We start from the raw sequence: 114235 nt of genomic DNA, 5'->3' as shown, positions 1-114235 counted from the left end.
TTGAAGATCATGTAGTTGCAGGCCGATTGCGGCGTCGACGAATGGAAGCATTTCAGCGCGGCCTGGGGATCCGGGCCGGTCTGTTGCGAGTAGATGTAGGCCTGGTAGTCGCCGGTGCGGACCACCTCCGACAGCACGGCAGCCTCGACCTGCTTGACCTTCACCTTGATGCCGACCTTGTCCAGCATCGGAATGACGGCCGAGACGATCGGCAGGCCCCAGCTTTCGTTCTGGCTGGTGGTCCATTCGAATTCGAAGCCGGAGGCGTAGCCGGCGTCAGCGAGCAACTGCTTGGCCTTGGCGGGATCGTAGGGGTACGGCTTCATCGTCTTGTCGTAGGCGGTCGAGGTCAGCGGCAGCCAACTGGTGGCGCGATAGGCCTTGCCCTTGACCAGCTTGCTGATGATCAAATCGGTATCGATCGCGTAGTTGATCGCCTGCCGGACGCGCTTGTCGGAGAACGGCTTGAAGTTGGGGTTCATGCCCATGTAACGCGTGAAGACCTCGGCGACCTCGGCGATGGTGCCCTTGAGATTGGGGTCGGTCTGATAGGCGACGTATTGCGCCGGCCCGAGCACGGAGGTGTCGATCTCCTTGTTGCGGAAGGCGACGTCGCGGGCCGCCGCCTCGCCCATGATCGAGACGATCAGCTTGTCGGCGTAGGGCTTGCCGGGCTTGTAGAACTTGTCCCACCGCTCCATGACGATGCGCGAGCCCGGCACGTGCTCGACGAACTTGAACGGGCCGAGGCCGATCGGATGCTGGATGAAGCTGTCCTTGGCGGCCTCGTCGGCGGGGTAGATCGAGGTCAGCGCCGTGAAGAAGTAGAAGCCGGGCTCGACCTTCTCGGTCAGCTTCATCTCCACCGTGAAATCGTCGATCTTCTTCAGGCCGGAGATTTCCTTCGCCTGCCCTTTCTCGACCGCGGCCGCGCCCTCGATGACGCGAACATAGCGCGCACCGGGATAGGCCTTGGTGCCGTCCATGATGCGGTTGAACGACCAGATCACGTCGTCAGCCGTCATCTTGCGGCCGTTGTGGAAATAGGCGTCGTCGCGGAGCTTGAAGGTCTGAACGAGCCCCCCGCTGGAGACGATGACCTCCTTCGCGAGTTCAGGGACCGGCTTTCCTTCCGCGGAGTCCCAGATGTAGAGCGAGCGATGCAGGCCCTTGGCGTAGATCTCGTCCTGGGCGCGCTGGGTGGTGTGAATGTCGAGACTGGTGAAGCTCGAGCCATAGGGCGCCGTCATGCGGATGGTTCCGCCCTTGCGCGGCGTCTGGGCTTCTGCCGGGGCGGCGAGCGCCAGTCCCAGGCCCGCGACGATCGCCAACATCCTGAACATCATGTGTCCCCTAATGCAGGTATTCCGATCAGGGATTTGATCATTCACAGCCTGTCGAACGCAAGCTTCGTTTTGCGTCCCCGGCGATGCAAGCCACCGATTGACGCGGTGCGTCATCGCGCAATGGGAACAGTGAACATTTTTCGCAATCGACGCGACCAAGCTCAGGATCGTTGTCTGAGCCCCAGGGATCGCGGAAAAAATGAAACGCCGAATGCTAGGTATCCTGCTCGTGGGCAGTCTGGTCGCCGCGACAGCGGCGATGGCGATCCCTGTTACGCCGGATCCGGGCCCCGCTGACGGCATCGACGTCGGCTGGTATCGCAGCACGGGCCTGGACACGGCCGTCGACCAGACCTGGTGGGCGACCAGGAACCGTTGCGTCCCGGACACTCTCGGCGAACGCCTGATCTGCGGCGCTCTCGGGTATCTGGCACGGGCCGCAGGCCGGACCTTCGAGGCCAAAATGTCCGACGACGCCGGTCTGCCGCTGCCGGCCGGCTGGGACCTGATGACCACGAAGAACGCGTCCTTCATCAGGTCGGCGCATGTCGAGACGCCGCTCGATCTCGCAGCCGTGCTCGACTTCTATCGCGCCTCGCTCGGACAGCGTGGCTGGACCGAGACGAACGGCGCGCTCATCGCGCCCGACAGGGCCGAGATCGCTTTCACGACGTCGGACGGACCGGCGACGCTCCGGCTCGTCCGCCAGGACAACAAGACCATCGCCGACCTTTCCCTGCGCAAGCGGTGGAAGGTAACGGCGGGCATCGCGCCAAAACCGGGGCAAGTGAAATTGATGCTCGGCAACGAGACGGATAAAGCGGCAGTTATCACCGTCAATGAGCGAACCGTCAGGCTGGTGGCGCACGCGGGAGAAAAACTGACCCACACCGACGATGCGGCGAGCGAAAAGTCCGATATCCCAAAGCTCGATCTGCCGTCAGGCAAGCACAAGATCACCGTCAAGGCCGAGGGCAGCGCTGCGCGGAGCCGGGAGCTCGAGATCGCAGCCAACGAGACCTGGGGCCTGCTGGTCGGCCCGGATGGCGCGCCGCTGCCGATACGGCTGTATTGAGGCGCGCGACGCTCTCTCTCCGTCAGCCTGACAACTCCGGCTGCCAATCCCCCAGCTTCCGGGCAGCCCCCGTGATGTCGGCGATGGTTCGAAACGCCACCGCCTCCACCATCATCCCGCGCGCGAGCCGCACGGCGCGGGCCTCGCTCACCGCCCGCACCTTCGGATCCTCGATCAGCTCGAAATCGATGTTGTGGGCAAGGCCGAAAATGCGGCGGATGGTTTTGGCGGCGGCGAATCCGACCGTGTCGGTGAACAGGCGCTGCATGTAGGCCTGCCGCTCGGCCTCGAGGCGCATCGCGCCCTTCTCGCCGGCAAAGAGCGAGACCGGATAGGCATCGCCGCGGGCCTCCGACCGCCAGAGGTCGAGGAATTTTCGCGAAAACTCATTCCAGACCTGGTCGACCGTCTCCAGCACCCAGCCCTCGAATTCGCGGCGCTCGCCCGGCGTGCGCTCGTGGCCGGCAGAGGCGAAATAGGCCATCAGCAGATTGGCCAGCACCGCGCCGACGTCAAAACCCATCGGGCCGTAGAAGGCGAATTCCGGATCGATCACCCGCGTCTCTGCCGCCGTCACCATGATCGAGCCGGTGTGGAGATCGCCATGCAGCAGTGCTTCCGGGCTCGCCATGAATTTCAGCTTCAGCCGGGAGATCGCGACATGCAGCTCCATGTCCTCGCGCAAGGACGCGGCCAGGCCGTCGAGATACGGCGACGTCCAGCGGTTCTGCTCGGCGATGCGATAGGGATCGGTGAAGATCAGATCCTCGGTGATCTTGCACAGCGCATGATTGCCGGCGAAGGCGGCGATGGCCTCCTTCTTCTCCGCGGCCGTGAGCGCGAGGTCGGAGGTGAAGAACAGCGTCCGCGCCATGAACGTCGTGATGTCATCGACGAAGCGCGGATAGGACGTCGCAGCCACCAGCCCCTTGCGCATGATGATATGGGGCTCGAGCAGCTCCATCACCGTGAGTGCCAGCGTCTCGTTGTGGTGCAGCAAGGCCGGCACGAGGCCGGGCACGAGCTGGGCCTGCCGGGACAGCGCGAGATATTCGTAATGGGCCCGCGACAGCGGCAGCGGCCAGCTCTCGCCGACCAGGCGAACGTAAGGCAGCGCCTGCTTCACGGCGGTGCCGCCGCTGGCGCCTTTCACGATGAAGACGAGGTTGAGATTGCCGTCGCCGACCTCGGTGATCCCCCAGGCGGCCGGCGCGCCGCCAAGCAGTGCCGCGATGTCAGGCAGGCCCGCGAGATAGTCCCGCAAGGCCGCTTCCTGAAGAATCCGGTAATCCCCCGCCTGCCCTTGCGCCATGACGATCCCATCCCATGCTCGATGGCCGGATCGTTACTCCCGCTCCAGGAAGCTCGAGCCGATCTCGGCCTTTCTTTTGATCGGATCGTAATCGCAATAGACGTTGTCCGCCACCAGCGTGTAGCTGGCGCTAACGGTGTATTTATCGAGCTTGACCGAGTTCAGACCGATCACCGAGGTGCTTTTGCCGCCGTTCCATTTGAACGGCGTCGAGCTCTTGGCCTGCTCGCAGGCCATCACGGCTTCGTTGAACACGTAACCCTCGACGAACGCCTTCAGCGTTCGCGCCTGCACGGCGATCTTCCATTCGACATAGCCAATGGCACCGAGACCGGCGACGATCAGCACCAGAAGCGCGACGACGATCCTCTGAAAAGTCATTCGTTCCCCCAACAACGACGCAACGCGAAAAATCCGGCAAAATCGCTAAAACGGCATCCCCATCAATTTCGACAGCCGTTCGATCGAGAGATAGCCGGCCTGATAGGCCGCGACCCCGATGCCGTAGATGATGGCCGAGATGATCGTGGTCCAGATCAGCTTGCGCTTCATGCCGGTCAGGACAGGTGCGCCGGGGTCGGTGCCGGGCGCGCCGACGCCGTCCTCGTGCTGGCTGCGCACGCCGAACGGCAGCGTCAGGAACAGCGCGATCCACCAGATGACGAAGTAGATCGCGAGTGCGGTTGAAATCTGGATGGCCATGGGGCGATCTTACGCCTGCTCGATTTCGACGAGCGCGCCGGAAAAGTCCTTCGGGTGCAGGAACAGCACCGGCTTGCCGTGGGCGCCGATCTTCGGCACGCCGTCGCCGAGGACGCGGGCGCCCTCCTTCACCAGGGTGTCGCGCGAGGCGATGATGTCGACGACCTCGTAGCAGATGTGGTGGATGCCGCCGTCGGCATTGCGCTCAAGAAATTTCGCGATCGGCGAGGCCTCGCCGAGCGGCTCGATGAATTCGATCTTGGTGTTGGGGAGCGTCGCGAACACGGTGATGACGCCATGCTCGGGCAGCGGCACGGCTTCCGAAATCTGCGCCCCGAACGCCGTGCCGTAGATTTTTGCGGACTTGACGGCATCCCTGGTCGCGATCGCGACGTGGTTGAGGCGACCCAGCATGTTTCTTCTCCCTCAGCGCGTGATCCGAAGACCACGCTTAATCTACACCGTCAGGACGTGGACCAGACAGGGGGGCTTTTTGCCCCAATGTTCGTTGATGACGGCCCGGACGGCGCGTCGCACCGATTCCGCCAGTGCATCCGGATCCCGGCGGCGCGCCTTCGGCAGGCCCTCGATGGTGGACATCACGGCGTCGAAGACGATGTCGTCGAACGGCTCCCCCGCCCGGTTTTTCTCGGGGATGCCGATCAGATCGACCTCGGGCTCGTCGACAAGCTCGCCCTGCGCGGTCATGGCGATGGCGACGAAGGCGCAGCCGGAGAACGCCATGCGGCGGCGCTCGACCACGGCGCGGGACTTGGAATCCTCCAGGATGGTGCCGTCCTTGTAGAGCCGGCCCGACGGCACCTCGCCGACCACGCCGGGATCGCCGGGGCCGAGCTTGACCATATCGCCGTTGCGGACCACCAGCACGCGCGGCACGCCGGCGGCACGCGCGAGCTTGGCGTGCTCGTTCAGGTGCAGCGCCTCGCCATGGACGGGGATCAGGAGCTGCGGCTTCACCCAGGAGATCATGTCGCGCAGCTCGTCGCGGCGGGGATGGCCGGAGACGTGGACCAGATGATCGCGGTCGGTGAGGACCTCGACGCCCTGCAGCACCAGATTATTGATGATCGAGCCCACGGCCTTCTCGTTGCCGGGGATGGTGCGCGAGGAGAAGATCACGCTGTCGCCGCGGTTCAGCGTGATCTCGGGATGGTCGTCATTGGCGATGCGGGCCAGCGCCGCGCGGGACTCGCCCTGGCTGCCGGTGCAGAGCGCCAGCACCTTGTCCTGCGGCAGATGGCCGTAGACCTCGGGCGAACGGAAATTCTGGACGCCATCGAGATAGCCGGTCTCGCGCGCGACCTGCACCACGCGCTCCATGGCGCGGCCGACCACCACGACCTCGCGGTCGGCGGCCTTCGCGGCATCGGCGACGGCCTTGATGCGGGCGACGTTGGAGGCGAAGGTCGTGACCGCGACGCGGCCCTTGGCCGCCTTCACCAGGTCGATGATGGTGCGCGCGACCTCGGCTTCGGACGGCGAGCGGCCATCGCGCACCGCGTTGGTGGAATCGCCGATGAGAGCGAGCACGCCCTCCTCGCCGAGTTCGCGCAGCCGCTTTTCATCGGTCGGACGTCCGAGCGTCGGGGTCGGATCGATCTTCCAGTCGCCGGTGTGCAGCACCACGCCGGCCTCGGTGTGGATCGCCAGCGCATGCGCTTCCGGAATCGAATGCGCGACCGGGATGAACTCGACGTTGAAGGGACCGACATCGATGCGCCCGCCTGACGGGACCACGGTGACGGGGATCACGGGCGCGTTGCGCTCGGCGGCGCATTTGGCCTCGAACAGCGCGGCGCTGAACTGCGTCGCATAGATCGGGCATTTCAGCCGCGGCCAGAGATCGATGATGGCGCCGAAATGGTCCTCATGGGCGTGGGTCAGCACCAGGCCCATCAGGTTCTTGCGTTCCTTCTCCAGGAAGCTGATGTCCGGCATGATCAAATCGATGCCGGGCAGATGCTCCTCGTCGCCGAAGGAAACGCCGAGATCGACCGCCAGCCAGGAACGCTGGTGGCGATTGCCGAGGCCGTAGATCGACAGGTTCATGCCGATCTCGCCGACGCCGCCGAGCGGCGCAAAAACCAGTTCGTCGGGTCTCGCCATCACGCAGCTCCCACCGAACGAACCGGGCCAAAAAACACCTCGCCCGCGGCGATCGGCACGCGACGGCCATCCGCGGTGCGGACGATCAGGCAGCCGGTGTCGTCGATCGTGTCAAAAATACCTTCCAGCACCTTGGTTCCCGTGTGGATCGCGATCGGCTCGCCAAGGCGCGCGGCGCGCTCCAGCCAGAGCTTTCGGATCTCGGCAAAGCCACGGCCATTGTCCCAGATGCCGCGGAATTCCACCCAGGCGTCCGACAGGGCCGAGAACAGCTCTTCCGCGCTGATCTGGACGCCGAGGGCTGCCAGCGACACCGCCGGCGTCGGCGTGCCCTCGGGCGCCGCCACGATGTTGGTGCCAATGCCTGTGACGATGGCCAGGCGATCGCCGACGGCTTCGGCCTCCAGCCCGATGCCGACCAGCTTCTTGCCGTTGGCAAGGACGTCGTTCGGCCATTTCAGGGCGTATCGGGGACGGTCGGGGCCGAGCCGCAGCGCAGCCTCGAGGCTGACTTTCTCCAGCGCAGCCTCCTCGGCCAGTCCCGCGGCAAAACCGATCGTGGCAGCCACCGCCGGCGCGATGTCGAGGACTTCGAGGACGCTGGCTGCCAGATTGCCCTTCGGCGCGATCCAGGGCCGCTGACGGCGGCCGCGGCCGGCCGTCTGCTCATCCGTGACGAACCAGATCGGGCCGCGCTCGCCGGCGCGAGCCGCCTCGATGGCATCGGTATTGGTCGAGCCGGTCCGCTCCAGGGCTGCGAGCTTGTAGCCCGCCGCGATTGCGCGAGGACCGAGCGCGAACCCCATCCTAGAACAGCGATTTTGCGGCGGCGGAGGCGACGTTCACCACCGGACCCGCGAACAGCGCGAACAGAATTGTGAACAGGCCCGCAACCGCCAGCACCGTCTTGACCTCGGCGCGCATCGGATCGACCTGGCCGGCCGGTTCATCAAAGTACATCGTCTTGACGATGGTGAGATAGTAGTAGGCGCCCACCACGCTGGAGAGCACGCCGATCACGGCGAGCGTGAACAAATTCGCCTTGATGGCGGCGACGAAGACGTACCATTTGGCGAAAAAGCCGGCGAGCGGCGGAATGCCCGCCAGCGAGAACAGCAGCATCGCGAACATGAAGGCGAGCAGCGGGTTGGTGCGCGACAGGCCTGCGAAGTCGCTGATCTTCTCGACGGCCTGGCCGTTACGCTTCATGGCGAGGATGACCGAGAACGAGCCGAGCGTCATCGCGACATAGATCACGATGTACATCAGCACGCCCTGCGCGCCCTCGACCGTGCCGGAGGCAAGGCCGACGAGCGCGAAGCCCATATGGCCGATCGAGGAGTACGCCATCAGGCGCTTGATGTTGCTCTGGCCGATCGCGGCAAACGAGCCCAGCGCCATCGAGGCGATCGCCACGAACACCAGGATCTGCTGCCACTGCGAGACGATGCCCGGGAATGCGGTCAGCGTAACGCGGGTGAACACGGCGAGTGCAGCCACCTTCGGCGCGGACGCGAAGAAGGCGGTGACCGGCGTCGGGGCGCCTTCGTACACGTCGGGCGTCCACATGTGGAACGGCACGGCCGAGACCTTGAAGCAGAGGCCGGCGAGCAGGAACACCAGGCCGAACACGAGGCCGACATTCGCGGCGGTCGCAGCCGTAGCGATGCCGGCGAAGCTGACGGTGCCGGTGAAGCCGTACACCAGCGAGGAGCCGTACAGCAGCATGCCCGAGGACAGCGCGCCCAGCACAAAGTACTTCAGACCGGCTTCGGTCGACTTGGCATTGTCGCGGTTCGAGGCCGCCACGACGTAGAGCGCGAGCGACATCAATTCGAGGCCGAGATAGAGCGAGATCAGGTCACCGGCCGAGATCAGCACCATCATGCCGAGCGTCGAGAGCAGCACCAGGATCGCGTATTCGAAGATGCGGCGCGACGGATCCGACAGGAACTCGGTCGACAGCACCAGCGTCACCGCCGAGCCGATCAGGGCCAGGATCTTCATGAAGCGGGCGAAATCGTCGACGATGAAGCTGCCGCCGAACGTCACCTGCTTGCCGGCGGGCAGCATGTATTCGAGCACGCCGACCACGATCAGCAGCAGCACCGCGAGCGTGGTGACCGCGCTGGTGGTGCCCTGCCCGCGATAGGCGCCGAGCATCAGAAGCGCCATGGCGCCGATCGCGAGCACGATCTCGGGCAACACCGGCGCCAGTTGATAACCTGCAGTCGTAAAGCTCATGGCGATATCCTGACCTGCCCGATCACTGGAGCAGTGCGGCGGCCTTCACGGCCGTCACAGCGGTGTTGTAATTATTGACGAGTTGCTGGACCGAGGCGGCCGACATGTCGAGCACCGGCTTCGGATAGACGCCGAACAGGATCGTCAGCGCGATCAGCGGGAACAGCGTCACGCATTCACGTAGGGTGAGATCCTTCATGCTCATCAGCGTCGGCTTGACCAGCGCCCCGAACACGACCTTGCGGTAGAGCCACAGCGCGTAGCCGGCCGACAGGATCACGCCGAAGGTGGCGAAGAACGCGGTCGGGATCGAGACCTTGAAGGTGCCGAGCAGCGTCATGAACTCGCCGACGAAGCCGCTAGTGCCGGGCAGACCGACGTTCGCCATGGTGAAGATCATGAAGGTCAGCGCGTAGAGCGGCATCCGGTTGACGAGGCCGCCATAGGCCGCGATCTCGCGGGTGTGCAGGCGGTCGTAGACCACGCCAACGCAGAGGAACAGCGCGCCGGAGACGATGCCGTGCGAGATCATCTGGAACATGCCACCGGCGACGCCCTGCATGGTGCCGGCGAAGATGCCCATGGTGACGAAGCCCATATGCGCGACCGACGAGTACGCGATCAGCTTCTTCATGTCCTCCTGCATCAGCGCCACCAGCGAGGTGTAGATGATGGCAATCGCGGACATGGTGAAGATCAGCGGCGCGAAGTCGTGCGAGGCGAGCGGGAACATCGGCAGCGAGAAGCGCAGGAAGCCGTAGCCGCCCATCTTCAGCAGGATCGCGGCCAGAACCACGGAGCCCGCGGTCGGCGCCTCGACGTGCGCGTCAGGCAACCAGGTGTGCACCGGCCACATCGGCATCTTCACCGCAAACGAGGCGAAGAAGGCCAGCCACGCCCACGTCTGCAACGACCGCGGCACGGCGGTATGCATCAGGGTCGGGATGTCGGTGGTGCCGCCGTTCCAGTACAGTGCCATGATGGCGAGCAGCATCAGCACCGAGCCGAGCAGCGTGTAGAGGAAGAACTTGAACGACGCGTAGACCCGGCGCGGACCGCCCCAGACGCCGATGATCAGGAACATCGGGATCAGGCCGCCTTCGAAAAACAGGTAGAACAGCACGAGATCGAGCGCCGAGAAGGTGCCGATCATCAGCGTTTCCAGGATCAGGAACGCCATCATGTATTCGCGGACGCGGTTCGAAATCGCCTTCCAGCTCGCGATGATGCAGAACGGCATGATCGCGGTGGTGAGGATCACCAGCGGCAGCGAAATGCCGTCCACGCCCATGTGGTAGGTGATGCCGGTGGCGAGCCAGCTCGCCTTCTCGACGAACTGGAAGTCCGCATTCGACGGGTCGAAGCGCATGACCAGAAGCACCGACACCGCGAAGGTGATCAGCGTGGTCCACAGCGCGATCCAGCGCGAGTTGCGCCGGGCCGCCTCGTCATCGCCGCGGCTCAGGTAAACGATCAGCGCGCCGACCAGCGGCAGGAACGTCGTGACCGAAAGGATGGGCCAGGTTGTCATTTACTGGCCTCCAAAGCCGAACATGAACCAGGTGATCAGGCCGGCGGCGCCGATCAGCATGGCGAATGCGTAGTGATAGAGATAGCCGGTCTGGATCTTCACGACGTTACGGGTGATGTCCAGCACGCGGGCCGAAATGCCGTCGGGACCGAAGCCGTCGATGATGAAGCCGTCGCCCTTCTTCCAGAGCTGGTAGCCGATCCACTTCGCCGGACGGACGAAGATGAAATCGTAGAGCTCGTCGAAGTACCATTTGTTGAGCAGGAACTGGTACAGCATAGGCTGCGTGTTCGCGAGCTCGACCGGGAGGTACGGCTTGCGGATGTAGAAGGTGTAGGAGACCAGGAAGCCGCCGACCATCATCACGAAGGGCAGCCAGCCCAACAGATGCGGCATGTGCTCCATATCCTCGAGGATATGCGGGTTCATCTTCACGGACTCGCGGAAGAACTCCTCCACGCCGTGAGGACCGGTGAACAGCTCCTTGAACGGGAAGCCGGCCAGCACCGATCCAACCGCCAGCACGCCGATCGGGATCAGCATCCAGATCGGGCTCTCATGCGCGGCCTCGTAGTGCTCCTGGTCGTGGGGCTCGCCGAAGAAGGTCTTGAACACCAGACGCCAGGAATAGAACGAGGTCAGGCCCGCGGCCACGATCGTCATCAGGTAGGCGTAGGTCGAGAACGGGTTATGCGAGGCATAGGCCGCCTCGATGATCGCGTCCTTGGAGAAGTAGCCGGCGAACAGCGGGAAGCCGGTCAGCGCCAGCGTGCCGACGGTCATCACCGCGAACGTGTACGGGATCTTCCTCCAGAGGCCACCCATGTTGCGGATGTCCTGCTCGTGGTGCATCGCGTAGATCACCGAGCCGGAGCCCAAGAACAGCAGCGCCTTGAAGAAGGCGTGCGTGAACAAATGGAACATGCCGACCGAATAGGCCCCTGCTCCCATCGCCACGAACATGTAGCCGAGCTGCGAACAGGTCGAGTACGCCACGATGCGCTTGATGTCGTTCTGGACGAGACCGATGGTCGCGGCGAAGAACGCCGTGGTGGCACCGAAGAACATCACGACGGCCTGGGCGTTCGGGGCGAGCTCGAACAGCGGCGACAGGCGCGCCACCATGAACACGCCGGCGGTGACCATGGTCGCGGCATGGATCAGCGCCGACACGGGCGTCGGGCCTTCCATCGCGTCCGGCAACCAGGTGTGCAGCAGGAACTGCGCCGATTTACCCATCGCGCCCATGAACAGCAGGAGGCAGGTCAGCGTCAGCGCATCGGCATGCCAGCCGAGGAAGTCGATGGTCTTGCCGGTGAGGCCCGGAGCTGCATGGAAGATGGTCTCGAAATCGGTCGAGCTCGTCAGCATGAAGATCGAGAAGATGCCGAGCGCGAAGCCGAAATCGCCGACGCGGTTGACCACGAAGGCCTTGATGGCGGCGGCGTTCGCCGACGGCTTCTGGTACCAGAAGCCGATCAGCAGATAGCTCGCCAGACCCACGCCTTCCCAGCCGAAGAACAGCTGCACCAAATTGTCCGCCGTCACCAGCATCAGCATGGCGAAGGTGAACAGCGAGAGATAGCCGAAGAAGCGCGGCCGGTACGGATCCTCGTCCATGTAGCCGATGGAATAGAGGTGCACGAGCGAGGATACGGTCGTCACCACCACCAGCATCACGGCGGTGAGCGTGTCGACGCGCAGCGACCACCAGACCTCGAGCTCGCCGGAGAAGATCCAGGGCAGAATCTGGATACGGGCGTCGTGGCCGTTGAAGCCGACGTCGACCAGCGTCATCCAGGACAGCGCGGCCGCCACGAACAGCAGTCCGGTCGTGATCAGCTCGGCGCCGCGCGAACCGGCGGCCGCCGGCTCGACCGGACCATGGCCGTGGTCGTCATGGGCGTGATCGTCGTGGCCATGATCGTCATGAGCCGCCGATGCGTGCGCATCGCCGTGACCGTGATCGCCGTGATGCTCGACCTCGTCGCCCGAGGGGTTGCGGGCATGCGCGCCGGCCAGGGCGATGAGCCCGGCCAGAATGGCGCCCAGCAGGGGCAGGAAAACGATTGCCTGAACCATGACTGCGCTCAGCCCTTCATCAGATTGACGTCCTCAACCGCGATCGAGCCACGGTTGCGGAAATAGACCACCAGGATGGCGAGACCGATCGCGGCTTCGGCGGCCGCAACGGTCAAGACCAGCAGCGCGAAGACCTGGCCGACGATGTCGCCGAGGAAGGTCGAGAATGCCACCAGGTTGACGTTGACCGAGAGCAGGATCAGCTCGATCGACATCAGGATGACGATGATGTTCTTGCGGTTCAGGAAGATGCCGAGGATGCCGAGCGTGAACAGGATCGCGCCGACCGCCAGATAATGTCCGAGCCCGATCGTCATTTCACCCACTCCGCCGCGTCGGCGTCCGAAAGCCCCTGCCCCGGTGCCACCTTGCGCATCGCCATCGCCATCTCGGGCGTGCGTGCGTTCTGAACGTTGATGTCCTGCCGCTTCACGCTCGCCTTGTGGCGCAGCGTCAGCACGATGGCGCCGATCATGGCGACCAGCAGCACCATGCCCGAGAGCTGGAAGTAGTGGACATACTTCGTATAGAGCACCAGGCCGAGCGCCTCGGTGTTCGACACGTTGGTCGGGATCGGCGCCGTGATGGTCTTGCTCACGGTCGGGTTGATGACCCAGGCGCCGACGGTCAAAAGCAGCTCGAACAGGAAGATGCCGCCGATCACGACACCCACCGGCAGGTACTGGATGAAGCCTTCGCGCAGCTCGAGGAAGTCGACGTCGAGCATCATGATGACGAACAGGAACAGCACCGCGACGGCGCCGACATAGACGACGATCAGGATCATCGCGAGGAATTCGGCGCCCATCAGCACGAACAGGCCGGAGGCGTTGACGAAGGCCAGGATCAGGTACAGCACGGAGTGAACGGGATTGCGCGAGACAATCACCATCACCGCCGAGGCGACGCAGACGCCGGCGAAGAGATAGAAGAACAGCGCAGGAAGGATCATGCTCTCATCTCACCGGTAAGGCGCATCGAGCTCGATCGCTTTCGCGATCTCGCGTTCCCAGCGGTCGCCATTGGCGAGCAGCTTGGCCTTGTCATAGAACAGTTCCTCGCGGGTCTCGGTCGCGAACTCGAAGTTCGGACCTTCGACGATGGCGTCGACCGGGCAGGCCTCCTGGCAGAGGCCGCAATAGATGCACTTCACCATGTCGATGTCGTAGCGCACGGTGCGGCGGGTGCCGTCGTTGCGGCGCGGACCGGCCTCGATCGTGATCGCCTGCGCCGGGCAGACCGCTTCGCACAGCTTGCAGGCGATGCAGCGCTCTTCACCATTCGGATAGCGGCGCAGCGCATGCTCACCGCGGAAGCGCGGCGAGATCGGGCCCTTCTCGAACGGATAGTTCAGCGTCGGCTTCGGCTGGAAGAAATAGCGCATGGCGAGGAAGAACGCCGAGACGAATTCCGACAGCAGCAGCGAGCGTGCAGTGGCGTTGATGTTGATACCCATGACGGCCCTCACTTCGGCGCGATGCCGGCGAATTGCAGCACGCCCGCCACCACGACCACCATCACCAGCGAGAGCGGCAGGAACACCTTCCAGCCGAGGCGCATCAGTTGGTCGTAGCGGTAGCGCGGCACGATCGCCTTTGCCATCGCAAACAGGAAGAACATGAAGAAGAGTTTGAGCGCGAACCAGATGATCCCCGGCACCCAGTTGAAGGGCGGCAGATCCACCGGCGGCAGCCAGCCTCCGAGGAACAGGATGGTTGCCATTGCGCACATCGTGACGATCGCGACGTATTCGCCGAGCATGAACAGCAGATACGGCGTCGAGCCGTATTCGACCATGAAGCCGGCGACCAGCTCGGACTCGGCCTCGACGAGGTCGAAGGGCGGACGGTTGGTTTCCGCCAGCGCCGAGACGTAGAACACCACGAACATCGGGAACAGCGGCCAGACGTACCAGTTCAGGATGGTGAGCTGCGGCAGCCCGATCAGGCTGGCGAGGCCGCGGACATGCTGGGCCTCGACCACGGCCGAGAGGTTCAGCGTGCCGGCGCAGAGCAGCACCGTGATGATGACGAAGCCGATCGAGACTTCATACGACACCATCTGGGCCGCCGAACGCAGCGCGGCCAGGAACGGATACTTCGAGTTCGACGACCAGCCGGCCATGATGATGCCGTAGATCGACAGCGACGAGATCGCGAAGATGAAGAGGATGCCGACATTGATGTCGGAGATCACCCAGCCGAGATTGGTCGGGATCACCGCCCAGGCGGCGAGCGCGAGCACGCATGAGACCAGGGGAGCAAGAAGGAAGACGCCCTTGTTGGCGCCGGCCGGAATGATCGGCTCCTTCAGCACGAACTTCAAAAGGTCGGCGAAGGACTGGAACAGGCCCCAGGGCCCGACCACGTTCGGACCGCGGCGGATCTGCACCGCCGCCCAGATCTTGCGGTCGGCGAGCAGGATGTAGGCGATCGCGACCAGCAGGACCACGAGCACCAGCACGCTTTCCGCGATCATGATGATCAGCGGCCAGAGAAAGCCGGTCCAGAATGCGCTTGCGAAAAATTCCATCTGGCTCACTCCGCTGCGGTCAGCATCTGCCCGGAGGCAAGCCGCGAGCACTCCGCCATCACGGCCGACGCACGCGCGATTGGGTTGGTCAAATAGAAGTCCTCGATCGCAGCCTTGAACGGCGCCTTCTCGGGCGAACCGCCCTTCCCCGCGAGCTTCTTGATCTGGTCGGCTGCGCCCGCTTCGATCTGGTCGAGACGGATCAGATGCGGCACCGCCTTGAACAGCGCCTGGCGCAGCGCGGCAAGCGAATCGTAGCCGAGCTTCTTGCCGAGCGCCTCCGAGAGCGCGCGGACGATCGCCCAGTCCTCGCGGGCTTCGCCCGGCGGGAACGCGGCGCGACCGGTCATCTGCACGCGGCCTTCGGTGTTGACGTAGATCGCGGACTTCTCGGTGTAGGCGGCCGCCGGCAGGATCACGTCGGCGCGGTGCGCGCCGCGGTCGCCATGGGTGCCGATGTACACGACGAAGGTACCGTCCGGCGCCTTGATCTCGTCGGCGCCGAGCAGGAACAGCAGGTCGAGCGTGCCGAAGGTCGTCATCTGCGCGGCGTTCAGCCCGCCCTGACCTGCGACGAAGCCGATGTCGAGCGCGCCGACGCGCGAAGCGGTCTCGTGCAGCACGCCGAAGCCGTTCCAGCCGTCCTTCACCGCGCCGACATCGAGCGCGAGCTTGGCGGCGGCGGCGAGAATGGCGGCGCCGTCGTGACGCGAGGCCGCGCCCGCGCCGATCAGGATGATCGGGTTCTTGGCGTTCTTCAGCACATCCATGAAGGAGTGCTTGCCGGCCGCGAGCTCACCGAGCGTTTCGGTGCCCGCACCGAGATGATCATAGTCGAAAGTGAGATCGGCCTTGGCGCCGATCACGCCGACCTTGAAGCCGCCGGCGCGCCAGCGCTTGCGGATGCGGGCGTTGAACACGGCCGCTTCCTTGCGCGGATTGGCGCCGACGATGAGCAGCGCATCCGCCTGCTCGACGCCCGCCAGCGTCGGGTTGAAGATGTAGGAGCCCCGGCCGAGCGCGGGATCGAAGGCGTCGCCGCCCTGCACCGCCAGATTGGCCGAACCGAATTTCGCCAGCAGATCCTTCACCGCGAACATCTCTTCGACGCCGGCGAGGTCGCCCGCAATCGCGCCGATGCGCTTGCCGTCGGTGCGGGCCGCCTTCGAAGCGATCGCCGCGAACGCTTCCTGCCAGCTCGCCGCACGCAGCTTGCCGGCTTCACGGATATAGGGCCGGTCGAGGCGCTGGGTGCGCAGGCCGTCGACGATGTGGCGGGTCTTGTCGGAGATCCACTCCTCGTTCACGGCCTCGTTGATGCGCGGCAGCACGCGCATGACTTCGCGGCCGCGGGTATCGACGCGGATCGCGGAACCCACGCCGTCCATCACGTCGACCGACTGGGTCTTGCCGAGCTCCCACGGACGCGCCGCGAAGGCATAGGGCTTCGAGGTCAGCGCACCGACCGGGCAGATGTCGACGAGATTGCCCTGCAGTTCCGAGGTCAGCGCATGCTCGAGATAGGTCGTGATCTCCATGTCCTCGCCGCGACCGGTCGCGCCCATCTCGGGGGCGCCGGCAACTTCCGCCGAGAAGCGGACGCAACGCGTGCACTGGATGCAGCGGTTCATCGAGGTCTTGACCAGCGCACCGAGGTACTTGTCCTCGACCGCGCGCTTGTTCTCGGCGAAGCGGCTGGTGTCGACACCATAGCCCATCGCCTGGTCCTGCAGGTCGCACTCGCCGCCCTGATCGCAGATCGGGCAGTCCAGCGGATGGTTGATCAGAAGGAATTCCATCACGCCTTCGCGTGCCTTCTTCACCATCGGCGAACGCGTGGAGATTTCCGGCGGCTCTCCCTTCGGGCCCGGACGGCAGTCACGCACGCCCCAGGCGCACGATGCGACCGGCTTCGGGCCACCCTTCACCTCGACGAGGCACATCCGGCAATTGCCGGCGATCGACAGGCGCTCGTGATAGCAGAAGCGCGGAATCTCGGCGCCGGCCGCCTCGCACGCCTGAAGCAGCGTGTACTCGGCGGGGACATCGATCTCTTTGCCGTCGATGATGAGCTTGGTCATTCTCTCTACTCCGCCGCGACCATGTTCACGGGATCGCGGACGCCGGCATCGTCGATGTCGGCCTTGTGCGAATACTGGTCGATACGCGCTTCGATCTCATGACGGAAATGCGCGATCAGGCCCTGGATCGGCCAGGCGGCTGCGTCGCCGAGCGCGCAGATGGTGTGGCCTTCGACCTGTTTGGTGACTTCCAGCAGCATGTCGATTTCGCGCTTGTGGGCGCGGCCATCGGCCATGCGGGTGAGCACGCGCCACATCCAGCCGGTGCCCTCGCGGCACGGCGTGCACTGGCCGCAGCTCTCATGCTTGTAGAAATAGGAGATGCGGGCGATCGAACGGATCAGGTCGGTCGACTTGTCCATCACGATCACGGCCGCGGTGCCGAGGCCCGAGCGCAGCTTGCTGAGGCTGTCGAAATCCATCGGCGTGTCGATGATCTGCTCCGCCGGCACCATGCGCACCGAGGAGCCGCCGGGGATCACGGCCTTGAGGTTGTCCCAGCCGCCGCGGATGCCGCCGCAATGCTTGTCGATCAGCTCACGGAACGGAATGCCCATGGCCTCTTCGACGTTGCAGGGCCGCTCGACATGGCCGGAGATGCAGAACAGCTTGGTGCCGACATTGTTCGGACGGCCGATGCCGGCGAACCAGGCGGCGCCACGGCGCAGGATGTCCGGCGCAACCGCGATGGACTCGACGTTGTTGACGGTGGTCGGGCAGCCGAACAGGCCGACGTTGGCCGGGAACGGCGGCTTCAGGCGCGGCTGGCCCTTCTTGCCCTCGAGGCTTTCGAGCAGCGCGGTCTCCTCACCGCAGATATAGGCGCCGGCGCCGTGCGCGACGTAGATGTCGAACGGCCAGCCGTTGACGTTGTCCTTGCCGACCAGCTTGGCGTCATAGGCCTGGTCGATCGCGGCCTGAAGATGCTCGCGCTCGCGGATGAATTCGCCGCGGACATAAATGTAGCAGGTGTGCGCGTTCATCGCGCAGCTGGCGATCAGGCAGCCCTCGATCAGGAGATGCGGATCGTGCCGCATGATCTCGCGATCCTTGCAGGTGCCGGGCTCGGACTCGTCGGCGTTGACGACGAGATAGCTCGGACGACCGTCGGTGGACTCCTTCGGCATGAAGGACCACTTCAACCCGGTCGGGAAGCCGGCGCCGCCGCGGCCGCGCAGGCCCGACGCCTTCATCTCGTTGATGATCCAGTCGCGGCCCTTGTCGATGATGTTCTTGGTACCATCCCAGGCGCCGCGGCGCCGCGCACCCTCGAGGCCCCAATCATGGAGGCCGTAGAGGTTCTTGAAGATGCGGTCCTTGTCCTCGAGCATATCAGTGCTTTCCGATCAACGATTGGCCTGCTTGTAGGCAAGCCCGGCGGCGCAGACGGCGAAGGTCAGCGCCCAGAGCAGACTGGTTTCCTGCGTCGCGTTCATCACGAAGCGCTGCAGCAGGAACATGAAGGCGGCCGCGAGCGCGGCATGCATGGCAACGAAGCCCCATTTATTCACGGCTTCGCTCCCCCGGTTCGTCGGAAGACCCATCAGGAGGTCTCCTTCAGCGTGGTCGGTCCGCCCGCCGGCGCGGAGAACTGGCGGCCGTTCTGCGGACCGGGCTTCGGCGGATTGCCCGAGGCGAAGCCATCGAGCACCTTGCCGAAGGTCTCCTTGGTCAGGTCCTCATAGGTGTCCTTGCCGATCAGCACCATCGGCGCGTTCACGCAGGCGCCGAGGCACTCGACCTCTTCCCAGCTGAAATTGCCGTCCTTGGAGAGATGGAAGGGATCGTGATGGATCCGGCTCTCGCAGACATGGATCAGGTCTTCGGCGCCGCGCAGGCGGCACGGCGTGGTGCCGCAGACCTGGACGTGGGCCTTCTTGCCGACCGGAGCGAGCTGGAACATCGTGTAGAAGGTCGCGACCTCGAGCACGCGGATATAGGGCATGTCGAGCAGGTCGGCGACGGCGCGGATCGCGGCTTCCGAGACCCAGCCCTCGTGCTGCTCCTGGACGCGCCAGAGGATGGCGATGACGGCCGAGGCCTGGCGTCCGGCCGGATATTTCGCGATCTGCTGCTTGGCGAAGGCAAGGTTCTCGTCCGTGAACGCAAAGCTCGCGGGCTGGACTTCCTTCGGTGCTAATCGGCGAACGGACATGTCTTATCTCTCACTGCATGCGGCGCGCGGTTTTCGCATTCAGGGCATTGATCCTGTCCTGCCAGAATGCGCTTGCGGTGCCGAAAACGTTGTAGCCGACGTGGGTCGAGACCTTGATGCGATCGAGGATCGACAGCTCGGTCACGGTCTCCAGCCGATTGGTGCGCGGATCGAGCACGATCAGCTTCAGCGGGGTCTGTTCGAGGATGTAGCGCGACACCGCATGCGTGCGGTCGCTGCCGTGCTCCTCGCACATGATGACGCTGTCGGTCTGGAGCAGCCGGGCGCCACCCTTGATCGCCTCGATCTCGACGCCTTCGACGTCGAGCTTGATCAGGTACTTGCCGGTAGCCTGGACCTTGCCGTCCTCGATGAGGTTATCCAGCGCCAGAACGGGCACGTCCTCGCCGCCATCCGACGGGGCGCCGGCGATGCTGAAGGCCTCGTGCTTGGTGCCCGACAGGCGCGCGGTGCCGCGCGCCGCGCCGATCGCGCACTTCAGGGTCTCGAAGCGGTTGCCGTTGACGCGGGCATTGTTGGCAAGCTTCGGATAGTTCTGGCCCGACGGCTCGATCGCGATCGACTTGTGCGAGCCGAACGGCTTGCTCGAGACCAGCACCGACCAGTAGCCGTAATTGGCGCCGCAATCGAGCAGCGTGTAGTCGACGTCGATGGAGTCGGCGAACAGCAGCTCCAGCTCGTCCTCGTAGCAATAAGAACGGTTGAGCAGCTTGCTCCAGTAGCCGTCGCCGTAAGGGAATTCGAACACGGCGTCCGGGTTGAGCTTGATCGCGATGTTGCGCTCGGGCAGCGTCTTCCGCAGCAAATTCGCACAGGCGATGTAGCCCATATGCGAGAAATGCGACGAGATCTTCGACCCCGTCACCAGCGCCAAGGCAGCCGTCCGCTCCCACAGGTTGGCCCCTTCAAGGGCCCCCGAGGCACGGTCAAACTGGATTGGCGCCTGAGCCATCACCGATCGACCTCTCCGAACACGATGTCGAGCGAACCGAGAATGGCCGAGACGTCGGCGAGCAGATGGCCGCGGCAGATGTGGTCCATCGCCTGCAGATGCGCAAAGCCCGGCGCGCGGATCTTGCACTTGTAGGGCTTGTTGGTGCCGTCCGAGATCAGATAGACGCCGAACTCGCCCTTGGGCGCCTCGACCGCGGCATAGACCTCGCCTTCCGGCACGTGGACGCCTTCAGTGTAGAGCTTGAAGTGGTGGATCAGCGCTTCCATCGAGCGCTTCATCTCGCCACGGCGGGGCGGCGCGACCTTGTTGTCTTCGACGACGACGGCACCCTTCCCTTCGGCTGCGTTCAGCTTCTGGATGCACTGCTTCATGATGCGCACCGACTGGCGCATCTCTTCCATGCGGATCAGGTAGCGGTCGTAGCAGTCGCCGTTCTTGCCGATCGGAATGTCGAAATCCATCTCGGCGTAGCACTCATAGGGCTGCGACTTGCGCAGGTCCCAGGCCGCGCCCGAGCCGCGCACCATCACGCCCGAAAAACCCCACTCCCAAGCTTCCTTCAGCGGCACCACGCCGATATCGACGTTGCGCTGCTTGAAGATGCGGTTGGCGGTCAGCAGGCGATCGAGGTCGTCGACGACCTTCAGGAACGGATCGCACCAGGCTTCGATGTCGTCGACCAGCTTCTGCGGCAGGTCCTGATGCACGCCGCCGACGCGGAAGAAGGCTGCGTGCATGCGGCTGCCCGAGGCGCGCTCGTAGAACACCATCAGCTTCTCGCGCTCTTCGAAACCCCACAGCGGCGGGGTCAGCGCGCCGACGTCCATCGCCTGCGTGGTGACGTTGAGAAGATGCGACAGGATGCGGCCGATCTCGCAATAGAGCACGCGGATCAGCTGGCCGCGGCGCGGCACCTCGATGCCGAGCAGCTTCTCGGCGGCGAGGCAGAAGGCGTGCTCCTGGTTCATCGGCGCGACGTAGTCGAGCCGGTCGAAATACGGGATCGCCTGCAGATAGGTCTTCTGCTCGATCAGTTTTTCGGTGCCGCGATGCAAGAGACCAATGTGCGGGTCGACGCGCGCAACGACCTCACCATCCAATTCAAGCACAAGACGAAGAACGCCGTGCGCCGCCGGATGCTGCGGTCCGAAATTGATCGTAAAGTTGCGAAGCTGTTCAGGTTGCTCGTTCATGATCAGGCCTTCGGTCCTGCCTTCTCGTCACCGGGAAGCGGATAGTCCGCCCCTTCCCATGGCGAGAGGAAATCGAACTTGCGGAATTCCTGGTTGAGCCGGACCGGCTCGTACACCACGCGCTTCTCCTGGTCGTCGTAGCGGACCTCGAGGAAGCCGGTGAGCGGGAAATCCTTGCGCAGCGGATGGCCCTCGAAACCGTAATCGGTGAGGATGCGGCGCATGTCGGGGTGACCGACGAAGAACACGCCGTAAAGGTCGTAGGCCTCGCGCTCGAACCAGTCGGCGCCGGGGAACACCTCGATCAGCGACGGAACCTGCGTGGTCTCGTCGGCCTGGGCCTTGAGGCGGATGCGCGTGTTCAGGGTCGGTGACAGGAAGTGATAGATCACGTCGAAGCGCTTCTCGCGCGACGGATAGTCGGCCGCCGTGATGTCGGTGAAGTTGACGAAACGGCAGTTCGGATCGTCGCGGAGGTACTTGACCACCTCAACGATCTTGCTGGCCTCGACATCAACCGTGAGCTGGTTGAAGGCCACCGAATGACCGATGGCGGCGCCCGGAAGCGCGCTCACGATCGTCTGCCCCAGGGCGTCGAGCTTGGCGTCGTCCATGACGTAAAACCTTAGCGTTCGATGGTGCCGGTGCGGCGGATCTTCTTCTGCAGCAGCAGCACGCCGTAGAGCAGAGCTTCCGCCGTGGGCGGGCAGCCCGGCACGTAGATGTCGATCGGCACGATGCGGTCGCAGCCGCGCACGACCGAGTAGGAATAGTGATAGTAGCCGCCGCCGTTGGCGCAGGAGCCCATCGAGATGACGTAGCGCGGCTCGGGCATCTGGTCGTAGACCTTGCGCAAAGCCGGGGCCATCTTGTTGGTCAGCGTGCCCGCGACGATCATCACGTCGGACTGGCGCGGCGAGGCACGCGGTGCGAAGCCGAAGCGCTCGACGTCGTAACGCGGCATCGACACCTGCATCATCTCGACCGCGCAGCAGGCGAGACCGAAGGTCATCCACATCAGCGAGCCGGTACGGGCCCAGGTGATGAGGTCGTCGGTCGCGGCCACGAAGAAGCCCTTGTCGGACAACTCGTGGTTGACCTCGAGGAAGAACGGATCATTGGCCCCGACCGGCCGGCCGGTCGACGGATCCAGGATGCCCTTGGGGGCCGGCGCGATCGCCGGGCCAGCGGACGGCACAGGGTTCAATCCCATTCGAGTGCCCCTTTCTTCCATTCATAGGCGAAACCGACTGTCAGCACGGCAAGGAACACCAGCATCGACCAGAAGCCGGTCGCGCCAAGCTTGCCGAACGCCACAGCCCAGGGAAACAGGAACGCCACTTCGAGGTCGAAGATGATGAAGAGGATGGCGACCAGGTAGAAGCGGACGTCAAACTTCATGCGGGCGTCGTCGAAGGCGTTGAAACCGCACTCATACGCCGAGAGCTTTTCCGGGTCCGGCTGCTGGAACGCCACGATGAAGGGCGCGATCAGGAGCACCAGGCCGATGATGGCCGCTACCCCTATGAAGACGACGAGTGGAAGATAGTTCTGTAGAATGCCGCTCATTGACGAGCCCTTTTTCCCGCAGCCTCGGGACAGCCACGGATTCGTCCGATTTGGAATTATTCTGAGCCTTAGCGCAGTGCACCAATGGGCGCAAGACACGCTCTTTTTAGGCCCTTTGCTGCTCCCAGACCGGTGGAAATCCCGGAATCACCCCGCGGCTGGTATGGAGCAGATCGCCGAACCCGACAAGGGCGGCCATAGTTTTGCAGGGTAGCAGGTTCGAGATTGGGGCGCACGGGCCGCGTCGGCTATCGGCCGCGTGCCGCCTGCGAAAATCGCACGTTTTTCTTGCTGCGGCGGCGCACCCAAACCCAGGCGACGACCGCAACAGGCGCCCCGACTGTCACCCAGGCGACATACTGGCCGACCGTTCCCCACAGCAACGCAGCCAGCAGGCCCATGATCGTCGCCGCGGCGAGCAGACCAGGTGCAGCAAAGACACGTATCCACAGGCGCGCGCGGTCAGAGGAGCCATGCATCACGACGGGACCGGGGCTCGTCTGGCGAATGCGTCGGCCTTGGCAGGGGCACGCTTGCGCCGCCGCGCCACCCAGAGATAGAGGCCGCTGCCGATCACAACGATGGTGAGCCCGTCGAGGGCAGCCCAGATCACCTTCAGCGGCACCCCGCCATAATCGCCGAAATGCAGCGGCTGCGAGATCAGGAGCGCCTGGAGATAGAGCGGCAGCGCGCGGGTATCGGCCACCTCCCCGGTTTCGCCGTCGAGCAGCACCGGCTTCAGAAGCCGCGCCGTCAGCACCGTGTCGCCGCGCATGAAGGCCGCGAAATGGTGCGAGGACGTGAACGGCGTGCCCGGGAACGCGATGAAGGCGACCTCCATGCCGGGCGCAGCCTGCATGGCGCGCGCGACGACGTCGTCGAGCGAGGCGAGATGCGCAGGCGCCGGCTTCCCGGCATAGGGCGCGACCATGCTGGCGAGCTCGGTCGCCTTCCACTGGTTGAGCATCAGCTCGGCCCAGGTGTTGACGACGCCGGTCAAGCCCACCACCAGCGCCCAGGCCACCGTCACCACGCCGATCAGATTGTGCCAGTCGAGCCAGCGGACGCGACGCGCGGCACTGTCGCGGATGGTGGCAAAGCGCAGGCGGCGGGTGAACGGCCAGTACAGCACCACGCCGGAGACGATGGCTGTGGCAAACAGCAGCCCCATCGCGCCGAGGAACAGCTTCCCGGCTTGTCCAGCGAACATGTCGGTGTGCAGCTTGAGCACGATCAGCATCGGCCCGACGCCGACCGGCCCGAGCAGCTTGGCCGAAACCGCATCGAACGCACGTACGGTCGCGTTGTCGGGCGCACCGTCTGGGGCGCTGTTGGTGAAGGCCATCACCAGCCCGGGCTCGTCCTTGTCCCAGGACACATATTGCAGGACGCGGCCGGGATCGGCGGCGAGCGCGGCGTCGGCGACGACTTGGGGCGTCGCGCGCGCCGCGCTCGCATGAGCTTCGGGCTGGGGGGCGTAGCCCAGGAGCTCATCGATCTCGTGATGGAAGATCAGCGGCAGGCCGGTCAGGCAGAGCAGCAACAGGAACAACGTCGAGATCAGGCTGGTCCAGGTGTGGACCACGGACCAGAGCCTGACCGTGCGCGCCTTCACAAAGCCCTCCCCTTGCCGAGCCTTACCATTTGTACGAGACGCTGGCGGTGACGCGGCGGCGATCGCCGTAGAAGCAGGACGAGGCCGAGGCGCAGCTCGCGACGTAGATCTTGTCGGTCAGATTGAGCACGTTGATGGCGGTGCGCCAATTCTGCCATTCGTAGTGGACCGCGAGATCGCCGAGCACCACAGCGGGAACTTCCAGCGTGTTGGTGGTGTCCGCCCAGGACGAGCCGACATAACGCACGCCGCCGCCGAAACCAAAGCCCTCCAGCGGACCGTCCTTGAAGGTGTAGTCCGCCCAGCCCGAGATCAGCGTCTCGGGCGTATTGGTCGGCGTCTTGCCGATCAACGACGGATCGAGATCCTTGCTGTTGAAGAGATGGTAGGCAGTGAAGGCACCGATCAGCTTCAGCTCCTTCGTGGCGTTGGCCACCGCTTCGAGCTCGATGCCGCGCGAGGTCACCTCGCCCGTCTGGTTCTGCAGGAAATTGCCGGATGCGTCGGCGGTGACCGCCGTCGTCGGGACGTTCTGCCGCTTCAGGTCGAACACCGAAGCCGTGAAATAGCCGTCAAATCCCTTCGGAGCGACTTTCACGCCGATCTCGGCCTGCTGGCCTGTCTCCGGCAGGAACAGCTGGTTCGACGCATTGAGGCCGATGATCGGATTGTAGCTCGTGGCATACGAGACGTAAGGCGCGATGCCATTGTCGAAATTGTAGATCAGCCCGGCGCGCCCGCTGAACCTGCTGTCGTCGCGTTGGGCAATATTTGCTCCGGTGTCGCGGGCAGCCTGCGTCGTCTCCACCCAGTCATTGCGGCCGCTCAAGACCAGTGTGAAGTTACCGAGCTTCATTTGGTCCTGGACATAGGTGCCGGCCTGCTTCTGCGTGAGCAGGAAGTTGCGGAACGGCGCGCCCGTCAGCGGAATGTCGAGACCATAGGTGGGATTGAAGACGTTGATGGACGGCACAGTGCCGAAGTTGAACGCCTGGTAGTCGTCGATCTGATAGCCCTTCAGATCGACCCCGAACAGCATCGTGTGCTTCACGGGACCGGTGTCGAAGCGGTACTCCAGCTGGTTGTCGAGATTGGCCTGGTTGGCGGTGTTCTTCGCATACCAATTGTAGCGGCCCATCGTGGCCGTGTTGATATTGTCCCAGCCATTGCCGACGAAACCGCGATAGGTCAGGTCGATATGCGCGAACCGCGCATTCTGCCGGAACGTGAGGTCGTCGGTGAGATTGCGCTCGAACTGATAGCCGAGCATCTCCTGCTCGCGCGTGAACTTGTCGACATTGGGATCGCCGACGAAGAAACTGGTCGGGATCTTGCCGAACGGCGCATTGGTCACCGTGCCCTGATAGGGCAGGAAGTTGATGCCGCGGGTGTCCTGCTTCGAGGCCGACGCCAGCACCGTGAATGTCGTGTCGGCGTCCGGCTTCCAGGTGAAGGACGGCGCGATGAAGTAATTGTTGTCGGGCGTGAAATTGACCTGCGTGTTGCCGTTCTGGACCTGGCCGACGACGCGGTAAAACAGCTTGCCGTCCTGTGGCTGCGTCGCAACGGGACCGCCGACATCGAAACCGACATAGGCATTGCCGAAATTGTTGACGCCGGCCTCGATGTAGCGGACCGGCTCGGTCGGCGGCATCTTGCTGATGACGTTGACGATGCCGCTCGGGCTCGATCCGCCATAGAGCACGGCCGACGGACCGCGCAGCACCTCGACGCGCTCCATGTTCGGCGGCTGCAGCTTCCAGCTCGCATAGGACGTGTAGAACAGCTGCATGCCGTCGAGAAACAGCCCGACGTCGTCGGACTTGAAGCCGCGGATCAGCCACCAGTCGTTGCGGGTGTCGGCGCCAAAGGTGCCGGCGCGGACGCCGGCGGTGTAGCGCAGAACTTCGTCGAGCTTGTTCGGCTTCTGGTCGCGGATCTGGTCGGCGCCGATCACCGATACCGATTGCGGCGTCTCCATGATCGGCGTGTTGGTCTTGGTGCCGGACGAGCTGCGCCTGGCAACATAGCCCTGCACCGGACCACGCGGATTCTCGACGACGCCGACATTGCGTTGTTGTTGCGGTTTGCGGCTGTTCGCCGCCTGCACCTGGCTTTGCGTCCGGCGCGGCGCGCGGACGGCAGCGCGGCGGCGTTCCTGCGGTGCAGCCACGTTCACCGGCGGCAGGCTCTGCGCACCGCCTTGCGATGCGGATTGTGCGAGCGATGCCTGCGGCATCAAAACCAAAGCGGACACGGTCGCCAACACGGCCGACCGCAGCATTCCAAGACTGTTCAACGCGCCACCCCAATGTGCATTTGATCGTCATGCCGCCTGTCCCGGGACGGCATGCGTTGGGGTGACGCTTAGGGGAGCGCATGCGGTTCCCCTAATTGAAAGGCTCTTAGAACATCTCTTAGAGACGCTCTTAGAAGCACTCGAATATTTCCGGAGATTGCTGCGCGATCAGCGCGAAACCTTCTCGGCTTCGAGCATCGCTTCCGCCGTCGCGGTGAGACGCTCGACCTGCGCGAGCAGTGTCTCCAACTCGGCCTCGCTCAATTGCTCGAGCAGCATCCGGTTGCGCTCCTGCGCGCCTTCGACGATGGCGTCATGTGCCGCGAGCCCGGCAGGCGTCAGCGATACCAACACCTCGCGGCTGTCTTTCGGATTCGCCGACTTCGCGATCAGCTTGCGCGAGACCAGCTCGGCGAGCGCACGGCTGATCTGGCCCTTGTCCTGACCCACGGCCTCGGCGAGCCGGGCAACGCTCATCGGCGGTCGCCGGCCGAGCGAGGCGACCAGGCCGAACTCGACCGAGGATAGGCCTGCGAGGCGCTTGTAGCGCAGGATGGCGCCGCGCTTGAGCAGGTTGGCGAGCACCATCAGCCGTGATGACAGCATCACGGTGATCGGCGCCGGCGAGTGATTGTCGTCCGTGTCGGACGATTCTCGCCCGTCAGTGCTCGATGTCTGGCTCATGGTCCACCTCTGCCAAGAAAGCCAAGACGTGCCAAGCCTTGGTAGCGCAACCTCCCCAACCTGTTCCGAATGCGATTAAGACGCATTCCGGAAGATCGTTGACATTGTCATCGAATTATCTTTCACTGGGACAACACAAGGCGACCCGGCCACCAAGGCCTGCGGCGGGAGGAACAAGCATGACGATCACTCAGCGGGATCGCGATCTCGGCACGGCCTATGCGATGAAACCGGCGCACACCCGCACCGAGCTCACCTCGGTCGTGCGCGGCACGCCGATGGGCGAATTGCTCCGCCGCTATTGGCATCCGGTCGGACTCACCAGCGATGCCACCGACACGCCGAAGAAAGTGCGCGCGCTCGGCGAGGACCTCATCCTGTTTCGCGACAAGCACGGTCGCGTCGGCCTCCTCCACGCCCGCTGCTGCCACCGCGGCACTACGCTCTATTACGGCAAGGTCGAAGAGGACGGCATTCGCTGCTGCTATCACGGCTGGAAGTTCGACACCGAAGGCCATTGCCTTGAGCAGCCCTGCGAGCCCGACGGCGGCCAGTTCAAAGATAAGGTGCGCCAGCCCTGGTATCCGGTCGAGGAGCGCTACGGGTTGATCTTTGCCTATATGGGCCCGGCCGAGAAACGCCCGGTGCTGCCGCGCTACGAGTGCCTCGAAAACATGGACGACGGCGAGTTCGTCGAGGCCGACGATTCCTCGATCGGCGGCGGCGGGCCCGCGGTCATCCCCTGCAACTGGCTGCAGCATTTCGAGAACGTCGTCGATCCCTACCACGTGCCGGTGCTGCACGGCTCGTTCTCGGGGCCGCAATTCACCAACATGATGGCATCGATGCCGGAGGTGAAGTTCGACAAGACACCGCGCGGCATCGCCGTGCGCTCGATCCGCAAGCAGGACGACGGCCGTGTGTTCTACCGCGTCACCGAAGCCGCCCTCCCCACCTTGCGCGTGGTGCCGAACCCGCGCGTGGCGCAGTTCGCTCGCGTGGAATCGATCGGCTGGACGCTGCCGATCGACGACACCTCGTTCCGCATCTACGTCGCCGGCCGCGTCAAGAATTCCGGCGACATCGGCCGCATGCGCTCGAAATTCAACGGAAAATTCTGGTGGGACATGACGGAACAGGAGCACCAGCAATTCCCCGGCGATTACGAGGCCCAGGTTGGCCAGGGTCCGGTCACGGTGCACTCCGAAGAGCACTTCGGCCAGAGCGATCGCGGCATCCTGATGATCCGGCGCATGCTCGGCGACCAGCTCGAAGCGATGGAAGCGGGCCGCGACCCCATCGGTATCTCATTCGACGCAAGCGCGCCGCTGGTCGAGTTCGAAGCGGGGAACTACATTCGCGAAGCGTAGCCACTTCGCTCGAAAAAGCTCTCACGCAACCAGCTCCGATAAGGGCTGGACCCATAAAGATAACAAAGACAAATTGGGGGAAGCGATGGTCGATGTGACGTCAGAGGTGCCGGTGCAAACGGCCGCCGCGGCAAAGCCCGCGGCGCGGCGCTATTACGTGCTGGGTCTGCTCACCGTCATCTACGCGCTGAACTTCCTCGACCGCACCATCTTCAACGTCCTGATCGAGCCGATCAAGAAAGAGTTCCAGCTCAGCGACACCATGATGGGCCTGCTCGCAGGCTTCGGCTTCGCGCTGTTCTATTCCCTGCTCGGCATTCCCATCGCGCGCGTCGCCGACCGGCTCAACCGTCGCAACATCGTGGCGCTGGCGTTCGCGTTCTGGAGCGCGATGACGGCGCTGTGCGGCATGGCCTCGAGCGTGACCGCACTGGCCTTTGCCAGGATCGGCGTCGGCATCGGCGAATCCGCCGGCTCCCCCGCCTCGCAGTCGATCGTCGCCGATCTCTTCGCCAAGAACGAGCGCCCGCGCGCACTCGGCATCTACGCCATCGGCACCTATCTCGGCGTCTTCCTCGGCTATTTCGTCGGCGGCTACGTCAACCAGCACTACGGCTGGCGGATGGCCTTCTATGTCGCGGGCGTGCCCGGCATCCTGCTGGCGCTGATACTCTGGCTGACGATCTCGGAGCCGAAGCGCGGCGCGATGCAGGAGAACTTCGTGCCCGAGCCGCTCGGGCCGACGCTGCGCTTCCTCGCCTCCCAGCAGAGCTTCATCGTCGTGCTGATCGGCTTCTGCCTCACCACCTACACGAATTATGCGACTGCGGCCTGGATCCCGCCGTTCCTGGCGCGCGTGCACCATCTGTCGAGCGCCGAGATCGGCACCTATGCCGGCACGTTCAAGGGGCTCGCGGGCATGGCCGGCACCCTGCTCGGCGGCTTTGTCGTGGCGCAAGTGAGCCGCCGCGACGACCGCTGGAAGCTGTGGGCGCCGGCGATCACCTCAGGCCTCGCCGGCCCCGTCTTTGCGCTCTGCATGCTGACGCAGGATTTCACGATGATGGTCGCGATGCTGGCGCTGACCTCGTTCCTGGTCGGCTTCCATCTCGGGCCGATCTTTGCGATCGCGCAGACGGTGGCCAAGCCCAGCATGCGCGCGCTCGCCTCCGCGCTGATCGCCCTCACCGCGACCTGCTTCGGCCAGGGCGTCGGTCCGCTCGCGGTCGGCGTGGTCAACGACGCGCTGAAGGGCAGCTACGGCGCCGACGCCGTGCGCTATTCCCTGCTCTCGGCCGCGGTCACGACCACGCTCGGCGCCCTGCTGTTCGTCTGGGCGGCGCGGACCATCCGCGCCGACATCAAACGGGCGAGCTGAGCCCTCTCAGGCGCTCATGAAGGCGAGCATGTCAGAGATGAGACGCTCGCCATGCGTCAGCGGCAGCGGGTGTGGCCCGCCCTCGTAGACAATCAGCTTGCTGCCCTTGATCAGCTTTGCGGTCTTGGCGCCCGTCAATGGCAGCGGCGCGCTGGCATCCTTGTCGCCATGGAGGATCAGCGTCGGGCGGTCGATCCTGGCGGCCGCCGCACGCAGATCGGCGAAGCTGATTGTCTTGCGGCATGCCAGCGCCACCGGCAGCGGCACGCTGAGCATCATCTCGCGGATCCAGGTCCGCGTGATCTCCGGCGTATCCGGGAGAAAGAACGGCGCTTCATTCGCCGCGATCCATTTCGCGAAGTCGCGTGCGACGGCCGCATTGTCGGCCTCGATCATCGCCTTGGGAACCGCATCCGGATTGTCCTCGGTCTTGACCAGGAATGGCGTCGTCGGCGCGACCAGCACCAGCCTGGCGATCCGGTCCGATCCGTATCGGGCGAGATAGTTCACCGCCTCGACCGTCCCCATGGAGAATCCGACCAGCGTCACATCGCGGAGGTCGCGCGCCTCGATCAGGGCTGCGACGTCGTCGGTCAGCATGTCCAGATCATAGCCTGATGACGGCATCTCGGACCGGCCGTGCCCACGCCGGTCGGGCGCGATACAGCGGAAACCTTTTTCGTTGAGTGCCGCAATCTGGCTGCCCCAGGTGCTGGCGTCGAACGTCCAGGCCGTCAGCAGCAGCACCGGCTTTCCGTTGCCCCAGTCCTGCACGAACAGCTTTGTGCCGTCCGTGGCCGTCACGAAGGACGGCCGCGCGACCGGCTGGGCCGCGGCGGCTGGTGCGTTCCTGCTCGACGCCGCCGCGAGGGCGGTTCCAAACAACGTGGCTTCGAGGACGGTTCGACGGTTCATGGTGCTTCTCCCTTGCCGGATCGTTCGCGGCCGATGAGAGCCATCATGACGAAGGGATTTGGCCCCCGCGATTACGCGGCAGGTAAGAGCCCATCCGGCGTCCGGCCGGCCCTTCAGGCCCGCCCACCACGAAACCCAAATGGCCGGATGAAACCATTTTGCGGAACCCGCGAAACGATCCGGAAACAGATGCTCCTTAAGACATCAGCCTACAGACGGCGCCAAAGCCCGTCGGGAGGCTTACGATGAACCACTCAATTCACTCTGCAGATCGGGGTACCCACCTGAAGATCGTGGTGGTGGCGCTGGTGGCCGGCATCGCAGTGGCCGCCTTCGGGATCGCAGCCCGCACCAACGCCGATTACAGCCAGACCGCCCAGTCCACCCACGTGATCAAGGCCGGCAAGCCGGTGGCGATCACGAGCTCGGGCACCTCGACGGTGCGCTGACTGCAGGAAAAAGGTCCGGTTTGAGACGCAATGGCCGCCCCGGGGCGGCCTTTTGCTTTTGGCCATCATTTGGCCTGCGCCGCGCAACAGCCCCGCCAGCGCTCATGCAGTTCGATCGCCTCCAGCAGCAGCGCCATCAGCGTGTTGCCGAGATTGATCGGGGCCATCGAGAAGTTCGGGTTGAGCGCGATCCCCTTCTCCTAAATGGCGCGGGCGTCCTCATAACGCTTGAGGTCGAACAGCACTGTGCGGAGATCGCAATGGACATTGGACACACGCGGGCTGACCGAGATCGCGGCGCGCAGGACCTGCTTTGCCTCATCAGCCGCTTTGGGTCGCTGCTGAGACAGACCCCAAGCGGATGCAGCGTGTCGAAATGGTCGGGATGATTCGGAGCCCGCAGGCAGCCGTCCGGGCCGTAGCGATACGGTCCCGCCCCGCTCCAACAGGCGTTTGCGCCCCGTCAACGCAACGTCCTTGACTTCACCATGTCCCCCCTTTAAGTCCCCCCTCGTTCCGCGCGGACACATACGCGTCACGCGGGAGTAGCTCAGTTGGTTAGAGCGCCGGCCTGTCACGCCGGAGGTCGCGGGTTCGAGCCCCGTCTCTCGCGCCATTTTTGGCGGAATATCAATCACTTAGATTAGCCCGATCCGGACCCTTCGATATCGAAGTGATCAGGCTTGCCGGCGCCCTGAGTTCAAAGTTAACGCTTGTTGACGGCACCGAACTCCGTCTCGCCGGTTGTTTCTCGTGACGGAACGGACCTCGGCTTTTGTCCGTGATGAGAACGCCTCCTCGCGCTCCGCCGCGCCGACGAGGCACCCCGCAAATTTCCCGATGGCGGCCTCGACGCGATTGGTCAGGCGCGCGGGTTGCCCCGCCGGTTACCGGCGTCATCAAGTCTCCGGTTTCAGAAACCGCTCCGTAGCCGCGTGCGGCAAAACTCGCCAAATCCGATCGCATCGGCGGCCATCGCGGGCGGCTCTGCGTCATCGGAAAGGTGCAGCACCGCGGAAAACACCCATGAATCGATCTGAGAGCCCGGCCGATGCGTATGATACGCCGCTTAGCGATATCGACGTTAGCAATCCAGCCATTTACCAGCAGGACATCTGGCAGCCGTTATTCGCCCGTCTGCGGCGCGAAGCGCCGGTCCACTACTGCGCCGAAAGCCGCTATGGTCCGTATTGGTCGGTTTCGAGCTACAACGACATCATGGCCGTCGAGCTCGACCATGCGACTTATTCCTCGCAACTCGGCGCCGGGTTCCAGATTGCGGACATACCGGCCGATATGAACCGCCGCAGCTTTATCCGCATGGACCCGCCGCGCCATACGGCGCAACGCAAGGCGGTCGCTCCGGTGGCGGCGCCCAAGAATCTCGCAAGCTACGAGATCTCCATAAGGGAACGCACCCGCGCCGTACTCGACGCGCTGCCCCGCAACGAGAGCTTCGATTGGGTGGATAAGGTGTCGATCGAGCTCACCACCATGATGCTGGCAACGCTGTTCGATTTTCCCTGGCAAGAGCGGCGCAAGCTGACCTATTGGTCGGATGTCGCCGTCTGCGATATCAACGCGCCCGATGCACTCGTGCACTCAGAGGAGGCACGCTCCGCCGAGCTGATGCGGATGGCCGACACCTTCAAAGGCCTGTGGCAAGAGCGCGCGAAGGCGCCGCCGCGGCTCGACTTGATCTCATTGATGGCGCACAACGCGGAAACGCGCGACCTCCCCGCGATGGAATTTGTCGGCAACCTGGCTTTGCTCATCGTCGGTGGCAATGACACGACGCGCAACTCCATGTCGGGCGGCTTGCTGGCTCTGTCGGAGAACCCCGATCAGCTTGCAAAGCTAAAGGCCAATCCCGGGCTCGTCCCTGGTCTGGTCGCCGAGACGATCCGCTATCAAACGCCCGTCATACACATGCGCCGGACAGCGACGCGCGATTGCGAGCTTGCCGGCCAGCGCATCCGCCGAGGCGACAAGGTCATCATGTGGTATGTTTCCGGCAACCGCGACGAGAGCGTGATCGACCGCCCGGAGCATTTCATCATCGATCGAGCCAAGCCGCGCCAGCACCTCTCCTACGGCGCGGGTATTCATCGCTGTGTCGGTGACCGGCTGGCGGATCTGCAACTTCGGATACTCTGGGAAGAGATCCTGGCCCGCGACCTCGACATCGAGGTGTTGGGACCGCCGCGGCGGCTGCACTCCAACTTCATCCGCGGCATCCGGGAGCTGCCAGTCCGGATCAATGGATGAGTCGCCTGTTGGCCCATCGGTACGCCGAGGACAAGACCACGAGCCTACTCAAAGCTCAGAGGGCTGTTCTGTTCGCTTGAGCACATCAGCAACACGCACCGGCGCGGAACCGGTTCTGGCGACTCGTTGTCGCACCGCTGTAGCGACCAAGTGTGGTCACTGCGCTTCCTCGCCCTCGCCCTCAACACTATCGACGATTGCTCGAGCGTGTCACCGCGCTTGTAGCCCTGCGTGAAAGCCTCGACGAACGAACGGCAATCGACCGCGATCTCGTTCAGCCCTGCGACGATTTCTCCCAGTCGCGTTGACACAGAATTCGCTCATTGAGGACGTCCGATATCTCAATGAAGGACGACCTACATCGGAACACGTTGCCGTTGGTGCGAAGACGTTCGCGGTCTGCGCCTGACGGCATGAGGACTATTTCGAGTGTGATGCCGGCAGTGTTGTCCTTGGTCCAAGTACCGCTTGTAGGGCCCGTCAAGGAGCTGTCATGAAAGCGTCGGAAGTCATTTCGAGATTGCAGGCCGTCGTCAACAACCGCGGCGATCTTGACGTATTCATCGGGCACCATAAAGGCTTGATCCGGGACATTCACTTCTGCCGCGATGAAGAGATGCTGGAAGGCGATTTCATCACGATCGCGACGGAAAGCTTTATCATTCAGCGGACCGTGCTTGACGATCCAGCCTAAGAATTACGGCCCCGCTATATGCAGCCCCTCGAACCAAGTTCGGATCGGAAGAGAGTGGGAGGTCCGGCCGAGGCGTTCTCCGCTTGGCGCCGAGATCGAGGGGCCAGCACACGAAAGTCGCTCAGTTAGCTCGTGCACGAATATGCACTTCTGAACATTCTCCGAAAACCAAACATTGGTTGGTGCGGGAACATCTGCTCCAACAGACAATGCCTCACCGGGGCTGGCTGCATATTTCACGTCGATTTTTTCACCCGGTTCATTTGACCACGCGGGCCGCATCTGCCCCCAGCTGCGGCCTTCGCATTCGGTTCGAAGGATTGACCCTATGCCCAACGAACATTGCCTGATCGTCCACGCAGCTGGAAGACAGCTGGATCTGCTGCGCGGAGAGGCTTCGCGCATCGCCAAAGGGAAACTCATCAACTGGTGGACCGATCGCGCGGAAGTCGGCACGCGGTTTTGTTTTGAAGATCTCGCGGCGAAAGAAGCCTTTGCGCTAACCTGCGACGACTTTGGCATTCGCTGCCGAGACGGCTAGTCCAAAACAAATCCGCCGGCACGCCGGAGGTCGCGGGTTCGAACACCGTCTCTCGCGCCATTCTGGCAACATTTTCAAAAACTTATCTGAACATCCTCAGCCAAAGTGACGATGCCTGTGTCGAAACTCGCCCCTTGCGCTCGTCCGGAGCCGGCAGAAACGTGCGGATTCGTCTGAACAAGCACGCGAAAACCCCGCTCCCGTCGGCCGGCATAGTCAGTCCCAGCCCGAATCGTCTAGGCCTGCGGGAACTTGGCAGCTGGGAGCCCGGCAAGCTTCCGCGACACACCCGAGGAGGCCAGACATGGCGAAAAAGGATTCGACGAAGAAGGATTCGGCGAAGAAGGCAGCGGCTCCAGCCACGATCACGCTCAAGCACCTGGCGGCCGACATCGCGGAAAGCCAGGACCTCTCCAAGAAGCACGCCGAGGCCGTCCTCACCGACATGGTCGACCTGATCACCAAGCACCTGAAGAAGGGCGACCGCGTCCGCATCGTCGGGCTCGGCATCCTCCAGGTCCGCAAGCGCGCCGCCCGCACCGGCCGCAATCCCGCTACCGGCGAGGCGATCCACATCAAGGCCAGCAAGAAGGTCGCGTTCCGGCCGGTCAAGGAACTGAAAGAGGCGATCTAGCCGGTCATTTTTTGTTAAGCCTGATCCGCCGTCCTTCGGCCGCAACGCGGCCCGCTTTTCTGGTATACCGGCGCTTCCCTGCTCCAAAAAGCTCCCGTGGTTTGACCAGACATGTCCCTGACCTTCGCGCATACCGTGACCGAGCGCTTTCTGCGCTACGTCACCATCGACACCCAGTCCGATCCGAATTCCCCGGCCTCGCCATCGACCGAGAAACAGAAGGATCTCGGCCGCGTTCTCGTCACCGAGTTGAAGGCCATGGGCGTCACGGACGCCCATCTCGACGATTACGGCTATGTCTACGGAACGATCCCGGCCAACACCGACAAGAAGGTGCCGGTGATCTGCTTCTGCTCGCACATGGACACCTCGCCCGACGTCACCGGCAAGGATGTGAAGCCGCAAGTCGTGAAGAACTATCGCGGCGGCGACATCACCTTGCCCGGCGATACGACCCAGGTGATCCGCTTCACTGAACATCCCGCGCTGAAGAACCAGATCGGCAACGATATCGTCACCACCGATGGCACCACGCTGCTCGGGGCCGACAACAAGGCCGGCGTCGCCGAGATCATGGATGCCGCGCATTTCTTCATCAACAATCCGGATGTGAAGCACGGCACCATCAAGATCCTGTTCACGCCGGATGAAGAGATCGGCCGCGGCGTCGACAATGTCGACATCAAGAAGCTCGGCGCCGATTTCGGCTACACCATGGACGGCGAAAGCGCGGGCAGCGTCGAGGACGAAACGTTCTCGGCCGACGGCGCCACCATCACCATCACCGGCGTCAGCGCCCATCCCGGCTATGCCAAGGGCAAGATGGAGCACGCCATCAAGATCGCGGCCGCCATCGTCGAGCGTCTGCCCAAGGAAGGCTGCTCGCCCGAGACGACGTCGGGCAAGCAAGGCTTCCTGCATCCTGTCGGCATCGAGGGCGCGCTGGAACAGGCGACCCTCGCCTTCATCGTACGCGACTTCACCGAGGAAGGGCTGAAGGAGAAGGAGGTCCTGCTCGAGGACATCGTCAAGGACGTGATGAAGGATTTTCCGCGCTCAAGCTACAAGTTCGAGGTGCGGGAGCAGTACCGCAACATGAAGCAGGTGATCGACCGTCACCCGCACATCCTCGAATACGCCATCGAGGCGATCCGCCGCGCCGGCCTGCGTCCGATGCGCACCGCGATCCGCGGCGGCACCGACGGTTCGCGCCTGTCCTTCATGGGCCTGCCCTGCCCCAACATCTTCGCCGGCGAGCACGCGTTTCATTCACGGCTGGAATGGGTGAGCCGGCAGGACATGGAGAAGGCGGTGCAGACCATCGTGCACCTGGCCATGATCTGGGAGGAGAAGGCGTAAGCCTTCTCCGCTACGGCACTGGCATCCCGCGCCGACCGCGGTGGAAACGGTTCGAGCTCGCCATCCAGTTCGGCAACGGCTCGCCGTCGCGGTGCCGCCCGCCGGCAACGGCTGCAGCCCAGGCGACCGCGGCACCGATCAGGGCCGCCGCCGCAATCGAGAAGGCGACGATCACCGAATTGCGCCGGGCGCGGTTGATCGCTGTATGCGCGTCGACGATCGATGCATCGACCCGCTTCTCGGCGTCCGCCGCAGACAGTCCCGTCAGCGCCGTGACCTGCTGCGCCAGATAGTTGCGATCATCGAGCACGACGCCACTATGGCTCGACGACGTCATCAGGATGCGCCCGGCCTCCGCGCGGGCTTCCCGCATGTCGGCGGGAGGCCGCCGCGGTGCGCGGAACAGCTTGTCGAGCTCGTAGCTGAGCAGCGGCTCGGCGGATGATGCATTGCCGCTCGCGCTGCGCACCGGCGAGCGTTCGAGCGCCGCCGCCCCGATGATCGCCAGCAGCGTCGCGCCGATCAGCACGGCCATCGCCCAGGATGTCAGCCCATGAAGCCCGTCGCGCCGCTCACCGTCATCTTCGATCGTTGCCAGACCAGGGGCTGGCCGTGCCGTCCGGCCGGCGATGTAGCCGCCGAAGCCAAAGCTGATGATCGCCTGGATGATCAGGTAGAGTCCCGACAGCAATGCCAGCGCCGCCGAGGCATCGCGCCACGTCGGCGAAGCCGAACTGACACCAAGCCCGATCGCGACGCCAAAGCTGACCAGGATGAACGACATCGCGCCGGACGCGAAAGCGCCGGCGATGACGGAGCTCCACTGGATGCTCCGGCTTTCCTCGGCGGCGACGAGGCCGCCCTCCATCACGTCTTCCCGCACGAGAGTTTCGATCGCCATAGCAGCTCTCTCAGCGCAGGCCAAAGAACGACAGGATCGCCATGATCACGACGATCAAGCCGATCAGATAGATCAGTCCGTCCATAGTCCCATCCTCCTCAAATGCTCCGAGGCGCTAATGAGGGGGACGGGAGAACGTTCCTAATTTTGCACCGGGCTACGGAACGAACCGCTGGGACGCGGATTATCGCCGCAAGTCCCAAAGGATGAGATTGTGAGCACAAGAGGCCTTAGCCCGTCAGTCGCGGGCTGAGGCCTTTTCGTCTAGGCTCGTGCGACATCGAGTTCCCCACACGTAACAATGTTGCGGGTCGACACTGTTCCCGGCTCCGTGCTACCCGAAGCGGATCAGGAACCTGAGTGTCGCAGTGACCACGATCCGCCGCCCCCACAGCTTTTACTCCTTGCGCCGCTGGCGCGGGCTGGTGGCTGTGCTCGTTGCGGTGATGTACCTGCTGTCGGGCGCGCTGCATGGCGCGCACGACATCGATGTGACCAGCCCGGCCGGCGGCTCGGAGATCGCCTCGATCCTCGATGACGGCCCAGCCGGTCATGGCGATCACAAGGCCATCGGTGGTCATCACTGCCACGGCTGCTTCTCGGTGGCCGTCATGCAGACCGCGCAGTCCGAAACCGCGACCGACATGGTTGCCACGCCGGTTCTGCAACGCGCGCCCGCGCTCGTGGGTATCGCGCCGGACACGGACTCCCCGCCCCCCAAACATCTGACCTGAACTGATCAGCCGGGCGCTGCATGCGCCCACGATGCTTTTGTTCACAGGTCACCTTCATGTCTTGCAGACGAACTGCCGCGCGCCTTGCGTGCGCGATGGCGATTTTGGTCAGCCCCTGGCTGACCCAGCACGCCCACGCCCAGACGCTGACGATGCGCGCCGCGCTGTCGCGTGCGCTGGCCGCGAGCCCGCGCTTGACGGCGGCGGAGCGCGACGTCGGCATCGCCACGGGCCAGCGCATCCAGGCCGGTGCCCTGCTCAATCCGGAACTGTCCTATGAACAGGACAATTCGTTCGGCTCCGGCATCTATCGCGGCACCAAATCGGCCGAGACCACGCTCCAGATCAGTCAGGCTTTTGAGCTGTTCGGCAAGCGCGACGCCCGGATCGCGGCCGGCGCGGCCGGCATCGAGGTCGCAGCGATCCAGCGCAAGGCGATCAGGCTGGAGGTACTGTCGGAGACGGCGATTGCCTTCCTCGGCGTGCTCGGCGCGCAACGGCGCATCCAGATCCTGGACGAGCAGATTGCAGCGATCGACAAGCTCACGCCGCTGTTGCGCCGCCGCGTCGAGGCCGGCGCCTCCTCGCCGGCCGAGACCGGCCGCGCCGAGGTCGCCTCCGCCCTGGTCAAGGCCGACCGCGAGCGCTTCAAGGCGACGCTGGCAAGCGCCCGGCGCGAGCTGGCGGTGCTGATGGGCGATCCCGCCGCGAAATTCGGCGAGGTCTCCGGCCGGCTCGACACCATGGGCAAGCCACCGACGTTCCAGTCGGTCGTCGCCGCGATCGATGCCAATCCGCAGCTGGTGCGCTGGACCGCGGTCTATGCGCAACGAAACGCCGAGCTGTTGATGGCGCGGCTGAGACCCTACCCTGACGTGCGGATCGCGGCCGGCTGGCGCCATTTCAACGAGACCAATGACGATGCCGTGCGCCTCTCCGTCTCGGTGCCCATCCCCGTGTTCGACCAGAACCAGGGCAACATCCTCTCGGCGCAGGAGAGCCTCGCCAAGACCCGCGCCGAGCGCGAGGCCAACCGCAACACGCTGATCGTAATCGCGGGCCGCGCTTACGACTCGCTGCAGGGCTCGCTGCGCGAACTCGCGGTGCTGCGCGAGACCGCGATCCCGAAGGCGACTGAAGCCTCCGAGGCGATCTCGCAAGGCTACGGCCAGGGCCGCTTCAGCCTGCTCGAAGTGCTCGACGCCCAGGCCAGTGTCGCCCAGGCGCGCTTGCGCGAACAGGAGGCGCTGCAGAACTTCCATGCCGGCGTTGCGACCATCGAAGGCCTCGTCGGCAATCCCTTTGCGCTGGCCCGGGAGAGCGCACGATGAAGACGTCGTCCACCATCTTTGTCGCCATCCTTGCCGCCGCGCTCGGCGCCTACGGCTATTCCATGCTCGCCCCGGCCAAGGTTGCCTCGACCGAGCACGCCGAGGATAAGAAGCCGGAGAAGCCGAACGACCACGTCGAGCAGGACGAGCACGGCGCCGACCGGATCCGCATTTCTGACGTGAAGCTGGCGGCCGCCGGTGTGATCTTGGCGGAAGCCGCGAGCACCACGCTGACCGATACGCTCTCCTTCAACGGCATTTTGCGCGCCAACCAGGAGGCCGTGGTGCAGGTGACACCGCGCTTTCCGGGTGTGGCAAAATCGATCCAGAAACGCATCGGCGACAAGGTCGGCAAGGACGACCTGCTCGCCAGCATCGAGAGCAACCAGAGCCTCACCGTCTACGAGCTGAAGGCGCCGATCGCCGGTACCATCATCGAACGGCAGATCTCGCTCGGCGAATACGCCTCCGAGCAGAAGCCGGCCTTCGTCGTCGCCGACCTCTCGACCATCTGGGTCGATCTCTCGATCTATCGGCAGGACCTCAAGCGTGTCCGCCTCAAGGACGAGGTGCTGATCGATCCCGACGACGGCCGCGGCGAGATCAAGGGCACGATCTCCTACATCGCACCCGTGGGCTCGAGCGAGACCCAGACCGCGCTCGCCCGCGTGGTGCTGCAAAATCCCGACGGGCGCTTGCGCCCTGGACTGTTCGTCACCGCGCGGCTGATCCTCGCCGCCCGCAACGTCGCCGTGGCCGTGCGCCGCAGCGCGATCCAGACATTGGAAAACAGGACCATCGTGTTCGTCCGCGAGGACAGCGACAAGATCGAAGCGCGCCCGGTGGAGCTTGGGGATTCCGATCCGCAATTCATCGAGATCAAGGCGGGCCTCACAGCCGGCGAGCACTACGTCGCCGAAAACAGCTTTGTCGTGAAGGCCGAGATGGGCAAGGGCGAGGCCGAACATGATTGAGCGCCTGATCGCCGTCTCGCTGAAGCATCGCTGGCTCGTGCTCCTGCTCGCACTCGGGGCCACAGCCTTCGGCGCCTGGAATTTCCAGCGGCTTCCGATCGATGCCGTGCCGGATATCACCAACGTCCAGGTCCAGATCAACACCCGCGCGCCCGGCTATTCGCCGCTGGAGACCGAGCAGCGCATCACCTTCCCGGTCGAGACCGCGATGGGTGGCCTGCCCAAGCTCGACTATACGCGCTCGCTGTCGCGCTATGGCCTCAGCCAGGTGACGGTGGTCTTCAAGGACGGCACCGACATCTATTTTGCCCGTCAGCTGGTCGGCGAGCGCATCCAGCAGGTGAAGGACCAGCTCCCGGCCGGCGTCGAGGTCGCGATGGGCCCGGTCTCGACCGGGCTCGGCGAGATCTTCATGTACACTGTCGAGGCGAAGGCCGGCGCGAAGACCCAGGGCGGCCACGACTATTCGCTGACGGATTTGCGCACCGTGCAGGACTGGATCATCCGGCCGCAGCTTCGCAACGTGCCGGGGGTCATCGAGGTCAACACCATCGGCGGCTTCGAGCGGCAGTTTCACGTGCTGCCGGACCCCGGCAAGCTGATGGCCTACCGCCTCGGCTTCCGCGACGTCATGGCGGCGCTCGCGGCCAACAATGCCAATGTCGGCGCCGGCTATATCGAGCGCAACGGCGAGCAATATCTGGTTCGCTCCCCGGGCCAGGTCGGCAATATCAGTGAGATCCGGGACATCGTCATCGGCTCGCGCGGCGGCAATCCGGTCAGGATCAGGGACGTCGCCGTCGTGACCGAAGGCCGCGACCTGCGCACGGGCGCAGCGACGCGTGACGGCGAGGAGACCGTGCTCGGCACCGCCATGCTGCTGATCGGCGAGAACAGCCGCGCGGTGGCGACCGGCGTCGCCGCCCGTCTTGCGGACATCGCCAAATCGCTGCCCGAGGGCGTGGTCACGCGCACCGTCTACGACCGCACCCATCTGGTCGAAGCAACCATCCGCACGGTCGAGAACAATCTTCTCGAAGGCGCGGCGCTGGTGGTGGCCGTGCTGTTCCTGATCCTCGGCAACATCCGCGCCGCGCTCGTGGTGGCCTGCGTCATTCCGCTGTCCATGGCCATGACGGTCACCGGCATGGTCGAGACCAGGGTGAGTGCCAATTTGATGAGCCTCGGCGCGATCGACTTCGGCATCATCGTCGACGGCGCCGTGATCATTGTCGAGAATTGCCTGCGCATGCTCGCCGAGGCGCAACGCGAGAAAGGCGGGCTGCTCTCCACCTCCGAACGGCTGCGCACGATCCTGCGCGGATCGAGCGAGGTCATCAAGCCGAGCCTGTTCGGAACGCTGATCATCGCCGTGGTCTATCTGCCCGTCCTGACGCTGACCGGCGTCGAGGGCAAGATGTTCACGCCGATGGCGCTGACCGTGCTGATGGCGCTGGGCGCCGCCGCGCTGTTCTCCATCACCTTCGTGCCGGCGGCGGTGGCGATCTTCGTGACCGGAAAAGTGTCCGAGCACGAGAACCTGTTCATGCGGATGGCCAAACGGGCGTATCTCCCCCTGCTCCGACTCGCCATCGACAATCGCATCACGGTTGCCGTCGTGGCCGCCGTGATCGTCCTCGCAAGTGGCGTCGCCGCCTCGCGCATGGGCGGCGAGTTCATCCCGAGCCTGGACGAAGGCGATGTCGCACTGGCCTCGATCCGGATTCCCGGCACCAGCCTGACGCAGTCGCTGGACCTGCAAAAGGCGCTGGAAAAGCGCGTCACGCAGGTTCCTGAAGTGAAGGAGTTCTTCACCCGCATCGGAACGGCGGAGGTCGCGACCGACCCGATGTCGCCGGCGCAGACCGACGGCTACATCATGCTCAAGCCGCGCGCCGAATGGCCGGATCCGCTCAAGCCGAAATCCGAGGTGGTCGAGGCTATCGACAAGGCTGCCGACGACATTCCCGGCAGCGCCTATGAAATCTCCCAGCCCGTTCAGCTCCGCGTCAACGAACTGATCTCCGGCGTGCGCAGCGATGTCGGCATCAAGGTGTTTGGTGACGACCTCGACATCCTGCAGGGCGCCGCCAAACAGGTGGAGGCCGCGATCCGCGGCATTCGCGGCGCCAGCGACGTCAAGATCGAGCAGGTCTCCGGCCTGCCGATCCTCACCGTCCGGCTCGACCGTCAGGCGCTGGCCCGCTATGGCCTCAGCATCGGCGAGGTGCAGGGCATCGTCGAGATCGCGGTCGGTGGCAAATCGGCAGGAAAGCTGTTCGAGGGCGACCGGCGCTTTGAGATCGTGGTGCGCCTGCCGGAGCACCTGCGCGGCAATCTCGATGCGATCAGAGCGATTCCGATCCCGCTGCCGCCGAGCGAGGAAGCCCCATCCAGCACGGCCATTCGAACCGCGCTGTCCGCATCTCCCCTCGCCCAGATGCGCTACGTGCCGCTTTCGTCGGTTGCCACCGTCGATGCGACGCCCGGCCCCAATCAAATCAGCCGCGAGAACGGCAAGCGCCGCGTGGTTGTCATGGCCAATGTTCGCGGGCGCGATTTGCGATCCTTCGTCGCCGAGGCACAAGCCGCCGTCGCGGAGAAGGTCAAGCTGCCGCCGGGCTACTGGATCGGCTGGGGTGGCCAGTTCGAGCAGCTGGTCTCGGCGACCAAGCGGCTGACCATCGTGGTGCCGGTGGCGCTCGCGCTGGTGTTCCTGCTGCTGTTCATGGGCATGGGATCGGCGGCGGACGCGGCGCTGGTGTTCTCCGGCGTGCCGCTGGCACTCACCGGCGGTGTCGCGGCGCTGCTGCTCCGCGGAATCCCGCTGTCTATCAGCGCCGGCATCGGCTTCATCGCACTGTCGGGCGTCGCCGTGCTCAACGGCCTCGTCATCATCGCCTTCATCGAGCGCCTCCGCAGCGAGGGGCGCCCGATCGCCGAGGCCGTGCGCGAGGGCGCGCTGACGCGGCTGCGTCCGGTGCTGATGACCGCGCTGGTCGCCTCGCTCGGCTTCGTGCCGATGGCGCTCGCGACCGGCGCCGGCGCCGAAGTGCAGCGGCCGCTCGCGACCGTCGTGATCGGCGGCATCATCTCCTCGACGGTGTTGACGCTGCTCGTGCTGCCGGCGCTCTACGTACTGTTCCGGCGTGACGCGACGGGCGAAACGCCTACAATGGCGCCTGATTTGGCGATTTCCCGGGAGCGCTAGGTTTGGGCAGCCACGACCATCACGGTCATCACCACCACGATCATGCCGGCCATTCGCATGATCATGGTCACGACCACAGCCATGATCATGGTCTTGGCCATGCGCATGTCCATGCGCCCGCCAATTTCGGCAAGGCGTTCGCGATCGGCATCACGCTCAACACCGCGCTGGTCATGGCCGAGGCCATTTACGGCTATCTCGGCAACTCCACCGCCCTGCTTGCGGACGCCGGCCACAATCTGTCCGACGTGCTCGGCCTCATCGTGGCCTGGGGCGCCTCGATCGCGGCGCGGCGCGCGCCGAGCGGCCGCTTCACCTATGGCTTCCGCGCCTCCACCATTCTGGCGGCGCTGGCGAACGCGGTGTTCCTGCTGGTCGCCACCGGCGCGATCGGCTGGGAAGCGATCCTGCGGCTGCGCGAGCCCGCGCCGGTCGCGGGCGTCACCGTGATGGTGGTCGCCGGCATCGGCATCCTCATCAACGGCTTCACCGCCTTGCTGTTCGCCAGCGGCCGCAAGGACGACATCAACATCGAAGGCGCGTACCTGCACATGGCCGCCGACGCCGCGGTCTCGCTCGGCGTCGTGATGTCGGCGGCGCTGATCATCTGGACCGGCTGGCTCTGGCTCGACCCCGTCACCAGCCTCGTCATCTGCGCCAGCATCCTGTGGGGCACGACCAGCCTGCTGCGCGGCTCCATCGACATGTCGATGGCGGCGGCGCCGAAGGGCACCGACCTCGTTGCCATTAAGGCCTTCCTGCTCGCGCGGCCCGGTGTCTCGGCGATCCACGATCTCCACGTCTGGCCGATCTCGACCACCGAGACCGCGCTGACCTGCCACCTCGTCATGCCCGCAGGCACCGTCGATGCATTCCTGATGGAGACGGCGCAGCTGCTGAAGAGCAGCTTCCGCATCGGCCACACCACGCTCCAGGTCGAGACGCACCCGGACAATGGCTGCGCGCTGGCGCCGGATGATGTGGTGTAGGGTCTGCGTCGGGCGCCAAACTCCGCTGTCGTCCCGGACAAGCGAAGCGCAGATCCGGGACCCCCGCGCGAGCGCTTGCGCTCGTCGCGAGAACCACAGGAAGCGGTTTACGAAGACTCGGAGTTGTCAGCTCGCGCCACAACCACTCCCTGTGGTTATGGGTCCCGGCGTTCGCCGGGACGACACCGAGTGTGTGGCGACACCTACTCCGCCTTCGCCGTCACGATCCAGATCGCCCCCGGAAGCGCGACGCTCTGCCCCTTCAGGAACGGCGCAAGCGTCTCGCGGATCGAGGCCTTAGCCGCCGCGTACGTCTCCGGCGGATGGCCCTGCAGCGCGCGGCTGGCGGGGCCGATCTGGAGCGAGCCGTCGACGGCGGCATCGAGCCCACCGCCGATGGCGATGTCCATCGGAAGGTTATGCGGCTCCATCGCCACGTCGACGAAGCCGGCGCCTTTCAGGATGCGCGTCACGCGTTCCTCCGAGGCGAAGGCGAACGGGCCCGGCTCTTCCGGCCCGACCGGCGGCATTTTGGGAACGTGTTTGTAGACCGCCATCAACGGCGCCATCATCCACGGATTCTCCTTCGGCTCGCGCCAGCAGGCAAAGGCGAGCCGCCCTGTCGGTTTCAGCGCGCGGTGGAGGTTGGTGAAAGACGCAATCGGATCGGCAAAGAACATCACGCCAAAGCGTGAGGCGAGCAGATCAAAGCTCGCCGGCTCGAACGGATGCACCGTTGCATCCGCCAGCACGAAATCCAGCGGCAAGCCCTTCGGTGCAAACGCACGGGCCTGCGACAGCATCGGATCGGAGACGTCGAGGCCGAGCGCAAAGCCATTCGGCGCGACAGCTTTCGCGAATGCAAAGGTCGTCGCCCCCGAACCGCAGCCGACATCGAGAACGCGTTCGCCCGACTTCGGCTTCGCGCGGGCGATCAGCACATCGGCGATCGGTCCGAGCAGGCTCTCCTGCGCTGAGTGCCGGTCGGCCCAGCGCTGGCCGCTCGGGCCGTTCCAATAGGCAATCTGGTCGGCGTTTTGGTCGTGTCCGCTGGGCTGTTGCATGGGAGCCTCTGTCGTTACGGGTTAACGTGACGCTTGCTGCATCATTCGTAGAATTTTGCGGCCAACATCATCTCAGCCAAATTCTTCCAGCCCGGCGTCGTCGGGGTTGGGAGTTGTTGATTCCGATAGTAGCCGTCCATGCCCTGGACCCAGCCAGATAGCGCTTCAAGAAAGCGCTCGAGCGTGTCGTTTTCCCACTCTCCACGATTTGCAAGCAGGTCACGGCGCAACGCATCAACGAAAATGACGAAATCGGAGCGCGACGAGACCGACTCCGCAAGCTTGCTCAAATCCATTTCTGTTCACCAACGATCAAGCCCTAAAAGGCACGCTCTCATTGCGGTGGTATCACGCTCAAGGCGGTTTCAGCCTCAAAATTGGGTCAGGTTGCGGCGCCACCGCCCCTTGCTCCTCACCCCATCGGAGCGCTAAAGAGGCGCCGTGGGGCGGTTAGCTCAGCTGGTTAGAGCATCTCGTTTACACCGAGAGGGTCCGCGGTTCGAATCCGTGACCGCCCACCAGCCTTCGCTCGCTTCGCGAGCTTCGGCTCGGCAAGCCAGCCATTGACCTTATTGGCGCGAAGCGAGCGAAGGCTGCCGCGCCGAAGCCCAGCGTGCGAAGGCGGGCTTTGAGCGGGAAGCTCCGGCTAGGCAAAGCCCCCTCAATCTCCCGGCCGGCCCGGCAGCAGCGGCACCGCATCGATCCATACCGCAGCCGACTGGCACCAGATCTGCCTGACGGGCCGCAATTTGTCGCGCTGGCGGATCGATCCCCAGCGGATGCCCCAATCGTCGGCCTGGTCGCCCTCGCCGCTGGTGAACAGCGGGGAACCGCAATCGGCACAGAAGTGCTGGAAGCGCATCCGGCCGTTGTCGCCGCGCTTGCCGTAGACCTTCGGCGCGCCGGCGGTGAGCTTGACGTCGGCAGCGGTGCAGATCGCGGTCACCCGGAATGGCGACCCCGTCAGGGTCTGGCAGTCGCGGCAATGACAAACCGAGACCGCCTCGGGGTCGACCTCGGCCTCGAAGGTGATTTGCCCGCAATGACAGTGACCGTCGACCTGCATCGCATTCCCCTTCCCCAAAACAAAAACGGCGCCCGAAGGCGCCGTTTTATCATCTTTTCGAGTTGCGATCTCAGTGCGCGGTCAGGCCGCCGGCGGCTTCGTCGCCATCGGGCTTCACCGTCACCTTGGTGTCCTCTTCCCAGACGATCGGCACGGGCTTCTTCACCAGTGCCTTGGCGATGACATCGTCGAGACGGGAGACCGGGATGATCTCCATTCCGCCCTTGATCGCATCGGAAATCTCCGTGAGATCCTTGGCGTTGTCCTCGGGGATCAGCACCGTCTTGATGCCGCCGCGGGCCGCGGCCAGCAGCTTCTCCTTCAGACCGCCGATCGGCAGCACGCGGCCGCGCAGCGTGATCTCGCCGGTCATCGCGACATCGTGGCGGACCGGAATGCCGGTCATGACCGAGATGATCGCGGTGGCCATGGCCACGCCCGCCGACGGACCGTCCTTCGGCGTCGCGCCTTCCGGCACGTGCACGTGGATGTCACGCCGGTCGAACAGCGGCGGCTCGATGCCGTAGGTGATCGCGCGGGAGCGGACGTAGGACGCCGCCGCCGAGATCGATTCCTTCATGACGTCGCGCAGGTTGCCCGTGACCGTCATCTTGCCCTTGCCGGGCATCATGACGCCTTCGATGGTCAGCAGCTCGCCGCCGACATCGGTCCAGGCAAGGCCGGTGACGATACCGACCTGCGGCTCGCTCTCGATCTCGCCGAAGCGGTACTTCGGCACGCCGAGCAACTCTTCCAGAGTCTTCTCGGTGACCTTGACCGACTTCTTCTTGGAGATCATCAGCTCCTTCACCGCCTTGCGGGCCAGTGTGGAGAGCTCACGCTCCAGGTTACGCACGCCCGCTTCGCGGGTGTAGCGGCGGATCAGAAGCAGCAGCGCGTCGTCGTCGATCGAGAACTCCTTGGAGTCCAGGCCATGCTTGGACACCGCGGTCGGGATCAGATGCTTGCGCGCGATCTCGACCTTCTCATTCTCGGTGTAACCCGCGATCCGGATGATCTCCATGCGGTCCATCAGCGGGCCGGGAATATTGAGCGTATTCGCGGTCGTGATGAACATGACGTTCGACAGATCGTAGTCGACCTCCAGATAGTGGTCGGCAAACGTCCCGTTCTGCTCGGGATCGAGGACCTCGAGCAAGGCCGAGGACGGATCGCCGCGGAAATCGGCACCCATCTTGTCGATCTCGTCCAGTAGGAACAGCGGATTGGACGACTTCGCCTTCCGCATCGACTGGATGATCTTGCCGGGCATCGAGCCGATATAGGTGCGGCGGTGACCGCGGATCTCGGCCTCGTCACGCACGCCGCCGAGCGACACGCGCACGAACTCGCGGCCGGTCGCCTTCGCGATCGACTTGCCGAGCGAGGTCTTGCCGACGCCGGGAGGTCCGACGAGGCACAGGATCGGGCCCGTCAGCTTGTTGGCGCGCGACTGCACCGCGAGATACTCGACGATACGTTCCTTGACCTTCTCGAGCCCGTAGTGATCGGAGTCCAGAATGGCCTGCGCCGATTCCAGATCCTTCTTCACCTTGGACTTCTTGTTCCACGGGATCGACAGCAGCCAATCCAGATAGTTGCGCACGACGGTCGCTTCCGCGGACATCGGCGACATCTGGCGCAGCTTCTTCAATTCATGCTGCGCCTTCTCGCGCGCTTCCTTGGAGAGCTTGGTCTTGGAGATCTTCTCTTCGAGATCGGCGAGCTCGTCGCGACCATCGTCGTCGCCGAGTTCCTTCTGGATCGCCTTCATCTGCTCGTTGAGATAATACTCGCGCTGGGTCTTCTCCATTTGTCGTTTGACCCGAGAACGAATCCGCTTCTCGACCTGCAGCACCGAGATCTCGCTCTCCATCAAGCCCAGCACCTTCTCCAGGCGCGTGGTGACAGACAGCGTCTCCAGGATGCCCTGGCGATCCGCGATCTTGACAGCAAGATGAGAGGCAACGGTGTCGGCGAGCTTGGCGAAGTCGGTGATCGCCTGCACGACGCCGACGACCTCGGCCGAGATCTTCTTGTTGAGCTTCACATAGCTCTCGAAGTCGGACACGACCGAGCGCGCCAAGGCTTCCGCCTCGACCGACTTCGCATCGGTGTCGGCGAGCGCGACGGCGGTGGCTTCGTAATAGTCGGCGCGATCGGTGTACTTCTGCACGCGCGCACGCTCGAGCCCTTCGACCAGCACCTTCACGGTGCCGTCGGGAAGCTTCAAGAGCTGCAGGACGCTTGCGAGCGTGCCGGTCTCGTAAATGGCATCGGGCGCCGGATCATCGTCGGACGCGTTCTTCTGCGTCGCGAGCATGATCAGCGCGTCGTTCTTCATCACCTCTTCGAGCGCGCGGATCGACTTCTCGCGACCGACGAAGAGCGGAACGATCATGTGCGGGAAGACGACGATATCGCGCAGCGGCAACACGGGATAAGCGTGCGTCTCACCATGGACAATGGTTGGCCGGGGTTTTGGATTAGTCATGGCCTTTTCCTTTTGCTTTGCCCCCTCGCACGCAGTCCGCTTCTCTCATGCGCAACCGCCACAAGGTGCCGAGGTGATCCACAAAACCAGCCTACCATTTCAAGGTTGGACCGGGCTTGCCGGATCGGAACTGAGGCGAATCTTGAACAGAATTCTTGCTCGCCGCCGACATTAGGTGGCTATCGACCCGGGGGGTGTCAAGTCATTGAAAAACACGCGCCATCAGGCGCTTACGCACTTGGGTAAGCGACGCAACGCCGGCTGCGGAGGACATGTCCGCAGCCGCTACTATGAATGACGACAGGAGCGTTCCAGCGCCGCAAAATCAGGCGCTGGCGTTCTCGACGGCACGATCGGACCGATCGGCGTAGATGTAGAGCGGACGCGCCGTACCTTCCACGACTTCGCGGGAAATCACGACTTCTTCCACACCTTCCAGGCCCGGCAGGTCGAACATGGTCTCGAGCAGGATCGCTTCGAGGATCGAACGCAGACCACGCGCGCCGGTCTTGCGCTCGATCGCCTTGCGGGCAACCGCGCCAAGCGCCTCGTCGGCGAAGGTCAGCTCGATGTTCTCCATCTCGAACAGCCGCTGGTACTGTTTCACGAGCGCGTTCTTCGGCTCGGTCAGGATCTTCTTCAGCGAGGTCTCGTCCAGATCCTCGAGCGTCGCCACGACCGGCAGACGGCCGACGAACTCGGGGATGAGGCCGTACTTCAGGAGATCCTCAGGCTCGACGTGACGGAAGATCTCGCCGGTGCGGCGGTCTTCCGGCGCCATCACCTGGGCGGCGAAACCGATCGAGGTCGACCGACCGCGCGCCGAGATGATCTTCTCGAGGCCGGCGAACGCACCGCCGCAGATGAACAGGATGTTGGTGGTATCCACCTGCAGGAATTCCTGCTGGGGATGCTTGCGGCCGCCCTGCGGCGGGACCGAAGCCACCGTGCCTTCCATGATCTTCAGCAGCGCCTGCTGCACGCCCTCACCCGACACGTCGCGCGTGATCGAGGGATTGTCGGACTTGCGGCTGATCTTGTCGATTTCGTCGATGTAGACGATGCCGCGCTGGGCGCGCTCGACATTGTAGTCGGCAGCCTGGAGCAGCTTCAGGATGATGTTCTCGACGTCCTCACCGACATAGCCGGCTTCGGTCAGCGTCGTCGCATCCGCCATCGTGAACGGCACGTCCAAGATGCGCGCGAGCGTCTGCGCGAGCAGCGTCTTGCCCGAACCGGTCGGACCGATCAGCAGGATGTTCGACTTCGCGAGCTCGACGTCGTTGTGCTTGGTCTGGTGGTTGAGGCGCTTGTAGTGGTTGTGCACCGCGACCGACAGGACCTTCTTCGCATGGCTCTGGCCGATGACGTAATCGTCGAGAACCTTGCAGATTTCCTTCGGCGTCGGAATCCCGTCGCGCGACTTGACCAGCGAGGATTTGTTTTCCTCGCGGATGATGTCCATGCAGAGCTCGACGCACTCGTCGCAGATGAAGACCGTGGGACCCGCGATCAGTTTGCGGACTTCGTGCTGGCTCTTGCCGCAGAACGAGCAATATAGCGTGTTCTTGGAGTCGCTCGTGCCGACCTTACTCATTCATGTCTCCGTCCGCGGTTCGATCCCGTCCGCTCGATCGTCCCATCCCGAAACGTTGGCGGGTAAGGGATTCAAATAGAGCAAATTCCGTACCAAAAAAGACCCTACGCGTTACATCCCGTGCGAATCACGGTCACTCGATTCTCCGCGATCATAGCCGATCATTCGTAGCCAACCATGCTGTCACCCGACTATCAAGAATTCGCTAATCAGGGGCTCGCTGGCTACCCGTGACAATACCGTGATTTCACGTCTTGGCACGGGCGAAGTGACAGAAATCACCCCAGCGTTGCTGGATTACCACGAAAAAACGAGCACGAAAGCGGAACTTTCTGCCTGCCGCAGGGCGCAAAACTGGATTTTGCGCCCGTGCCAACGCGTCCTTAACGTGAACGCGGTGCTGACGATCCCCGCTCACTCCGGGGATCGCTGTTGCGGTCCCGCGAGTGCTACGGGGTCTTCGCTGCTGCGGCCTCTTCGGCGCGCTTGTCGATGACCTTGTCGACCAGACCAAACTCCTTGGCGTCGTTGGCGGTCAGGAACTTGTCGCGTTCCAGCGCGTCTTCGATCGTCTTGTAGGTCTGGCCGGTGTGCTTCACGTAGATCTCGTTGAGCCGCTTCTTCAGGTTCAGGATTTCCTGAGCGTGCAGCATGATGTCGGTGGCCTGCCCCTGGAAGCCGCCGGAGGGCTGATGCACCATGATGCGCGCGTTCGGCAGCGAGAAGCGCATGTCCTTCTCGCCGGCGCAGAGCAGCAGCGAGCCCATCGAAGCGGCCTGGCCCGTGCACAGCGTCGAAACCGGCGGGCGGATGAACTGCATGGTGTCGTAGATCGCAAGGCCCGACGTCACCACGCCACCCGGCGAGTTGATGTACATCGAGATTTCCTTCTTCGGATTTTCCGCTTCGAGGAACAGGAGCTGCGCGACGATCAGCGTCGACATGCCGTCCTCGACCGGTCCGGTCACGAAGATGATGCGCTCTTTCAGCAGGCGCGAGAAAATGTCGTAGGCGCGCTCGCCACGGTTGGTCTGCTCGACCACCATGGGCACGAGGTTCATGTAGGTTTCAACCGGATCGCGCATGAGTCACCTAGGTTTTCGGAGGACGCCGCCACTCTTGCCGGAAGGCCGATGGACGTCCCGTGATGCAGGAAGTTGGTAGAACAGGAACGCTTGCAAGTAGAACGCTTGGGTACAGGGTGCACCGACAGATATAGCCCAATTCGCGCGAGACAAGTGCGGAACGAATTAAGGCTTAATCTACCGGGCACTTGAAGCTGATTCTTGCAAAAAGGCCCAGCCGGCCATCTGGCTAGCTGGGCCCCTTCGCTGATCATCCTTAATAGAAGACTGTCTCAACGCCTTCAGGCTGCAGTCTTTTCCTCGTCGTCCTTGTACAGATCCTCGCGCGAAACCTTCTTCTCGGTCACGTTGGCGAGTTCGAGGATGAAGTCGACGACCTTGTCCTCGTAGATCGGTGCGCGAAGCTGGGCCAGCGCCTGGGCATTGCTGCGGTAATAGTCCCAGACTTCCTTCTCGCGACCCGGCATCGAGCGCGCACGCTCGATCACGGCACGACCGACCTCGTCGTCGGTCACGGTGATCTTGTTCTTCTCGCCGATCTCGGAGAGCACGAGACCGAGACGCACGCGGCGGTCGGCGATCTTGCGGTACTCCTCCTTGGCCTTGTCCTCGGTGGTATCCTCGTCGGCGAAGGTCTTGCCGGCGGAATCCATCTCGGCCTTGACCGAGTTCCACATCAGATTGAACTCCTCGTCGACGAGCGAGGGCGGCGCCTCGAAGCGATGCGCCTCGTCGAGACGGTCGAGCAGCGCGCGCTTGACGCGCTGGCGCGTCGCACCGGCGTATTCGGCAACCAGCCGCTCGCGCGCGGCTTCCTTGAGCTTGTCCAGCGATTCCAGGCCGAGCGTCTTGGCGAACTCGTCGTCGATGGTGAGATCCTGCGGTGCCTCGATCAGCGTCGCGGTGGTCTCGAACTCGGCCGGCTGGCCGGCGAGCTTCTCGCTCATGTAGTTCTTGGGGAACGACACCTTCAGCGTGCGCGTCTCGTTCGCGCCGATGCCGATCAGCTGCTCCTCGAAGCCCGGGATGAAGGTGTTGGATCCGATCGCGACCTGGATGCCCTCGCCGGTGCCCCCCTCGAAGGCCTCGCCGTTGATGGTGCCCTTGAAGTTGATGGTGACGCGGTCGCCGGAGGCAGCCTTGGCGTCCTCGCCCTTGGCGGCATAGCCGCGGTTGGTGTCGGCGATGCGCTTGATCGCCTCGTCGACGTCCGAATCGGACACGTCAGCGACGGGCTTCTCGACCTGGAAGGTCTTGAAGTCGGCGAGCGCGATCGCGGGCACCACTTCGATTGCGACCGTGTAGGTCAGATCGGACTTGCCCGAGAGCAGCTCCTCGACCTCGGCCTGCTCGGTCGGCATGGTGATCTTCGGCTCGGTCGCGAGCTTGAAGCCGCGCTCGGAGAACAGCTGGGTGTTGGTGTCGCGGATGGTCTGGTCGATAGTCTCGGCCATCACCGAACGGCCATAGACCTTCTTGAGGTGGCCGACCGGCACCTTGCCGGGACGGAAGCCGTTGAGGCGAACCTTGTCCTTGAGGTCGACGAGCTTGGCACCAGCCTTGGCGTCGAGATCAGACGCGGGAACGCTGATCTTGAACTCGTGCTTCAAGCCTTCCGAGAGGGTTTCTGTGACCTGCATGGCGTCCAATCTTCTTCCCGTTCGGTCCCGGCACGCTTCCCGCGTCGGGACGCTGTCATTAATCGATCCGGCGCGAGGCAAACGCCTCAACACCGGTGGTTCATCGAGCCCGGCTCCATGCGGAAAAACATCCGCGCGGAGCGAGGCCCCTCAGTAATCCGTGCAAACGCTGAAAGCGCTTGGTGCGGGCGGAGGGACTCGAACCCCCACAACTTTCGTCACTGGAACCTAAATCCAGCGCGTCTACCAGTTCCGCCACGCCCGCGTAAATTTGCATCAAGACCGGCCGCGATGCCGCGGGCGGCCGGGCTTATAGCATGTGCCCGATTGTTCGCAGCAAAAAAATGGCCTGATGGAGGCACTCTCCAAGTAGGCACGGTGGCTGGACTTATCCAGCGCGGCATGGTCCGGATCGCGCTTATGACACCGCGGATTTTTGACCTGAACCGGCGCGAGGTTTTGGCCGGAATTGGCACCTCCCTGGGGGCCTCGGCCGCCGGCCTGATGGCCGGCGGTGCGGGCCCGCTTCCGACCGCCCAGGTCGCGCTTCAGGCGAGGCCAGCCACGCTGGCTCTGAGGCCGGGTCAGCCGGCTACACCGATCTGGGAGCTGGCTGCCGCAAGCCACATCGGGAATGTGCGTTTCAAGCGCGGCGACCGCTGCGAGGTGGTGTTTCGGAACGACCTGCCTGTGCCGCTTGCCCCAGCCTGGTACGGCCTCGATGGCACCCCCGTACCGGACCCGTTGGCGGGACGGGCGCCCACCGCACCGGGCTCGACCGAAACATCAATTATTTCAATACCAAACGCGGGAACCTTGCTGGCCAACTTCCGTCTCTTTGAGGACCGCCTGAACCAGCCGGCACGCCCGCTCCCGGTCATCGCCGCGGAGACGAGCCCCGTCGCCACCGACCGCGACGAGGTCCTGCTGATCGAGGAATGGCGCGTGCGGCCGGACGGCACGGCACTTCCGCCGGGCCGGGATCCCAAGGACACGACCCCGCTCTACACGCTGAACGGACGCACTTCATTCGAACTCTCAGCCTCAGCCGGCGAACGGCTGCGGCTGCGCTTCATCAACGGCTCGCAACGCTCTGTTCTGGCAATCAAATTGGAAAGCCACGAGGTCCAGGTGATGGCGCTGGACGGTCAGCCGGCCGAGCCCTTCCCGGCCCGCAACGGCGCCCTGGTGCTCGCCCCCGGCGCGCGCGCTGATGCCTTTGTGGATGCGGCCACATCGGCCGCGTTGGTGCTGCATGACGGCAACGAGGCGCGCCCGATCGGGCGCCTCGCCGTTTCCGGCAAACTGGAGCGGCGCACCCCGCTCCCCGCGCCGCAGCCGCTGCCTTCGAACGACCTTCCCGAAAAACTCGATCTGAGGGGCGCCCTGCGGTTCGATGTCGCGCTCGGCCCCGCCGACGCCGGCTGGGCCAGGACGGCCAATTTCTCCACCGCCTCGGCGCCTGCCTTCCGCGCCAAGACCGGCCGGACCGTCGTGCTGGCGGTGAAGAACTCCGGCCCTGCGACCACCGTCTTCCACCTGCACGGCCACCATTTCCGCCTGCTCGACCGGCTCGACGACGGCTGGAAACCCTATTGGCTCGACACGCTCGCCATCGAGCCTGGCCAGACCGAGCGCATCGCCTTCGCCGCGACCTCGCCGGGACGATGGCTGATCGAATCCGTCGTCACCGATTGGGCCGCGCCGCGGCTGGTGCGGTGGTATGGGGTGGAGTGAGCTAGGCGCGCTCCCAGACGTAGCGGGCGTCCGGCTCCCTCTCCTCGTTACGCGCCCCGTCGGTCGCCTCGACCATCCTGAACCCGCGCGCCTCATAGAAGCGGCGCGCCGGAGCGTTGCGCTGAAAGGTCCAGAGCTCGAGCCGCTCGCTGGCGCCCTTGGCGATGTCGAGCAGTTCCGTGCCGATGCCGCGTCCATGGAAAGCGGGAAGCACGTAGAGCTGCTCGATCCAGCCGTCACGGAAGGCGATGATCCCGCTCAGCTCATCGCCGTCGAAGCGTCCCCACACGCGGCAAGTCGGAAGGATTCGCTCGCGATAGAACCAGTGATCCTCGTCGGGCGTATGCAGCCCGGTGAGCCACGGCATCGCCTGGTCAAACGCCGCCCGATGGACCCGCGCCGCCGCGCCCATGTCGGGGAGCGCGAGCGGCCGAAGCATCAGTATTCGATCCCGAGCGCGCCGTAGATCCGCCGATGCACGGCCGGCAGCGTCTCGGTGAGGTCTTCGGCGATCAGTCCGGGCCCCGCTTCGCTTGCCGCCTCACCATGCATCCAGACGCCGATGCTGGCGGCCTCGAACGCCGGCACGCCCTGCGCCAGGAGACCCGAGATGATGCCGGCGAGCACGTCGCCGGCGCCGGCGGTGGCGAGCCAGGGCGGCGCGTTGGCGGCGATGGTGGCGCGGCCGTCCGGGGCGGCGATCGTGGTGTCGGGGCCCTTCAGGAGCACGACGGCGCCGGAGCGTTCCGCGGCAGCGCGCACCCGCTCGAGCTTCGAGCGACCCGGAGTCTTGTTGCTGAGGTCGGAAAACAGCCGCGGAAACTCGCCCTCATGCGGCGTCAGCACCACCTCGGCCTCAGCCGCGGACTTGATCGATTCAAACAGCCGCTCGGGATTGGCGGCAAAGCTCGTCAACGCATCCGCGTCGAGCACGACATGGCGCTGCGCCGAGATCGCGGTGTGAACCATGTCGCAGGTGCGCGCAGCGACGCCGGCGCCGGGACCGATCATGCAGGTATTGTAGCGTTTGTCGGCGAGCAGCTCGCCGAACTCGACCACGGTGTCGACGGGACGCACCATCACGGCGGTCAGTGCGGCTGCATTGATCGCGAGCGCATCGCGCGGGGTCGCGAGCGTCACGAGGCCAGCGCCGGCCCGCAAGGCGCCGCGGGCGGCGAGCCGCGCAGCCCCGGTCGCGGCCGCATCGCCGGAGAGCGCCAGCACATGGCCACGCGCGTATTTATGGCCATCGATGCGCGGCACCGGAAAGGCGGCGCCCCAGAAATCCGGGTCGTTCTCGAACAGCTGCGGCGCGATCTCGTCGAGCACCTGCGCGTCGATGCCGATGTCGGCGACGCGCACGCGGCCGCAATGCATGCGACCCGGCAGCAGCAAATGCGCGGGCTTCTTGCGAAAGAACGTGACGGTCTCGGCGGCATTCACCGCGACGCCCAGCACGGCCGCGCTGGTGCCGTTGATGCCGCTCGGCAGATCGACCGCCAGCACCGGCGCGCCATTGGCATTGATCGCCTCGATCATCGCGCGTGCCTCGCCCTCGACGGGACGGCTGAGGCCCGCACCGAACAGCGCATCGATGATCAGCGCCGGCTTTCCGATCGCCTGCGGATTGAACGGCAGTACCGGCTGCTTCCAGCCGCGCGCGGCGGAGGCTGCGTCGCCCTGCAGCTGATCGCGCTCGCACATCAGGATGATGGAGACCTCGCGCCCCTGCGCGGCGAGCTCCGCGGCTGCGACAAAACCGTCACCGCCGTTGTTGCCGGGGCCGGCAACGATCAGGATCGGCCCCTCCTCCACCAGTGCGTTGGCGGCCTCCGCGACCGCCTGGCCCGCGCTCAGCATCAGCTTGAAGCCGGGCGTGCCGGCAGTGATGCTGAGTTGATCAGCGCGCTGCATTTCGGCGGTGGTTAGAACTTCCATGCCACTTCCCTGGTCCAAACGCCTTTTCAACAGGCACGTTTCATGCCGATCCGGGCAACGGAACAACGATCTGCACAGATATTGAACCGTTTGCCTATTTCGTAGTCTGCGGTATTTTGAGCCGGTCGGCTCCACCTATCAGAGATGCTCGTTAAAAGGCTGATAACGCTCCAGTAATCAGGGCATTTGCAACTTGGCATAGACCCTGCTTTCGAGGAAGTCGCTTCGGTTCGTCGTGCTCACTGGCATTTTCTGGGTGTGGCCGGCCGTTGTTGCCGGGCTGGTCAGGTCCCGGCATAGCGAAGACAAGATCGTGCGTTAAGAAAAGCGCATCCTGACGAAGACGTTGCTATTTGATCGAAAGGCCGGGAGGCGCGCAGTGAAGAAAATCGAAGCCATCATCAAGCCGTTCAAGCTCGACGAGGTGAAGGAAGCGCTTCAGGAAGTCGGCCTCCAGGGCATCACCGTGACCGAGGCCAAGGGCTTTGGCCGGCAGAAGGGCCACGCAGAACTCTACCGCGGCGCAGAATACATCGTCGACTTCCTGCCCAAGGTGAAGATCGAGATCGTGATCGGCGACGACCTGGTCGAGCGCGCGATCGACGCGATCCGCCGTGCCGCGCAAACCGGGCGCATCGGCGACGGCAAGATCTTCGTCTCCAATATCGAAGAGGCGATCCGCATCCGAACCGGCGAATCCGGGCTGGACGCTATCTGAGCCGGGTGCTATCCCGAATTTTGCGACACTCTGAAAGAAAAAAGGCTGCTTCGGCGGCCTGATTTCGTTTGTGCGGTTGCGCCAACTCGCCGAAAGCGAGAACGAATCTGCTCATCTGGAAACCGACCCGCAGAGCCAAAAGGGGTATGCATGAAGACCGCCAAAGACGTCCTGAAATCGATCAAGGACAACGACGTCAAGTACGTCGACCTGCGCTTCACCGATCCGCGCGGCAAGTGGCAGCACGTGACGTTCGACGTCAGCATGATCGATGAGGACATTTTCGCCGAAGGAACGATGTTCGACGGCTCCTCGATCGCCGGTTGGAAGGCGATCAACGAGTCCGATATGTGCCTGATGCCCGATCCGGTGACCGCGACGATCGATCCGTTCTTCGCCGAAACCACCATGGTCATCACCTGCGACGTGCTCGAGCCGACCACCGGCGAGCCCTACAACCGCGACCCCCGCGGCATCGCCAAAAAGGCCGAGGCCATGGTGAAGTCGATGGGCGTGGGCGACAGCGTGTTCGTCGGCCCCGAAGCCGAGTTCTTCGTGTTCGACGACGTCCGCTTCTCGTCGGGCCCCTACAACACCGGCTTCCGCGTCGACTCCTCGGAACTGCCGACCAACTCCGACACCGAATATGAAGGCGGCAATCTCGGCCACCGCATCCGCACCAAGGGCGGCTACTTCCCCGTCCCGCCGCAGGACTCGGTGCAGGACATGCGCTCCGAAATGCTCGGCGCCATGGCCAAGATGGGCGTGAAGGTCGAGAAGCATCACCACGAAGTCGCTTCCGCCCAGCACGAGCTCGGCATGAAGTTCGACACGCTGACGCTGATGGCCGACCACATGCAGATCTACAAGTACTGCATCCACCAGGTCGCCCACATCTACGGCAAGACCGCCACCTTCATGCCGAAGCCGGTCTATGGCGACAACGGCTCGGGCATGCACGTGCACCAGTCGATCTGGAAGGACGGCAAGCCGGTGTTCGCCGGCAACAAGTACGCCGACCTGTCGGAGACCTGCCTCCACTACATCGGTGGCATCATCAAGCACGCCAAGGCGATCAACGCCTTCACCAACCCGTCGACCAACTCCTACAAGCGTCTGGTCCCGGGCTATGAGGCGCCGGTGCTGCTCGCCTACTCCGCGCGCAACCGCTCGGCCTCCTGCCGCATCCCCTACACCGCTTCGCCGAAGGCCAAGCGCGTCGAGGTGCGTTTCCCCGATCCGCTCGCCAATCCCTATCTCGGCTTCGCCGCGATGCTGATGGCCGGCCTCGACGGCATCAAGAACAAGATCGATCCGGGTCCGGCGATGGACAAGGACCTCTACGACCTGCCGAAGGAAGAGCTGAAGCAGATCCCGACCGTCTGCGGTTCGCTCCGCGAGGCGCTGGAAAACCTCGACAAGGACCGCGGCTTCCTCAAGGCCGGCGGCGTGTTCGACGACGACTTCATCGACGCTTACATCGAGCTGAAGATGACCGAAGTCGCCCGCTTCGAAATGACCCCGCACCCGGTCGAGTTCGACATGTACTATTCGGGCTAAGCGGCTCGAACTTTCGCAACAGGCAAAAGGCGCTCCGAAAGGGGCGCCTTTCTTGTTTGGGGCAGTCATCGTTCACAGCACTAGCTGTGTTTCAATTGCCTTCGAGCTAAGGTTGTCCTAGAGGCTGGAGGCGAGAGATAATCTCCCCAACGGACAACGTCGGATTGCGGGTAGCGCGGGAGAGTCCAGAACAAATTGCGACCAGCTATGATTAATATTCCCGAACGGCAAATCAGAGCCGTCTATGACGATCAGACGATACGGGTCTACCAGGCCTATAGCGACGAGATTGCGGACACCGCCCTGGCAAAGGGCACGTTCGTTTCTCCGCCCTTCAAGATCAGCCGTATGACTTGGATAAAGCCGTCGTTTCTCTGGATGATGTATCGCAGCGGCTGGAGCTACAAGGACGCGGGCCAGCGGCGGATTCTAGCGATCGACATCAGCCGCGAGGGATTCCACTGGGCCCTGGACAATAGTTGTCCCAGCAAACCCGCCCCCTCCATGAATGAGGCGGATTGGAATAGGCTGAAGACCAATTCGCCCGTACGGATTCAGTGGGACCCGGAGCGCGATCTCCATCTTCGAGCGCTGCCCCATCGCGCCATCCAGATCGGACTCGGCGAAGCGGCCGTGCCCCTCTATGTCGGACAATGGATTCGGGACATCACCGACGTGACCGACCTTGCTCGCACGATTCATGATCTGGTGAAGAACAATAGACTGGACGAGGCCGGCGCCAGACTGCCGCCCGAGCGCGTCTACAACGTCATCATACCGTAGAGACGAGCTTTGCGGTGCGGAGCCATCAACTTTCGTTCTGCATCTGACTCCACTTCGTTCTCAAAGAACGAATCGGAATCGAAAAAATCGACACGCAGCAATTCCTACTGATTGGTTTATTCCGTCGGAGATATTGCGAGCGCAGTTCGCCCGTCACTCACTTGTCCGGAAAATTCACGCCGATCTCCGACACCACCGGCGCCCACTTCAACAGCGTCGCGTTGTCGGAGAGGACCTTCACGCCGTCGCCGAGCAGCGACTTGGGCGCGGCCGCATTCCTGTCGAAACGCACCGTCACCGTGCAGCCACCCTGCATCGGACGGCCGAGTGCGCCACCCTTCCAGTCAGTGACGAAGCCACCGTAATCCCACTCGAAGCCGGCCACCAGGAACGGCCTGCCGTTGACCTTCTGCACGTCGGAAAGACTCGATCCGATCGTGATGCCACTGACGTTCCATTTGCTCGTCCTGGCGGTGTCGTGCAGCATCAGGCCGGAAACGCGCTTCGATTTGTCTTCCGCGAAGGCGACTTCGAGCCGCTGGTCCTTTGCCTTCGGAAACAACACCAGCCCCTTGTAAGTCTCACCTTCCGCGCCCGACAGATCCTGCATCACCGCCTCCTTGCCGTAGCGTTGCATGAGGCTCTTGGCTGTGTCGTCCGGCGCGATCGGCGATGCACAGGTGACCGGGCCCTCGGTCGGCGCGGCGGGTTGGGCGATGGCGGGGAATGCGAGCAGGATCGAGACAACAACGATCGATCGACAAATCATCGTGCGCAATTCCAGTTTGAAAAAATTCAAAGCAACAAAATAGCACGCGGCAGAGTGTCTGGCTCTGCTGCGTTCGCGGTGCCTGCGGCCAAAAGATCGGCCTACGCCGCCGCCTTCTGCTTCGCCACCATCGCTTCGCCAAACGCCTCGAACAGCTTGCGGTTGATGGGATTGCGCTGCGGGTCGTATTCGGCGTGCCACTGCACACCGAGTGCGAAGGTCGGCGCTTCCGCGATGCGGATCGCCTCGATGGTGCCGTCCTCGGCGATACCTTCGATCAGCACCCGCTTGCCGGGATCGAGGATGCCCTGCCCGTGCAGCGAATTGACCCGGATCTTCTCGCAGCCGAGCAGCTTTGCGAACTCACCGCCCGGCGTGAGGTCGACGTCGTGACGGTCGGCGAACACGACGGTCGGATCGGGATGGATCTCGCCATTCTCGAGCCTGGGCATGCGGTGGTTCATGCGGCCGGGAATCTCGCGGATCTCGGGGTGCAGCGAACCGCCGAAGGCGACATTCATCTCCTGCAAGCCGCGACAGATGCCGAACAACGGAATGCCCCGGGCGACGCAGGCGATCGAGAGCGCCAGCGCGACCTCGTCGCGGTGGATGTCGTAGGGCTCGTGCTTCTCGCAGGGGTCGACGTTGAAGCGGGTCGGGTGCACGTTGGCGCGGGCCCCGGTGAGCACGATGCCGTCGACGGCGTCGAGCAGTGCGGCGATATCGGTGATGTCGGGCGACCCCGCGAACATCACCGGCAAGCCGCCGGAGACCTCGGCTACGGCGCGCAAATTGCGCTCACCGACCATCTGGACCTGAAATCGATTTTCGACACGATGGGCGTTCCCGATCACGCCGACGACCGGCTTTCTCATCTCCCGTTCCGACCTCCCGCCGAAAAAGATTCTCCAAACATGCCCCTCGGATGGAACAAATTCAACAGAAGGGTTCGCGGGACGGCAATGCAATTTTTCGCGCAAATGCACCCCCTCGGGGGCACCCCGGTGGACCCAAGGCGTTGGCCCCGGGGTCCGAGGGCGCTTCAATCCGGCGCATGGGCCCGGCTTGATCCCCGGCCGGATTTCACCAAAGAGTGCGTCGCAGCTACGCCGAAGTCTTGGCCACGCCGAATTGGCCACTCCGGAAAGGACAAGAAGTGACCGTCTCCAGAGATGACCAACCCAAAAACCGCTCCGATCTCGCCTGGGCGATCACAGTCGGCGGCATCGGGGTCGTGCTGTTCACGGCGATGCTGGCCTTCACCTGGTACTTTGCCGCCACTCTGCTCCTGATCTTCACTGGCATGCTGCTCGGCGTCGGCCTCAACGCACTGACCAATGCGCTCGGCCGCCGCGTTCAGCTGCCGCATGCGGCGCGGCTCGCGATCGTCTGCATCGTGCTGGCGGTGCTGCTCGCAGGCGTCGCCTATCTCGGCGGCGCGACCATCGCCGAGCAGGCCTCGGTGCTCAGCAACACCATCAAGTCGCAGATATCGCATGTCAGGTCGTTCCTGGAGAACCACGGCATCGACACCAGCGTCTTCGATCTCGGCAATGCCAGCTCCGCCGCCTCGTCCTCTGGTGACACGGCGCCTGCCGCGAACCAGACCTCACACGGCCCATTGCCGGGCGCGGGCGCACTTGCCTCCAGCGGCGGGGCGATCGTCAGCCAGACCTTCAAGCTGCTATTCGGTGCGATCAGCGCCGTCGGCAACATCTTTATCGTGCTGTTCCTGGGATTGGCCTTCGCCGCGCAGCCCGGCGTCTATCACGACGGGCTGCTGTTTCTCGTCCCGGCCAGGCATCGCATCCGCGCGACGCTCATCGTCGACCGCATCGGCGAGACGCTGGAGCGCTGGCTGATCGCACAGATCATCGTGATGATCGCGGTTGGCGTGGTGACCTGGATCGGGCTTGCCATCATCGGCATCCCCGGCTCGTTCATCCTGGGAATCCAAGCCGGCCTGCTTGCGTTCATCCCGACCGTCGGCGCCATCATCGCCGGTGTCGTCGTGGTGCTGGCGAGCCTCGCCTCGGGCTGGATTCCGACGCTGTCCGCGCTGATCCTGTTCCTCGGCGTCCATGCGATGGAGAGCTACGTGCTGACCCCGATCCTGCAGCGCCAGGCGCTGGACATCCCGCCGGCCACGCTGTTTGCGTTTCAGATCCTGCTCGGCGTCGTCTTCGGAATCTGGGGCCTGGCGCTGGCGCTGCCACTCGTCGCCATCGCCAAGGTCATGATCGACCATTTCAAGACGTACGAGGCGCCGCCTCTCGCGGAGGCGGCGTAGAGCAAGCTCAGGTCGTCAGCACGGTCTCGGTGTGCTCGACCTCCGGGGGCGAGGCAAAGTACTGACCGACCAGCCCGCGCCATTCCGTGAAATTCTCGGAGCCGCGGAAATCCACCGTGTGGTTCTCCAGCGTCGCCCATTTCACCATCAAGCGGTAGCGCTGCGGCTTCTCGATCGATTTGTGCAGCTCGAACCCGTGAAAGCCCTTGGAGCGGCCGAAGGCGGCCTTGGCCTTGGCGACGGCGGCCTCAAAATCCTTCTCGCTGCCCGGCTTGACGTCGATTTGAGCGATCTCGGTGATCATCGGTTTCCACCCTTTTGTTTGGTGGCCGTGTCTACCGCAGCCGGGGCCAAAGAAAAAGGCGCCGAAACGGCGCCCTGCCCGGTCGAAAATGCGGCGCTCTCAGGCGAACAGCAGCGCGGTGCCGAGGACGATCAGCGTACAACCGATGAACAATGCGACCGGCCAATAGCCGCGGTCCTGCGTGTAGCGCCCCTGGGCACGGCGCTCGGCGATCAGCGCGGTCTCGTATTCGTCCGCGGTCGAGAACAGGCAGGCGAAGCCGCCGCGAGCCGACGCCGCAGCAGCTTCGAGCGACATCAGGGCAGCTTGCGGGTTCTGTCGACGGATCGATTCCATACCTGCAATGGTAGGAACCGAATGGTAAACAGGGGATTACCGCGCGACCCTTTCGCCTCAGGCCGTCGCCGGCTGTGTCTTGGGTACACCGATCCGCGCGGCGCTCTGGCGGCGCCAGTTCTCCAGCGACAACGGCAGCTCCTCCGCAGCCTCGACGCGGTTACGGCCGCCGCGCTTGGCCTGGTAGAGCGCGGTGTCGGCCGAGGCCAGCAGCACCTCGAGCTCGGTGCCGGCGGGGCCGCCGGCCACGCCGATGCTGACGGTGGTGTCGACCGGGCCTTCATCGACCGCGATGCCGGACGTCTCGAATGCTTCGCGCACGCGCTCGGCGACCAGCACACCCTCCTCCAGCGCGCAAGGCAGCAGCGCTGCGAACTCCTCGCCGCCGATACGGCCCGACAGGTCCGAGATGCGGAGATTGTTGACGACCACGGTCGAGAACAGCTTCAGCATCTCGTCACCCGCAGGATGGCCGAAGCGGTCGTTGATCGACTTGAAATGGTCGATGTCGAAGATCATCACGGTGACGGGCCGGCCGCCCTTGGCCTCGCGCTCGATCATGCGCGCGCAGGCTTCCGAGAAGCCACGGCGGTTGAGCATGCCGGTCAACGGATCGGTCGACGCAGCGGTGCGGTGCGCAGTCACCGTGCGCTCGGACACCAGCATGAAGATCACGAACACGGTGCCGACGGCATAGAGCACGAGCTCGACCGCGAACACGGTGACCCAGACGCTATGCGAGAATCCGGCATCGTTCGGACGCAGGAAGCTGCCGAGCAGGATGGGCAGCATCAGCACGCAGCCGTGCATCACCGGCACGACGAAAGCCGGCCAGCGCCGTTGCAGGCTCTTGCGCCGCTCGACCCAGAGCTCGCTCGCGGTCAGCGCCGCATAGACGGACACGATACCGGCGCCGATGATCATGCGCAGCATCGACGCCGCGGGATCGAGCAGCGTCACCGTCGCGATCCAGGCGAGCGCGCCGAGCACGAGACCGGGCCAGTTCGGCTTGCGGCCGTGAAAGACGCGCGCCGCATTCCACACCATGCCGCAAGCGACGAAGCCCACCGCATTGAGTGCGAGATAAAGGTGCGGGCCGAGCTTGTCGCCGGTCGCAGTCCACAGCGCGACGGAGGCCGCGCCGAGCAGATAGGCGGTGCCCCACCATTTCAGCGCGGGGCTGTTCTCCTGTCTGCCGAAAAACACCATCATGGCGCCGAGCAGTGCGGCGACCATCGTGGCGACCAAATAGAGCGTGATGCTATCGAGCGACATCATGTCGGCCCCCTCTTGAACATAGCAGTTACGCGATCGGCACATCCGATTTGCGCGCCCTTCCAGATGCGACGCTATGTCCCGCGAGTTCCATTCAGGTTTTCATCGGGGCCCAAGTTTTCGGGAAACTCGTCTTCAATTTGCGTACAAACGAACAACAAAAAGGGCGCTGAAATCAGCGCCCTTTTGCCTATCATTGAAGCCGCTTTCGCAGCGAATGTGACCGAAGCGATTAACGCTTCGAGAACTGGAAGGACCGGCGGGCCTTGGCCTTGCCGTACTTCTTACGCTCGACCACACGCGAGTCGCGGGTGAGGAAGCCGCCCTTCTTGAGCACGCTGCGCAGCTCGGGCTCGAAATAGGTGAGCGCCTTGGAGATGCCGTGACGGACAGCGCCAGCCTGGCCGGACAGACCGCCGCCGGCGACGGTGCAGACGACGTCGTACTGGCCGGAACGCGCGGCCACGGAGAACGGCTGCTCGATCATCATGCGCAGCACGGGACGAGCGAAATAGACCTCGACCTCGCGCGAGTTGACCGTGACCTTGCCGGCGCCCGGCTTGATCCAGACGCGGGCGACCGCGTCCTTGCGCTTGCCGGTGGCATAGGCGCGGTTGAACTTGTCGACCTTCTTCTCGTGCTTGGGCGCATCGGGCGCCGCCGCGGTCTTGAGCTGCGAGAGCTGGTCGAGCGACTGAATGGATTCGGCCATGATTATGCGGCCCTCGTGTTCTTGCGGTTCAACTTGGCGATGTCGATCTTCTCGGGCGTCTGGGCCTCGTGCGGATGATCAGCGCCGCCATAGACGCGGAGGTTGCCCATCTGGACGCGGCCGAGCGGACCACGGGGGATCATGCGCTCGACGGCCTTCTCGAGCACGCGCTCGGGATGCTTGCCTTCAAGGATCTGGCGCGCGGTGCGCTCCTTGACGTGGCCGACATAGCCGGTGTGCTTGTAGTAGGTCTTCTGCTCGCGCTTGCGGCCGGTGAGGACAGCATGCTGGGCGTTGATGATGATGACGTTGTCGCCGCAATCAACGTGCGGGGTGTAGGTCGGGAGGTGCTTGCCGCGCAGACGCATGGCAACGATGGTGGCGAGACGGCCGACGACCAGACCCTTGGCGTCGATCAGCACCCACTTCTTCGTCACCTCGGCCGGCTTTGCCGAAAAGGTTTTCATGTCAGAGTTTCCGTGGACGGGGAATAGCGGCGCGAACACCGCACCGGACTGGGCGGGTTTCTAGAGAAGAGACATGCAACGGTCAATGCCCGTCAGCGCAAATTACATCAATAAAATCAGTTATTTAAAAATATGGTGTTATATTACCTGCGAAAAGCTCAAACGTTTGGAATGGAATAGGTCGATGTGACATGGGCGATCGGATCGGGCGACGTCCCCGAGAGGAGCTTGACCTCCCCGACCGCGAGGCGCTTGCCAAGCTTAAGCAGCCGAGCCTCCGCCAGCACGTCCTGTCCCGGCTGCCCCTTGCGCAGGAAGTTAATGTTCAGATTGGTGGTCACCGCGAGCCCGATCGGTCCGATCGCCGACAGCAGCACCACGTACATGGCGAAATCAGCCAGAGCCATCAGCGTGGGGCCGGACACGGTTCCACCCGGCCGCAGCATCCGCTCGCTGTAGCGCTGGCGCAAAAGGCAGGTCTGGCCGTCCGCGCTCTCGATCGTGATGTCGTCGCCGCCGAACGCTTGGGGAAACTCGGCACGGAGAAACTGCTCGACCTCCGCCACGCTCATTTTCGCTAACGCCATGCTGTTCCCCACCCTCGCTTCACGTGACCTGTTACATTAGGTTATCTGCATCATCCAATTGCAATAATCCAACCGGAAACGCCTTGATGTCCACCCAGGCCGCCCGCGCCCCCTCCCCGCAACCGCCAATTCTGCTGCGTGAAATGGTCGGCCCCATCGCGGTGCTGACCCTCAACCGGCCGGCCGCGCGCAACAGCCTGTCGCGCGCGATGATCGCAAGCCTGCATGCCGCGCTCGATGACATCAGCAACGACAAGTCCATCCGCGGCGTCGTGCTCGCGGCCAACGGTCCCGCCTTCTCGGCCGGTCACGACCTGAAGGAGCTGACCGCGCGCCGCACCGACCCCGATCGCGGCCGCGCCTTCTTCGCCGAGACCATGAATGCCTGCAGCGCGGTGATGCAGGCGATCGTGCACCTGCCGAAGCCGGTGGTCGCTTCCGTCCAGGGCATCGCGACCGCGGCCGGCTGCCAGCTCGTGGCGAGCTGCGACCTTGCGATCGCCTCGGACGCGGCGAGCTTCGCCACCCCCGGCATCGACATCGGCCTGTTCTGCTCGACGCCGATGGTGGCGTTGTCGCGCAACGTGCCGCGCAAGCAGGCAATGGAGATGCTGCTCACCGGCGAGCCGGTCCCGGCTGTGCGGGCCCGCGAGATCGGCCTCGTCAATCGCGTGGTCGCAGCCGGTACCGAGCGTGACGCCGCGATCGCGCTGGCGCAACAGGTCGCGCTGAAGTCGGCCTACACCGTCAAGCTCGGCAAGGAGGCGTTCTACCGCCAGGCCGAGATGAGCCTTGCGGATGCCTATCGCTATGCGGCAGAGGTGATGACCGAGAACATGATGGCCCGCGACGCCGAGGAAGGCATCGGCGCCTTCATCGAGAAGCGCACGCCGTCATGGCGGGATGAGTGACAACAAGAAAAGACGCCAGATGAACCACGACGCCTATCCCGACAATTACATCCGCGGCATCCTCAACAGCGTGAAGTCGATCGCGATGGTCGGCGCCTCGCCGGTCAATGTGCGGCCGAGCTATTTCGCGTTCAAATATCTGGCGCAGCGCGGCTACGACATGATCCCGGTCAATCCCGGTCACGTCGGCAAGGAGCTGCTCGGAAAGCCCTTCGTCGCCTCGCTCCGCGACATCGGACGTCCCATCGACATGATCGACATCTTCCGCAATTCCAGCCACATCATGCCCGTCGTCGACGAAGCCCTCACGCTCGATCCGCTGCCGAAAGTGATCTGGATGCAGCTTGGCGCGCGTGACAATGCAGCGGCGGAAAAGGCCGAGGCCGCGGGCATCAAGGTCGTGATGAACCGCTGCCCCAAGATCGAATATGGCCGGCTGTCGTCCGAGATTTCCTGGATGGGCGTCAATTCGCGCACGCTCAGCTCCAAACGCCCGCCGGCGCCGACGCAGGGCATGCGTCTATCCCTCAATCGGATGAGTGTCGGCGGTGGCGACACCGCAGCCTCCGATCGCGCCGCGAAGAACAAGACCGAACAAAGCTGACGCAATACATTTCCATTGCACGAACGTGACAATGCGTAGCGCCGTCGTGTGAAGCGGCAGCTTGACGGCAGCCGCGACGCCGATCAGCATGCCGCGCGATTTCAGACCACAAGAACAGGACGCCCCAATGAGCGATCGCCTTCCGGGATTTTCGACCCTCGCCGTGCATGCCGGTGCACAGCCCGATCCGACCACCGGTGCGCGCGCGACTCCGATTTATCAGACGACGTCGTTCGTCTTCAACGATGCCGACCACGCCGCCTCGCTGTTCGGCCTGCAGGCATTCGGCAACATCTATACCCGCATCGGAAATCCCACCAACGCGGTGCTGGAAGAGCGCGTGGCCGCACTCGAGGGCGGCACTGCCGCGCTTGCTGTGGCCTCGGGTCACGCCGCGCAGGTCGTGGTGCTGCAGCAATTGCTCCAGCCCGGCGACGAATTCATCGCCGCGCGAAAACTCTATGGCGGCTCGATCAACCAGTTCGCGCATGCGTTCAAGAGTTTTGGCTGGAACGTGGTGTGGGCCGATCCCGATGATATCGCCAGCTTCGAGCGCGCGGTGACGCCGCGCACGAAGGCGATCTTCATCGAGTCCATCGCCAATCCCGCCGGCAGCATCACCGATATCGAAGCGATCTCGACGGTGGCGCGCAAGGCCGGCGTGCCCTTGATCGTCGACAACACACTGGCTTCGCCCTACCTGATCCGCCCGATCGACCACGGCGCCGACATCGTCGTGCACTCGCTGACGAAGTTTCTGGGCGGCCACGGCAATTCGCTCGGCGGCATCATCGTCGATGCCGGCACGTTCGATTGGTCGACCGGCGGCAAATATCCGATGCTGTCGGAGCCGCGGCCCGAATATCACGGCATCCGCCTCCAGGAGACGTTTGGCAATTTCGCCTTCGCCATCGCCTGCCGCGTTCTGGGCCTGCGCGACCTCGGGCCTGCGCTGTCGCCGTTCAATGCCTTCATGATCCTCACCGGCATCGAGACGCTGCCGCTGCGCATGCAGAAGCACTGCGACAACGCCAAGGCGGTCGCCGAATTCCTCGCCGGCCACCCAGCGGTGTCCTCTGTGAACTATGCCGGTCTTGCCAGCGACAAGTACAACCAGCTCGCGCGCAAATATGCGCCGAAGGGCGCAGGCGCCGTGTTCACCTTCAGCCTGAAGGGCGGCTACGACGCCGGCGTCAGCCTGGTGTCGAAGCTGCAGCTGTTCTCGCATCTGGCCAATGTCGGCGACACCCGCTCGCTGGTCATCCACCCGGCCTCGACCACGCACAGCCAGCTCGACGACGCCGCCAAGGTCAAGTCCGGCGCCGGCCCGGACGTGGTCCGGCTCTCGATCGGCATCGAGGACAAGGAAGATCTGATCGCAGACCTGGAGCAGGCGCTGGCGTAGCGAACTCCAAACCATCCATCCGCACCGGGATCTGGCGCTGCGCCTTGGCGAAGGCTCCGCGCCAGCTTCCGCCGCTATCGTCGTTCAACGCGCCTCGGACTCACCGAGCGTCATGATCGCGACTGCACAAGGATGGCCATGAATATCGCCGTGCCGGACATCGGAACGCTTTTCCCAATTCCCTCGCAAACAAGCGCTCACGATAAAAGGTTCTTGTTGCAGACCATCGCTCTCGCCAAGCGAGTTTTGGGGTCGTTTTCTTACGTCGAGATCGGCTCCTATCTCGGCGGCAGCCTGACCCCGTTTCTGCTGGACCCCGCCTGCAAGGCGGTGCTTTCAATCGATGAACGCGGGCGGCAACAGCCGGACGAGAGGGGCGCCAAATACGACTATTCCGGTATCACGCACCAGACCATGATCGACAATCTGGTGTCTCGTGGCGTTCCGACGTCGAAGCTGACGACGTTCGACGGCTCGGTCGATTCGGTCCAGGGGGCGGAACACAGCTTCGATATCGCCTTCATCGACGGCGAGCACACCGACATCGCCTGCTTCAGGGACTTCCTGTGGACGCTTCCACTGGTGAAGAGCGACGCCATCGTGCTGTTTCACGACAGCACGCTGGTCTACAAGGCGCTCCGCATGATCGGCCTGTACATGAAGAAGTCGGCACAGAAGCATGTGTTCGCGAAGAACAATGACTCTGACGTCACGGCCCTCTTCCTCGGAAAATTCGCCGAGATCGATTTCGCCAGAGAGTTCGGTCAAGCCGCGAACTGGGATGAGTTTTTCGACAAGTCGGAAACAGAGGTCATCCAGCACGTTCTGAAGAACAGGGTGAGCATTCAATTCGACGCGGTCGTCACCCCCGTCAGGACGTTCCCTGCCTGATCAGGAAGTGCGTGAAAGCGCGCCCCTGAATGGTCGGCGGTTAACAGTCATTAACCACATCTGTCGCATAGATCGTCTTTGGATCGCCCTGTTGATTCGGAGCCGACAATGCTGCGCTGGATGGTGCCTGCCCTGGCAGTGATGCTGACGGTTTCAGCCGCTGTTGCCGCCGACCTGCCTGCCAATCCGAAGCGGCGGGCCGTCGCTCCGCCGCAGGAGCCGCCAAAGGTCTATGTCGAGACCGATCCGGATGCGCTGATCTCACCGGCCTATGGCATCGGCAGCTACATCAGCAACCTGCCGGGTACGCCGTTGCTACCGGGCTCGCATACACTGCCGGGCTACTACGGCCGCCCCTGGGACTACGACTATCAGGGCGCCTATTACGGCGGGAAGCAGGTCGATTATTTTTGGCGCCTGCCCTATTCGTGCGGCATCTACGGCTATTGCTAATCATCAGCCGGGCTGATGGTGATCAGCCGGGCTGGTGGCAATCAGCCGGGCTGACCGACCGGAATGACGCGCGACTGCACCTCGGCCGATTGCTTCGAAGCGAGCCGTTCCGCCTGCATCACCGCAAGCGTGAGCACCACGATCGCGACCGCCTGATGCGAGAGCGCGAGATCGATCGGCACCTGGTTGAGCAGCGTGAGGATGCCGAGCACCGCCTGGACGCTCACGGCCGCGAACAGCCAGAGCGCACCGCTCGCCGCCGAGCCCGCGCGGGAACGCACCGCGTCAAACGCATGCAGCGCCGCCAGCGTGAAAAGCAGGTAAGCCGTCATGCGGTGCTCGAACTGCACCGTCAGCACATTGTCGAACATGTTGCGCCACCACGGCGTCTCGAACCACAGCCGTTCCCCAGACGGAATGAAGGCGCCGTCGATCTGCGGCCAGGTGTTGTAGGCGCGTCCGGCGCGCAGGCCCGCGACCAGCGCACCGAAATAGATCTGGATGAAGGTGACGATCACCAGCACCGCGCTCGTAAACCGCAGCCGCGCCGGGACCGCTAGCTGCGGCCGATCCGCAAGCCGCCGCACCGTCCAGACGATGCCGGCAAAGATCAGCAGCGCCAGCACCAGATGCGTCGCCAGCCGATATTGCGACACCTCGACCCGCTCGGACAGCCCTGACGCCACCATCCACCAGCCCACGGCGCCCTGCAAGCCGCCGAGCGCGAACAGCAGCCACAGCCGCCGCTTCAACTCGCCGGGCAGACCGCCGCGCCACAGAAAGAACAGGAACGGCAGCAGATAGGCGACACCGATGAAGCGGCCGAGCAGCCGGTGGCTCCATTCCCACCAGAAGATCTGCTTGAACTCGGACAGCGACATCCCGGCATTGAGCTCGCGATATTGCGGGATCTTCTTGTAGGCCTCGAAGGCGTCGGTCCATTGCGCCTCCGATAGCGGCGGAACGCTGCCGGTAACGGGCTTCCACTCGACGATCGAGAGACCGGATTCCGTCAGCCGCGTCGCACCGCCGACCAGCACCATCAGCGCGATCAGGGCGGCCACGGAGACCAGCCACCAGCGTACGGCGCGATGCGGGTTCGTCGGGGCGGAAATCGTCGTCATTTCAGGGGTAAAACCAAGCCTTGAACCTAAGAGACTTGAACCGGACTGCGTGCCCCTTATAGTCCCCCGCTCCCGCAGCGCAAGTTACGCGAAAGCCGCAAGTCTCCGCCATGACGATCCGTACCCGCAAGTTCCTCGGCGCCATCCTGCTCCTGGTGCTGGCCACGGTCTGGGCCCTGCTCGGCATGGCCGCGGCGCAGATGCCGTGGATCGCCGAGTCCGGCTGGCGTCAGGCGATCTACTACGTGGTGGTCGGCATGGGCTGGGTGCTGCCGGCCATGCCGATCGTGAGCTGGATGCAGCGGCCGGACCGCGCCAAGACTAGCTCGTAACGCTGCCCGTCGGTTTCACCGGCGCAAACGCAACGCCGGACACCAGCGCGCGCATCATGCGCAACGAGCGCACCCGTCCGTCCCAGGAAATCCGCGGCAGTGCGCGCAGATTGGTGCGCCCTTCTGCGTCCACAATGCCGGGGATGGTCGATACCGCGCTGGCAAAGCCGGCCTCCTCCGCCATCACGACGTGACTGCGCCGGAACGAGGCGCGGTCGCCGAACGGAAACGCCAGATGCCGGATCTCGCGGCGGAACGACGCTTCGGCCACCGCCTTGCCCATCGTCATCTCACGCAGTGCGGCAGCGTCCTTCATGTTGGCGAGAACGGGATAGTTCACGGTCGCACTGCCGATCGTGACATGCGGATCGGCAGCCAACTTGGCCAGATCCTCCCAATCCATCGACGCCTCGCGCGAGAGTGCAGCGAGATCGATCCGGTGGCGCGTGCAGAGATCGGCGATCGCGGCAGATAGATCCGCCGGCGCCAGCGAGCGCAACCAAGTCTCGAGATGTGAAAACAGCGCCTGCTTGCCGGCACGATCCGTGACGGTGAAGCGCTGCTCCTTGTCACCCATCATCAGATTGATGCGGCTCTCGCGCGCGATCACCTGCTCGAGCCCGAGCCACCACGCCTCGCCGACGCCATCGGGAAAGGCGGTGGGAACATAGAGCGTGAACGGTACGGCGTGGCGCGCCAACACCGGATAGGCAAAGCTGATGAAGTCCTTCGACACACCGTCGAAGGTGAGCGCGACGAAGCGCCGCTTCTCCGGCAGCGTCACCGCGCGCCGGCAGACCTCGTCCATGCCGAGAAAATCATAATTCCATCGCTTCAGCGCGCGAATGGCGCGATCGAGAAATTGCGGCGTGATCTCGTCCCGGCGCAGCGGCTGGAACGCGCCGCTCCGCCGCGGTCGCACACGTTCGAAACGCAGGATCGCGCCTGCGCCACGGCTGCGCAGCAAGGGCTGCCCCGTGAACCAGGCCAGTTCGAGCCGCAACCGCCCCAGCCATCTGTCGTCGGATGCCAATATCCCACCTTCGCGTTCGCCGGCGGCCTGTTCCCTCAGCTATAGTCATTACCCTTTGTTGACATTTATTTGCAAAGGTCGGCCACGGGCCGAAATACGTATTTTTCGTTTTCTCGACAGGTTTCGCGAATGACCATGGCTGCGGCGATGCAAAGCCGGACGGCAGAATCGCCAGCGCGGTCGAAAGCGAGCCGTATCGCGCATGTCGACCTCATCAACGATATCGCAGAGATCGAGGCGGTCTGGCGCGCCTTCGAGGAGCCCGGTCATCTCTTCACGCCCTATCAGCGGTTCGATCTTTTGGGCTCATGGGCACGATGGGTCGGGGAACGCGAAGGCGCCCGCCCCTTCGTCGTGATCGCCCGCGACGCCGAACAGGCACCGCTCGTGCTGCTTCCGCTCGCGCTGCGCCAGGCCCACGGTGTGCGCACGGCCTGCTTCATGGGCGGCAAGCACACGACCTTCAACATGGGGCTGTGGAACGCCGAGTTCGCAGCACAGGCAGTGACCGCCGATCTCGACGCGCTGTTCACGCCCTTGCACGATCAGGTCGACGTGCTCGCGCTGACGCAGCAGCCGAAGCGCTGGCACGACCAGCAGAACCCGTTCGCACTGCTGCCGCAGCAAAGCGCGATCAATGGCTGCCCGCTGCTGGCGATGGAGCCGGGCGGCGCGCCCGCATCCCGCATCAGCAACTCCTTCCGCCGCCGGCTGAAGAGCAAGGAAAAGAAACTCCAGACGCTCGCCGGCTATCGCTACCACCTTGCCACGACGGACGCGGACGTCACGCGCCTGCTCGACTGGTTCTTCCGCGTCAAGCCGGTCCGGATGGCGGAGCAGAAGCTGCCGAACGTCTTCGCCGAGCCGGGCGTCGAACAGTTCATCCGCAGCGCTTGCCTCGCGCCGCGCGGCGAAGGCCGTGTCATCGACATCCACGCGCTCGAATGCGACGACGAGGTGATCGCGATCTTCGCCGGCGTCGCCGACGGCCAGCGCTTCTCGACGATGTTCAACACCTACACGATGTCGGAGCACGCCCGCTACAGCCCGGGCCTGATCCTGATGCGCTACATCATCGACCGCTACGCCGAGCGCGGCTATCGCTCGCTCGACCTCGGCATCGGCACGGACGAGTACAAGCGCATGTTCTGCAAGGACGACGAGGACATTTTTGACAGCTTCGTGCCCCTGACCTCGCGCGGCAAGCTCGCAGCCATGGCAATGTCTTCGCTCAACCACGGCAAGCGCCTGGTCAAGCAGAACCAGATGCTGTTCGACCTGGCACGACGGCTACGGCAGGCGTTCGGTTAGCAGGCTCAAGCCTTCTTAGACTCTATCGACCTGCTGCCCTTTCCTTCTCCCCTTGTGGGAGAAGGTGGCGCGAAGCGCCGGATGAGGGGTATCTCTCCGCACGCACCAATGGCGAATGGGACTCGCGGAGAGAACCCCTCACCCGTCTCGCCGCTACCGCGGCGAGCCACCCTCTCCCACAAGGGGAGAGGGTAAGAAACGTCAAGCCGCCACCACGCGCGGCGGCGTCTCGCCGGCATCGGACGGCTGCACCGGCCGGCTCAGCATTGTCACCTCGCTGAAGCCGACGGCCTTGAGCTGCTCGCACATCAGCGCGCGAGCATCCGCCTCCATCGACGGATCCGGCACAACGACGGCGCGGGCATTCGCCGTCAGCAGCTCTGCAGGCAAGTCTTCGGCACTGCCGGCGTCCACGAGCACGTGGTCGTAGGCGCGAAGCAAGGCATCGATCGCCAGCGTCACACGCGGTGACTGAAGCAGGCTGCGATCGAAACCGGGCCGGCCGGCCATGACCAGGTGCAGCCGCGAGAGCTTGTCGCGCGTGATGATTTGGGCGAACGAGGCCTGCCCCTGCATCAACTCGGCAAGACCGGGCGCCGTCGGATCGACGGACACCGCGGCAATCGTCGGTGAGGATGCGGCAAGATCGACCACGACGACGCGCGCGTCGCGCGCCAGATGGCGGGCGAGCGTCAGCGTCGACAGCGTGATGGCATCGCCCGATGCGGTGCCGAGCACGGTGACCTTCTTCGCCCCCGCTCCTGCGGCAATCAGGCTTTCGGCCAGCTGCCCGATCTCGGCGAACTCGCTGACATCGGCATTGGCCGTCATCGATGGCTGGAGCGGCGCCGGCTCGATCTCGACCTGATCGACAACCGGCTCCTGACGAACCACCGCCGGCGCGAGCGTGGCGATGGCGCGCGGCGCGGTTTGGCGCAAGAGCTCACCGGTGACGACGAGGCCGGACGAGAGCAGCAACGTTGCCAGCGTCGCGATCAGCACGATCGGCAGCTTCTTCGGATAGGCCGGCGTGTTGGAAACGATGGCACGCGAGATGATGCGGCCTTCCGCCGGCGCGGAATCGATGCTCTCGCGGGTGCTGGCCTCGCGATATTTGCCGAGATAGGTCTCGAGCAGGTCGCGCTGCGCCTTGGCCTCGCGCTCGAGCGCACGGAGCTGGACGTCCTGACCGTTGGTCGAGGTCGCCTGCTTCTTGAGCTGCTCGAGGCTGGCGGTCAGACCATCGACCCGGCCGCCCGCGATCCGCGCGTCGTTCTCGAGCGAGCGCGAGATCTTGGCCGCCTCGTCGCGAATCTGACCATCGAGGTCGCCGAGCTGCGCCTTCAATTCCTTGATGCGCGGGTGATTGCCGAGCAGCGTGGACGACTGTTCGGCGAGCTGGGCGCGCAGCGTCACCCGCTGCTCCGACAAGCGCCGCATCAGCTCCGAGTTCACGACCTCCGAGGCCTCGATCGGCTTGCCGCTCTGGAGCATCTCGCGGATCAGCCGCGCCCTGGACTCGGCGTCAGCCTTCATGGCGCGCGCATTGTTGAGCTGGGTGTTGACCTCGCCCATCTGCTGGTTCGACAGCGTGGTGTTGTTGGTCCCGACGAACAGCGACGACTTGGAACGGAAGTCCTCGACCTTGGCTTCGGCGTCAGAGACCTTCTTGCGCAGGTTCTCGATCTCGCCCGAAAGCCACTGGCTGGCGTTGCGGGCCTGGTCCTGCCGCGCGTTCTGCTGCAGCACGAGATAGCCGTCGGCGATCGAATTGGCGACGCGCACGGCGAGCTCGGGATCCTGCGACTGGAATTCGACGACGATCACGCGCGACTTGTCGACGGCGTAGGCCTGCAGGCGATCGTAATAGGCGTCCAACACCCGCTCTTCCGGCGTCATCGAGAACGGGTCGCGACCGATGCCGAACATCGCCGCCAGCGATTTCAGCGGCGAAACGCCCTGCAGCACCGGATCGAACTCGGGACGCTCAGCCAGCTTGTTCTTCTTGATGATCTCGCGCGCGAGGTCGCGCGACAGCACGAGTTGCACCTGGCTGGTGACGGCCTCGGGGTCGAGTGCCTGCCGCTCCTCGGTGCTGCGGTCGCTGCTCGGCCGCAGGAAGACGTTCTCGCGACCGTCGATCAGGATGCGCGATTCGGACTTGAAGCGCGGCGTGATGAGATTGACGATGGCGACGGATGCGACGAGCGCCAGCACCGTCGGCACGATGATCCAGCCACGCTTGCGCGCGAGCGCGCCGCCAAGCGCGTGCAGATCGATGTCACCGGATTCGGCTGGTGCTGGTTGCGCAACAACCGGCGCGGGCCTGGCTTCAACCCTGGGCTTAGTCTCAGGCTTGGCTTCGTGCTTGGCCTTCGAAACGGCCCGCTCGATGACGGCCCTGTCCTTGCCGGCACGCCAGAACGCTAAACGCATCGAACACTCCCGCAGGGCAACGCCACTCGTGTACCTCAATGGGGCCGATTACACTCCATTAAGGTTGCCGCTGGGTTAATCGCACCGTCCCCCGGGCAGCGCACGCGCGCTCGTCACCGTTTGTTAACCACGAGGCCCCTTAATCCCTCTCGATATTTCGAGAACATTGTTCGGCATTCGCCGTCGAGCGCTGGTTGTGATCATGCCCCCCTCTCCCGACCAGCCGCTTCGCATCCTGCACGCCGTGCGCGCGCCCGTCGGTGGCATTTTCCGGCACATCCTCGACCTCGCCAACGGTCAGGTCGATCGTGGCCATCATGTCGGGATTCTGGCCGACAGCCTCACCGGCGGCGACCGTGCGGACAAAGCGCTGGCCGAACTCGCGCCGCGGCTGAAGCTCGGCGTGCATCGGCTGGCGATCCGCCGCGAGCCCTCGCCGGAGGATTTTCTGGTGTGGCTGCGGATGCGCCGCCTGATCGCCGCACTCAAGCCCGACATCATGCATGGCCACGGCGCCAAGGCCGGCGCCTTCGTGCGCATGCGGCGACGCGCGGACGATACCATCCGCATCTACACCCCGCACGGCGGCTCGCTGCACTATCCCCTCAACACCCTGAAGGGCGAGTTCTACGCGCGGCTCGAACGTACGCTGATGGAAGCGACGGATCTGTTCCTGTTCGAGAGTGCCTTTGCCCGCGACACCTATCAGCGCATCGTCGGCACGCCCAAGGGCGTGGTGCATTGCGTCTTCAACGGCGTGACGCCGGAGGAGTTCGAGCCCGTCGCCATCACGGACGACGCCACCGATCTCGCCTATGTCGGCGAGTTCCGGCACATCAAGGGCGCCGACCTGCTGATCGATGCGGTGGCCCGGCTGCATGAAGGCGGCAAGAAAGTCACGCTGACGCTCGGCGGCGACGGCGAGGAGACGGCGGCGTTGAAGGCCCAGGTCGAGCGGCTCGGCCTGACGGACGCGATCCGCTTCATCGGCCACGTCAAGGCGCGTTACGGCTTTTCCAAGGGACGGCTGCTGGTCGTTCCCTCGCGCGGCGATTCCATGCCCTATGTCGTGATCGAGGCGGGCGCGGCCGGCATCCCCATGATCGCGGCGCGCGTCGGCGGCATTCCCGAGATCTTCGGATCCGAGAGTCCGGCCCTGTTCGCGGCGAGCAACGCCGAAGCCATGGCCGAAGCGATCGCGGCCGCGCTCGACAATCCGCAAGGAACCGCGCAACGCGCGACCTCCCTGCGCGAGCGCATCTCGGCGCATTTCTCCCAGCAGGCGATGGTCGACGGCGTGCTCGCGGGTTACCGCGACGCATTTGCAAATCATTAACCATCCTTAGGGCCGCTTTAGAGAATCTTCCGATTTGTCCGATAATCGAAGCGCCAGGGGATGCTTGCCCGGGGCGCAAAGTCGCGTCCACGGGTCTTTGGAATGGACGTGGACGCCCGTGGAACCGCTCAACGCACGCTCGATGCTCGATGCCGCGGCCAGCGCCGCGGCCAAGCCGGCTGACCAGCCCTTTATCGAACGCCGCCGCCGCCTGACGCCGGCCGCACTCGACGTCGTGAACCAGAAGGTCGCACGCGCCTATTCGCCGATCGTGATCGCCGGCTTTGCGCGCGCGATCGATTTCGTGCTGCTGAGCGTGGTCGGCATCGCCGTGTATGTCGGCTACGTCATGCCGGTCGTCGGCTTCAGCTGGGTCTATCCCGCAGAGATCATCGCCATCGCGGTCGCCGCCGTGGTCTGCTTCCAGGCCGCCGACATCTATCAGGTCCAACTGTTCCGCGGACAGCTCCGGCAGATGACACGGATGATCTCGTCCTGGTCGTTCGTCTTCCTGGTGTTCATCGGCATTTCCTTCTTCGCCAAGTTCGGCAGCGAGATGTCGCGGCTCTGGCTCGCCGCCTTCTACTTTCTCGGGCTCGCAGCGCTCATCGCCGAACGGCTGGTGCTGCGCTCGCTGGTGCGTGCCTGGGCGCGCGAGGGCCGGCTCGACCGCCGCACCATCATCGTCGGCTCCGACAGCAATGGCGAGCAGCTCGTCGAGGCGCTGAAGGCACAGGAAGATTCCGACATCCACGTGCTCGGCGTGTTCGACGACCGCAACGACAGCCGTGCGCTCGACACCTGCGCCGGCGCGCGCAAGCTCGGCAAGGTCGACGACATCGTCGAATTCGCCCGCCGTACCCGGGTCGATCTGGTGCTGTTCGCACTGCCGATCTCGGCGGAGACGCGCATCCTGGAGATGTTGAAGAAGCTCTGGGTGCTGCCGGTGGACATCCGCCTCTCCGCGCACACCAACAAGCTGCGCTTCCGCCCCCGCTCCTATTCCTATCTCGGCGAGGTGCCGACGCTCGACGTGTTCGAGGCGCCGATCACCGACTGGGATCTGGTGATGAAATGGCTGTTCGACCGCGTCGTGGGCAGCCTCGCGCTGCTCGTGGCGCTCCCGGTGATGGCGCTGGTGGCATTGGCCGTAAGGCTCGACAGCCCCGGCCCCGTCCTGTTTCGCCAGAAGCGGTTCGGCTTCAACAACGAGCGCATCGACGTCTATAAATTCCGCTCGATGTATCATCACCAGGCCGACCCGACGGCTTCAAAGGTCGTGACCAAGAACGATCCGCGCGTCACCCGCGTCGGCCGCTTCATCCGCAAGACCAGCCTCGACGAACTGCCGCAGCTGTTCAACGTGGTGTTCTCCGGCAATCTCTCGCTCGTCGGCCCGCGCCCGCATGCGGTGCAGGGCAAGCTCCAGAGCCGCCTGTTCGACGAGGCCGTCGACGGCTATTTCGCCCGCCACCGCGTCAAGCCCGGCATCACCGGCTGGGCTCAGATCAACGGCTGGCGCGGCGAGATCGACAACGAAGAAAAGATCCAGAAGCGCGTCGAATTCGACCTCTATTACATCGAGAACTGGTCAGTGCTGTTCGACCTCGCCATTCTCCTGAAGACGCCGCTCTCGCTGCTGACCAAGAACGAGAACGCGTATTGAGTTGGTCGTTTCAAGAACGCGCTGTCATCGCCCGGCTTGACCGGGCGATCCAGTAAACGCCGGCGGCAAACGTCGCCACTGACAGCGCGGAGTACTGGATGCCCCGCCTTCGCGGGGCATGACGGCGGAAGTTGTGTGTGTGCGAGTAGCGTGAGCGTATAATGGCCTATGCGGCGACAGCCGGTGGAATGAAATTGGCCGCACCGGCCGCGCCCGGCGTGCTGGCGCTGCAGCGCGCGCTGGTGTGGCTGGTCGGCGCGTCCGGTGCGATCGTCTTCATCGAGCCGAGCCCCTACGAGATCGCGACACTGCTCGCCACCGTCGCCTTCTTCGCCACCGGCCTGCGGCTCAAGCTCGTGCTGATGCCGCTGGTGCTGGCCCTGGTCCTGCTCAATGTCGGCTACACCATCAGTGCGATTCCGCTGCTCGACCAGTCCGAGGTCGCAAGCTGGATCGCGACCTCCTGGTACATGGCGGTGACCGTGGTGTTCTTCGCCATGGTGACCTCCGAGGACACCGCGGCGCGGCTGGACATGCTGCGCCGCGGCCTCGTGGTCGGCGCGATGATCGCCTCGCTTTCGGCGATCGCCGGCTATTTCAACCTCGTTCCCGGCGGTCACGATCTCCTGACGCTTTACGAGCGCGCACGCGGCACCTTCAAGGACCCGAACGTGCTTGGCGCATTCCTGATCCTGCCGGCGCTGTTTGCGCTCCAGAGCGTGGTCTCCGACAAGTTCGCCAAGGCGCTCCGCAACGTCATAGCCTTCGGCATCATGTCGCTGGCGATCCTGCTCGCCTTCTCCCGCGCCGCCTGGGGCGGGCTGGTCCTGACCTCGGCCTTCATGCTGGCGCTGATGGTGCTGACCAGCCGCACCAATGCGCAGCGCTCGCGCATCATCATCATGGCCATCGTTGCAGTGGTGCTGGGCCTCGCCCTGATCGCGGTGCTGCTGTCGTTCGACTCCGTCGCCGAGATGTTCAAGCAGCGCGCGAGCTTCGACCAGAGCTACGACGAAGGCCGCTTCGGCCGGTTTGGCCGGCACATTCTCGGCGCGGAGATGGCGCTCGACCTGCCGTTCGGCATCGGTCCTCTGCAGTTCCACCGCTTCTTCCCCGAAGACACCCACAATTCCTATCTGAACGCCTTCATGTCCGGCGGCTGGCTCTCCGGCGTGTGCTATCCCGCGCTGGTCTTCACCACCGTCATCACGGGCTTCCGCCACATCTTCGTCCGCGTGCCCTGGCAGCGCGCCTATCTGGCGGTGTTCTCGGCCTTCGTCGGCACGGTCGGCGAAAGTTTCGTGATCGACACCGACCACTGGCGGCACTTCTGGATGATGCTGGGCGCGATGTGGGGCATGATCGCGGCCGCACAGGCCTACAAGATCAGGGACATGACCGTTCCGATGGAATCGGAACGGTAATGTCCTGATTCCATTCTGACGCGTTTTCTTGACGCGAACTGGTATCCACTTCGCTCGAAAACGCTTTAGCGAGGATGCTTCTTCAGCTTGAGCGCGGGCCGCTTCTCCGGCGGCGTATCGAGCAGGCCCTTCAGCGCCGCGGTCGCCGCGAGCACGCCCTTGTAACCCTCATTGGCAAAACGCAGCAGTAGGCGCAGTTCGTCGTCGGAATAGGCGCTCCAGACCTTCTCCATAGCCTGCTGCATCGGCACATAAAGCTCGCCGATTTTCATGGCCGTCTCCGGCACGACGGCGATGAAGACCTTGCGCCGATCGGCCTCGTCCCGCTCACGGCGCACGAGGCCGGCTTTCTCGAGCCGATCGACCACGCCGGTGATGGCGCCGGTCGTGAGCCCCGTCACCTCGGCGAGCCGGCCCGCGGTCACGCGCCCCTCGAGATAGAGGATGTCCATGCATTCGAGGTCGGAGTTGGCAATTCCGGCCACGTTCGCAACGGCTTGCCCATAGAGCACGCCCTGCGCCGACGACCGCCGCATCGCCTCTTCCAATTCTCCCAGCAGCGCCGCGCGCGCCTTCGCCCTTGACAAGGCTCACCTCATATCTTAGTCGATATATATCTTAGCCACTAAGAGATTTAGTGACCGTAATTTCTCCTAGCACCACGGAAACGTCGGGAGCAAGCCAATGCCTCATCGTCCCCGCAAAGCCCTCATCATCGGCGCCGGCATCGCCGGGCCCGTTGCCGCGATCCTGCTGCGCCGAGCCGGCATCGAATCCGCGATCTACGAAGCCTGGCCCTACTCCAAAGGCATCGGCGGCGGCCTCCAGATCGCGCCGAACGGCATGCAGGTGATGGACGAGATCGGGCTTGCGGGAGAGCTGATCAGCCGTGGCTCGATCGCGGAGTCCTTCGACTTCTATTCGCAAGGGGGCGACAGGCTCGGCTCGATCAACCGCGACATGGCGCGCCGCTTCGGCCAGCCCGCGGTCAATGTCTGCCGCGCCACGCTGAACGAGATGCTGATCGACAAGGCCTGGTGCGCCTGCGTCTCGCTCTATTTCGACAAGCGCCTGATCAAGATCGAGGATCGCGGCGACCAGCCGATCATCGCCTATTTCGCCGACGGCACCACCGCCGAGGGCGATTTCCTGATCGGCGCCGACGGCGTGCACTCGATCACGCGACGCCAGGTGGTGCCTGACGGGCCAACGCCCTTCAACACGGGCCTGCTCGGATTCGGCGGTTTCGTGCCCCACGCGATCCTCGACGGCCGAACGATCGGCCGGCATGTCGAAACGACGTTCGGACAGAGCGGCTTCTTCGGATATGGCTATTGCAGCCCCGACCCGAAGGACGGCGTGATGTGGTGGAGCACGCAGCCGGCACACGGCATGGATGCCGCGATGTTCCGCGCGCTCGACCAGCAGACGCTGAAGCAGCATCTGCGCGGCTTCCATCACGGCTGGCATGATCCGATCCCTGATATCATCGAGGCGGCCGAGAACATCGTAATCACCGACACGCTCGATGTCGCGACCTTGCCGACCTGGTCACGCAAGCGCTCGCTGCTGATCGGCGATGCCGCGCATGCAACCAGCCCCCATGCCGGCCAGGGCGCCTCGCTCGCGCTGGAGGATGCGATGCGGCTCGCGCGATTGATGCAGGAGGGCCAGGAACTGACCGCCACCTTCCAGGCCTTCGAGGCCGAGCGGCGCCCCCGCGCCGAGAAGATCGTCGCGATCGCCCGCCGCAACGGCAACAACAAGCGCGAATTCAGCGCCACCGGTGCCTGGGTCCGCAATCAGATGATGAAATGGCTGTTGCCGCTGGGCTCGAAGAGCATGGATTTCATGTACGCGTATGACGCGCGGGCGGCGTAGCGACACGAGCAGTGCCGTAGGGTGGGCAAAGGCGCGTTCTTCGCGCGTCGTGCCCACCATCTCTCTCGAATCGCGACAATGGTGGGCACGCTTCGCTTTGCCCACCCTACGGAAGCTATGCCTGGGCTTCGACCTCAAACCTCAGCCCGGCGTGATCGACCAACCGCTTGATCAGCTTGCCCTGCATCGCTGCGCCCGGCGTCCAGAGTCCGGCCGGCACGTCCTGCGCGTCGCGCAGCAGGCAGATCGCGCATTCGGAAATCATCTTCGCCGTTGACGCATAGCCGGGATCGAGATCGCCCTTCACGGCCGCGCGAACCTGACGGCCATCGGGTGCGATCGCGACGTAGAGCAGGTCGTAATGACCGTTCTCCCGCTCCTCCTTCGACGGCCCCTCGCCGGGCTTGAGCGCCTCGGGGCCGGTCTTTTCGCTGTTGGCGGCCATCACGAGCCTGGCGTTGGCCTGGCCTTCATCTCCCGGTCCCGTCAGCACCATCTCGTCGTAGACAAAGTCCCTGCCATACGGAAATCCCATCAGCATGTTGGAGCGATGGACGTTGCGCGTATTGAGCGTCGCCATCGCGAACGGAGCGGACCAGGACTGCAGGTCTTCCTCAAAAACAGGCTTGTTGCCGCGTGGTTGCTTGGGTCCTTCGAAGCCGGGCGTGAAGGCGAAGGGGTTCTTGAGGATCGACACCAGGCTGAGATCCTGCGCCACCGCTGCGAAGGTGACCCGTGCGCTCGCCGAGGTGCCGCCGGAGAACTTCCAGCTGAGAGCGCGGACCCGCCCCTTGACGCGCGGCGCCGGCGTTCCGAACACGCGCCTGGCTTCCTCCTGGACAAAGAACGCACCCAGTTCGAACGGAATGGAATCGAAGCCGCATGAGAATATGATGCGCGCGCCGCTCGCCTTGGCGGCCGCCTCATGCCTGTCGATCATCTGCTTCAGCCAGATCGGCTCGCCGCAGAGATCGATGTAGTCGGTGCCAGATGCGACGCAGGCGGCAAGCAGATCGGACCCGTAAAGCTGGTACGGACCGACGGTGGTGACGATCAGTTTCGCCTGATCGACCATCGCGCGTAACGATGCAGGATCGGCGGCGTCGGCCACGATGAGCGGCGTGTCCTTGGGTGCGCCGATCGCGTCGCGAACAGATGCGAGCTTGTCTCTGCCGCGCCCGGCCATCGCCCATGTCGGCGCCCCCTGACCGGCATAGTGCGCAGCGAGGTACTCGGCCACGAGCTGGCCGGTGTAGCCCGTTGCGCCATAGAGGACGATATCGAACGTCGCCGACATGGATCACGCTCACTCAGGCGTCGCAGGCCTCATGCTTCCACGGCGAACGTCAGCCCCGCATTGTCTTGAAGCCGCTTGATCAGCTTGTGCTGCATCGCTGCGCCCGGCGTCCAGAAGCCGGCGGCGACGTCGGTGACGTCGCGCAGCATGCAGATCGCGCATTCGGAGATCATCTTCGAGGTCGAACCGTAGCCGGGATCGCGGTCGCCGGTGACACCGGCCCGGACCGCACGGCCGTCGGGCGCGATCGCGACATAGAGCAGATTGAAGAGCCCGTTCTCGCGCTCCTCCTTCGAGGGGCCCTCACCCGGCTTCGGCGCACTCGGACCGGTCTTCTCGGCGTTGGCCGCCATCACGCGCTTGGCATTGGCCTCGCCCTTCTCGCCGGGGCCGGTCAAAACCATCTCGTCGTAGACGAAGTCCTGACCGTAGGGGAAGCCCATCAGCAGGTTGGAGCGATGGACATTGCGGGTGTTGATCAGCGCCATCATGAACGGCGCGGCCCAGGATTGCAGATCCTCCTCGAGCAGCGGCCTGTTGCCCTTCGGCTGCTTCGGGCCGGTGAAGCCCGGCGTGAGCGCGAACGGATCGCTCAGGATCGCGACGAGGCTCATGTCCTTGGCGACGGCGTCGAAAGTTGCCTTCGCGCTTGCCGCGGTGCCGCCCGAGAGCGTGCCGCGCATGTCGCGCACACGGCCCTTCACGCGCGCGGCGGGCGCGCCGAACACGCGCCTGGCCTCTTCCTGCACGAAGAACGCACCGAGCTCGAACGGCACGGAATCGAAGCCGCAGGAGAACACGATACGCGCGCCGCTTTCCTTTGCAGCCGCGTCGTACTTATCGATCATCTGCCGCATCCAGATCGGCTCGCCACAGAGATCGAAATAATCCGTGCCGGTGGCGACGCAGGCCGCCAGCAGTTCCTCGCCGTAGAGCTGGTACGGGCCGACCGTCGTGATCACCGACATCGTCCGCTCCGCCATCGCTTTCAGCGAGGCCGCATCGGAGGCATCGGCGACGATCAGCGGTGTGTCCGCGGATGCGCCGATCGCGTCGCGCACGGATTTCAGCTTGTCGAGGCTGCGACCCGCCATCGCCCATTTGAGCTGCTTGTCGTTCTTGTAATGCGCCGCCAGATATTCGGCGACGAGCTGACCGGTGAAACCGGTCGCGCCGTAGACGACGATGTCGAATTTCGCAGAGCTCATGACTGGCCTTTTTACTTCTTCGCGTAACTCACGCCCATGCCGGCACGGACGTCGCTTTGAATACCATAGGGCGGGATCGGATAGCGCAGGCCGTTCTTGGCCAGCGCCTTCATGCCCTCGATCGCCTTGGCGAGATGCGCAGGCTTCAAGGCCATCAGCATCTCCTCGTCCGGCACGCCGCCATAGCGCCGTTCGGCATAGCATGGCAAGGACAGGCTGGGCTCGCCGCTTTTGAGCGCCCGCCCCCAGGAATCCGCGCACGCGGTCTCGCCGACCACGCCCCATTCGAACTTCTTGTAGCCGGTATATTGCAGCCCGTTGATCAGGATGATCATCTGCCCGGGCGTCGCATAAACGAGGCAGATGTCGGGCGGATCAAGCCGCCCGCTCGCCAGCGGGCTGGCCGCGAGTGCCTGATATTGCCCGAACGGAACCACGTCCAGCGCCTCCTGGCGCTTGCGCGCGTCTTCGGCAGTGCCGTGCCAGACGCCGACATAATTTTCGCCGGCGAGCCATTTCTCGTCCTGCGGCGCGAGCCCGATCACCGCGCGGCACTGCGCGCCGACGAGATCATCGCCGGTAATGCCGACGGTCCATCCCAGGCGCGAGGCCATGCTGACGATCTGGTCGGTGGTGTGGACTGCATTCGGCCGCCGGATCTTCGGGATCGCCTCCATGTCCGCGGCATGGGCGAACAGCTTCATGCCGATCACCGTGGTCTTCAGCCGCAACAGGCTGTTGAGATCGGCCACGAGGCCGGCAAGATCGATCTTATCAGCGGCTGGCTGCTGCATGGCGTCCTCCCGGCGCGTCGTTACCGACGCCTATTGTTGGGCTTCCGAGGCCTGTTCTAGTCCTTGGCCGGCCCGGGAAGCAACTCGCTGGTCCTGCCCATGAGGCGGTAGGCCACGAGGCCGATCCATTCGCGCACAGCCACGTTGGTCCTTTCGAGCCCGTCTGCGCCATTGTTCGTGAAGGAGAGAACATCATCAGGCCCGCCGGTCCGCCAGTCTACGGGATAGGCCTCGACGTCGAAGCCCGCCTTGCGGAAGATTCCCATCGAGCGCGGCATGTGGAAGGCGGACGTGACCAAAAGCCACCGCTCGCCCGGTTTTGGCGCAACCAGCTTCTTCGTGAAGATCGCATTCTCCCAGGTGTTGCGGGAATCGCGCTCAAGGATCAGGCGCTCCTTGGGTATGCCGAGGTTTTCCAGGATCGGCGCGGAATAGTCGGCCTCCTTGGCGTCGGTCGAGATCAGGTTCGACGTGCCGCCGGTGAAGACGACGCGCGCATTCGGATAGCGACGTGCAAGCTCGGCCGGCGCGAAAAAACGATCGGCCGCGTGCAAGACCACCGGCGTGTGATGTGCGGCCGACAGGTCGGTATCAACCGAGCCGCCCAGCACGATGATGCCGTCAGGCGCGCCCCGCGATGGATCCCACGCGGGAAAGCGTGCCTCCAGTGGATAGAGCAGCAGATTGTTGAGCGGCGAAAACGCGGCGAGCGCGAGCAGGATCAGCGTGGTCGCGGCCAGTTTCCGGCCGAGCCCGGCAAAGCGCGTTGCCATCAGCACGACCGAGATGATCCCGAGCTCGACCAGAAAATTGATCGGCACCACTGCGGCGCCGAACGTCTTGGAAAGAAAGAAGTACAGGGGAAGCCTCGCTGAAATGCTCGTGGTGCCCGGGCTTGACCCGCCCGCCCATCTTCAGAAATCTTCTTGGGAGTGGATCGATTGCCGGGTCAAGCCCGGGCATAACAGATCCCATGACAAGTTCTGATGAAACCGATTGGACGCGGCAAATGACCCATCATCACCTGCATTCAAGTCCCGAAACCTGCCATTGGGGCTTCTTTGAAGCCGCGCTCAAGCCCGTGCTCACCGTCGCCAGTGGCGATGAGGTGACCGTCGACACCATCAGCGGCGGCCCGGACATGCTGCCCGACCGCAGCAAGTTTCACATTCCGCCGGAGATGTTCGAGGTTCATGCCAAGAACGAGCGCATGCTCCCCGGCCACATCCTGACCGGCCCGATCGCGGTCGAAGGGGCCGAGCCCGGCGATGTGCTCGCAGTCGAGATCCTCGACGTCCAGCTTCGCCAGGACTGGGGCTGGAACATGATCAAGCCGCTGTCCGGCACCCTGCCCGACGATTTCCACGAGACGCGGATCCTCAACATTCCCCTGGACCGGTCGCGGATGGTCGGCCGGATGCCGTGGGGCCTCGATTTGCCGCTCAAGCCGTTCTTCGGCGTGATGGGCGTTTCGCCGCCGCCGGCCTGGGGCCGAATCTCCTCGCTCGTTCCGCGCGCCATGGGCGGCAATCTCGACAACAAGGAGCTCGGCGCCGGCGCGACATTGTATCTGCCGGTGTTTGTCCCGGGCGCGATGTTCTCCTGCGGAGACGGTCACGGCGTTCAGGGCGACGGCGAGGTCTGCGTCACCGCGATCGAGACGGCGTTGCAGGGCCGCTTCCGGCTGACGCTGCGCAAGGATTTGAGATTCGAATATCCGCGCGCTGAAACGCCGACCCACTACATGACCATGGCGATGGACCCCGACCTCGACCAATGCGCGGTGCGAGCACTGCGCGACATGATCGTGCTGCTTGGCGAGACGCGAAACCTGTCGCGCGAGGACTCCTATACACTGTGCAGTCTTGCGGCCGATCTGCGGGTGACCCAGACCGTCAACGGCTCCAAGGGCATCCATTGCATGATCGAAAAGGCGATCGTGCACGGCTGATCGCGCCGGCACCTCCTGACCGCTCCACGCTTCCCCACCGCCCGGACACTCCGGGCGGCGCGCTGAATCACACCTGATTTCCTTCACGATTCCAACAGGCTAGGCGATGACCTCAGCCGGCATTTGACTTCTGCCCCTGAACCTAAATAGAGTCTTAATCGTTACTTTTATGTACCTGAGTAAGAGGCTAGCGTTCGGGCCATGGCCACCGAAAAAGCCGAGACTGACCGCATTCCCGTAACCTTGGCGCTCTCGACCATCACCTACCTGGAGAAGTTGGTGAGACAGGGCACCCACGGCACCAGCGTTCCCGGCGTCGCACGTACCTTGATCGAGGAAGGCATCCGTCTCGCCATCAAGGACGGGCTTTTGTCGATTCGCGACAATGGCAGGACGTGAGCACGCCAAGTACGTGAAGCGGACGGATCTCGCGAAGCGGATGGCCGACATCTGCAACCTGGGACCGTTACAATGCCTGTTCTCTCACCAACCTGGACCAACGAACGAATTGAACTTCTGAAGCTGCATTTCGAAGCCGGCCTCTCCTGCCGCGAGATCGCCGCCGATATCGGCGTCAGCCGCAATGCGGTGATCGGCAAGCTGTCGCGGCTCAATCTGACGCGCAGCCGCGCGGTCGAAGACCGCAGGCTCGAGCGCAGCCTCGCACCGCCAGCGCGCGCGACGCGAACCGTGCCGCGGCTGCAATACGAAATGCTCGCAACGATCTACGGCGAGACCGATGCGCCTGTGGTGGCAGGTCCAATTGATGACGCCAATCGCTGCTCGCTGATGGAGCTCGGCGAAAACCGCTGCCGCTGGCCGATCTCGACGCCCGGTGCAGAGGATTTCTGCTTCTGCGGCAACGCCGCCCACGACGGACAGCCCTATTGCGCTGGCCACAGCCGCCTCGCCTACCGGCCGAACTCGCGTGCGCGTGTCATGCGCGGCTGACACGCGCCATCCCTTGGACCCATAACCCGGCCCCACAACGAAAAACCTCCGGCAGGGCACTACCGGAGGTCTCTGGAGGCTTAGCGTGAAGCTAAGAGCCGTGATCTTTTGAAACCGGCTGACAGCTATATAGCTGAGCAGCTCAGGTAAGTAAATAAGTTTGGTAGCGATCGATACGCATAGCTCGTCTTCGCCGCGCGTGCAGGAGAGTTCGGTTTTTCGAAACCGCCATCACGGCAGAAAAAAGCCCCGGCGGTTTCCCGCCGGGGCTCTCTGATCGATTGACGCGACCAATCTTAGAAGTTGCGCTGAGCGCGCAGCATCATGGTCACCGAGTTCTGGTCCTTCAGCTCGTACACGGCGCCCGGCTTGGCGGCAGTCGAAATGGCCGGGGCAGTGATCGTGCCGGAGTACTTCTGGTCCAGACGCGACCAGCTCAGGTCGGCCGTGAACGCCAGGTTCTTGACCGGGGTCCAGACGGTGTTGACGCCGACGACGCCGAAGTTGAAGTCCGGGTTACAGGTCGCACCGGCCCCTGCGATCGAAGCGAAGTTGGCGCAGATCAGGGCCTTGCCCGTGGTACCGTACTTCAGCTGGGCATAACCGCCGTAGACGGCGCTCGACCAGTTCGGGCTCCAGTTGTGGGTATAGCCACCACGGACGCCCCAGGTCTTGACGGTATCGATGCTGCCGCCAGCGCCGAACACGCCGTCAGCAAGACCGGCAAAGCCGATGCTCTGGTACGCCGCGCTGCTGCCGCTGAACATGAAGAAGCTCTGCGGGAACAGGCTCTGGAAGTTGTAGCGCGTTGCACCGTCGGTGTAGACGGCCTGCAAGTTGATAACGTCGCCAGCACCAGTCGGGATGTTCTTGATCGACAACGAACCCTGGACAGCCCAGCCCCACTTGTCCGACGGATGACCGCTGGATTCCGTGGTGCCGTAGTAGCCGGGATGCAGATCCTTCGCAGCAACCGACAGCTGGGCAAGACCCCAAGCCTGGTCGACACGAACCTGACCAATGATATCCGGCGTGCGCGTACCACCCCAGGCCTGGACGCCATAGTTGCCCTGGATCAGAGCAGCGGCAGCGTTTGCAGCAGCAGAGGTGGTGACGATGGCACCCGCGCCGTTAACAGCGCTGGAGGCCGTGAAACCGGTGACGTTCCACAGGTTCGACTGGCCGTTCGACGCCGTCGTTTCTTCTTCCAACGCCAGCGAACCGGTGATGCCCTGGCCGAAGTCAGCCGTATAAGCGAACTGGTTCACGCCGTTGACGTGGTTGGAGCCGCCCGGAATGGAATCGGGACCGCCAGCCGGATAGCTCTGCCACGGGGCGTCGAAGATCGAGACCGTGCGGCCCATGGTGAACCCAGCGAACTGGATGAACGCATGGTAGAGACCGAGCGCAGGCGTGCTGGACGAGATCGTCGACGGGCTGCTGCCGGTGACGTTGGACGTATCATAGGTGAAAACCATGTCGGCGTAGGTGCGAACAACGCCGTACTCGGTCGCCGTGCGGGTGTCGACGTTCAGGTCGAAACGGGCGCGGCTGTAGTAGTAGTTGGTGACGCGGTTGTTTGACCCACCGTTCACGGAGCTCGTGCTGTTATTGAAACCATAGTCGCCGGCGCCGCCAAGAATCGCGTCAGCGCGCAGGTAGCCACCCAGCTTGATGCAGGTGTCGGTGCCCGGGATGTAGTAGAAACCCGCACCGTACAGCGAGCAGATCTTCACGTATTCGACCGCCTTGGCCTTGACCGGAAGATCAGCCGCCTGAGCTCCACCGACGGCGATCAGACCCGCCGCAGTGCCGAGCAAAAGGCTCTTCACCACTTTCATATAAAACCTCCAAGTTGCTCATTTAGCGGAGACCGGACCGTGAGGCCCCCCAGATCCCCGTCTCTTCAAATCCGCTCGGCCGCTTAGCGCTTTCGGACACACCCGCATTCGACGCGAGGGACGTGAGCGAACCACCTGCAACGGGACGATCGAGAACCCCCCACCGTCACGGATCAATATGCCTGCGCCGTTCCCTTAATCAAAATAGTTTATTAGCTCAGCTTTGTTGTTTCAATAACTCTGTGTCCGTAGCGCAACACCGGACCTGAGCCAAAATGCTGACCGGATCATATTTGTAATTTCCGTGACACAATTACCCTGCTCTGCACTTGCGTCAGGGCAGACTTGCGTGGACTATCGCCGCCGCGAACACCGGCCAGAAAGAAACCAGCTTGCGGGAGTGACGCTGTGTCAGCGACGAGGAAAGAAGGAGCGCGCCTCCGCTCCATCGGCAATCTGGATCTCATCAGGCGATTCACCTGGGAGATATCGTCGATCAACATGTATCTGGAGGAGCTGCGTCAGTTCTGGGCGAGGACGCTGGGCATCAGTGGCCCGCAATGGCTGATTCTGATGGCGATTTCCGACCTCGACAAGGACGACGGCGTCCCCGTCAACGTGGTCTCCAAGCTGCTTCACGTCGACCCGTCCTTCGTCACCACCCAGTCCAAGCTGCTGGAGAAGAAGGGCCTACTGCGCCGCCGCCCCTCACCGACCGACGCCCGCGTGGTGCGGCTGTCGCTGGTGGAAAAGACGCAGAAGCACATCGCGAGCCTCAACGAGCAGTACAAGACGATTCGCGAATTCGTCTTCCAGGAGTTCGATGAGAACGAGCTGACCGAATTCACCGCCAAGCTCGCGACGCTGAAGACCCGGCTGGAAAAGGCCTGCGTCAGGATCTCCCTCGACTTCTGAGGCGCATCCGTATCTGAGCCAGGTGGCCGCCGCGCTCAGATCCGTTTGCCGACGGCCCCGAGTCGCGATTCGAGCCAATCGAAGATGAATTCGTTGGCAAGGCTCGGATTGTCGGCATGAGCCTGGGCCGCGCCGGTCTCTGCCGCGGTGAACACTTTCAGCACGATATCCGAGCTGCCGAGCTTGGATTTCTGCACGATCTGGCGCGCCCGGTCGGCCTTGAGCCAGCCGTCCTCGCCGAGCGTGATCAACACCGGACATTCGGCGCCGGAGGCCATCAGCGGCGCATGCGGCACCGGCACGATGCCGAGGTCGCTCACGGCGAAACGGCTTGCGAAGAACGACCGCTCGTGCAGGTCCCACAGGCCGCCGTCGCAGACGGCCGCAGCAAGACGCGGCTCCTGCAACACCGCACGCGCCACGAACGAAGAGCCCCACCCGTCCGCCACGATCGCAACGCGATCGAAATCGACGTCGTCGCGCTGCTCCAGATAATCCATCGCGCAGCCAACCGAGCTTTCGAGATCCCGCCGCTGCATCAGCACGTCGGCGTAATCGTCGCGCTGGTCGCCGAGCAGGTCCAGCGCGAGCATCGACAGCCCACGCTCGCGCGCATGGGGCGCGAGCTTGAACAGGAACTCTTCCTTGCGGTGGCCGGGCTCGCCGATGCAGATCACCGTCGGCGCGCGACCGTTCCCCGCAGGCGCAGGCAGGAAGTACCCCTGCAACGAATGTCCTTCGACCCACGGGATCGTCACGACCTCGCCGGCCGACCCGCGCGCGGTGAGGAAACGGCGGGCGCATTCCTGCATCGCCAATACCGCGACCCAGCGGCGCTCGTCGGCGGGGTCGAGTGGCATCGCAGCCGCACCGTAGTAGTTCATCGCGCGCAGCCAGTTGCGTTGTGCCGTTGCCATATGGCCTTCCGCGAAGGCGGCCTCGGCACGATGCCGGTTGGCCTGGGCCAGCTTCTTCCACTCGCGATGCCAGGACTGCTCATCGTCGCGCTTCAGTTGCCGCGCGATCATGAGGCATTCAGCGATGGTGGCGCCGCCCTCTTGAGCCGCTGTCAGCAACCGCGTGAATTCAGCAGAGATATCCTCTCTCTCCGGGCAGAGGATGAAGTCGTCGGAGAGGCATGCGGGTATCATCGGAGCTACGCTTTATGTGGCGCTAGCTTGATTCAGTAAACTATTTCAGTTCACTAACCAAGCAGCCGCGCGCCGAATGAGACCCGTTCGAGATCACCATCGCTTGAACGCACGTGATAAGTCGCATGCGTGACATGCCGTATCGTCATGAGAAGGCGAACGCGCGCGTGGGCAGGCAAATTACTTGGGTAAAATTGCCTGCGCACCTCTTGCAATGATGATCATCATACCCATTTTTGCGGGCGCTCGTTGACGGTCTCAGCCAAATGGAATCAGCCGAGCCGCCAGCCGACTTCCTGGGTGAAACTTTCGTAGAAGGCGCGGTCATAGGCCTGCTCGGGCGCCGCGCGCACGCGTTCGTCGAGCCGCTGGGCATCCTCGCCGACCAGGATGCGCCAGCGCTCCGCCTTCACGCCGTCGAGGATGATCCGGGCGGCCTGCGCCGCCGTCGTCGGGGCATCCTCGAGGAAGGTGCGGGCGCGTTCGGCGAAAGCCGCCTGGATCTCCTCGTCCGATTTTTTGTCAGCATCTGGCACGCCCGCCGCAACCATGCGCTTGCGCGTCAGGTCCACCTCCTCGGCATTGAGACGCTCCGATCCGTCGCCGCTCTGCACCTTGCGTGAGTTGGAGACGATGGAGGTGCCGATATGGCCGGGCATCACCACCGAGCATTTGACGTGCGGGGCGTGCAAGCGCAGGTCGTTGATCAGCGCTTCGCTGAATCCCTTCACCGCGAACTTCGCCGAGCTGTAGGCGGTGTGCGCCTGGCCCATGCCGATCGAGGCCCAGAAGCCGTTGACGCTGGCGGTGTTGATGATGTGGGCTTCGTCGGCCTTGACCAGCATCGGCAGGAAGGTGCGGACGCCGAGATAGACACCGCCCCAGCAGATGTTGAAGGTGCGCTCCCACTGCTCGCGCGTGTTGGTGAACAGGCTGCCGCCGCCGCCGATACCGGCGTTGTTGAACAGCAGATGGATCTTGTCCGTCTTCTGCTGCTCGGCGAGCTCGTCGCGAAAACGCTTGAGATGATCTTCGATCGACACGTCGGCGACATGGGTCGTGACGCGCAGGCCCTGCGGCAGCTTCTCGACCTCGCAGAGCCGCTTGGTCTCCGTCATCGCGGCTTCCGAGACGTCGCACATGGCGACGTTGCAGCCTTCGGCAACAAGCTGCCGGGCGAGCTCGCGCCCCATGCCCGTGCCACCACCGGTGATGACGGCGATCTTTCCAGCAAATTCCTTCATGGGACTTCGGCCCCTCCCCTTGTCGGCATGTTTCTTCGTCGTTGGCGCGCCGCGCGTGCGGCGCGCAAAATGTAGCAGCGCCGCATCCGCAGGTAAAAGCGGATCGGCGCTGCTGTTCGACGTCAATTATTTCGGGCTACGGACTATTCAGCCGCCTCGACGCGCACGCCCTTCAACGCGCCGAGGGCCTCCAGCGCCTTGCGTGTCGCGGCCTGCTGCGCCGGCGAGGCCTCCGGCATCGGCGCACGCGGATAGGTTTTGGGCAGGCCCTGGAGGGTCTGCGCGTAGCGCGTACAGGCCGGCAGATTGTCGGCGATGACGGCGTTCCACAGCGTCAGCAGCTTCTTGTGCAGGTCGAGCGCACGCGGGTGATCGCCAGCCTTCACCGCATCCCACAACGCGACGGAGGCGTGCGGTGCCGCGGTCAGGATCGCGGCGATCGAGCCGTGCGCCCCCAACGTGTAGGACGGATACATCAGCGCATCGACTGCGCTGTAGATCAGCTTGTCCGGCGCCATCATCATGAGGTCCGCGAACAGTTTCAGATCGCCGGCGCTTTGCTTGACACCGACGACCAGCGGCACCTCGGTCATGATCCGCGTCAGCAATGCCGGCGACAGATACGACCAGGGCACCACGTTGTAGATGATGATGGGCATGCCGGTCTCATCCGCCATGGCGCGAAAATGCGCCACCATCGCCTCGTCATCGGGCTTGAACAGGTAATGCACCGGCGTGACCTGGAGGGCTGCGACATTCATGTCGCGCACCAGCTTGCCGCGGCGGATCGCATCGCGCGTGGAATCGACGATGATGCCGGCGATGACGGGAATGCGTCCCTTCACCGCCTCCACCGTCGCCGCCATCAGGTCGCGATATTCCTCATGGTCGAGCGTGTGGCCCTCGCCGGTCGAGCCGCCGGCCGCGACGCCGTGCGCGCCGGCGCCAATCATCCAGTCGACCTGCGGCGCCACGAGCTTGGTGTCGATCTCGCCGTCTTTCCGGAACGGCGTCGTCATCGGCGGAATCACGCCGGTCGGTCGTACCTTCATGGTCTGCCCTCGCGTTTCCTTTGGTCCTGCGGCGGTCTCGCTCTTTTGACGAGTATCCGCACGCGTCGAAGCGTATCGGCTGCGCCGGCCTTGTGAAGGGCGGATCACGCGGCGCAGCCCCCACAATCGCTCATTCCTGCGCGTATTTGTTGGGGGTTCCCGTAGTTGTCCGGCTTCGGTTTAGGGGCAATTTTTTTACAATCCGAATCGTCAAATGAGGAACGCTGGGGCGAGCAGGCCCAGCCGGCGTGTCGTTTCCGACACAGGCTGTGGCACTCGGCTTGCATCCTCCTCGTGGTCGAAACTACCGATGAGGTGACTGGAATGTTCATAACCGTCGTTGCCGTGCTCTGCCGGCTTGGCGCTGCTGCTTCGGGCAGCTGCGTCGAGGAAATCGTGACCGACAGCAACATGACGCCCGATATGTCGATGATGGCGTGTGCGGTCGGTGCGCAGGCACCGCTTGCAAAATGGATGGGCGAGCATCCGATCTATCACACCAACTGGCGCCTCGACCGCTACAAATGCGTGCCGGGTCACTACGAGATCAAGGGCCACGCCTAAGGCCCCGCAAAACTACTGATACCGAGGAAACGCCCGGGGGCCGCCCTTCCCCGCGCGAATTTGCAGCGCCAGACCCGTCACGGCGGCGCCTGCGTGACAACGATCACGCCTTCCCCTCAAGCCACCGCACGCAGAATATCCGCACGCGCCTGTCGCCCCTCGGGCGTCGGCATCAGCGCATAATTGTGCGGCTGGTCACGCAGCAGATGCAGCTCGACCGCCACGCCGGCCGCCCTCGCCCGCGCGGCAAGATCGACGCTATCGGGGTAGAGCAGATCGCGCGTGCCCGAAAAGATCGTCATCGGCGCGAGCGAACGGAACGCACCGTTCAACGGGCTGACGAAGGGATGGCCGACATCGAGCTCGCCGGCATAGAGCCGCCCGACTTCGATGATTCCCGGAATGTCCTGGATCGGATCGCGCGCCGCGATCTCGACCTGCTCCGGACGGCTGATCGACGCATCGGCCGCCGGCGAGATCAGGATCAGCCGGCTCGGCTGCCGATGTCCGCGATCGCGCAGCCACTGGCATGCGGCGAGCGCGAGGCCCGCGCCGGCCGAATTGCCGACCACGGTGACCTTCGCGGACCCCGCATCCTCCAGCAGCATCCGCAGCAGCTCGGCCGTCCGCGGCACGACATCCTTCGCGGTCGCGCGCGGCGCCAGCGGATAGATCGGCACGACGCAGACCACGCCCGCCTTGCGCGTCATCTGGCCGACGAAGCGCCAATGCGCCGGCACGATCTCGTTGATATAGCCGCCGCCATGCAGGAACATCACGTGATTGCAGCCTTCGTGTCCCGATGACGGCGCCGTGTAATAGACCGGCCAGCCGCCCATCTTCGTCAGCGTCACCTCGACAATGCGGCCCAGATCCGGGGGCTCGAACGAGACCGGCTCCAACGCAAGCTTCTGCACATGCGCCTGCACGGCTTCGGCCGAGGCGAGCTGCCGCTTGTAGGGAAGCAGCCCGAGCAGCAGGTTGAAGGCGCGGCTCTGCAAGCTCGGCGCGGGATCGCTCGAGGACTTGGCCCACGCAAAAGGGCATTCGCACAGCCGCCCGACCGACAGCATCTTCGCAACGCTCATGCTCCTGCCCTCATTTGCTGCGCCCGGCCGGCCCCAACTTGCTTCTATCCATCGGCTGCCGACCCTGCCTATAATGCGAGCATTCACTCGCTTTTCCTACTCGCATTCGGAATGCAGGTATCATGGCGCGCAAGCCACCGACAAAACCCCGGAAAAACGCCCTGCAGGAGCGATCCCGCGCCACCGTCGACGCGCTGGTCGAGGCAACTGCTCGCATTCTGGTTCGCGAAGGTTTTGAGAAGACGAGCACCAACCGCATCGCCGAAATCGCCGGCGTCAGCGTCGGCTCGCTCTATCAGTATTTCCCGAGCAAGGAGGCGCTCGTGGCCGCTGTGATCGCGCGCCACAACGAGGAGATCATGGGCATCGTCCGCACCACGCTCACCGAGGTCATGGACATGCCGCTCGAGAAAGCCGTGCGCCGCCTCGTCACCGTCGCGATCGACGCGCACCGCATCAACCCTGAACTGCATCGCGTTCTCGCCGAGCAGATCCCGCGCGCAGGAAAGCTCGACGTCGAAGCCTTCAACCGCGAGGTCCACAGTCTCGTCCGCGCCTATTTCGAGAGCCACCGCAAGGAAATGCGCAAGATCGACCTCGACGTCGCAACCTTCATCTGCGTCAGCACGATCGAAGCCGTCGCGCACAACACGGTGCTGAACCAGGCCGAGTTGCTGTCGGAGAAGATGGTGAGGACGCTGGTGGATGAGACGACGCGGATGGTGGTGGGGTTTTTGAGGCCAGCCACGTAGCACTCGTTGTTGGACGCCGCTCCGGCGCTGGACTTGATCGAATCAAAGCCGCAATCAGGTCGCGGCGATCAGTACGACACGCGTCACCTCGCTACAAAACCGTCGTGCTTCAAGAAGGCGTGCACAAACCGTCCGAGGGGTTGAATCGTACGCAGCAGTACATACTTTAGTAAGTCAAATGACTAATTCACCAGAATGGAAGGCGATCGCCATCGCAGTGACGGTTGCGTTCGTGTCGATATCCCTGTTGGCAGTCGACGCGGCGCTGGACCTGAACGTCAACGGGTTGGCCAAACGCCTGGAGAGCGCGCAAGCCTCGTTCGTCGACACGATGGGGCAGCACCAACTTGCCTTCGCCATTCCGACATGGGCCCGCGACAAGTCCCGCGCAGAGGAGAACTGTCAGGAAAGTCGGTGCTGACCGCCGGCCACTGACACCCGATCACTCGGAAGACAGGACATCGCCTGCCGATCCGTGATCGTGCAAACCGATGGTCGATTTCAGAAGTAAAATGGTCGGAGCGAGAGGATTTGAACCTCCGACCCCTAGTCTCCCAGACGCAGGCAAATTATTGATATTGCTAGAAATTATTGGAAACGAAGCCATTACAGTCTTATTGAAAACACACGCTTTTTTGTTTCTGTTGTAAACGCGATCCGGATGCCTCGCGCTGGCCTGTTTTCGCCCGCGGTGGCCGGTTTGGTACTGTCCGTATTTAACCGCCGGTGTTCAAAGTTGAATTTGCAGTGTCCTAATTAGCAACCGTTCTAGTTGAGGAACGTTGCCGGAAGGGCACTGGAGTACCGCAATGACAGTCACCCGCAGCCGAGTGAAGCAAACACGCTCCCTTGAAGATCGAATGGCCGATCAGGCCACCAAGCTCAAAGATCAGGCCGACCACCTCCCCGCTGGCGCAGAGCGAGAGGCGTTGCTGAAGCGAGCCAGGATCGCTGAGACCGGCGCGCATCTGAGCGACTGGCTTCAATCGCCCGGCTTACGGCCTCCCGAATGACGGAATCCGCCTTGCAACAACTCATCGAAATACAAGGCGACCTTGCAGAGTTAGATCGTGTCCCGTTGCGTGGTGTAGCTGGCGGCGGGAGACCGCGTTCGCCGGCAAGAGCCGGGCAGGTCAGCTGGCGATCGCCGGAAGGCTGACAGTGGGATCATCGCTCAACGGCGCGATGGTTTCCAGCGTCATATAGCGGGCGCGCTGGACGGCCCATTCATCATTTTGCTCGAGCAGGATCGCGCCGATGAGGCGGACGATGGCGTCTTCATTGGGGAAGATGCCGACGACCTCGGTGCGGCGCTTGATCTCGCCGTTGAGGCGCTCGATCGGGTTGGTCGAGTGCAGCTTGGTCCGGTGTTGCGGCGGGAACGTCATATAGGCGAGCACATCGGTCTCGGCCTCGTCGAGGAAACCGGCAAGCTTGGGAAGCTTGGGGCGAAGCTGGTCGGCGACCTTCCGCCACTGTACTTGTGCGGCCTCGGCATCGTCCTGGGCGAATGCCGTGGCAATGAAGGCGGAGACGACGCGGCGGCCGCTCTTGCCGGCATGGGCCAATGCATTGCGCATGAAGTGCACGCGGCAGCGTTGCCAGCTGGCATTGAGCACCTTGGTCACGGTGGCCTTGATGCCCTCATGGGCATCGGAGACGACCAGCTTGACGCCGCGCAGGCCCCGGCGGGCGAGTTTGCGCAGGAACGCGGTCCAGAACGTCTCGGCCTCGGACGGGCCGATATCCATGCCGAGCACCTCGCGCCGGCCATCGCTGTTGACGCCGACCGCGATGATCACCGCGACCGAGACGATGCGCCCGTTCTGGCGCACCTTCACGTAGGTGGCATCGATCCACAGATACGGCCAGTCGCCCTCGATCGGACGGGCGAGAAAGGCCTTCACCTTGTCGTCGATCTCCGCGCAGAGCCGGCTTACCTGGCTCTTGGAGATGCCGCTCATCCCCATCGCCTGCACCAGATCGTCGACCGAGCGGGTCGAAACGCCTTGCACATAGGCTTCCTGAACCACGGCAGTGAGCGCCTTCTCGGCCATCCGGCGTGGCTCCAGGAAGCCCGGGAAATAGGAGCCTTTGCGCAGCTTGGGGATGCGCAGCTCGACTGTGCCGGCCCGGGTCTCCCAGGTCCGGTCGCGGTAGCCGTTGCGCTGGGCCAGACGCTCGGGGTTCTTCTCGCCGTAGGCTGCACCGGTTTGGCCTTCGACTTCCAGCTCCATCAGCCGCTGGGCGGCAAAGCCGATCATCTCGCGCAAGAGATCGGCATCAGGGGTCTTCTCCACGAGCGTGCGCAGGTTCATCATATCGTCGGTCATCGGTGGTTCCTCGGTTGCGTTGGCGTGTCGCAACCCGATCCTACCGGAGAACTGCCGGTGACCACCGTAAAGCCGCCCGCCCGCTACGGCGCTAGTTGAGGCGCGCGTCCGGGCGGCTTTGCTCTACCGAGCTACACCACCACCGGGGGCACGACCCAGAGTTACGGAAGATAGCTCGCGATTTGCCTCTGCAAGCGGCCCGCATCGTACTGAGGTTTGCGGACCGGATGGAGAATTGCGCCCGGGAAATCGACAAAAAAGCCTAAAAGGCCCGCAGAGTGAAGTAAGATCGCCTCAGCCGGCGCCCTGACACTTGGTCCAGTCTCTGTTCTTCTAATAAGTTTTTGGGGTTCGTATCCCGATTGGGATCTCCACCCCTCCCAAACCAGCATTGATTTTACCGCGAAACAATCGCTCTGTGACCCACCTCTTAAGAACGAATGTGGTGCGGACCTGTCAGCTCGCGCCCGGTGGGTCACATTTCGTTCCTCATGGCGCGAGTCCGTTTACACAATCCCACAAACGAACTGAAACCGGCAAAACAGCAGTGTCGGCTTCGAACGGAAGTCCTGGGGAACGAGAACGATCCGAGATCGCGAGTTTCGGAATTTATGGCTGCCGTATTTGACCCTGGGTGTCCTAAGCTGATTTGGTACGTGTCCTAATTCGCGCAGGGGGCGAAAATGGACGGCAGAGTAGCCTTAGCGGGAGCAATCGTGTTCGCCACGTTAGTGGCGGCATGGATGCTCAGGTATGAGAACTACGGTTACAACAATCTCGACCACAGAAACCGATTTACCGGAGCCGTCTGCTCCGTCTGGGAAGAGTGCTGGCTTAGCAGCGAGAAGCAGTAAACCGCCTAAGGCCTTTCTACCCTGACGCTTTCGATAATTGGGGATTATCGAGGGCAGATGCGCTCCGTACGCGCGACTAAATCATCCAGCATCACGAGCCGAAAGTCGCCGTTGTTCGCGGTCTGGTTGTGATGGTAGGACTGGCGAAACTTAAAGGTTGAGGGACGCTATGGTTTCGTCGCGTTGGGGGGTACTGACATTTTCGCAGGCCACCATAATAGTCGCAGCACTGCTAGCCCTCTATTTCCCGGGCGCGGTATATCTGCATTACAGCTACGTCCCGAAACCCGACCCGCCGAAGGCTGCGCAGCTCGCCGGACCTTTCCGCAAGCTCGACGACACTGCCTATCAAATTCTGATGCCAACGCTCGACGGATACGCCGATACTGGTTGGGGGACGACCCGATCAACCATCATACTGTTTGAAGATGGACGACAGCTTGGACCGGCGCACAGCCCCACAAAAATCGCGAGCGGAAGCTATTCACATTTCAGCGGCTCGGGCATCATCTTCTCGGCCAGCGACAACAGCGACCCAAACACCAATGGGCGAACCTATTCGGTGACATGGCGATGAGCGTCCGGAGCGCTCCGTGGTTTAGGAACGCCGGCTGCATTGCCAAGTTTTCCCGATGGCCCGGGGGTGATGCCGGGCCGGAAGGTGACTTGCCCCAGCTCACTGTCCTTTGTGAGGCTGGGGCTTTTTCAGTTTAAGCCTTCGGCACCCACGACTGGCAGTAGCTCATTCTCGTTCGAGCCGCTAGGAATCGACAATTTGACTCTCGCCGGCGCTGCGTTTCGATGACGGAATGATCCGTCTCATCAAGCACGAACGCGTTCCCGGAACGGGCAGTTTCGAGGTGCGCTTCGCTGACGATCGCCGAAGCGCCTTTTTCTATTTCGAGGATCTTCCGTCCCGTCGGCTGCGCCAGCAGATGGTCGGGAAAGAAGCGCTCGATTGCGCGAGGATGTTCGCGCGGATCATGAGCGGCCTGATCGAAGGCTGGTTTGGAGAAAGAGGCACGCAGGCATGATTCCCCGAGCCGGGAGGGTCAACCATGGCGGCGGTCAAACAGCCTGAAAACAAACCATAGCGCGCCGGCCACCCAAAGCAGGCACACCTCCAAAACCAGGACGAGGCCCAGTCTCTCGCGCCAACCCGACCAAGCTGCTCGATCTCGGTCAACTTGCCCCCGGATGAAGCCAGACTCCTCCGGCGACCGAGACCCTATGAACCTGAAACCGTCCTCGACGAAATAGCTGAACTCTGGCGAGCTCGGAGGCCAGCTCAGAAGGTCTTTCATGGGCTTGTAGCCGGGCTGCGGCGCAAAGTAAGGACGCGGTGTGAGATCAAACGTGGTCGGCTTGACCGAGACCAGGATCACCGGAAGGAGGAGAGCTGCACCAATAGCTATCTTGGCGCGGCGAACCATCCGCGCTGCCTTGCTGGCTCGGTCGGCAATCTTAACATCCCCCACTCCCATCCGGACACTGATAGCATTGCAGCTCCTAGTAGAGTCAAGAGATGGGTGCTCGGAATGGAATTAAAACGATGCCGGCAGCCCTGCCCGCTCAGCCGGCCTGAATTTATCTGACGTCGAAAGTAGCCGGGATGAAGACAGGCCGGCGGCGCCCTGTTTTGTTGCGATTGAACCATTCCGCGGACGTCGAAGACACTCCTGTGGGTAGGAGGGATTCGAGCTCAGGAGGGATCTATGCGGCCGTGGTTGTTGCGCGCTGCGGCTTGGGCGCTGACCGTTGCCGGCTTGATTATCGTCCTATCGATAATCGTGATGCGAGGCCCGCCAGCGTGAACCGGCGCTTCGGCCTGGAATAGAAGAAGCCCGCCAGGTGCGTCAGCTAGCGGGCTTCCCGCCAATGCGTCGCAGTGAGTTCACCATTGCGACCGCGGAATACGAACAGGATCAGGTTTACGGTTCCTTAGCAGCGCCAGGCGCTTCATTCGTCATGGCTGCGCCATGATGCGATAGAGCTCGGCCGTAAACATAGCTTGGTCCTCGGGCTTAAGCTGCGCATATTTCGTCACAAGGTTGGCAGCCTGCATAGCCGCCTTCACACGACCGCGGCGCTCATCCATCATCTGGTTCAGGCCCTTCAGGCAACCGGTGAGCATCCAGTCGAAGCTGATGTGACGCAGCTTGCAGTAGTCGGCCATTTTTTCCGACTGCAGCGGCCGACCGGTGGCGGAGTTTCCAGGTGCCACTTGATCGAAAGCCATAAGAGGCGACTGCTGATCTGCCGCGGCGAGCTGGCGCCTTCCTCTCTTCCAGGCGCCCCTCGGCGGTTTCCCACCGCGGCCGGGCCCGGTCAAGCAGGCGGCTGGACGATCATCACGATCTGTAAGCCGCGGACGATGACGGTGTCGGCGCGCGACCAACCGCTAGATTGCGCAGGACTTTGTCATCTAGCAGCAGCGCTGCGATGTGGCCCCGGCGCAAGCCGCGAAAGCACCAACGAGGAAAGTCCAGCAGCACGATCCGGATGATCTCAAGGCGTGCCCGAAACTTTCGATAATTAGGCATTATCGAATGCCATCAGAGATCATCACACACAAGTAAGGCCCAGTACCAACTCCTCGGTTCGCGTCAACAGCGCCTCGATCTAAGGTGTTGTTGACGAGAACTCAAAAGTCCTTCCATTCACTCTCGGTTGCCACTATCTGCCCTTCAACCCAGGGAGGATTCATGCCGGAACCGTTCACGCTCACCACGCTGCTGCTGGCCGGTGCCGCCGCGGCTGGCACGGAGGCCGTCAAGGAAGGCACGAAGGACGCTTATCGCAAACTGAAGGACAAAGTCGGCGAACTGTTCGGTCCCAAGGCGGCCAAGGCCCTTGTGAAACTCGAGGATGCCGGTACCCAGACCGAAGGCAGCAAGGAGCTAGAGCGCTATGTCGGGGACAACCTCGATCCCGACGAGGCGACCCAGATCCAGCCGTTGGTCGACGCGCTCGTCCAGGCATTGAAGGACGACACCGTGGGGCGGAGCGCCGCCCACGCCCGCGTCGGGCTGGACATCGAGGCCGGCGGCAACGCGCTGATCCGCAACATTGAAGGCGCCCGCGAGGTCGTTGCCAAGGTGAAGGCGGGGCAAGACGTCACCATTGACGGCCTCCGCATGGATACCGGGCGAGATCCGGGAAAATAGCTGGCGCGCTCGCAGGTCCAAACAGCGCGCCGGTCACCAACACGGATCGAGCTGCTCCCGGCGTCGTCATCATGGCGAACGCCGGCAACAACGTTTTCGTCAACAATTACGGTCTTGACGAAACGCAGCTCGACTTGGTGTTCCAGCGTAACCTCGGGTTGCTGCGCCAAGTCTTGATTGGCCCGGAGACCGCAAATGTCGCGCCGCACGACCAATATCTTTCCGACCAGCTCGACCGACTGCGGGACGATGCCAAAGAGATCGACCCCGACACCAGTCTCAAGCTGTTTCACAGCTTCCTCGACAAGCTTCCCGCGGGCGCGAGCGCCACGATTCGCTACCGGGCCAAGGCCAATATCGGCCTGCAGCACCTCGCGCGCGGAGATGGAGCGGAAGCGGTCCGCTGGCTGATCGAGGCCTTTGACGAAGCGCCCGACGATCCGCGCGCCGTCGCCAACCGTGCCCTGGCGTTGCACTTGCGCGGCGACTCCGAGGAGGCCTATCGCTTCGGATGCGAGCGACTTGCGGCGGATCCGACCAACGAGGTGCTGGCCTCCTATCTGCCCCAGATCGCCGCCCGGGTCGCCAGCGTCACCGACGGGCTCGACGACGTTCCGGAGGCGCTTCGCGACAAGGAAGCCGTGATCGTTGGCCAGGCGGTGTTCCTGCGCGGCCGCAACCTCGGCCCGCAATGGTGGAACTTCGTCAAATCGGCGCTCGCGCGATTCCCCGCGTCCGAACACCTTAAGCTGCTCGTGGCATTCGCCGAGGTCGACGCGATCACGCACGACGAGGAGGTCCAGCGCAGCCAGATCTTCACGACGGATCAGCGCGAGCGCCTGGCTGCTGCGGCTGCGGTCCTCGATGCCAGCTGGCGGGCCCGGCCATGGCTGTTGAAGAGTAGCTTCGACGATGCCGCCCAGACGCTCGCCAACGCAATGATCGCCTATCGGATGCTGCATGATCGCGATGCCGCGCTCGCCCGCGCCGCGCGCATCGCCGACGAGGCGATCACCGATCCGGCCATCCTTCTCAACGCCGTGATGGTCGCCCTCAGCTTCAATCAGGATGACCTTGGGCGCCGTTTGATCGCGCTCTCGCCTGATGATCCCGACCTCGCTTTCCATGCCGGCGTCATCGCGCTTCACGACGGCGACTGGGCCAAAGCAGCGACCGAGTTCAGCAAGGCCAACGTCCCGGACAGCGAGAAGCGGGTCGCCGAGACGGCGATGGCCCTGGCGCCGATCAAGGCGGCGGGCAGGCCCGCCGACGGCAGCGCCGCGGATCCAGTGCCGCTCGAAGCGCTCCTTGCGGCCACGCGCGACAGCCCGCGGGGGCTCATCCTGATCGCGCAAGTCGCAACCATGCTCGGACTGGACCAGGTGTCCGAACAGGCCCTTTCTGCGGCCGTCGAAGCAGTGCCGGACGACAGCCACCTTGCAACCCGGCTGATGGTCGCGCACGAGGCGGCGCGGGCTGGCTCGCCGGCGACCGTGATCCGGCTACTTGACAGCCATCTACCATTCGATGGCTTTGACTCCGAGCACGAGCGACTGGCGATCGCCCACGCGAACGAGCATCCGCATCGTCCGAGAAATCTCGCCTATTTTGACGGCCTGCCGGACAGATTGCGGCACCTGCACGGGATCGCGCGCGCTCACGCCAGTCTTCTGCTCGACCTCGACAGGCGGCCTGAGGCCGTCCACCTGCTGCGTCGCCTCCATGGCGAAGATCCCACCGATGCCTTTGTCACCTTGCGTCTCGTCGAGGCGCTCCGGCGTTCCGACGACGCGGCGGGCGCCGGCGCCGTGCTGCGCGGGTTCGATCTTGAGCGCTCAAGCGGCCCACCCGAGCTCATCATGGCGCTCGCACAATCTGTCATGCGGGAGGGACATCCCGAGCGAGCCTATCCGGTCGCCTACGACCTGGTCCGGCGCCATGCCGATAACCCGCGCGCCGTGCTCGGCTATGCGGGCCTCGGCCTGTTGCTCCAGGACCACAACCCGATGTTCGTAATGTCGGCGGCGGGCATCGGCGCATACGTCTCGATCCAGGGACCGGACGGCCTGCAACAGAGCTTCATCATTGACGAAGGCGGCGACTTTTTCGGCTTGCGCGTCCTGTCCCCCGCCTCCGGCATGGCAGCGCGTGTGAGCGGCCTTCGCCGTGGGCAGACTTTCCAGCTGCCCAAGCTCGGCATGGAGGACGAGACCTGGACCGTCACCGAGGTCGCCAGCAAGTATTTGCATCTGTACCACCGCGTGCTCGAGGAGTTCGAGACACGCTTCCCGGGCACACCAGGGCTAGCGCGCTTCACGGTCGGACAGGACAATGTCGACAAGGTGCTCGACATCGTGCGTCGCAGTGCCGAGCAGAATGCAAGCATCGCGCGGCTCTACATGGAAGAGGCCCTGCCACTCGCCGCCGTCGCGCGCGGGGGCGGCGCTGACGTGGTGGGCTTCGCCCAATTCGTCCGGCGACTTGGCGGTCGGATCATTACCTGCGCCGGGTCCGCGGGAGAACGAGCTCGTGCCGCCACCCTGGCACAACGATATCGTGACCGGGGCGCAGTCCTCGATCCATACACCGCATGGGTCGCCGCCGACATCGACGTCCTGCCGGTGCTTAAGGCCTATTTCGGCACATTGCGCACGCCCGCCTCGACGCTCGCGATGATCGACCGCATGATCGTGCGCGAGAATGAGGGGCGGGGGCGCGAGCAGATGACCATCGGCTTTCACGATGGTCAGTTCTACCGGAGTAAGGTCACTGACGAGTTCCGCGACCGTCAGATCGCAGCCCTCACCCGCGTGCGTGAGACCATCCTTGCAAACTGCGACATCGTCCCGGTCCTCGTTCCCGACATCATATCCGAGCCGGCGGAGACGGTCCTCGGTGTCGGTGGAAGCCGTTTCCTCGATGCTGCCTTTCTCGCGCGCGAGACTGGTGCGATTTTGCTGTCCGACGACAAGCGTTACCGCGATGTGTCCGCTGAGGTGGTCGGATGTCACGGGATCTGGTTGCAGGTCGCTCTGTTCGAGACGGTCCGAGCGCAGCATCTGTCCTTTGCGAGCTACGCGCTTGCCATGGCGGGACTTTCCGAGCGAGCGCACGAGCACATCGCGCTGAGCGCCCCGCTCCTTTACGCCATCGCGTGTCACGACGGCGAGGACTTCCCTGGCCTGCGCTGCGCGCTAGAATTCCTCGCCGGTCCGACAGCGGAGATGCGCTCCCATCGCGCGGTACTCCGCGAGTTCCTTGACAGGCTGTGGTCACCGGACGCTGCTTGGCGACCTCAAGCGATGTTGCCCCGGCACAAGACCCGGGCGGCCACAGGTCTCGCGCTCGAGGCGTACCTCGCCCATCGAATCCGGGATTGGCGACCACTGCTTTACGACATCATCGGTCGGAGCAGCGGCGAACTGTCTGAGTATCTTGTCGTCTGGCTACGCGGCCATTTCATTACGAGAGACCTTTTAGCCTCTCCGGAAGGGCCGGATACGCGAAGGCCCCGGAAGCGAAACGGCGCAGCTTGAACTTCACCTTCGCCACGGTCCAACCGCTCCCTGGGCCCCGATAATCGGACGTTACCGGATGCTGGCGGCTGGGTCCGTAAGAGGCCGTACCTTGAGGCAACTGGCCCGCTTCTCCATCTGACCTCATGCTCTGCTCACGCGGATTGTAATATGCCCTCCACTGGCAAGCAGTTGATTCCGCAGCCGCCCAATAGGCACAATGCCGGCCAACGCCGTCATTTCCGGAGGATGATTGCGGCTTATACAGAAAAAATTTCGACGCGCCCGACGAGCCGCCCGATACCCCGAGAACCCAATTAGGACGGGCCTCCATCGATCCGAATGATGGCAACCGACAGAGCGGACTGGTCACGAACAGTAATTATCACGATTGACACTCCACCACTGATCAAACAAGTCGAAAGGGAGACTACTCAGGACCTTTAGCGCCGCGAGCACCGTCAGCAGCCCACCTCGCATCCCGACAAAAAGGGGAATTTGACGTGACACAGGAAGAGATCAAGCTCGCGCTCAAGATCGTGACCATCGCGTTCAGCTTGTTGGCCGGAGTTCTATGGCTCTTTGCCTCTCTGCAAAACGTGAGGCCAACCGACAAATCGAAATTCGCTAATCCGGACATCCTGTTCAATCTCCCCAATTTCAATGGAGAGATGTCGGACGTGTTGGCGACCGCCGCGCGACAAAGCTACTGGAACGGCTGGGCGTCACTCTGCGCCTCTCTTGCCGCGCTGTTCGGTGCCCCCTTGTACTTCCTGTAGCAAATGCGGCCGCCGTCGCCCGAATTCCCGATCGTTGTTCTTGTTGGATATGCGATTTCGGGTGCTGTACGTATTTCGAACCGCACCCGATTTCGCAACGACAGGCCTCAACACCCACCGTAAGTGTTGGCCAGTGCCGTGCTGAAGTGCGTCCCGCCACCGTTCCAGGAGTTGGGCGCCACGCAACTCAACGTGGTGATGCTGGTGACAAAGGTTCTCGATGTCCCTTCCACTAGAAGATTATCGCCGAAATTTCCGCCGGTGACATTGCTATAGCGCACGAGCGTTGCTGTGCTGACGCTCGCGTTTAGGATGTTGCCGGTAAATGTCGGCATCAAGATTGTGCCAACACCGCCATTGAAATCCACCATCGCGGCACGGGCACAGGACGACCCGTTAACAACTTCTTCGAAGTAGTTGTTGATGACCATCGGCTTCGTGCCGCTCTCGATGATCGTGCACCCGGCCCAGGTGACATTATTGTTCGAGAAGTTGAAGGCACCGGCGCCGGCAGTGAACTCAAACAATCCTCCGAACAGTGTTTTCCCGAGCAGTTGGTTGCTCTGAATCCGGAACGTGTCAGAGACGTGGTCGAGATGGATACCGCCGTAGATATTGTTGCGCAGAATGTTGATTGACTGCGAGCCAGAGCTCGTCGGATTGCCCACATAAAGCGAGTAGTCGTTTCCGCTTTCGCCAAGGGTTACTTTTTCGATATTGATCCAAGGGAAGTTGGTAGCGGCAGTCACATCAACGAAGGCGATGCCACGTCGACCGTAGCGAGGCTCCATCAGAAAGGTCGGCGGCACAAACGACGGCGTGGCGCTGATGGCGAAGCTCGCCCACGTAATCCCGACCCAATCACCTCCCGCGGTGTTAGAAACTAGGAGGTTATCGACGCTGCCCGCCATGTCGGGAAAGGTCATTAACGTGGAGAAGTGACCCACGCCGATGATGTTAAAAGGACGCTGCTGCAGCAGCGCATACGGATTGGCACCCTGCTGGCGGATGACACAGCCCGTCGTTTTTCCCGGGATGAATAGCGTGCCGCCGGTAGGCGTGCCGTTCATCGCATTCTGGATCGCCGTCGTGTCGTCCGTGCCGTAGACGAAAGGATGCGTATTTGTTGCGGCCTGCACTGTGACGGTTGTGCTCGCGGCAAGCGCGACATTGACTTGCGTCGCACTGACAAAACTCGAAATCGTGGTCGCGTAATCCGCGCCGGCAGCGCCTGCGAACGGAATGAAGATGCGTTTCCCGACATCCGCCGACGTGAACGTGCTGCCCGATGATGTCAGCAACGTCTGCGTTGCAGCGATCGAAATGTTCGTGGCGGGCTGGTCAAAATTCTGATTGGACTGAAAGATGCCGTCGCACTTAGCACCGTACCAATAGATGCTGGTGTATCCGAGCGCGAGGTTGCAGGCGGACGGCGCCAGCGAGCAAACCGCGTTTAGCGCCGTCGCGGCGAAGGTGCCATTGGCTCCGTTCGATGCCAACAGATCGCCGGCATTGTTCGTCGAATTGTTGGCGCCAGTGCCACCTAGCGCCGTCGGCACCATCCCGGGCAGCGCCCCGCACGTGATACCAGCGTCGACCAAATTGCCACTCGCATCGGCCTTGATGCAATTGTTCGGGCTAAACGTGCCGGACGTCGTTCCATAGCTGGTGGTGTTGCCCGAGCGCGTGCCCTGCTGCAGCGGCCCCGTACCGTTGCCGATGATCGGGAGGTTCGGGGTGAAGCTCGATTGCCCGGTCCCCCCGTGCGGCACCGTCGCAGGGCTTCCGGGCGACGCAATGGCGTCCTGCACGAATTCGGTCGATGCGCATTTGTTGCTGCTGTCGCCGAGCGCCGCTGTCGGGCAGACGTGATTTTGCGCGCGCAATGATGCGGGGCCTGGAGCGTAGGCCAAAAGCAGCAAGGCAGCCGCGAGCTGCAAACCGCGGCGCGGCGCGGCGACGAGGAGGCGATTTAGCTGACGAAAATTCGAACAAAGGACTTTAGGCATTTCCTGCGACTCCGAAGAGAGTCGCGCTTTGATCCGCGTAGCCGCGCGGGATTTGGCTCTGACTTGCGATATCTGGGCGATAGGGTTTAGGCGAACGCGGTGAAACTAAATGTTGCTGTCAATCCAGCTTGTGCAGGCGACGTTGCCCACCAACAAAATCCTTTACCCGCAGTGAGGTTCTTCCTGACTGCAAGTCCTAAGAGCCTTCGAGGCTCGAAAGAATAGGCGAAAGTCGTGTGGGAATTCGTACGACTTAAAGTCTGCCACCTTCGGAAAGCAGCAGTTGAAATGCCGAAAGCACGAAGTTCGTTGAATGCTTTAAAAGCCCGTCGCGGCCGGCATCTCACTCGTGATAATCAGGCTTTACCGCAACTTTGGACCGACCGCGGCGTCGCCGGCATCCGATCCGGATAAACACATTTCTAAGAAACGGCGCTTGACAGACGTCGAGCTGGTCCCCCACGCGTCTTCCAAAAGCCGGAGCTGGTCCTTCTCCTGCATGGCTTTGGCCGCGATACCCGCCTTCGTTCGATCGCTGATGCGCTTCCGCACTTCGGAGTCCGCCATGGCGGCTCTTGTGTTCTCGCTGACCCGCTGACGCCAGTTGGGATCCGAACTGCGGTCGATCACCCGCCCCCTTACCTCCGGGCGGACCATCGCGGCCCGTGTGCGCTCGCTGATGGTTGCGCGGACCTCGGGGTCGGCCATGCGCACCTTCGTTTTCTCACTATGCGCGGCGCGAGCGGCCGGATCGGCCCAGTACTCATTGGCTTTCGCTCGAGATCGCTCTCTCGATGCTTCGCTGCGGGATTGACGTTTCACGTGCAACTCCCTCCTATCCCGGCTTGCTGCCTACGCGGCGGACGTCCCCGCCGCCGGGTCCCGCCGGCGGAACAGCGAACGAGGCCGAAACCCCGCCAAGACCAGGAGCGCCGCCAGGTGGAACGATCATTGGCGCGGCGGTCCGTGACTCACGAGTCGACAGTACCGTCGACGCGTCCGGGGACCGTCCTTCAAGGATCGAAATCCGGGCCATCATGGCGCGAGCCAATCCCTTCAACTCATCCACCTCGAGGCGAAGCCTTTCGGTCTCTGACATTTTGGCGACGCGCTCGTGTTCAAGGTCCTCAGCTTGCGCCTCCAGCCCCAGCACGAGCTTTAGGTTCTCGTCGACCATCGCCTCAAGGGCGACGGCGCTGGCATCCAGGCCAGGGGTCCGGCACAGCGTTCGCACAGCTTCCGTGGGCCTTAGAGCCAGTATTTTCTCCCGAGCAGCCTCATACCTCGGCGTCAACTCCCGAATCTGATCAACAACCACCTGCCATCGAGCGAGCTGGTTCTCGGCGACAACTCGAGCAAACCCAGGGTCGCCTCCCGCGCCCTCGGGTCGGATATTGAGCGACCCAAAGTTGGGATTGCTCAAGCGCGGTACGTCTCGGTTCATGTTTCTCACGGATTGCTCCTTTAGGATGATTCACGGTTGCTTAAGAGCTCGCGCAGCGCTTGCTCCAGGTATTCGAAATCAGGGCGTGTCGAGGGGCTAAAGATGCTGCTCGAAGCAGAGTCGGGCCCGTTGTCGTAACGGAGCAGAGCGCTGATAACCTGCCTATCATCGAGAAGGCGCATCTCAATGTGCTTGGCCAAAACTCCGTCCAGACGAATTTCGACCTGCAGCACGGCTTGATCTGGAGAAAGAGCTTCGGGCCCACGGGCGGCGACTGCTGCCCGCAGAGGCGGTTCAGCGCAGGCAATACGCGCCAGCTCGATCATGATGCGCCCGCGGTCCATCTTCCGAATATCGACGATATGATCGCTGGCCCTTCGTAGCTCCTCCACGCGCGCAACGACGTCAGGCGACTGGGCCAATCGATTTTGATTTCCACGATGCCAGGTGTATCCGGCCGCGGTCATGGCGTCCGCCCGGGATTTTCCGCCAGCGAGGGCCTGCGCGACGAGTTCGTGGCGACGGTTACGAAGCTTTGCCATCCAACTATGCCCCGTTTCCGACCAGCGTGAACGAGCCATTATCGTGGGCGACTATGCCAACCATAGCCCATTGGCCAGCCGTTCTGGTGAACCCCTGTTGGCACTGGAGTGTAGCGCCGGCACCCGCGACAATCGTGGCTTGTCCAGCAGCGATCTGCAGGACCGATACATTAAAGCCAGCTGGCAAGCTGGCCGGTACCGTGATTGCGCCACCCACGGCGCTGTCGAACAGGATGATGCCGCCGCGATAGCTTCGATCGAGCGTAACGTCCCCGGTCACACGT

Annotated in this window: 110 protein-coding genes and 3 tRNA genes (2 of these 113 cut by a window edge); 45 read left to right on the top strand and 68 right to left on the bottom strand. The window is 63.7% G+C overall.

Annotated elements, in window-relative coordinates; all coding sequences use genetic code 11:
* Positions 1–1346 carry the 5' portion of an ABC transporter substrate-binding protein gene (locus tag QA645_RS20035; protein WP_283052505.1) on the bottom strand. Its footprint begins 244 nt before the window's first position, so only the first 1346 of its 1590 coding nucleotides appear in the window; it begins with the start codon at positions 1344–1346; the stop codon falls past the left edge of the window.
* Between the two features lie 199 nt (positions 1347–1545).
* Between QA645_RS20035 and QA645_RS20030 the strand changes: the two genes are divergently transcribed.
* Positions 1546–2421, top strand: a complete 876-nt coding sequence (locus tag QA645_RS20030) for a hypothetical protein (protein WP_283052502.1) — start codon at positions 1546–1548, stop codon at positions 2419–2421.
* Between the two features lie 22 nt (positions 2422–2443).
* On the opposite strand, the gene mtnK is transcribed toward QA645_RS20030, so the two are convergent.
* The 26 genes from mtnK to QA645_RS19900 all read right to left on the bottom strand — a co-directional run bounded on the left by mtnK (position 2444) and on the right by QA645_RS19900 (position 27523).
* A complete protein-coding gene (gene mtnK, locus QA645_RS20025) occupies positions 2444–3733 on the bottom strand; it encodes an S-methyl-5-thioribose kinase (RefSeq protein ID WP_283052500.1) in 1290 nt (429 codons plus the stop codon).
* Between the two features lie 33 nt (positions 3734–3766).
* Complete coding sequence (locus tag QA645_RS20020; protein WP_254131855.1) at positions 3767–4114, bottom strand: hypothetical protein; 348 nt, start codon at positions 4112–4114, stop codon at positions 3767–3769.
* Between the two features lie 45 nt (positions 4115–4159).
* Positions 4160–4435, bottom strand: coding sequence for a DUF1467 family protein (locus tag QA645_RS20015; RefSeq protein WP_254131856.1), 276 nt, complete (start codon positions 4433–4435; stop codon positions 4160–4162).
* 9 nt (positions 4436–4444) lie between these two features.
* Positions 4445–4849 carry a methylmalonyl-CoA epimerase gene (mce, locus tag QA645_RS20010; RefSeq protein ID WP_283052487.1) on the bottom strand — a complete coding sequence of 135 codons (405 nt, stop codon included), beginning with the start codon at positions 4847–4849 and terminating at the stop codon, positions 4445–4447.
* A 42-nt stretch (positions 4850–4891) separates the two neighbouring features.
* The gene (locus tag QA645_RS20005; RefSeq protein ID WP_254193977.1) at positions 4892–6562 is read right to left on the bottom strand and encodes a ribonuclease J; all 1671 of its coding nucleotides are present in this window, start codon (positions 6560–6562) and stop codon (positions 4892–4894) included.
* On the bottom strand, positions 6562–7368 hold the full coding sequence (locus QA645_RS20000; RefSeq protein WP_283052485.1) for a biotin--[acetyl-CoA-carboxylase] ligase: 807 nt from the start codon (positions 7366–7368) through the stop codon (positions 6562–6564). The genes QA645_RS20005 and QA645_RS20000 overlap by 1 nt, the downstream gene beginning before the upstream one ends.
* A gap of 1 nt (position 7369) precedes the next feature.
* On the bottom strand, positions 7370–8806 hold the full coding sequence (nuoN, locus tag QA645_RS19995; RefSeq protein ID WP_283052482.1) for an NADH-quinone oxidoreductase subunit NuoN: 1437 nt from the start codon (positions 8804–8806) through the stop codon (positions 7370–7372).
* A 22-nt stretch (positions 8807–8828) separates the two neighbouring features.
* Positions 8829–10337, bottom strand: a complete 1509-nt coding sequence (locus QA645_RS19990; RefSeq protein WP_254193979.1) for an NADH-quinone oxidoreductase subunit M — start codon at positions 10335–10337, stop codon at positions 8829–8831.
* Positions 10338–12419 carry an NADH-quinone oxidoreductase subunit L gene (gene nuoL / locus QA645_RS19985; RefSeq protein WP_283052480.1) on the bottom strand — a complete coding sequence of 694 codons (2082 nt, stop codon included), beginning with the start codon at positions 12417–12419 and terminating at the stop codon, positions 10338–10340.
* An 8-nt stretch (positions 12420–12427) separates the two neighbouring features.
* Positions 12428–12736 (bottom strand): NADH-quinone oxidoreductase subunit NuoK, encoded by a 309-nt coding sequence (gene nuoK / locus QA645_RS19980; protein WP_008136131.1) that lies wholly within the window; start codon positions 12734–12736, stop codon positions 12428–12430.
* Complete coding sequence (locus tag QA645_RS19975; protein WP_254131863.1) at positions 12733–13371, bottom strand: NADH-quinone oxidoreductase subunit J; 639 nt, start codon at positions 13369–13371, stop codon at positions 12733–12735. Before QA645_RS19975 ends, nuoK begins: the two co-directional genes overlap by 4 nt.
* A gap of 9 nt (positions 13372–13380) precedes the next feature.
* Positions 13381–13869, bottom strand: coding sequence for an NADH-quinone oxidoreductase subunit NuoI (gene nuoI / locus QA645_RS19970; protein WP_026232873.1), 489 nt, complete (start codon positions 13867–13869; stop codon positions 13381–13383).
* 14 nt (positions 13870–13883) lie between these two features.
* Entirely contained in the window at positions 13884–14951 is a 1068-nt protein-coding gene (gene nuoH / locus QA645_RS19965; RefSeq protein WP_254131864.1) for an NADH-quinone oxidoreductase subunit NuoH, read from the bottom strand.
* A 5-nt stretch (positions 14952–14956) separates the two neighbouring features.
* The gene (gene nuoG / locus QA645_RS19960) at positions 14957–17032 is read right to left on the bottom strand and encodes an NADH-quinone oxidoreductase subunit NuoG (protein ID WP_283052476.1); all 2076 of its coding nucleotides are present in this window, start codon (positions 17030–17032) and stop codon (positions 14957–14959) included.
* A 5-nt stretch (positions 17033–17037) separates the two neighbouring features.
* On the bottom strand, positions 17038–18363 hold the full coding sequence (gene nuoF / locus QA645_RS19955) for an NADH-quinone oxidoreductase subunit NuoF (RefSeq protein ID WP_254131866.1): 1326 nt from the start codon (positions 18361–18363) through the stop codon (positions 17038–17040).
* Between the two features lie 15 nt (positions 18364–18378).
* On the bottom strand, positions 18379–18576 hold the full coding sequence (locus QA645_RS19950) for a hypothetical protein (protein ID WP_254131867.1): 198 nt from the start codon (positions 18574–18576) through the stop codon (positions 18379–18381).
* Positions 18576–19187: an NADH-quinone oxidoreductase subunit NuoE gene (gene nuoE / locus QA645_RS19945; RefSeq protein WP_027529885.1), complete on the bottom strand. Its 612-nt coding sequence runs from the start codon at positions 19185–19187 to the stop codon at positions 18576–18578. Before nuoE ends, QA645_RS19950 begins: the two co-directional genes overlap by 1 nt.
* Before the next feature lie 10 nt (positions 19188–19197).
* Entirely contained in the window at positions 19198–20160 is a 963-nt protein-coding gene (locus QA645_RS19940) for an FkbM family methyltransferase (protein WP_283052470.1), read from the bottom strand.
* On the bottom strand, positions 20160–21356 hold the full coding sequence (locus tag QA645_RS19935) for an NADH-quinone oxidoreductase subunit D (protein WP_254193982.1): 1197 nt from the start codon (positions 21354–21356) through the stop codon (positions 20160–20162). The genes QA645_RS19940 and QA645_RS19935 overlap by 1 nt, the downstream gene beginning before the upstream one ends.
* Before the next feature lie 2 nt (positions 21357–21358).
* Positions 21359–21970, bottom strand: a complete 612-nt coding sequence (locus tag QA645_RS19930) for an NADH-quinone oxidoreductase subunit C (protein ID WP_283052467.1) — start codon at positions 21968–21970, stop codon at positions 21359–21361.
* Between the two features lie 11 nt (positions 21971–21981).
* The gene (locus QA645_RS19925) at positions 21982–22563 is read right to left on the bottom strand and encodes an NADH-quinone oxidoreductase subunit B (protein WP_283053265.1); all 582 of its coding nucleotides are present in this window, start codon (positions 22561–22563) and stop codon (positions 21982–21984) included.
* Positions 22560–22925: an NADH-quinone oxidoreductase subunit A gene (locus QA645_RS19920; protein WP_092290902.1), complete on the bottom strand. Its 366-nt coding sequence runs from the start codon at positions 22923–22925 to the stop codon at positions 22560–22562. The genes QA645_RS19925 and QA645_RS19920 overlap by 4 nt, the downstream gene beginning before the upstream one ends.
* Positions 22926–23173: 248 nt before the next feature.
* A complete protein-coding gene (locus tag QA645_RS19915) occupies positions 23174–23404 on the bottom strand; it encodes a hypothetical protein (protein ID WP_283052461.1) in 231 nt (76 codons plus the stop codon).
* Complete coding sequence (locus QA645_RS19910; RefSeq protein ID WP_283052459.1) at positions 23404–24540, bottom strand: PepSY-associated TM helix domain-containing protein; 1137 nt, start codon at positions 24538–24540, stop codon at positions 23404–23406. Before QA645_RS19910 ends, QA645_RS19915 begins: the two co-directional genes overlap by 1 nt.
* Positions 24541–24562: 22 nt before the next feature.
* Positions 24563–26824 (bottom strand): TonB-dependent siderophore receptor, encoded by a 2262-nt coding sequence (locus tag QA645_RS19905; RefSeq protein ID WP_283053263.1) that lies wholly within the window; start codon positions 26822–26824, stop codon positions 24563–24565.
* Positions 26825–27007: 183 nt separating this feature from the next.
* The gene (locus QA645_RS19900) at positions 27008–27523 is read right to left on the bottom strand and encodes a MarR family transcriptional regulator (RefSeq protein ID WP_283052458.1); all 516 of its coding nucleotides are present in this window, start codon (positions 27521–27523) and stop codon (positions 27008–27010) included.
* Between the two features lie 179 nt (positions 27524–27702).
* Here QA645_RS19900 and QA645_RS19895 point away from each other — a divergent pair, with 179 nt between their 5' ends.
* Positions 27703–28893: an aromatic ring-hydroxylating dioxygenase subunit alpha gene (locus QA645_RS19895; RefSeq protein ID WP_283052457.1), complete on the top strand. Its 1191-nt coding sequence runs from the start codon at positions 27703–27705 to the stop codon at positions 28891–28893.
* An 85-nt stretch (positions 28894–28978) separates the two neighbouring features.
* Positions 28979–30271: an MFS transporter gene (locus QA645_RS19890; RefSeq protein ID WP_283052455.1), complete on the top strand. Its 1293-nt coding sequence runs from the start codon at positions 28979–28981 to the stop codon at positions 30269–30271.
* A gap of 6 nt (positions 30272–30277) precedes the next feature.
* On the opposite strand, the gene QA645_RS19885 is transcribed toward QA645_RS19890, so the two are convergent.
* On the bottom strand, positions 30278–31186 hold the full coding sequence (locus QA645_RS19885) for an alpha/beta hydrolase (protein ID WP_283052453.1): 909 nt from the start codon (positions 31184–31186) through the stop codon (positions 30278–30280).
* A gap of 245 nt (positions 31187–31431) precedes the next feature.
* On the opposite strand from QA645_RS19885, the gene QA645_RS19880 reads away from it, so the two are divergent.
* From QA645_RS19880 to pepT, 7 genes are all read left to right on the top strand, one after another.
* The gene (locus QA645_RS19880) at positions 31432–31635 is read left to right on the top strand and encodes a hypothetical protein (protein ID WP_148773714.1); all 204 of its coding nucleotides are present in this window, start codon (positions 31432–31434) and stop codon (positions 31633–31635) included.
* A gap of 539 nt (positions 31636–32174) precedes the next feature.
* Positions 32175–32251, top strand: a tRNA-Asp gene (locus QA645_RS19875).
* Positions 32252–32661: 410 nt separating this feature from the next.
* On the top strand, positions 32662–33903 hold the full coding sequence (locus tag QA645_RS19870; RefSeq protein ID WP_283052450.1) for a cytochrome P450: 1242 nt from the start codon (positions 32662–32664) through the stop codon (positions 33901–33903).
* A gap of 493 nt (positions 33904–34396) precedes the next feature.
* Positions 34397–34597, top strand: coding sequence for a hypothetical protein (locus QA645_RS19865; RefSeq protein ID WP_283052447.1), 201 nt, complete (start codon positions 34397–34399; stop codon positions 34595–34597).
* Between the two features lie 328 nt (positions 34598–34925).
* The gene (locus QA645_RS19860) at positions 34926–35138 is read left to right on the top strand and encodes a hypothetical protein (RefSeq protein ID WP_254193993.1); all 213 of its coding nucleotides are present in this window, start codon (positions 34926–34928) and stop codon (positions 35136–35138) included.
* Positions 35139–35442: 304 nt separating this feature from the next.
* Positions 35443–35772: an HU family DNA-binding protein gene (locus QA645_RS19855; RefSeq protein WP_254131880.1), complete on the top strand. Its 330-nt coding sequence runs from the start codon at positions 35443–35445 to the stop codon at positions 35770–35772.
* A gap of 111 nt (positions 35773–35883) precedes the next feature.
* Positions 35884–37131: a peptidase T gene (gene pepT / locus QA645_RS19850; RefSeq protein WP_283052444.1), complete on the top strand. Its 1248-nt coding sequence runs from the start codon at positions 35884–35886 to the stop codon at positions 37129–37131.
* A 10-nt stretch (positions 37132–37141) separates the two neighbouring features.
* On the opposite strand, the gene QA645_RS19845 is transcribed toward pepT, so the two are convergent.
* Positions 37142–38032: a hypothetical protein gene (locus QA645_RS19845; protein ID WP_283052443.1), complete on the bottom strand. Its 891-nt coding sequence runs from the start codon at positions 38030–38032 to the stop codon at positions 37142–37144.
* Positions 38033–38478: 446 nt separating this feature from the next.
* Between QA645_RS19845 and QA645_RS19840 the strand changes: the two genes are divergently transcribed.
* The 5 genes from QA645_RS19840 to QA645_RS19820 are packed head-to-tail and all read left to right on the top strand — an operon-like array spanning position 38479 to position 45271.
* Positions 38479–38766, top strand: a complete 288-nt coding sequence (locus QA645_RS19840) for a hypothetical protein (RefSeq protein ID WP_283053261.1) — start codon at positions 38479–38481, stop codon at positions 38764–38766.
* A gap of 56 nt (positions 38767–38822) precedes the next feature.
* The gene (ihpA, locus tag QA645_RS19835; protein WP_254193995.1) at positions 38823–40097 is read left to right on the top strand and encodes a divalent metal ion exporter subunit IhpA; all 1275 of its coding nucleotides are present in this window, start codon (positions 38823–38825) and stop codon (positions 40095–40097) included.
* Entirely contained in the window at positions 40094–41071 is a 978-nt protein-coding gene (gene ihpB, locus QA645_RS19830) for a divalent metal ion exporter adaptor subunit IhpB (protein WP_283052439.1), read from the top strand. Before ihpA ends, ihpB begins: the two co-directional genes overlap by 4 nt.
* Positions 41064–44282, top strand: a complete 3219-nt coding sequence (locus QA645_RS19825) for a CusA/CzcA family heavy metal efflux RND transporter (RefSeq protein ID WP_283052437.1) — start codon at positions 41064–41066, stop codon at positions 44280–44282. Before ihpB ends, QA645_RS19825 begins: the two co-directional genes overlap by 8 nt.
* 2 nt (positions 44283–44284) lie before the next feature.
* Positions 44285–45271, top strand: coding sequence for a cation diffusion facilitator family transporter (locus QA645_RS19820; RefSeq protein ID WP_283052435.1), 987 nt, complete (start codon positions 44285–44287; stop codon positions 45269–45271).
* A 203-nt stretch (positions 45272–45474) separates the two neighbouring features.
* On the opposite strand, the gene QA645_RS19815 is transcribed toward QA645_RS19820, so the two are convergent.
* Positions 45475–46335, bottom strand: coding sequence for a methyltransferase domain-containing protein (locus QA645_RS19815; RefSeq protein ID WP_283052434.1), 861 nt, complete (start codon positions 46333–46335; stop codon positions 45475–45477).
* Between the two features lie 41 nt (positions 46336–46376).
* Positions 46377–46631 carry a hypothetical protein gene (locus tag QA645_RS19810; protein WP_283052432.1) on the bottom strand — a complete coding sequence of 85 codons (255 nt, stop codon included), beginning with the start codon at positions 46629–46631 and terminating at the stop codon, positions 46377–46379.
* 148 nt (positions 46632–46779) lie between these two features.
* On the opposite strand from QA645_RS19810, the gene QA645_RS19805 reads away from it, so the two are divergent.
* Positions 46780–46856, top strand: a tRNA-Val gene (locus QA645_RS19805).
* Positions 46857–46996: 140 nt separating this feature from the next.
* Here QA645_RS19805 and QA645_RS19800 read toward each other — a convergent pair.
* From QA645_RS19800 to QA645_RS19775, 6 genes are all read right to left on the bottom strand, one after another.
* A complete protein-coding gene (locus tag QA645_RS19800) occupies positions 46997–47401 on the bottom strand; it encodes a GFA family protein (protein ID WP_283052430.1) in 405 nt (134 codons plus the stop codon).
* A gap of 70 nt (positions 47402–47471) precedes the next feature.
* The gene (lon, locus tag QA645_RS19795; protein WP_254131890.1) at positions 47472–49895 is read right to left on the bottom strand and encodes an endopeptidase La; all 2424 of its coding nucleotides are present in this window, start codon (positions 49893–49895) and stop codon (positions 47472–47474) included.
* A gap of 325 nt (positions 49896–50220) precedes the next feature.
* Positions 50221–51492, bottom strand: coding sequence for an ATP-dependent Clp protease ATP-binding subunit ClpX (gene clpX / locus QA645_RS19790; protein ID WP_018320118.1), 1272 nt, complete (start codon positions 51490–51492; stop codon positions 50221–50223).
* A 449-nt stretch (positions 51493–51941) separates the two neighbouring features.
* Positions 51942–52577, bottom strand: a complete 636-nt coding sequence (locus QA645_RS19785) for an ATP-dependent Clp protease proteolytic subunit (protein ID WP_254120080.1) — start codon at positions 52575–52577, stop codon at positions 51942–51944.
* A 281-nt stretch (positions 52578–52858) separates the two neighbouring features.
* Positions 52859–54217: a trigger factor gene (tig, locus tag QA645_RS19780; protein ID WP_283052423.1), complete on the bottom strand. Its 1359-nt coding sequence runs from the start codon at positions 54215–54217 to the stop codon at positions 52859–52861.
* A gap of 180 nt (positions 54218–54397) precedes the next feature.
* Positions 54398–54482, bottom strand: a tRNA-Leu gene (locus QA645_RS19775).
* 155 nt (positions 54483–54637) lie between these two features.
* On the opposite strand from QA645_RS19775, the gene QA645_RS19770 reads away from it, so the two are divergent.
* Positions 54638–55954: a multicopper oxidase domain-containing protein gene (locus tag QA645_RS19770; protein ID WP_283052421.1), complete on the top strand. Its 1317-nt coding sequence runs from the start codon at positions 54638–54640 to the stop codon at positions 55952–55954.
* Between the two features lies 1 nt (position 55955).
* Here the strand turns inward: QA645_RS19770 and QA645_RS19765 are convergent, their stop codons facing one another.
* Positions 55956–56393 (bottom strand): GNAT family N-acetyltransferase, encoded by a 438-nt coding sequence (locus QA645_RS19765; protein ID WP_254131893.1) that lies wholly within the window; start codon positions 56391–56393, stop codon positions 55956–55958.
* Positions 56393–57892: an NAD(P)H-hydrate dehydratase gene (locus tag QA645_RS19760; protein WP_283052418.1), complete on the bottom strand. Its 1500-nt coding sequence runs from the start codon at positions 57890–57892 to the stop codon at positions 56393–56395. Before QA645_RS19760 ends, QA645_RS19765 begins: the two co-directional genes overlap by 1 nt.
* Positions 57893–58271: 379 nt before the next feature.
* Here QA645_RS19760 and QA645_RS19755 point away from each other — a divergent pair, with 379 nt between their 5' ends.
* From QA645_RS19755 to QA645_RS19745, 3 genes are all read left to right on the top strand, one after another.
* Entirely contained in the window at positions 58272–58610 is a 339-nt protein-coding gene (locus QA645_RS19755; protein ID WP_007603495.1) for a P-II family nitrogen regulator, read from the top strand.
* Between the two features lie 150 nt (positions 58611–58760).
* Positions 58761–60170: a type I glutamate--ammonia ligase gene (gene glnA / locus QA645_RS19750; protein WP_092228756.1), complete on the top strand. Its 1410-nt coding sequence runs from the start codon at positions 58761–58763 to the stop codon at positions 60168–60170.
* A 207-nt stretch (positions 60171–60377) separates the two neighbouring features.
* Positions 60378–60953 carry a DUF4291 domain-containing protein gene (locus QA645_RS19745; protein WP_283052415.1) on the top strand — a complete coding sequence of 192 codons (576 nt, stop codon included), beginning with the start codon at positions 60378–60380 and terminating at the stop codon, positions 60951–60953.
* 157 nt (positions 60954–61110) lie between these two features.
* Here QA645_RS19745 and QA645_RS19740 read toward each other — a convergent pair whose 3' ends face one another.
* Together QA645_RS19740 and QA645_RS19735 are read right to left on the bottom strand one after the other, a co-directional pair.
* Positions 61111–61722: a hypothetical protein gene (locus QA645_RS19740; protein WP_283052413.1), complete on the bottom strand. Its 612-nt coding sequence runs from the start codon at positions 61720–61722 to the stop codon at positions 61111–61113.
* 101 nt (positions 61723–61823) lie between these two features.
* Positions 61824–62597 (bottom strand): gamma-glutamyl-gamma-aminobutyrate hydrolase family protein, encoded by a 774-nt coding sequence (locus QA645_RS19735; protein WP_283052411.1) that lies wholly within the window; start codon positions 62595–62597, stop codon positions 61824–61826.
* 281 nt (positions 62598–62878) lie between these two features.
* On the opposite strand from QA645_RS19735, the gene QA645_RS19730 reads away from it, so the two are divergent.
* Complete coding sequence (locus QA645_RS19730; RefSeq protein WP_283052410.1) at positions 62879–64012, top strand: AI-2E family transporter; 1134 nt, start codon at positions 62879–62881, stop codon at positions 64010–64012.
* Between the two features lie 7 nt (positions 64013–64019).
* On the opposite strand, the gene QA645_RS19725 is transcribed toward QA645_RS19730, so the two are convergent.
* The 6 genes from QA645_RS19725 to QA645_RS19700 form a co-directional block, all read right to left on the bottom strand.
* Positions 64020–64316, bottom strand: a complete 297-nt coding sequence (locus tag QA645_RS19725; protein ID WP_035673823.1) for an antibiotic biosynthesis monooxygenase family protein — start codon at positions 64314–64316, stop codon at positions 64020–64022.
* 99 nt (positions 64317–64415) lie between these two features.
* Positions 64416–64652 carry a hypothetical protein gene (locus tag QA645_RS19720; RefSeq protein ID WP_254131899.1) on the bottom strand — a complete coding sequence of 79 codons (237 nt, stop codon included), beginning with the start codon at positions 64650–64652 and terminating at the stop codon, positions 64416–64418.
* A 57-nt stretch (positions 64653–64709) separates the two neighbouring features.
* On the bottom strand, positions 64710–65930 hold the full coding sequence (locus QA645_RS19715) for a GGDEF domain-containing protein (RefSeq protein ID WP_283052404.1): 1221 nt from the start codon (positions 65928–65930) through the stop codon (positions 64710–64712).
* Between the two features lie 229 nt (positions 65931–66159).
* Positions 66160–66639, bottom strand: coding sequence for a 30S ribosomal protein S9 (gene rpsI, locus QA645_RS19710; RefSeq protein WP_254131901.1), 480 nt, complete (start codon positions 66637–66639; stop codon positions 66160–66162).
* Between the two features lie 2 nt (positions 66640–66641).
* On the bottom strand, positions 66642–67106 hold the full coding sequence (rplM, locus tag QA645_RS19705) for a 50S ribosomal protein L13 (protein ID WP_008137961.1): 465 nt from the start codon (positions 67104–67106) through the stop codon (positions 66642–66644).
* Positions 67107–67264: 158 nt separating this feature from the next.
* Entirely contained in the window at positions 67265–67693 is a 429-nt protein-coding gene (locus QA645_RS19700) for a PaaI family thioesterase (protein ID WP_283052401.1), read from the bottom strand.
* An 86-nt stretch (positions 67694–67779) separates the two neighbouring features.
* Here QA645_RS19700 and QA645_RS19695 point away from each other — a divergent pair, with 86 nt between their 5' ends.
* The 5 genes from QA645_RS19695 (at position 67780) to QA645_RS19675 (ending at position 71957) form a co-directional block, all read left to right on the top strand.
* Positions 67780–68604, top strand: a complete 825-nt coding sequence (locus QA645_RS19695) for an enoyl-CoA hydratase (protein WP_283052399.1) — start codon at positions 67780–67782, stop codon at positions 68602–68604.
* A 19-nt stretch (positions 68605–68623) separates the two neighbouring features.
* Complete coding sequence (locus QA645_RS19690; RefSeq protein ID WP_283052396.1) at positions 68624–69208, top strand: CoA-binding protein; 585 nt, start codon at positions 68624–68626, stop codon at positions 69206–69208.
* Positions 69209–69335: 127 nt separating this feature from the next.
* Positions 69336–70613, top strand: coding sequence for an O-acetylhomoserine aminocarboxypropyltransferase (locus tag QA645_RS19685; protein ID WP_254131905.1), 1278 nt, complete (start codon positions 69336–69338; stop codon positions 70611–70613).
* Positions 70614–70751: 138 nt separating this feature from the next.
* On the top strand, positions 70752–71504 hold the full coding sequence (locus tag QA645_RS19680; RefSeq protein ID WP_283052394.1) for a class I SAM-dependent methyltransferase: 753 nt from the start codon (positions 70752–70754) through the stop codon (positions 71502–71504).
* A 108-nt stretch (positions 71505–71612) separates the two neighbouring features.
* Positions 71613–71957, top strand: coding sequence for a hypothetical protein (locus QA645_RS19675; protein ID WP_283052392.1), 345 nt, complete (start codon positions 71613–71615; stop codon positions 71955–71957).
* A gap of 41 nt (positions 71958–71998) precedes the next feature.
* Here QA645_RS19675 and QA645_RS19670 read toward each other — a convergent pair whose 3' ends face one another.
* Entirely contained in the window at positions 71999–73081 is a 1083-nt protein-coding gene (locus QA645_RS19670; RefSeq protein ID WP_283052390.1) for a COX15/CtaA family protein, read from the bottom strand.
* A 110-nt stretch (positions 73082–73191) separates the two neighbouring features.
* Here QA645_RS19670 and QA645_RS19665 point away from each other — a divergent pair, with 110 nt between their 5' ends.
* Positions 73192–73413 carry a DUF2842 domain-containing protein gene (locus QA645_RS19665; RefSeq protein ID WP_254131909.1) on the top strand — a complete coding sequence of 74 codons (222 nt, stop codon included), beginning with the start codon at positions 73192–73194 and terminating at the stop codon, positions 73411–73413.
* Here the strand turns inward: QA645_RS19665 and QA645_RS19660 are convergent.
* Positions 73403–74446 carry a polysaccharide deacetylase family protein gene (locus QA645_RS19660; RefSeq protein WP_283052388.1) on the bottom strand — a complete coding sequence of 348 codons (1044 nt, stop codon included), beginning with the start codon at positions 74444–74446 and terminating at the stop codon, positions 73403–73405. The genes QA645_RS19665 and QA645_RS19660 overlap by 11 nt on opposite strands.
* A 129-nt stretch (positions 74447–74575) precedes the next feature.
* Here QA645_RS19660 and QA645_RS19655 point away from each other — a divergent pair, with 129 nt between their 5' ends.
* Positions 74576–75757 carry a GNAT family N-acetyltransferase gene (locus tag QA645_RS19655; RefSeq protein WP_283052386.1) on the top strand — a complete coding sequence of 394 codons (1182 nt, stop codon included), beginning with the start codon at positions 74576–74578 and terminating at the stop codon, positions 75755–75757.
* Between the two features lie 201 nt (positions 75758–75958).
* On the opposite strand, the gene QA645_RS19650 is transcribed toward QA645_RS19655, so the two are convergent.
* Complete coding sequence (locus QA645_RS19650; RefSeq protein WP_283052384.1) at positions 75959–78193, bottom strand: exopolysaccharide transport family protein; 2235 nt, start codon at positions 78191–78193, stop codon at positions 75959–75961.
* A gap of 202 nt (positions 78194–78395) precedes the next feature.
* Here QA645_RS19650 and QA645_RS19645 point away from each other — a divergent pair, with 202 nt between their 5' ends.
* From QA645_RS19645 to QA645_RS19635, 3 genes are all read left to right on the top strand, one after another.
* On the top strand, positions 78396–79529 hold the full coding sequence (locus QA645_RS19645) for a glycosyltransferase family 4 protein (RefSeq protein WP_254194014.1): 1134 nt from the start codon (positions 78396–78398) through the stop codon (positions 79527–79529).
* Positions 79530–79647: 118 nt separating this feature from the next.
* Complete coding sequence (locus QA645_RS19640; protein ID WP_283052380.1) at positions 79648–81195, top strand: undecaprenyl-phosphate glucose phosphotransferase; 1548 nt, start codon at positions 79648–79650, stop codon at positions 81193–81195.
* 161 nt (positions 81196–81356) lie between these two features.
* Positions 81357–82619 (top strand): O-antigen ligase family protein, encoded by a 1263-nt coding sequence (locus QA645_RS19635; RefSeq protein WP_254194016.1) that lies wholly within the window; start codon positions 81357–81359, stop codon positions 82617–82619.
* Positions 82620–82684: 65 nt separating this feature from the next.
* Here the strand turns inward: QA645_RS19635 and QA645_RS19630 are convergent, their stop codons facing one another.
* Positions 82685–83155 (bottom strand): MarR family transcriptional regulator, encoded by a 471-nt coding sequence (locus QA645_RS19630; protein ID WP_254196260.1) that lies wholly within the window; start codon positions 83153–83155, stop codon positions 82685–82687.
* A 148-nt stretch (positions 83156–83303) separates the two neighbouring features.
* Between QA645_RS19630 and QA645_RS19625 the strand changes: the two genes are divergently transcribed.
* Positions 83304–84500, top strand: a complete 1197-nt coding sequence (locus QA645_RS19625; RefSeq protein ID WP_283052378.1) for an FAD-dependent monooxygenase — start codon at positions 83304–83306, stop codon at positions 84498–84500.
* 115 nt (positions 84501–84615) lie between these two features.
* Here the strand turns inward: QA645_RS19625 and QA645_RS19620 are convergent, their stop codons facing one another.
* Genes QA645_RS19620 through QA645_RS19605 form a run of 4 tightly spaced genes read right to left on the bottom strand, consistent with a single transcriptional unit; the run spans position 84616 to position 88623 of the window.
* Positions 84616–85797, bottom strand: a complete 1182-nt coding sequence (locus QA645_RS19620) for a saccharopine dehydrogenase NADP-binding domain-containing protein (protein ID WP_283052376.1) — start codon at positions 85795–85797, stop codon at positions 84616–84618.
* A gap of 29 nt (positions 85798–85826) precedes the next feature.
* Positions 85827–87005, bottom strand: a complete 1179-nt coding sequence (locus QA645_RS19615) for a saccharopine dehydrogenase NADP-binding domain-containing protein (protein ID WP_283052374.1) — start codon at positions 87003–87005, stop codon at positions 85827–85829.
* An 11-nt stretch (positions 87006–87016) separates the two neighbouring features.
* Positions 87017–87799, bottom strand: coding sequence for a DUF169 domain-containing protein (locus QA645_RS19610; RefSeq protein WP_283052372.1), 783 nt, complete (start codon positions 87797–87799; stop codon positions 87017–87019).
* 56 nt (positions 87800–87855) lie between these two features.
* Positions 87856–88623, bottom strand: coding sequence for a YdcF family protein (locus QA645_RS19605; protein ID WP_283052370.1), 768 nt, complete (start codon positions 88621–88623; stop codon positions 87856–87858).
* A gap of 185 nt (positions 88624–88808) precedes the next feature.
* Here QA645_RS19605 and QA645_RS19600 point away from each other — a divergent pair, with 185 nt between their 5' ends.
* The 3 genes from QA645_RS19600 (at position 88809) to QA645_RS19590 (ending at position 90701) form a co-directional block, all read left to right on the top strand.
* Positions 88809–89750, top strand: coding sequence for an acetamidase/formamidase family protein (locus QA645_RS19600; protein ID WP_283052368.1), 942 nt, complete (start codon positions 88809–88811; stop codon positions 89748–89750).
* A 201-nt stretch (positions 89751–89951) separates the two neighbouring features.
* Complete coding sequence (locus tag QA645_RS19595) at positions 89952–90149, top strand: hypothetical protein (protein WP_007603456.1); 198 nt, start codon at positions 89952–89954, stop codon at positions 90147–90149.
* A gap of 72 nt (positions 90150–90221) precedes the next feature.
* On the top strand, positions 90222–90701 hold the full coding sequence (locus QA645_RS19590; RefSeq protein ID WP_283052366.1) for a GcrA family cell cycle regulator: 480 nt from the start codon (positions 90222–90224) through the stop codon (positions 90699–90701).
* A 296-nt stretch (positions 90702–90997) separates the two neighbouring features.
* Here QA645_RS19590 and QA645_RS19585 read toward each other — a convergent pair whose 3' ends face one another.
* On the bottom strand, positions 90998–92542 hold the full coding sequence (locus QA645_RS19585) for a porin (protein ID WP_254131923.1): 1545 nt from the start codon (positions 92540–92542) through the stop codon (positions 90998–91000).
* Positions 92543–92950: 408 nt separating this feature from the next.
* On the opposite strand from QA645_RS19585, the gene QA645_RS19580 reads away from it, so the two are divergent.
* On the top strand, positions 92951–93457 hold the full coding sequence (locus tag QA645_RS19580) for a MarR family transcriptional regulator (protein WP_254131924.1): 507 nt from the start codon (positions 92951–92953) through the stop codon (positions 93455–93457).
* A gap of 35 nt (positions 93458–93492) precedes the next feature.
* On the opposite strand, the gene QA645_RS19575 is transcribed toward QA645_RS19580, so the two are convergent.
* From QA645_RS19575 to QA645_RS19565, 3 genes are all read right to left on the bottom strand, one after another.
* Positions 93493–94608 carry an alpha/beta hydrolase gene (locus tag QA645_RS19575; RefSeq protein WP_283052363.1) on the bottom strand — a complete coding sequence of 372 codons (1116 nt, stop codon included), beginning with the start codon at positions 94606–94608 and terminating at the stop codon, positions 93493–93495.
* 272 nt (positions 94609–94880) lie between these two features.
* Entirely contained in the window at positions 94881–95852 is a 972-nt protein-coding gene (locus QA645_RS19570; RefSeq protein WP_283052362.1) for an SDR family NAD(P)-dependent oxidoreductase, read from the bottom strand.
* A gap of 143 nt (positions 95853–95995) precedes the next feature.
* Positions 95996–96904 carry a dihydrodipicolinate synthase family protein gene (locus QA645_RS19565; RefSeq protein ID WP_254131927.1) on the bottom strand — a complete coding sequence of 303 codons (909 nt, stop codon included), beginning with the start codon at positions 96902–96904 and terminating at the stop codon, positions 95996–95998.
* Between the two features lie 324 nt (positions 96905–97228).
* Here QA645_RS19565 and QA645_RS19560 point away from each other — a divergent pair, with 324 nt between their 5' ends.
* Positions 97229–97468 (top strand): hypothetical protein, encoded by a 240-nt coding sequence (locus tag QA645_RS19560; RefSeq protein ID WP_254131928.1) that lies wholly within the window; start codon positions 97229–97231, stop codon positions 97466–97468.
* 116 nt (positions 97469–97584) lie between these two features.
* Here the strand turns inward: QA645_RS19560 and QA645_RS19555 are convergent, their stop codons facing one another.
* Positions 97585–98556 carry an alpha/beta fold hydrolase gene (locus QA645_RS19555; protein WP_283052361.1) on the bottom strand — a complete coding sequence of 324 codons (972 nt, stop codon included), beginning with the start codon at positions 98554–98556 and terminating at the stop codon, positions 97585–97587.
* 122 nt (positions 98557–98678) lie between these two features.
* Here QA645_RS19555 and QA645_RS19550 point away from each other — a divergent pair, with 122 nt between their 5' ends.
* The 3 genes from QA645_RS19550 (at position 98679) to QA645_RS19540 (ending at position 100321) form a co-directional block, all read left to right on the top strand.
* Positions 98679–99308, top strand: a complete 630-nt coding sequence (locus QA645_RS19550; protein WP_283052360.1) for a TetR/AcrR family transcriptional regulator — start codon at positions 98679–98681, stop codon at positions 99306–99308.
* 247 nt (positions 99309–99555) lie between these two features.
* Positions 99556–99729: a hypothetical protein gene (locus QA645_RS19545; protein WP_283052358.1), complete on the top strand. Its 174-nt coding sequence runs from the start codon at positions 99556–99558 to the stop codon at positions 99727–99729.
* Between the two features lie 388 nt (positions 99730–100117).
* Positions 100118–100321 (top strand): hypothetical protein, encoded by a 204-nt coding sequence (locus QA645_RS19540; RefSeq protein ID WP_283052356.1) that lies wholly within the window; start codon positions 100118–100120, stop codon positions 100319–100321.
* Positions 100322–100441: 120 nt separating this feature from the next.
* Here the strand turns inward: QA645_RS19540 and QA645_RS19535 are convergent, their stop codons facing one another.
* Positions 100442–101641, bottom strand: coding sequence for an IS256 family transposase (locus tag QA645_RS19535; protein ID WP_283046248.1), 1200 nt, complete (start codon positions 101639–101641; stop codon positions 100442–100444).
* 1023 nt (positions 101642–102664) lie between these two features.
* Here QA645_RS19535 and QA645_RS19530 point away from each other — a divergent pair.
* Together QA645_RS19530 and QA645_RS19525 are read left to right on the top strand one after the other, a co-directional pair.
* Positions 102665–103072 (top strand): hypothetical protein, encoded by a 408-nt coding sequence (locus QA645_RS19530; protein WP_283052354.1) that lies wholly within the window; start codon positions 102665–102667, stop codon positions 103070–103072.
* Positions 103073–103304: 232 nt separating this feature from the next.
* Positions 103305–103529 carry a hypothetical protein gene (locus tag QA645_RS19525; RefSeq protein ID WP_283052352.1) on the top strand — a complete coding sequence of 75 codons (225 nt, stop codon included), beginning with the start codon at positions 103305–103307 and terminating at the stop codon, positions 103527–103529.
* 18 nt (positions 103530–103547) lie between these two features.
* Here QA645_RS19525 and QA645_RS19520 read toward each other — a convergent pair whose 3' ends face one another.
* Both QA645_RS19520 and QA645_RS19515 read right to left on the bottom strand, forming a co-directional pair.
* Positions 103548–103928, bottom strand: coding sequence for a hypothetical protein (locus QA645_RS19520; RefSeq protein ID WP_283052350.1), 381 nt, complete (start codon positions 103926–103928; stop codon positions 103548–103550).
* Between the two features lie 533 nt (positions 103929–104461).
* The gene (locus QA645_RS19515) at positions 104462–104734 is read right to left on the bottom strand and encodes a hypothetical protein (RefSeq protein ID WP_283052348.1); all 273 of its coding nucleotides are present in this window, start codon (positions 104732–104734) and stop codon (positions 104462–104464) included.
* Between the two features lie 466 nt (positions 104735–105200).
* Between QA645_RS19515 and QA645_RS19510 the strand changes: the two genes are divergently transcribed.
* From QA645_RS19510 to QA645_RS19500, 3 genes are all read left to right on the top strand, one after another.
* Complete coding sequence (locus QA645_RS19510) at positions 105201–105662, top strand: hypothetical protein (protein ID WP_283052347.1); 462 nt, start codon at positions 105201–105203, stop codon at positions 105660–105662.
* Between the two features lie 71 nt (positions 105663–105733).
* Complete coding sequence (locus tag QA645_RS19505; RefSeq protein ID WP_283052344.1) at positions 105734–109198, top strand: hypothetical protein; 3465 nt, start codon at positions 105734–105736, stop codon at positions 109196–109198.
* Positions 109199–109680: 482 nt separating this feature from the next.
* Complete coding sequence (locus QA645_RS19500; protein ID WP_283052342.1) at positions 109681–109956, top strand: hypothetical protein; 276 nt, start codon at positions 109681–109683, stop codon at positions 109954–109956.
* Between the two features lie 107 nt (positions 109957–110063).
* Here QA645_RS19500 and QA645_RS19495 read toward each other — a convergent pair whose 3' ends face one another.
* The 5 genes from QA645_RS19495 to QA645_RS19475 form a co-directional block, all read right to left on the bottom strand.
* Positions 110064–111965, bottom strand: coding sequence for a hypothetical protein (locus tag QA645_RS19495; RefSeq protein ID WP_283052340.1), 1902 nt, complete (start codon positions 111963–111965; stop codon positions 110064–110066).
* A gap of 363 nt (positions 111966–112328) precedes the next feature.
* The gene (locus QA645_RS19490; RefSeq protein ID WP_283052338.1) at positions 112329–112787 is read right to left on the bottom strand and encodes a hypothetical protein; all 459 of its coding nucleotides are present in this window, start codon (positions 112785–112787) and stop codon (positions 112329–112331) included.
* Positions 112788–112800: 13 nt separating this feature from the next.
* Positions 112801–113418 (bottom strand): hypothetical protein, encoded by a 618-nt coding sequence (locus QA645_RS19485; RefSeq protein ID WP_283052336.1) that lies wholly within the window; start codon positions 113416–113418, stop codon positions 112801–112803.
* 11 nt (positions 113419–113429) lie between these two features.
* Complete coding sequence (locus QA645_RS19480; RefSeq protein ID WP_283052334.1) at positions 113430–113951, bottom strand: hypothetical protein; 522 nt, start codon at positions 113949–113951, stop codon at positions 113430–113432.
* Between the two features lie 4 nt (positions 113952–113955).
* Positions 113956–114235 carry the 3' portion of a hypothetical protein gene (locus tag QA645_RS19475; protein ID WP_283052332.1) on the bottom strand. Its footprint extends 89 nt past the window's final position, so only the last 280 of its 369 coding nucleotides appear in the window; the start codon falls outside the window, past its right edge; the stop codon is at positions 113956–113958.

The sequence above is a fragment of the Bradyrhizobium sp. CIAT3101 genome (genome assembly GCF_029714945.1).
Classification (GTDB): domain Bacteria; phylum Pseudomonadota; class Alphaproteobacteria; order Rhizobiales; family Xanthobacteraceae; genus Bradyrhizobium.
Note: the sequence above shows the minus strand (reverse complement) of the source record. Positions and strands in the feature narration are given on the sequence as shown.

Coding starts and splice junctions, on each gene's coding strand:
- QA645_RS19880 (WP_148773714.1), top strand. CDS start 31,432: ATGAACCACTCAATTCACTCTGCAGATCGGGGTACCCACCTGAAGATC.
- QA645_RS19740 (WP_283052413.1), bottom strand. CDS start 61,722: ATGATTTGTCGATCGATCGTTGTTGTCTCGATCCTGCTCGCATTCCCC.
- QA645_RS19890 (WP_283052455.1), top strand. CDS start 28,979: ATGGTCGATGTGACGTCAGAGGTGCCGGTGCAAACGGCCGCCGCGGCA.
- QA645_RS19810 (WP_283052432.1), bottom strand. CDS start 46,631: ATGGATTTGAGCAAGCTTGCGGAGTCGGTCTCGTCGCGCTCCGATTTC.
- QA645_RS19570 (WP_283052362.1), bottom strand. CDS start 95,852: ATGAAGGAATTTGCTGGAAAGATCGCCGTCATCACCGGTGGTGGCACG.
- nuoG (WP_283052476.1), bottom strand. CDS start 17,032: ATGACCAAGCTCATCATCGACGGCAAAGAGATCGATGTCCCCGCCGAG.
- nuoK (WP_008136131.1), bottom strand. CDS start 12,736: ATGACGATCGGGCTCGGACATTATCTGGCGGTCGGCGCGATCCTGTTC.
- QA645_RS19615 (WP_283052374.1), bottom strand. CDS start 87,005: ATGAGCTCTGCGAAATTCGACATCGTCGTCTACGGCGCGACCGGTTTC.
- QA645_RS19990 (WP_254193979.1), bottom strand. CDS start 10,337: ATGACAACCTGGCCCATCCTTTCGGTCACGACGTTCCTGCCGCTGGTC.
- QA645_RS19745 (WP_283052415.1), top strand. CDS start 60,378: ATGATTAATATTCCCGAACGGCAAATCAGAGCCGTCTATGACGATCAG.
- QA645_RS19885 (WP_283052453.1), bottom strand. CDS start 31,186: ATGAACCGTCGAACCGTCCTCGAAGCCACGTTGTTTGGAACCGCCCTC.
- QA645_RS19930 (WP_283052467.1), bottom strand. CDS start 21,970: ATGGACGACGCCAAGCTCGACGCCCTGGGGCAGACGATCGTGAGCGCG.
- QA645_RS19800 (WP_283052430.1), bottom strand. CDS start 47,401: ATGCAGGTCGACGGTCACTGTCATTGCGGGCAAATCACCTTCGAGGCC.
- QA645_RS19895 (WP_283052457.1), top strand. CDS start 27,703: ATGACGATCACTCAGCGGGATCGCGATCTCGGCACGGCCTATGCGATG.
- QA645_RS19680 (WP_283052394.1), top strand. CDS start 70,752: ATGAATATCGCCGTGCCGGACATCGGAACGCTTTTCCCAATTCCCTCG.
- QA645_RS19715 (WP_283052404.1), bottom strand. CDS start 65,930: ATGATGTCGCTCGATAGCATCACGCTCTATTTGGTCGCCACGATGGTC.
- QA645_RS19725 (WP_035673823.1), bottom strand. CDS start 64,316: ATGATCACCGAGATCGCTCAAATCGACGTCAAGCCGGGCAGCGAGAAG.
- QA645_RS19920 (WP_092290902.1), bottom strand. CDS start 22,925: ATGAGCGGCATTCTACAGAACTATCTTCCACTCGTCGTCTTCATAGGG.
- QA645_RS19950 (WP_254131867.1), bottom strand. CDS start 18,576: ATGGGTCTTCCGACGAACCGGGGGAGCGAAGCCGTGAATAAATGGGGC.
- nuoL (WP_283052480.1), bottom strand. CDS start 12,419: ATGGTTCAGGCAATCGTTTTCCTGCCCCTGCTGGGCGCCATTCTGGCC.
- QA645_RS19620 (WP_283052376.1), bottom strand. CDS start 85,797: ATGTCGGCGACGTTCGATATCGTCCTCTATGGCGCAACGGGCTACACC.
- QA645_RS19595 (WP_007603456.1), top strand. CDS start 89,952: ATGGCCACCGAAAAAGCCGAGACTGACCGCATTCCCGTAACCTTGGCG.
- QA645_RS19785 (WP_254120080.1), bottom strand. CDS start 52,577: ATGCGCGATCCGGTTGAAACCTACATGAACCTCGTGCCCATGGTGGTC.
- QA645_RS19845 (WP_283052443.1), bottom strand. CDS start 38,032: ATGGCGATCGAAACTCTCGTGCGGGAAGACGTGATGGAGGGCGGCCTC.
- QA645_RS19655 (WP_283052386.1), top strand. CDS start 74,576: ATGACCATGGCTGCGGCGATGCAAAGCCGGACGGCAGAATCGCCAGCG.
- nuoN (WP_283052482.1), bottom strand. CDS start 8,806: ATGAGCTTTACGACTGCAGGTTATCAACTGGCGCCGGTGTTGCCCGAG.
- QA645_RS20020 (WP_254131855.1), bottom strand. CDS start 4,114: ATGACTTTTCAGAGGATCGTCGTCGCGCTTCTGGTGCTGATCGTCGCC.
- QA645_RS19530 (WP_283052354.1), top strand. CDS start 102,665: ATGGTTTCGTCGCGTTGGGGGGTACTGACATTTTCGCAGGCCACCATA.
- QA645_RS19975 (WP_254131863.1), bottom strand. CDS start 13,371: ATGATCCTTCCTGCGCTGTTCTTCTATCTCTTCGCCGGCGTCTGCGTC.
- QA645_RS19670 (WP_283052390.1), bottom strand. CDS start 73,081: ATGACGACGATTTCCGCCCCGACGAACCCGCATCGCGCCGTACGCTGG.
- QA645_RS19665 (WP_254131909.1), top strand. CDS start 73,192: ATGACGATCCGTACCCGCAAGTTCCTCGGCGCCATCCTGCTCCTGGTG.
- rpsI (WP_254131901.1), bottom strand. CDS start 66,639: ATGGCCGAATCCATTCAGTCGCTCGACCAGCTCTCGCAGCTCAAGACC.
- QA645_RS19575 (WP_283052363.1), bottom strand. CDS start 94,608: ATGATACCCGCATGCCTCTCCGACGACTTCATCCTCTGCCCGGAGAGA.
- QA645_RS19600 (WP_283052368.1), top strand. CDS start 88,809: ATGACCCATCATCACCTGCATTCAAGTCCCGAAACCTGCCATTGGGGC.
- QA645_RS19690 (WP_283052396.1), top strand. CDS start 68,624: ATGAACCACGACGCCTATCCCGACAATTACATCCGCGGCATCCTCAAC.
- QA645_RS19505 (WP_283052344.1), top strand. CDS start 105,734: ATGGCGAACGCCGGCAACAACGTTTTCGTCAACAATTACGGTCTTGAC.
- QA645_RS19855 (WP_254131880.1), top strand. CDS start 35,443: ATGGCGAAAAAGGATTCGACGAAGAAGGATTCGGCGAAGAAGGCAGCG.
- QA645_RS19520 (WP_283052350.1), bottom strand. CDS start 103,928: ATGGTTCGCCGCGCCAAGATAGCTATTGGTGCAGCTCTCCTCCTTCCG.
- QA645_RS19815 (WP_283052434.1), bottom strand. CDS start 46,335: ATGCAACAGCCCAGCGGACACGACCAAAACGCCGACCAGATTGCCTAT.
- QA645_RS19675 (WP_283052392.1), top strand. CDS start 71,613: ATGCTGCGCTGGATGGTGCCTGCCCTGGCAGTGATGCTGACGGTTTCA.
- QA645_RS19765 (WP_254131893.1), bottom strand. CDS start 56,393: ATGCTTCGGCCGCTCGCGCTCCCCGACATGGGCGCGGCGGCGCGGGTC.
- QA645_RS19625 (WP_283052378.1), top strand. CDS start 83,304: ATGCCTCATCGTCCCCGCAAAGCCCTCATCATCGGCGCCGGCATCGCC.
- QA645_RS19700 (WP_283052401.1), bottom strand. CDS start 67,693: ATGGCGTTAGCGAAAATGAGCGTGGCGGAGGTCGAGCAGTTTCTCCGT.
- QA645_RS19650 (WP_283052384.1), bottom strand. CDS start 78,193: ATGCGTTTAGCGTTCTGGCGTGCCGGCAAGGACAGGGCCGTCATCGAG.
- QA645_RS19590 (WP_283052366.1), top strand. CDS start 90,222: ATGCCTGTTCTCTCACCAACCTGGACCAACGAACGAATTGAACTTCTG.
- mce (WP_283052487.1), bottom strand. CDS start 4,849: ATGCTGGGTCGCCTCAACCACGTCGCGATCGCGACCAGGGATGCCGTC.
- glnA (WP_092228756.1), top strand. CDS start 58,761: ATGAAGACCGCCAAAGACGTCCTGAAATCGATCAAGGACAACGACGTC.
- QA645_RS19540 (WP_283052356.1), top strand. CDS start 100,118: ATGACAGTCACCCGCAGCCGAGTGAAGCAAACACGCTCCCTTGAAGAT.
- QA645_RS20005 (WP_254193977.1), bottom strand. CDS start 6,562: ATGGCGAGACCCGACGAACTGGTTTTTGCGCCGCTCGGCGGCGTCGGC.
- QA645_RS19735 (WP_283052411.1), bottom strand. CDS start 62,597: ATGAGAAAGCCGGTCGTCGGCGTGATCGGGAACGCCCATCGTGTCGAA.
- QA645_RS19685 (WP_254131905.1), top strand. CDS start 69,336: ATGAGCGATCGCCTTCCGGGATTTTCGACCCTCGCCGTGCATGCCGGT.
- QA645_RS19525 (WP_283052352.1), top strand. CDS start 103,305: ATGATCCGTCTCATCAAGCACGAACGCGTTCCCGGAACGGGCAGTTTC.
- QA645_RS19865 (WP_283052447.1), top strand. CDS start 34,397: ATGAAAGCGTCGGAAGTCATTTCGAGATTGCAGGCCGTCGTCAACAAC.
- QA645_RS19535 (WP_283046248.1), bottom strand. CDS start 101,641: ATGACCGACGATATGATGAACCTGCGCACGCTCGTGGAGAAGACCCCT.
- QA645_RS20000 (WP_283052485.1), bottom strand. CDS start 7,368: ATGGGGTTCGCGCTCGGTCCTCGCGCAATCGCGGCGGGCTACAAGCTC.
- QA645_RS19870 (WP_283052450.1), top strand. CDS start 32,662: ATGAATCGATCTGAGAGCCCGGCCGATGCGTATGATACGCCGCTTAGC.
- QA645_RS19635 (WP_254194016.1), top strand. CDS start 81,357: ATGGCCTATGCGGCGACAGCCGGTGGAATGAAATTGGCCGCACCGGCC.
- QA645_RS19840 (WP_283053261.1), top strand. CDS start 38,479: ATGTACCTGCTGTCGGGCGCGCTGCATGGCGCGCACGACATCGATGTG.
- QA645_RS19565 (WP_254131927.1), bottom strand. CDS start 96,904: ATGAAGGTACGACCGACCGGCGTGATTCCGCCGATGACGACGCCGTTC.
- mtnK (WP_283052500.1), bottom strand. CDS start 3,733: ATGGCGCAAGGGCAGGCGGGGGATTACCGGATTCTTCAGGAAGCGGCC.
- ihpB (WP_283052439.1), top strand. CDS start 40,094: ATGAAGACGTCGTCCACCATCTTTGTCGCCATCCTTGCCGCCGCGCTC.
- QA645_RS19480 (WP_283052334.1), bottom strand. CDS start 113,951: ATGGCAAAGCTTCGTAACCGTCGCCACGAACTCGTCGCGCAGGCCCTC.
- QA645_RS19495 (WP_283052340.1), bottom strand. CDS start 111,965: ATGCCTAAAGTCCTTTGTTCGAATTTTCGTCAGCTAAATCGCCTCCTC.
- QA645_RS19770 (WP_283052421.1), top strand. CDS start 54,638: ATGACACCGCGGATTTTTGACCTGAACCGGCGCGAGGTTTTGGCCGGA.
- QA645_RS19935 (WP_254193982.1), bottom strand. CDS start 21,356: ATGAACGAGCAACCTGAACAGCTTCGCAACTTTACGATCAATTTCGGA.
- nuoH (WP_254131864.1), bottom strand. CDS start 14,951: ATGGAATTTTTCGCAAGCGCATTCTGGACCGGCTTTCTCTGGCCGCTG.
- QA645_RS19905 (WP_283053263.1), bottom strand. CDS start 26,824: ATGCTGCGGTCGGCCGTGTTGGCGACCGTGTCCGCTTTGGTTTTGATG.
- QA645_RS20030 (WP_283052502.1), top strand. CDS start 1,546: ATGAAACGCCGAATGCTAGGTATCCTGCTCGTGGGCAGTCTGGTCGCC.
- QA645_RS19550 (WP_283052360.1), top strand. CDS start 98,679: ATGGCGCGCAAGCCACCGACAAAACCCCGGAAAAACGCCCTGCAGGAG.
- QA645_RS19510 (WP_283052347.1), top strand. CDS start 105,201: ATGCCGGAACCGTTCACGCTCACCACGCTGCTGCTGGCCGGTGCCGCC.
- QA645_RS19630 (WP_254196260.1), bottom strand. CDS start 83,155: ATGCGGCGGTCGTCGGCGCAGGGCGTGCTCTATGGGCAAGCCGTTGCG.
- QA645_RS19760 (WP_283052418.1), bottom strand. CDS start 57,892: ATGGAAGTTCTAACCACCGCCGAAATGCAGCGCGCTGATCAACTCAGC.
- QA645_RS19940 (WP_283052470.1), bottom strand. CDS start 20,160: ATGGCTCAGGCGCCAATCCAGTTTGACCGTGCCTCGGGGGCCCTTGAA.
- lon (WP_254131890.1), bottom strand. CDS start 49,895: ATGACTAATCCAAAACCCCGGCCAACCATTGTCCATGGTGAGACGCAC.
- nuoF (WP_254131866.1), bottom strand. CDS start 18,363: ATGCTCGAGGACAAGGACCGCATCTTCAAGAACCTCTACGGCCTCCAT.
- QA645_RS19720 (WP_254131899.1), bottom strand. CDS start 64,652: ATGGAATCGATCCGTCGACAGAACCCGCAAGCTGCCCTGATGTCGCTC.
- QA645_RS19610 (WP_283052372.1), bottom strand. CDS start 87,799: ATGCAGCAGCCAGCCGCTGATAAGATCGATCTTGCCGGCCTCGTGGCC.
- QA645_RS19645 (WP_254194014.1), top strand. CDS start 78,396: ATGCCCCCCTCTCCCGACCAGCCGCTTCGCATCCTGCACGCCGTGCGC.
- QA645_RS19555 (WP_283052361.1), bottom strand. CDS start 98,556: ATGAGCGTTGCGAAGATGCTGTCGGTCGGGCGGCTGTGCGAATGCCCT.
- clpX (WP_018320118.1), bottom strand. CDS start 51,492: ATGAGTAAGGTCGGCACGAGCGACTCCAAGAACACGCTATATTGCTCG.
- tig (WP_283052423.1), bottom strand. CDS start 54,217: ATGCAGGTCACAGAAACCCTCTCGGAAGGCTTGAAGCACGAGTTCAAG.
- QA645_RS19825 (WP_283052437.1), top strand. CDS start 41,064: ATGATTGAGCGCCTGATCGCCGTCTCGCTGAAGCATCGCTGGCTCGTG.
- pepT (WP_283052444.1), top strand. CDS start 35,884: ATGTCCCTGACCTTCGCGCATACCGTGACCGAGCGCTTTCTGCGCTAC.
- QA645_RS19560 (WP_254131928.1), top strand. CDS start 97,229: ATGTTCATAACCGTCGTTGCCGTGCTCTGCCGGCTTGGCGCTGCTGCT.
- QA645_RS19585 (WP_254131923.1), bottom strand. CDS start 92,542: ATGAAAGTGGTGAAGAGCCTTTTGCTCGGCACTGCGGCGGGTCTGATC.
- QA645_RS19915 (WP_283052461.1), bottom strand. CDS start 23,404: ATGCATGGCTCCTCTGACCGCGCGCGCCTGTGGATACGTGTCTTTGCT.
- rplM (WP_008137961.1), bottom strand. CDS start 67,106: ATGAAAACCTTTTCGGCAAAGCCGGCCGAGGTGACGAAGAAGTGGGTG.
- ihpA (WP_254193995.1), top strand. CDS start 38,823: ATGTCTTGCAGACGAACTGCCGCGCGCCTTGCGTGCGCGATGGCGATT.
- QA645_RS19695 (WP_283052399.1), top strand. CDS start 67,780: ATGTCCACCCAGGCCGCCCGCGCCCCCTCCCCGCAACCGCCAATTCTG.
- QA645_RS20015 (WP_254131856.1), bottom strand. CDS start 4,435: ATGGCCATCCAGATTTCAACCGCACTCGCGATCTACTTCGTCATCTGG.
- QA645_RS19860 (WP_254193993.1), top strand. CDS start 34,926: ATGCCCAACGAACATTGCCTGATCGTCCACGCAGCTGGAAGACAGCTG.
- nuoE (WP_027529885.1), bottom strand. CDS start 19,187: ATGTCCGTTCGCCGATTAGCACCGAAGGAAGTCCAGCCCGCGAGCTTT.
- QA645_RS19515 (WP_283052348.1), bottom strand. CDS start 104,734: ATGGCTTTCGATCAAGTGGCACCTGGAAACTCCGCCACCGGTCGGCCG.
- QA645_RS19900 (WP_283052458.1), bottom strand. CDS start 27,523: ATGAGCCAGACATCGAGCACTGACGGGCGAGAATCGTCCGACACGGAC.